Here is a 115,343-nt window from a genome sequence, read left to right on the forward strand (position 1 = left end):
GCCTCCCGGTCCGCAGGTACGAGCCGTTCTTCAGCGCCACCCCCGCGTTCGAGTTCGCCCGCGTGGCCGGGGTCAGCGCCATCGTGTTCTACGACCCGATCGGCCGGGCCGTCGTCACGCTGCACCCGGACGGCGGCTACGGCAAGGTCGTCTTCGACCCGTGGCGGCTCACCGCCTGGGACGCCAACGACACGGTCGCGCTGCGCCCGGACGCCGACCCCGACGCCCGCGGCCTCGCCGGGCGCTACCTCGCCGGGCTCGACGCCGCCGGGACCCCGTGGCGGACCTGGTACGAGGCGCGCGCCGGAGGCGGACTCGGCCCGGCGGAGCGGGACGCCGCGACGCAGACCCTCGCGCACGCGGGCACCCCGTCCCGCGCCTGGTCGGACGCGCTCGGCCGGTCGTTCCTGACCGTCCGACACGACCGGGGCGCGGACGGGACCGCGGGCGACCGGTACGACCGGACGCTCGTCCGGCTGGACGTGCAGGGCCGCACCCGGGAGGTCCGCGACCCGCTCGGCCGGGCCGTCGCCCGGATGGGCTACGACCTGGCGGGCGCGCTGGTCCGGACCGCCGCGATCGACAGCGGGCCGGGGCACGTGCTGCACGACGTGCTCGGCGCGCCGTGCGGGTCCTGGTCGGCGCGCGGCTACGCGCTCCGCACCGAGTACGACCCGCTGCACCGGCCGACCCGGTCGTTCGTGGCCGGGCCCGGCATCGAGGGCGAGCGGGCGCACCAGCGCGTCGAGTACGGGGAGGACGTCCCGGACGCCGCCGCCCGCAACCTGCACACCCGGACCTACCGGACGTTCGACGGCGCGGGCGTCGTCACGAACGACCGCTACGACGCCGACGGGAACCTCGTGGAGGCGACGCGGCAGGTCGCCCGCGACTTCCGGGGGCACCCCGACTGGGCGGGCCCGGTCGACCTCGAACCGGAGCGGTACACGGGACGGTCCGTGTTCGACGCGCGGGGGCGTCCCGTCCGCGTCACCACGCCGGACGGCGCGACGATCACCGCGTCCTACAATCCGGCGGGCCTGCTCGAACGGCTGGACGCGCAGCCCTCCGGCGAGGATCCCGTGCCCGTCGTGACCGGGATCGACTACAACGCGCGCGGGCAGCGCGTCACGGTCGAGCACGGCAACGGCGCGCGCACCGACTACGCCTACGACCCGTTCACGTTCCTGCTGCGCGGCATCGTCACCGTCCGGGACGGCGAGCGGTTGCAGGACCTGCGGCACGTGTACGACCCGTCCGGGAACGTGACGTCCGTCCAGGACGAGTCGCAGGAGACGCTGTTCTTCCGCAACCGGGTCGTCCGTCCGGGCGGGCGGTACCGGTACGACGCGCTGTACCGGCTGGCCGAGGCGTCCGGGCGCGAACACCTCGCGCAGGCCGACGGCGTCCGCCCGCCGGGCCCGTGCCTGGGCGGGCCGCCGCCGCACCACCCGCACGACGGCGGCGCGATGAGCCGGTACACCGAGCGGTACGCGTACGACCCGGTCGGGAACCTCCTCGAAATCGTGCACGCGGTGGCCAACTCCGCCACGCCCGGCTGGACCCGGACCTACGACTACGACCAGGAGAGCCTGCTCGAACCGGGCGTCGCCGGGAACCGGGTCGGGACGGTCGGCGGCGAGCGCTTCGACCACGATCCGCAGGGCAACGTCACCGCGCTGCCGGGCCTGGCCCATCTCGGCTGGGACCCGGAGGACCGCCTGCACGTCACCGCGCACCGTCCGCCGAACCCGGACGCGACCCTGGACACGGACGCGGGCGGGCTCGGCGAGGCGACGTGGTCGTCGTACGACTCGTCCGGCACCCGGATCCGGAAGGTCACCGACCGGCCCGGCCCGGACGGGGAGCGGATCCGCGTCCGCGAGCGCGTCTACCTCGGCCCGTTCGAGGTGTTCCGCGAGTACGCGCCGGACGGCGAGGTCACCGTGGAGCGGACGACCCTCCACGTCCTGGACGAGGACCGCCGCGTCGCGCTCGTCGAGCGGCGCACGCGCGGCGACGACAAGGGCCCGGAGCTGCTCGTCCGGCACCAGTTCGACGACCATCTCGGCTCGCCGACGCTGGAGCTCGACCAGCGCGGCCGCATACTCACGATGGAGGAGTTCCACCCGTACGGGAGCACGGCCTACGAGTCCGTGTCGCGCGGCGCGCGGGCCGCGCCGAAGCGGTACCGGTTCACCGGACGCGAACGCGACCGGGAGAGCGGCCTCCAGTACCACGGCGCCCGTTTCTACGCGCCCTGGCTCGGCCGCTGGACCAGTCCCGACCCGGCGGGGACGAAGGAGTCGCTGTCCCCGTACGTCTACGTCGCGGCGAACCCGGTCCGGCTCGTGGACCCGTCCGGCCACGAGGGCGAGCCGCGCCAGCTCAACCTGGCCGAGACGCTCAAGCAGGAGGTCGTCGCCACCCGCGCCGGACGCGGCATCAGCCAGAGCCTGCGCCGCGACCTCCAGGCCGTCTGGGAATGGTGGGGCGGGCAGGGCAAGGTCGACGCCGGGCACGTCGGCAAGGCGCAGTGGGAGCTGCGCGCGGGCGAGCGCGGGTCCGTCGCCGCGCAGCCGCTCGCGGAGAACCGGTCGCTCGGCGCCGCCGTCGAAAAGGCCAGGGCGGGCGCCGCGCGGCTGCTCGGGAGGTTCGCCCGCAACGCCGAGGGCGTCGACGAGGGCGTGTCCGCCGGGGCGCGCTTCGGCCGGGCCGTCCGCGCCGCCTGGCGGGACGACCCCTCGTTCAGGTCCTTCCTCAAGGCGTGGAAGTCGGGCGGGGGCGCGTCCGGGACGGCGGCGACCGCCGCCGCCGAGACGGGCGGCGCGGCGAGCGGCGCCGCGGCGGCGGCCGAGACCGGGGCGCTGGCCGAGTCGAGCGCGCAACTGAGCCTGTCGTTCGAGGCGGCGGAGTCCACCGGCGTCCGCGTCGCGACGGAGACCGAGTCGGCCCTCGCCGCGGCCCAGGCCGGGGCCAAGGTCAGGGTCGCGGACTCGGTGGTCAAGGCGGCGGAGGCGGCGGCGCCCATCGCGGAGGAGGTGGCCCCCCTCGCCGAGGAGGCCGGCGCGTTCGCCGCCGCGGCCGAGACCGGCGGCCGGGTGCTGCGCGCCGCGGCGCCCGCGCTCAAGGTGGTGGGGAAGGTCGCCGGGCCGGTGGCCGTGGTGGCCGCCGTCCACCAGGCCGCGACCGCGAAGACGACCGCGGAGAAGGCCGACGCGTCGGTGGGCCTGTCCAGCGGCGTGCTCGGGCTGTCCGCCAACCCGGTGACCGGTGTCGCGGCGGCGGGCCTCGTCGCGGGCGGCTTCGTCGGCGGGAAGGCCGCGACCGCGGCGACCGAGGCCGGCTGGAGCCGCGAGGGGAGCGTCGCCGCGGGCACCATCGCGGGCGCCGCGACGGGCGCCGCGATCGGCGCCGTCGTCGGCTCCGTCGTGCCGGTCCTCGGCACCGCCACCGGCGCGGTCGTCGGAGCGGCCGCCGGCGCCATCGGCGGGTTCATCAAGTCGTACTGGAACTAGGGGGAGGACCCATGCCCACTCTCATCGTCGTGAGGCTGCGCCCCACCAGGCCGGTGAGCGGCGAGGCGTTCACGTCCGCGCTGTCGGGGCTGACCGTCGAGGCGTTCGACCTCGGCTTCGGCTCGACCGCCGAGGGCAGGTCCCTCGGGTCGGCGCACGGGGTGTTCACCTCGGTCTCGGTCGCGGAGATCGGCGTCGATCTCACGCGGACGGCGATCGTCCAGCACTACATCGACACCGGGGCGACCCCGACGACCCCGCCGACCATCCGCAGTCCGGCCGCGGCGGCGACCGCCGTCATCGTGGTCGACCCGCCGCCCACCGGGCCGGAGTACCCGACGGGCACGTCCTTCGACCTGCGGTTGAAGCTCACCCGCGACGGCGCCCCGATCGCCGACCGGCGGATCGACTTCAACGCCGTCGTCACGACCGTGGACGCGCTGCCCATCCTGCTGACCGACGTGGTGGGGCTCCCGCCGAGCGCGTACGCGGTGCTGCCCGCCGCCGCGTCCGGCGCGGGCGCGCACCTGGAACTTCCGGAGGACGGCACCCCGCCGGACTTCGCGTCCCTGGTCAAGGCCGTGAACGCGGTGCTCGCGCTCGACCCGGCCGACGGGAGCACCATCGCGCAGCGCACCACGCTCAGCGGCGCCCAGGCCAAGCACGTCGCGGCGGAGATCGAATGGGACCGGAAGGTCCATCCGGCGCCGCCCGAGCCGCGCCCGCTCGCGCAGATGTACACCAGCCCGCAGCCGGACGTCACGGTCGACGCGGACCGCGCCGACAACGACCGCCGCCGGTTCGAGGCCGAGCTCGACGGCTACTACGCCACCCACGACGGGAACGCGCTGCGGCTCAGCGGGTACGTGTACGCGGTCTGGGCCGCGATGATGTGCGAGCGGCTCAGCACGGGCGAGAACCTCACCGGTCCCGGCCCGGCGCAGGGGCCGGTGGACGGGGCCCGCGCCGCGCTGCTGACCCTGCCGCTGCCGCGCGGCGCCGGGGACGGCACGACCCTCCGGCACGTCTCGGTCACGCTCACCGGCGACCCGGCGCACGCGGTGCTCGACCCGCCGTTCGTCGTCCCGGCGGCCTACTTCTACGCGCTCGGCGCGCAGCTCCCGCCGCAGGTGGACGTGGCGCAGCGGTTCGCGATGGCGAGCGCCGACGCCGAGTCCAAGGTGCTCGTGACGATCGAGACGGCGGTCGAGGCGGGCGTGGTCGGCGCCGCCGAGCCGCCCGCGACCGGGCCCGGCGGGACGGGCGGCGCGCTCGTCCCCGCGCAGGCGGCGCGGCGGCTGCGCGCGATCGGGCAGGCGGCGGCGCCCGCGCCGGAGGTCGCGGTGGACGCGGCGGTCCGCCCGCTCATCGTGTCGTGGCTCGCGCACACCGGCCCGACCGCGACCATCGACGCCGACCTCTGGGTGCCCGCGACGGCGTCCGGGCCGGGCGCGGCCGCGTACCTGAGTCTGCTGCTGCACGCCGTGACCGGCGGGTTCGCGCCGCTCATCGCGGCGATCACCACCGACCTCGGGGTGACCACGGCGGCCGGGCTGCGGGCGGTCACCGAGGACCGGTGGCGCGCGCTGTTCCTGCCGCCCGGCGCGCCGCCGCGCCTCGACCTGCTGCCGCCGTTCACCGAGGCGGGCACGGCCAGCACGCCGCAGGACAGGGTCGACGCGTTCCTGCGGCATCTGCGGCAGTTCCTGACCGTCCCGTTCTCCACGGCGGCGGGCGAGGCGCCGGCGGAGGAGTCGCCGTCCGCGCTGCCCCGGCCGAGGCCGAACGTCTTCGCCGCGTTCGAGGTGGCGTACTCGGCGCACGGCGGCGGCACGTACACGCCGGGCACGCCGCGCGACCCGGACGCGACGCGGTCGGCCGCCCTCGACGTGTTCCCCGGCGACCCGCACGCGCGGGCGTGGCTGCTCGCGGCGCTCGACGCGATCGACGCGCTGCACGTCCTGACCGCGTTCGCCGCGCCCGGCGAGCCGTCCGCGGAGCTGCGGTTCTCGCTGATGGAGGCGCTGTACGCGCGCGGCTTCACCACGGTCGCGGCGGTCGCCGGGCTCACCCCGGACGCGTTCGAGCACGCCCTGGAGGGGACGGTCGCCCACCGGTTCGCGCCCGAGATCCAGGAGGCGGCGGGCGGGTCGGGCTCCGAGCCGGGCGGCGAGGACCTCTTCTCCCCCGTCAACCGCGGGACGCTCACCGACTGCCTGCCGCCCGAGCACCTGTCCCCGTTCGGGCTGGTCGCGTACCTGAGCGAGCTGCTGCGGCTGTCGGCGGCGAGCACCTGCGCGAACCCGTTCCCGTCCGAGGAGTCGGCGAACCTCGGGGACCTCCTCGCCGACCGGCGCGGGACGCTCGGCGGGCTGGTCGCGTCGGCGGCGAACCTGGCGACGCCCGTCCCGTCCGGCGACCTCGTGAACGAGAGCCTGGAGCATCTCGCGGCGGCGGTGGCGTCGGGCGGGACGCCGTCCGGCGTCGTGTTCGACACCGCGTCCGAGGAGGTCGGCGGGCACCGGATCGGCGGCCCGGACGGGCACGACGCGGGCACGCTGCTCGCGGCCGTCCCGGAGCACTCCGCGCCGTCAGCGCCGCTGCCCGCCGCCTACGCCGCGCTGCGCGCCGAGCCCGGGGCGCCGCCGCTGCCCTACGACCAGGGGGTCGACACCGTCCGCTCCTACCTGCGGGCGGCGGGCACCAGCCGGTACGAGGTCATGCGCCGGTTCCGGAAGCGGATCACCGAGTTCGCGCTCGACCCGGCCCACGAGCCGGACGGCTTCGCCGCGCACCGCCAGCGGTACCCCGTCCGGCTGGAGACGGCGCTCGAATACCTGTGCCTGACCGTGCACGAGTACGCGATGTTCTTCGCGGGCACGCCCGGCGAGGAGCCGTCCGGGGACATCCCGGCGGGGTGGCGGCTCTACGGGTTCCCGCGCGCCACCGTCGGCCGGACGCACTGGTCGCGGATCGCGGCGCGACTCCCCGACCTGCTCGCCCGCACCGGCCTGGAGTACTGCGAGCTCGCCGAGCTGCAGCGGAGCGGGATCGTCCCGTTCGACGTGGTGAAGATCGCGCGGCGCCGGCGGGAGGAGGGCGACGGCCGCCTGCCGGTCTGCCCGCCGTGCGACCCGGAGGAGTACCGGGCGCGGTTCCCCGGCGAGGGCGACACGGACCGGGCGGCGGCGCTCGTCCGGCTCATGCTGGTCGTGCGGCTGTGGCGGGCGCTGCGCTCGCGCTGCGGCGGCGGCCTGTCGTTCCAGACGCTCGCGGACGTCGACGACGTCCTGCGCCTGTTCACCGCGGACGGCGCGGTGAACCCCGACTTCCCGCGCCAGCTCGCCGCGCTGCTCATGCTGTGCGACGACCTGCGCCTCCCGCTCGGCGGCGGCGACGAGTCGGGCCCGCTCGGACGGGTGCCGCTGCTCGCCCTCTGGGCGGCCGACGCCACGCCCCGCGAACGGGAGCGCGCCGTCGCCCTCCTCTTGGAGGGTGTCGAGGAGACCGCCGAACGCGCCGACCCGGCCCTTGAGACCAGCCCGGAACTCCTCAAGATCATCGCGGCGAACCTCGACCCGCTGTCGGTGCTGGCCGGGTTCGACCCGGACACCCCGTCCGACACCTGGCACTCCCGGCCCGCCGCGACCCTGCGGTTCGCCGAGGTGCTGCTCAAGGTGTACCTGTCTCCGTTCACGGTCGGGGAGCTGCTGTTCCTGTTCACGACCGGCGACCACCTCGACGGCGACGACCCGTTCCCGCTCCAGGACCGCAACGAGGCCGCCGACGACCCGCTCATGCTCGGCGACACCGAGCCGTTCGACGGCCAGGGCCCGCACTCGCTCTGGACGCTCCGCGACGCCCTCGGCGACGTCGCGGTCACCGACGAGGAGGCCGCGTCCTGGCCCTGGACGCGGATCGCCGCGTCGCTGCGCGCCGACTTCGGGTACACCGCGCCGACCGGCGTCCCCGACCCGCTCGACCTGCTCGGACGCCGCTTCTTCGCCGCCGAGCTGCGCCGCCGCGGCATTCCGGTGAGCGCCGCCGAGACCCGGTTCGCGGTGCCGCTGGCCGCCGCCGACACCTCGCCGGACATGTGGGCGGGCGGCCCGCCGGAGGGCGGCTTCGGCTACGACCGCGCCGCCGAGGAGCTGTACTGCCTGCTGCCGCTGCGGGACGCCGACGTCCTCGAACGGCTGCTGCGGATGCGTCCGCTCAACCCGGTCGAGCGGCGCGCGGTCCGCGACCTGTACTTCGCGCCGCGCGCCGCGTGGGCGCCGTTCGCCGCGCTGTTCGAGAACCCGGTGCAGGCCATCGAGTCGCTCGTCCAGGAAGGGGACGACGACTCCCGGTTCGCGCTGTTCCAGAAGGCGTACGCGCTGTTCACGCGGCGCGCGCACGTCGTCGCCGGGCATCTCGCCCGGCACGTCGCCGCCGCGACCGACGGCGATTCCGACGGCGCGGACGAGGCGGCGTGGCTGATCCTGCGCGGCCTGTGGGCGGACGAGAACTTCGGCCTCGCCCCCTGGGAGGACGACTCCGGCGCCCCGCCGGACGTCACCTACCCGTGGCGTCCGGGCGCGGGCGCGTTCGCCGCGCTGCTCGGCCTCCGCGGGACGGGCCTCGTCGGTGAGTTCCGCCCTGACGAGCCGCGTGCCGCGCTGCGCTGGCGGGAGGTGCGCGGGCCGCTCGACCCGTTCGGGGACGTCCGGAACGCGACGAACGCGCCGGTGCCGACCGTCCTCCCGGCGATGGACCTGGAGCTGACCGACGAGCAGGAGCGGTACGTCAGCGTCCGGAACGGCCTCGCCCTGCTGGACGCGACCGGCGAACCGCTCGGCGGCGCGGAGCCGTTCACGGCGCGCTGGGAGGGTGCCCTGCTGGTGGAGCACGACGGCACGTACCGCTTCCACGCGGGCCACGCCCCCGACAACGACGAGCACGGGCACCATGAGCATGGGGACTGGTGCGAGGGACGGCGCTGGCGCGTCGTCCTGCGCCGGGGCCAGCGGGTGTGGACCGTCCTGAACCACGGGCTGCCCGGCGACGAGGCGCCCGGCCACCGGTCGGGGCCGCTGCGGCTGCGGCGCGGCGCCTACGAGATCACGATCGAGGCCGAGCAGGACGAGCCCCGGTTCGCGAGCCGCGCCGACACCGGGGCCGCGCGCACCGGGTTCCGGTTCGCCTACGCGGGGCCCGACACCGGCGACGCGGTCACCACCCTCCCGTTCGACCGGCTGTTCCGCCCGGCGAAGGACGCGACGCTCGGCGACGGCGTCGTCCGCAACCCGACCCTGGACGCGGCCGGGCGGACGTCCTCCCCCATCCGCCCCGGCGAGAACGCCGCCGCGTGGCTGAACGGCCTCTACACGAGCAGCCTGCGCGACATCCGGCGCACCTACCAGCGCGCGTTCAAGGCCCTGCTGGTGGCGCGGCGGTTCGGGCTGTCCGCGCGGCCGGTGGTGGGATACCGGCAGTCCGAGCTGGGGTACCTGCTCGCGCACGGCGCGACGTTCACGGGCACGTCCCACCCGCGCACCGGGGCGGCGGCGTTCGGCACGCACCGCGCCTGGCTCTCCACCGACCTGGTGCCCGTCGGCGACCCGTACCTCACCGACGCCGTCGTCGACCAGCGCTCGCGTCCCGGACGGCCCCGGCAGGCCGCGCTCTTCGACGTGTGGGAACGCCTCTACGACTACTGCGACCTGCGGCGCGACACCCGGACGGCGCGCGAGCGCCCCGTCTGGATCCTGTTCGCCGAGGTGACCGAGCAGCAGCCGGACGACCCGGTCAACATGCTGCGCCACCTCGGCGTCGACGCCCGGCACGCGCCCCTCGTCAGCGTGTACCTGGACGTCCCGCCCGACCCGTACCGGCTCGGCCCGCACGACCTGGAGGACGAGCGCTGGGCGATCCGCGCCTGGCTCGCCTCGCGGCTCCTGGACCGGATCACGGAGCGTCTCGTCCCGCGCGACATCGGCGCCGCCCACCCCTACCTGTGGGCGGCCGACGACCCCGCCGCGCCGGTCGGGACGCCGCCCCGGCCCGGCGCCGCCGACCTCGTCCGGTTCGTCGAGGACGCCTTCATCGAGAACGGACGGCCGCGCCGCTACACCGACCTCCAGCGGCTGAACGACGGGCTGCGCGAGCGCGCCCGCCACGCCCTGCTCGCCTACCTGTCCGGTCCGGGACGGTTCGCCGCCGCGCCCGGCGACCTGTCCGACCTGCTCCTCCAGGACGTCGGGGCGGGCCCCGGCCAGCGCGTCACCCGGATCGAGGACGGCGCCGCCGCCGTCCAGGCGTTCGTGCAGCGCGCGCTGCTCGGCCTCGAACCGTCGCTGACCATTCCCTACGGGCTTCGCAAGCTGTGGCGCAACCGGTTCGCGACGTTCGCGCAGTGGCGCGCGTGCGCGCGGCGCGAGGCGTACCCGGAGAACTGGATCGAGTGGGACGACCTGCGCGAGGCCCGCCGGTCGGAGGCGTTCCGGATGCTGGACGCGCGGCTCCGCGAGGACGAGTTGACCGTCCCGGTGCCGGGCGGGCTGGCCTGGTGGCGCGCGGCCCGTCCGCCGGAGCATCCGTCGCTCACGCTCGTCCAGGACGCGACGCTCGCCGTGGAGCGGCTGCTGACGCCCGCGCCGGAGGGGCTCGGGCTGCTCGGCGGGCCGGTGCCGTCCGCGCAGCCGTCGTGGCTCGCGCCGGTCGCGCTGCCCGCCGCGACCGTCGCCGCCGCGCCCGGCGAAGCACCCGCGCATGACGTCTCGACCGAGGTCGTACCGGCCGCGCAGGGGCGGGACCTGCCGCTGTGGCTGACGGCGGCGATGACGCTCGGCGTCGCGTTCGTCCGGGTCGCGGCGGCGGGGATCCCGCCCGCGTCGGCGCACCTCATGCCGTACGGGCACGCCGCGGGCTGCTGCCGGGACTGCGCCGACGACCGTCCCGAAGAGGGGATCGACGAGTACTACTTCTGGCTCGTCGCCGCCACCGGGTACGACGAGGCGGACCCGGCGCGGGACGCCGACGCCGGGGTCGTCGTCTCGACGCCGGAGCACCCGGTGGACCAGACGTCCGACTGGCACCGCCGCGACAAGCTGCCCGGCCTGCTGCTCTGGCCTCCGGCGCGGGTCGCGCACCTGCACTGGTGCCGGGTCCGGGACGGGCGGTTCGAGCCGCCGCGGCGCAGCGCCGAGGCGGTGCGGCTGCGCCCCGGCCGGGGCGTCGCGCGGCTCGTGTTCGAGGGCCGCACGGACGACACCCTCCGCTTCTCCGTCCCCGACGCCACGCCGCCGGTCGGCCACACCGACCCGACGGCGCCGGGTTTCCGCTACGACCTGCCCCTGGACGACGCGGTCGTCCTGCCCCTGGTCACCGCGCCCGACACGCCCGCCATCCCGCTGCCCGGCGGGATGGCCGCCTACCCGTACTTCACGATGCGCCCGCCGGGAGCGCCGCTGCTGCCGCTGTCGCCGTTCCCGGTCGCGACGGCCGTCGCGGGCGCGCTGCGCGCGCACGGCCGCCACGAGGCGGCGCTCGCCTGGTACGGCCTCGCGTACCGGCCGCTGGACGCCGACAACACGTGGCGTCCGGGCGACTCCGACGGCGACGCGGTACGCCGCCGGGACGTCCTGCTGTCCTTCGCGGAGACGCTCGCGCAGGCCGCGGACGCCGCGTTCGCGCGCGGCGACCTGGAGAGCGCGCGGCAGGCCCGCGTCCTGTTCGACGCGCTGGCCCGGCTGCTCGGCCCGTCGCCGCGCCGGGTCTCCGGCGAGCCCGGCGCCGCGCACGTCGGGCTCGCGGACTTCGTGCCGCGGCCCGCCCCGCTGAACCCCCGCCTGCTCGCCCTGTACGAGCGGGTCGGCGACCGGCTCGCGCTCGTCCGGCACGACATCGACGCGCACCGGCTGCGCCGCGGCCCGGACGTGACCGCCGACCCGGCCGACCCGTGCGCGGACGGCTGCGACGGGACGGCCTGCCACGGCCCGATCGGCCCGTACCGGTTCACCTACCTGATGCAGAAGGCCCTCGACCTCGCGTCCGAGGTCCGCGGGCTCGGCGCGTCCCTGCTCAACGCCTACGAGAAGGGGGACGCCGAGGCCCTCGCCTCACTTCGCACGGCGCACGAGCGGCAGCTCGCCGAGCTGGGCCTGCGGACGCGGCAGCTCCAGTGGCGGGAGGCCGACTGGCAGGTGCAGGCGCTGGAGAAGACCAAGCAGGGCGCGCTGACCCGGCTGGCCTACAACCAGGCGCTGCTCCGGGCGGGCAACAACGCGGGCGAGCTGGGGTACGAGGCGATGACCGTGGTGTCGACGGCGTCGCGGATCGCGGGCAACGTCTCCGAGGCCGTCGCGCAGGGCCTCGGCATGACGCCCGACTTCTGGCTCGGCGTCGCCGGGATCGCGGGCACCCCGCTCCAGTTCAACCAGTTCCCGCTGGGCAACAAGCTCGCGGCGGGGTTCAGCACGGCCGCGCGGATCCTCGCCCAGGTCGCGGAGAACGCGAACACGACCGGCGGCCTCAGCCTGACCGAGGGCGGCTGGCAGCGCCGCGAGGACGAGTGGCGCCACCAGGTCCAGGTGATCGGCGTCGAGCTGCAGCAGATCGAGCGGCAGATCCTCGCGGCCGAGCGGCACCGGGACGCGGCGCTCCGCGACCTGGAGGTCCAGGAGCGGCAGATCGAGAACACCCGCGAGGTCCAGGACTACCTGCGCGACCGGTTCTCCAGCGCCGAGCTGTACCTGCACCTGCAACGCGAGACGGCGGCGCTGCACCGGCGGCACTACGACCTCGCGCTGCGGCTCGCCCGGCGGGCGCGGCGGGCGTTCGTCCACGAGCGCGGCACCCCGGCGCCCGAGCTGCCCTCCCCCGGCTGGGACACGCTGCGCGAGGGGCTCCTCGCCGGTGACCGCCTGCACCTGGCGCTGCGCGAGATCGAGACCGCCTACGTCGAGGAGAACTGCCGCGAGTACGAGCTGGCCCGCCATCTGTCGCTGCGCGCCGAGTTCCCGGTGGCGTTCCTCCAGCTCCAGCAGACCGGGTACTGCGAGATCGAGATCCCGGAATGGCTCCTCGACCTCGACCATCCCGGCCATTACATGCGGCGGATCAGGAATGTCACGCTGACGATCCCGTGCGTCGTCGGGCCGTACACGAGCGTCAACTGCCGCCTGACCCTGCTCAGCAGCCGGACGCGCGTCGACCCGTCCCTGCGCGAGGCGCCCGCCCCGTGCTGCGACGCCGCCCGGCCGCCCGGCGCCCCGGTCGCGTGCCGGTGCCCGGGCGGGGGGACGCCGCGCGCCTGCCCGTGCGCGTCCGGCGAGTGCTGCGCCTCGGGGGCCGCGCCGGTGTCGGGATACGACGCCGGGCCGGACGATCCGCGGATCGTCCACGCCTACGACGCGACGGAGGCCATCGCCACGTCCAGCGGGCAGAACGACTCGGGGATGTTCGAGCTGAACTTCCGCGACGAGCGGTATCTGCCGTTCGAGTTCCGCGGCGCGGTCAGCCGGTGGCGCGTCGAGCTGCCGCCGGAGGACAACCGGTTCCCGCTCGCCAGCGTCAGCGATGTCGTCATGCTGCTCAACTACACGTCACGGGAGGGCGGCGACGTCCTGCGCGCCGCCGCCCGCGCCGCCGCCGCGCACCGCCTCCCCGGCGCCGGGGTGCGGCTCGTGGACGTCCGGCGCGACCTGCCCGACGACTGGCACCGCCTCCAGCGGCCGGGGCACCGGCTGCCGCTGCGGCTCACCCGGGAGCTGTTCCCGTACGTCCCCGGCGGGTGCGACCTGCGCGTCACCCGGGTCGAGCTGTTCGCGGAGCTGGACGAGCCGGGCTGCCGGTCCCTCCTGCCCGCCGTGTTCCACGCCCATCACGGGCACCGTCCGGACGAGCCGTGCTCCTGCTCCGGCGTCCCGGTCGACTGTGTGGCGAGCGCGGAATGGCCGTGCCTTTTCCACGGCGTCGTCGACACGGATCTTGCGGTGCGGCCGCACCCGTCCGCCGAACTGGTCTTCCCGGACCTCCCGGTCGGCATCACCGCGCTTCACCTCCTCTGCACCTACACGACCGAACAACACGCCGGGAGGCACTAGATCAGGGAGAGGGTTTCGTGGCCCGGATCGAATACATCAGCGGCAGCCGGGGGTGGCCTTCGGGAAGGCGGTAAACGGTGCCGTGCCGTTCCAGCACGGCGAACCGCTGCCAGAGCGTGTAGTCGTGCTCGTGGAGGAATTCGATGCGGAGCCCGGCGCCGGTGAGGGCCGAGACGACCTCGCCCAGCCCGTGGACGAACTCGACCGACCGGCTGTTCTGGACGGGCGTGTCCGGGTCGGCGTAACTGCCGGTCTCGGGCTCGTCCCAGATCCGCGGGCCGTCGAGGAAATAGTCGAGGACGACCGTCCGGCCTTCCGCGTCGTCGAGGGTGTCGGCGAAAGGATGGAATTCGGCGAGATAGAGGAACCCGCCGGGGCGCAGCAGCGACGCGACGACGTCGGCCCAGCGGTCGAGGTCGGGCAGCCAGCACAGAGCGCCGAGGCCCGTGTAGACGATGTCGTAGGTCTCCCCGAGGGCGGCCGCCGCGTCGTAGACGTCGGACGTGACGAAACGCGCGGGGAGCCCCGCCGCCTCGGCCACCGCGCGGGCCGCCTCGACGGCCTTCCCGGAGAAGTCCAGCCCGGTGACCTCGGCGCCCTGGCGGGCCCAGGAGAGGGTGTCCAATCCGAAATGGCATTGCAGGTGGACGAGGCTGCGGCCGTTGACGTCGCCGACCTCGTCCAGCTCGAAGTCCCGCAGCGTCTGGTTGCCCGCCTTGAAGCCCGGCACGTCGTAGAAGTCGCTGGCGACGTGTATGGGGACCAGCTCGTCCCAGAGCGCCTTGTTGACGGCGTGGTGATCGGGTTCGGTCATGGGGGCGAGAATAGGTCGGCGGCGGCTCCCGGAGTTAGCGGGTTTTGACGGCCGGGTCGGTGAGGCCGGGGCGACCGGTCTCCAGGTGACCGGCCAGGCGGCGGACGAAGGCGGCGTCGGCGTCGCAGGTGACGGTGAGGTCGTACCAGTGCGAACTGCGCGCGGTCGGCACGCGGTGGTTCGCGCGCCCGCCCGGCCGGACCCTGATCTTCTTGGGCCGGGCCCCGTGCCCGTCGCCGTATCCGTCGCCAACCGTGAATTCGACCGGCTTCGCGCTCTTGTTGACCAGCGCCAGCCGGATCCAGTCGTTCTCGACATGCGCTTCGACGGTGAGCGGGGTGTCCGTCCGTCCGGCGAAGCGGCGGTGGAAGCCGTTCGGGCCGTGCGCGGAGATGTCGTAGGCGTCGCCGGTCCACGTCCCGGTGAGGACGCGGCCGGGCTCGACCGTGTAGGTGCGCGGGTCCTGCCCGGCGGCGGTGACGTAGAAGCACGCGCCCGCCTTGCCCGCCGCGGCGAACCGCAGGGTGACGCGGCCCGCCGCGAACGTGTCGGCGATGTCCAGGGCGTACGGCAGCGGACGGGTGTAGCGGCGGCCGCGCTCCTGCCTGAGCGGCTGCGCGGTGCCGGGAATCGCCGGGTAGAAGGTGGTGTGCCGGTCGCGGTCCGGCGGGAGGTAGCCGTCGGTGCCGGGCAGCCCGGCGGGCCGCGGCTGCGCGTGGGAGAAGTCGAACGCGCTGGTCAGGTCACCGCAGACGGCGCGGCGCCAGGGCGAGATGTTAGGTTCGCGCACCCCGAAGCGGCGTTCCATGAACTGGAGGATCGAGGTGTGGTCGAAGGTCTGCGAGCAGACCCAGCCGCCCTTGCTCCACGGCGAGACGACGAACGTCGGCACGCGCGGGCCGAGCCCGTACGGCCCGGCCACGTATCCGCCGCCGCCGGGGAAGTACTCCGTGGCGGTCTCGGCGGTGGACGCGCTCGCGGTGCCGGGCAGCGGCGGGTACGGCGGGACGACGTGGTCGAAGAAGCCGTCGTTCTCGTCGTAGGTGACGATCAGCGCGGTCCGGCTCCAGACCTCGGGGTTCGCGGTCAGCGCGTCCAGGACCCTGGCGATGTACCAGGCGCCGTAGTTGGACGGCCAGTTGGAGTGCTCGCTGTACGCCTCCGGCGCGGGAATCCAGGAGATCTGCGGGAGCCTTCCCTTCTTCACGTCGTCTTCGAGAATGGCGAAGTAGCTTTCGCCCTTGGCGGCCTTGGTGCCGGTGCGCGCCTTCTCGTAGAGCGGGTCGCCGGGACGTGCGTTGCGGTAGTTGTCGAAGTACAGCAGGGAGTTGTCGCCGTAATTGCCGATGAAGGCGTCGTCGGTCCAGCCCCAGCTGCCGTTGGCGTCCAGGCCGGTTCCCTCGTCCTGGTAGACCTTCCAGGAGACGCCCGCCTTCTCCAGGCGCTCCGGATAGGTGGTCCACCCGTACCCCTTCTCCTCGTTGCCGAGGACCGGACCGCCGCCCGTACCGTCGTTTCCGGTGTGGCCGGTGAGCATGTAGTAGCGGTTCGGGTCGGTCGCGCCGAGATAGGAGCAGTGGTAGGCGTCGCAGACGGTGAAGGCGTCGGCCAGCGCGAAGTGGAACGGGATGTCGTCCCGGTCGAGATAGGCCATCGTGTATTTCGACTTCGCCGCGATCCACCGGTCGTACTTGCCGTTGTTGAACGCCTGGTGCCCGTCGTTCCGGCCGTGCGGAAGGCCGTACAGGTAGCGCATTCCGAGGTCGTCCACCTCGGGGTGGAAGGGCAGGACGTCGGCCGTCCCGTCCGGCTGGTGGAAGATCGGCTTCCCGTCGGGCCGGACGACCGGCCGGGGGTCGCCGAGGCCGCGCACGCCCGCGAGCGTCCCGAGATAGTGGTCGAACGAGCGGTTCTCCTGCATCAGGACGACGATGTGCTCCACGTCGCGGAGGGTGCCGGTACGGCGGGCCGCCGGGATCTCGACCGCTCGCGCGATGCTCTGGGGCAGCGCGGAGAGCGCCGTCATCCCCCCGGCCAATTGCAGGAACCTCCGGCGGCTGACCTCGCTCATACCGTGCCTCCCGGCGACGAGACGGTTCGGGGCGTCCGAATCCCGACAGATCGTCATGGCCGCCGATGGCGGACGCGTATACGCGGCCGGAACGCCCGCCGAAGCTCTCGCGCCTACCGGTCCCAGTCGAAGTCCCAGTCGAACCGCTGCGTGGGCGGTCGTCAGCTCGGCGCGTCCAGGAGGCGGGGGACGGGCGTCCGCCGCCCGGTGGCCGTGGCCGCCGCGAACGCCGCCTCGCCCAGTTCGGTTCGCAGCGCGGCAGGGAGCGGGTCGTCCGGCGCGGCCTCCGGCGCGGCGGCGAGGAGTTCGGCGGCGCGGACGGGACGACCGAGCGCGTGCTCGGTCCCGGCGAGCAGCCGCAGGCCCGTCCCGATGAGGCGCTGGTCGCGGGTGGCGAGGCCGGTGGCGGCGCCCGCGCGCAGCAGCGTCCGCGCCCGCGCGTGGTCGCCGGTCGCGGCGGCGGTCAGGCCGAGGCCGAAGTGGCAGCGGGTCGCGCAGCGCAGGTCGCCGATCCGTAGGAACTCGGGCAGCAGCTCGGTGAACCCGGCCTCCGCCGCCGCGTGGTCGGCGCGGTGCCGGGCGAGGCTCGTCCGGTGCAGCTCGGCGTGCAGGCGCTCGTGCTCGTTCCCGGCGCGCAGGGCGAGCTCGGCGGCCTCGTCCAGCCAGGCGCGGGCCTCGTCGAGGCGGGTTCCGTCCTGGATGACCGTGTGGGCCATGTGGTTGAGGCAGTTGGCGCGTTTGACGTGGTCGCCGAGGCGTCCGAACAGGTCGGCGGCGGCGCTCTGCCGCTCCACCGACGTCCGCGTGTCGGCCGCGTTGAGCCCGAGCAGCGACAGGAGCAGCGCCCGGTGCCAGTCGTCGCCCAGCCGCGCGAAGCCCGCGACGGCGCGTTCCAGGTGCTCGGCCGCCGCGTCGCGGTCGCTGCCGTGGATCGCCGTCCAGCCGAGGACGAGGTCGGCGAGCGCGCGGTCCTCCTCGTCCACGGCGCGGGCCGACGCCAGGGCGGCGAACTCGCGGGCCCGCCCGGTGTCCTGGTAGCAGAACAGGACGCAGCAGGCGACGGCGGCACGCGCGCCCGCCGCGCCGTCCGGAAGCGGACGGCCGAGCAGCGCCTCCAGCCAGTCGAACAGCTCGCCGCGCGCGCCGAGCACCTCCCAGCCGGTGCCGATCCCGGCGAGGAACCGCCAGGCGGCGGCGGTGTCACCGGCGTCGAGGGTGCGGCGGACGGCCGTCCGCAGGTCGGTCCACCGGTGGTCGAACCAGCGCAGCGCGGCGCGCTGGTCCCGGCCGCGCAGGTCGGGGACGAGCGCCACGGCGTGCTCCAGGTGGTGGCGGGCGTGCCGGTCGCGGGCCTCGGCGTCCTCGCCGCGCTCGGCGAGCCCGCGCCGCGCGAACCGGCGGACGCTGTCGAGCAGCCGGTACCGGGTGGTGTCGCCGCCGCGGCGCAGCGCGACGAGCGACCGGTCGAGCAGCCGGGGGAAGACCCGCGCGAGGTCGTCCTCGGTCAGCGGCGGCCAGGCCAGCACCTTGGTCGCGGTGTCGTAGTCGAACTCGTGCGGGAACACCGAGCAGCGTTCGAGGAGCAGCCGCTCGTCGGCGTCGAGGAGGTCGTGGCTCCAGCGCAGCGCCTCCTCCAGGGTCCGGTGCCGGCCGGGACGCGCCCCTCCGGTCAGCAGCGCGAACCGGTCGTCCAGCCGGTCGAGCAGCTCGGCGGGGGTGAACGCCCTGATCCGGGCGGCGGCGAGTTCGATGGCGAGCGGCAGGCCGTCCAGGCCCCGGCAGATCTGCGCGATCCGGGCGGCGTCCGCCGGAGTGCCGGTGAAGCCGGGCGCGGCGGCCGTCGCGCGGTCGAGGAACAGCCGGACGGCGGGCGCGGCGAGGACGGCTTCGGCGTCGTCGTCCGCCGCCCCGGACGACAGCGGCGGGATCTCGTACACCACCTCCCCCGCCACGCCGAGCGGCCCGTGCCCGGTCGCGAGGACGCGCAGCTCCCCCGCCTCGGCCAGCAGCCCGGCGACCAGCGCCGCCGTCGCCGCCGTGACGTGCTCGCAGTTGTCGACGACGAGCCAGCACGGCCGCGCCCGTACCGCGGCCCGGATCAGCGGCCCGATCTCCCGGCCGCCGCCCTCCACGCCGAGCGCGTCCGCGAAGGAGCGTTCCACCGGATGTCCGGGCGGCACCGAGGCCAGGTCGACCAGGATGGCGCGCGGGAGCGCCGCCGTCAGGTGCGCCAGGTGCAGCGCCACGCGGGTCTTGCCGATCCCGGCCGGGCCGGTGAGCGTCACGAGCCGGTGCTTCGCGACGAGCCCGGCCAGCTCGCCGAGTTCGCGTTCCCGGCCGACGAAGGACGACAGCGGCAGCGGCAGCGCGCGGTCCCGGAGCCGCAGCCGCCCGGCCCGCTCGACCAGCGCCTTCCGCGTGTCCGCGCCGAACTTGCGGAGCAGCGCCGACACGTGGCTCTCCACCGTCCGCTCCGACAGCCGCAGCCGGTCGGCGATCTCCCGGTTGCCGAGCCGGTCGCCGACCAGCCAGAACACCTCGGCCTCCCGGCGGGTGACCCCGGCGTCCCGCAGCTCTCCCGGCATGGCCCCGCTCATCGCGCCTCCCGAATTCCGTACTGAGCACGGATGCGCCGCCCCCGTCCGGGGGCGTGGAATGGCGGAGCACCCCGCGAATGGTCTCCGGAAAGGAAACCCGATGGGAACTTCCGTCACCGATATGATCGCCCACGCCCGCGCGCGGGTTCGGAACCTCACGGTCGCCGAGGTCTCGCTGGCGCTGGAGGGCGGCGGCGTGACGCTGGTCGACCTCCGCGAACCCGCCGAGGTCGCGCGCGACGGCCATATTCCGGGCGCCGTTCAGGTGCCGCGCGGAATGCTGGAATTCCGCGCCGACCCCTCAAGCCCGTACCATGGCGCCGAACTGGACCCCGCGACTCCGACCATTCTGTACTGCGCGTCCGGCGGCCGTTCGGCGCTCGCCGCGCTCGCGCTCCAGGAGCTCGGCTACACGGACGTCGGCCATCTCGACGGCGGGTTGGCGGCATGGCAGGAGCAGGGCCGTCCGGTGACGTTCGAGCCGCCGGAGGGCACCTGACCATGAACGGACGGATCGGCGAGGAGTTCGCCCGCGCGGTCGCGGGCAAGGACCGCGGCGCGCTCCTCGCCCTGCTCGAACCCCGGATCGACTTCCGGGCCCTGACCCCCGGCCGACCCTGGGAGGCGACGGAGTCGGTCGAGGTCGTGGACGGGATCATCCTCGGCCACTGGTTCGGCCCCGACGACCGCGTGGAGGCCCTCGTCCAGGTGACCACCGGCGCCATGGCGGACCGCGAGCACCTCGCGTACCGGCTGCGCGTCCGCACCGGGGACGTCCTGTACCTGGTCGAGCAGCAGGTGTACTACGCGGTCGACCGCGGCCGGATCCCGTGGCTGCGGCTGATGTGCTCCGGGTTCCGTCCGCTCTGCGGGGGCGGCGCGGACGCCCCGACCGCGCCGCCCGCCGAGCCTATGCCGTGGGCGGGTAACTGACCGGTCCCTCGGCCGCGATCCCGCCGTTGACCACGGTCATCAGCCGGGTCGTGAACGCGAGCCGGTCCGGTGGGATCGTCAGCGGGTTCTCCCTGAGGACGACGAGGTCGGCGTAGTTGCCGGGCCTCACCGTGCCGCGCTCGCGTTCCTCGAACGACGCGAACGCCGCCCGCGACGTGATCAGCCGCATCGCGGCGGGGACGTCCAGCCGCTGGTCGGGCAGCCAGCCGCCGGGCGGGGTGCCGTCGAACTCGGTGCGGGTCACGACGCGCTGGAGCCCCCACATCGGGTCGAGCGCCTCGATGTCGAAGTCGGTGCCGCCGACCATCGGCAGCCGCGCCCGCAGCATGTCCCGCCACCTATAGGCGTAGGCCAGCCGGTGGCGGCCGAGCGCGTGCTCGGCGAACCGCTGGTCGGACGTCGCGAAGCTGAGCTGGATGCTCGCGATCACGCCGCCCCGGATCATCCGCTCCAGCAGGTCGTCCTCCACGACCTGGACGTGCTCGATCGCCCACCGGTCGCGCGGCGACACTTCGTTGTGCTCGTAGGCGTTCAGCGTCACCTTGAGCCCGCGGTCGCCGATGGCGTGGGTGGTGATGTTGAAGCCCAGTTCGCGGGCGCGGGCGACGTCGCGGTTCGCGCGCTCCTGCTCCAGGAAGAGGATCCCCGTGCGCGGGAAGCCGTACGGGTCGTCGGCGTAGGGACGGCGGAGCGCGGACGTGCGGGGGCCGAGCCAGCCGTCCGAATACAGCTTCACGCCCAGCACTTTCACCCAGTCGTTGCCCACGCCGGTCTTCCAGCCGAGCTTGGCCGCCTCCTCCATGCAGCCCCAGGCGACGCGCACCAGGAAGCGCACCTTCAGCTTGCCTTCCTCCGCGAGCTCGAAGAGGGCCTCGAGCGCGCCGAGGTCGCGCAGGCCCGCCTCGACGACCGTGGTGACGCCCTGCTTGGCCACCTCCTCCTGCATGACGAGGAGGTCGTTCTTCATCTTCTCGGTGACCGGGCTGTGGGCGTGAACGTCCACGGGCGTCTCGCCGCGCGCGTGGATCTCCACGTGCCGCTGCCCGGTGCGCCTGCGCGACTCGAACGCCTCCTTCTCGTCGTACGGCTTGTAGACCGGCCGGTACGCCTCCGGTCCCACGCCGGTCAGCGCCCGCGTGATGAGGTGCGTGTGCTGGTCCCGGAATCCGGGGCCGACGAACGCGCCGCGCAGGTCGACGCGGCGCGTGCGGTCCCCGGCCCAGCGGAGGACGTGGTGGTCGGAGCCGACCGCGACGATCCGCTTCCCTCGGACCGCCACCGCTTCGGCGGTGCCGTCCCCGGTCCAGACGACGCCGGAGTGCAGGACGAGGTCGGCCCGCGGGCCTGCCTGCGGGTCGGCCTGGAGGTCGGCGTGGTCGCCGGGCCGTCCGGCGGCGATCGTCCCCGCGGCGGCGGTTCCGGTCAGGACGAGGGCGGAGCGGCGGGTCATACGGGAGTCCATGGCACACCCTTCACATATCGGTCATGATCAATGTGAAGGAGCCCGGCGGGCTTGTCGACCCCCGGCGCGGGGCGGCTCAGGCCGGGGAGACGGCCGTCCGGGCGGCGAAGACGACGATGTTGTCGCGGTAGCTGCGCTTGCCGCGGTCGAACGTGCCGCCGCAGGTCACGAGCCTGAGACCGGGGTAGCCGAGCGGGCCGTAGACGCGCTCGGCGGGGAACCGGTCCTTCCGGACGCGCTCCACCGACTCGACGGTGAACAGGGCGGTCGTGCCGTCGGCGCGCGTCACCTCGACGCGGTCGCCGGGGCGGAGCCGTCCGAGGTCGTAGAAGACGGCGGCGCCCTTCGCGGAGTCGACATGGCCGAGGATCACGGCCGCGCCGCGCTCGCCCGGCGTGGGGCCCCGGTCGTACCAGCCCGCCTCGTCCGGACGTCCGGCGGGCGGCACCTGGACGGCGCCGTCCGCGTCCAGCCCCAGCCGGGCCAGCGGCGCCCGGACGCCGATCGACGGGATCGCCACCTCGACGGGCAGCGACCGAGCCAGCACCGGGCCGCGATGGTCGACCGTACGGGTCTGCGCCGCCCACGCGGGCGGCTGCGGCGGACCGTCCGGGCCGCGCAGCCCGAGCCCCACCAGGACGAGACCGGCCGCCACCAGAACGGCCGCCAGAACCCACACCCCGCGCATGATCCCTTTCACCCGCCCACGGAGAATCGCCGACACCTCAGGAATGGCTCCGGTGGCCGCCCGGAAAGGACGGCCACCGGAAATCCGCCATTACGCGGCCGCGCCGCCGCGCCGGCGGACGGCCAGGGCGCCGAGTCCGAACCCGCCGAGCAGCAGGACCCCGCCGCCCGCCAGCAGCGCCGTGCCGCCGCTGCCGCCGCTCCCGCCGCCGAAGCCCGTCGCGGGCCCGCCCTGCGGGGTGGCCTTCGCGGTCGGGTGGATCGGCGGCGTGGTCGGCTGCTGGGTCTTCGGCGGCGCCTTCCTCTCGAGGACCACGACCTCGCCGACCGAGCGGTGGCCGCCGCACCTGACCTGCACCGTGTAGGTGCCGGGCACGGTGTCCGTCTTGATGGTGGCGAGGCCGGACCGGCCGTCGACCTCCTCGGCGCCGTTCAGCGGGACGGCCCCGCCCACGAACGCGAGCGAGCCCGCCTCACCGTCGGTCACGCACTTCTTCCCCACGACGGTCACCTTGTCGCCGGGACGGGCCTGCTTCGGCTGGACGACCACGTCGCCGGTGTCCGCCATCGCGGGGGCGGCGAGCCCGACCGTCATGGCGCCGACGACGAGACCGAAGACGGTCGCCTTTCCGAATCGCATGTCCACTCCGTTACGACACGGTGGCTTACTCGACTTTCAGCTCGTGAACCCGTGCCCTCTTATGCCTTCATACGATGGGCGCCGCCCTTGTTTTGTTCGCGGAATTTCCGGGCCGGATCGAAACGGTCATGATCGGAATTCGCGACGGAAAGTTGGAGTGATAGCCGTCACATTTCAGCCGCTCGGCCGGAACCGGTAGAGCCGGGCCCGCACCTCGCCCTCCCCCTCCCCGTCCCCGTTAGGGGCGGACGGGTCGAAGACGAGCGTCACCCGCTGGCCGATCCGCACCTCGGCCGGGTCGCAGCCGACGATGTTCGTGAGGATCCGGGGCCCCTCGGCCAGCTCGACGTAGGCCACGACGTACGGGGTGAGCTCGCGGTATTCGCCGCGCGCCTTCCGCACCACCGTGTAGGTGTAGACGGTCGCCTCGCCCGACGCCGCGAACCACGTGATGCCGCGCCCGCCGCAGCGCGGGCAGAACGGCCGCGGATACCAGACGATCGTCGCGCACGACTCGCAGCGGGACAGCAGCAGCCGCCCCTCGGCGGTCGCGGCCCAGAACGTCTCGTCCGCGCCGGACGGGGTGAAGTCCGCTCGGGGCAGCGACGTGCCCGCGCCTTCTTGCGGCGTGCTCACGCGTCCTCCCGGCCGAGGACGAGGGTGGCCGCCGAGCTGCGCGTTGCGAGCCGTCCGCCCGAGCCGTGCACCACGGCGATACGGCAGTCGGGCACCTGCACCTCCGGCGCGGCCTCGCCGCGCAACTGGCGGACCGCCTCGATCATCCGCGCCATCCCTCCCCGGTTGTCGGGCTGGTTGTTGCACAGCCCGCCGCCGTCGGTGTTCATGGGCAGCCGTCCGTGCGGGGCGACGAGCGCGCCGTCCTCGACGAACCGTCCGCCCTCGCCCTTCTCGCAGAACCCGAGGTCCTCCAGCGCCATCAGGGCGGTGATGGTGAAGGAGTCGTAGATCGAGGCGTAGTCGACGTCGCCGGGCGTCACCCCGGACTCGGCGAACGCCGCCGGTCCCGACCACACCGCCGCCGTGTGGCTCAGGTCGGGCCGTCCCGTGCCGGTGCCCTTCGCCGCCTCGCCGTGTCCGAGGACGGCGACCGACCGGCGCGGCAGCCGCCGCGCGACCTCCGCGCTCGCGACGACGACCGCGCCGCCGCCGTCGGTCATGACGCAGCAGTCCAGCCGGTGCAGCGGGTCGCTGATCATCGGCGAGGACAGCACGTCCTCCACGGTGACGGCCTTGCGCAGGAACGCGTTCGGGTTGTGCCGCGCGTGCAGCGACGCGGCCACCTTCACCTCGGCGAGCTGGCGGCTCGTCGTCCCGAACTCGTGCATGTGCCGCATGGCGGCCAGCGCGTAGTTGTGAACGGTGTCGGTGATCCCCCAGTGCGTCTCGTAGTCGGTCTCCGGCGCCCCCGACAGGTTCGGTCCGGCGGCGAGCCGCAGCGTGCGCGGCCGTCCGCCCATCACGACCAGCGCCACCCGGCACTTCCCGGCCGTGATCGCCGCGGCGGCGTGCCCGACGTGCGAGAGGTAGGACGCGCCGCCCGTCTCGGTCGTGTCGAGGTACCGGCAGCGCAGGCCCAGGTACTCCGACATCGACAGCGGCCCCACGCCGGGGGCGTCGGAGTCGCAGAAGTAGGCGTCCACGTCGGACGGCGCCAGCCCGGCATCGGCCAGCGCCGCGAGCGCCACCTCGGCGTGGATCTCCGCCACCGACAGGTCGGGGATGTCGCGGCGGGGATGCTCGTACGCGCCGACGACGAACGCCTTGCCACGGATCGTCACGGGGCGGCCCCGTCCAGCTCGGCGGCGGCGGGCTCGAACTCCCGCACCCAGCGGTCGAAGCGCTCCGCGAAGTCGGGGATCTCCTCCATCGGGTAGTGCCCGACGCCCGGCATCACCTCGAACGCGGCGTGCGGGACGAGGTCCGCGACGCGCCGCACCCGGCTCGGCGGGACGAAGTAGTCGTCCTCGCCGGTGAGGATCCGCACCGGGCAGGTGATCCGGGCCAGCTCCGCGCGGATGTCGTGGGTGAGCGCGCCGTGGATGTCGCTGACGGTGATGTGCCAGTCCTCCCGGCAGTGCATCTGCGCGATCAGCTCCGCCCGCTCGGCCGGGACGGACTTGCCGCACGCCTCGATCGTCCCGAAGTAGGTGCGGTCGCGCATGCTCGGGGACGCGGCGTCCTCCAGCAGCGGGGACGGCGGCGGCCCGCCGTCGCTGCCGAGCACCCCGGACGGGTCCAGCGCCACGACGCCGGACAACTGATCGCCGGGGAGGCGGGTGGCGACGTCCAGCGCGATGCTCCCGCCGATCGAGCAGCCGAGCAGGTACGGCCGCTCCAAACCGAGTTTCGCGATCAGCCGCACGCACCACTCCGCGTACCAGGACAGGTCGCTGATCGGCCCGCCCGGCGCGGGCTCGGACCGGCCGTGCCCGGGCAGGTCGGCGACGACCACCCCGAAGCCCAGCTCCGCCAGGCCGGGCGCGACGTGCCGGTACTGCACGCCGCTCTGCCCCGCCGTGTGGACGCACAGCACGGTCGGGCGGTGGCCCGGCCAGGTCTCGACGAACGCCAGCCGCCCGTCGAACTCCAGGTACTCGGCGTCATGCACCGGTCGCCTCCAAGCTGGTGTCCGGGGTCGCGCCGCGCGCGAGCGCGCGGGCCTGGTCGATCATGATCATGACCGCCTTGATCATGCGAAGGTACTGGTAGCCGCTGCCCTGGACGCGGAAGTGCCCGTCGCTCGTCCGGCGGATGAAGTCGTTGGACGCGGCGCCGAGCAGCTCGACCCACGCGAGGTCCGCGCCCTCGACCGCGAACGTCGCGCCGTCGAGGGACTTGCGCGCGACGTCGATCACCGTCCCCCGGTAGATCCGGAAGTGCACCTGCCGGTCGGGCACGGCGAACGCGATCGCCCCGTCGAAGCCGCGCGTGGCGGCGGCGAAGCGCGGGTCGGCGGCGAGCCGGTCGCGCAGCCGCTCGCCCCACCGGACGGACGCGAAGTCGGCGTCCTTCCACGCGGCGGCCTCGGTCCGGCTCAGCTCGACGGGCGCGCTCCAGGCCACCGTCGAGCGGCACCGCTCGCGGTCGTGGTCGTCGAGGACGCGCACCGACTGGTGGATGGTCGCGCCCTCCGCGTCCGGCACCCGCCGCGTGACGGTCGCCTCCAGCCGCAGGCCCGCGCCGTCGCCGGGGGAATCCGGCGGGGGCCGCCGGTCCCAGCGCAGCGAGACGAGCTCCGCGCCGCCGGACGGGCGCACCTCGTCCAGCAGGCGCAGCAGAACCGACAGTTCGGCGGGGTACGCCGCGGCGTCGCGGGCCTCCGCGACATGGCGGGCGCTGCGCGAACGCGCGCCCACCGCCATTCCGGCAGGGTCGGCCATCAGGTCCTCTCTTCCTTCGCTAGCGATCGGCCGGGCGCGACGCCGCGCCGGCGTCGAGGTCCGGCATGCCGAGTTCGCGGGACAGGGCCTGGGCGTGCGCCGCGACGCGCTCCCCGATCGCGCGCACCTGCTCGTCGGGGATCCGGTACGTCGGGCCGACGACGCTGAGCGCGGCGGCGGGGCTGCCGTCCGGCCAGCGGACGGTCGCCGCGATCGCCGTCACGCCGTCCTCCAGCGTGTGGCTCGCGCTGACATAGCCGAGGTCGCCGCAGCGGCCGCGCAGCGCGGTGCCGATCGCGGTGTCCTTCAGCGGGACGGTCCGGCCGAGCCACCCGCTGTGCCGGATCGACTTGCCGCTCTCGGCCATCCGCGCGTACAGCACGGTGTCCTGCGGACCGCCGACGCCGAGGTAGGAGCTCTCCCCGACCTCGTCGCGGAGCGCGGCGAGATGCGGCTCGGCGAGCCGGTACAGCGGGACGCTGCTCATCGACGTCACCGCCACCTGGATCAGCCTGCTGGCGCCGTGGTAGGCGCCGTCGCCGTCGCGCCGGACGAACTCCGTCGCCTCCAGCGTGCGCAGCAGCCGGGACGCGGTCGCGGGAGACAGGTTGACCCGCCGCGCGAGGTCCACCAGGCCGAGGCCGTCGTTGGTCGCGACCTCCACCAGCAGCGTGAGAGCCCGCTCCACGGTGCGCGTCGGCACCCGCCCGTTCTCTGTCGACACCCTCTGGTCCTCCATGTCGTCTGAGCCGTGTTCTGGGCCGTGATCTGCGGTGGTCGGCGGGGCGGTCGGCCGGATGGTCGTCTTGCGCCGAGTGCTTGCCTCGCCCCCGACCATATGCTTTCATCTAGTGACCTTCGATTTTTACTAGATGACAGGGTTGCAGATGAGCGGCGGGCTGTCCAGCCAGAAGACACCGGTTGAGGTCGATCTCGTGATCGCCCACGCGGCCGAGGTGCTGACGTGCCGGCCGCCGTCCGGGCGGGGCGTCCGCGGTGCGGAGCTCGGCCGTCCGGAGCGCATCGCCGACGGCGCGCTCGCGATCGACGGCGGCCGCATCGTGGCGGTCGGCCCGTCCGCCGAGGTGCTCGCGCGGCACACCGGACGCGAGGTGCTCGACGCCGCCGGACGGCTCGTCACGCCCGGCTTCGTGGACACGCACACCCACCTCGTCCACGACGGATTCCGGCACGAGGAGTGGGGGCGCAAGGTGCTCGGCACGCCGGGCGGCTCGCTCGCCTCGGGCATCGGGCGCACCGCCCGCACGACCGGCGCGGCCGGGTTCGAGCGGCTGCGCGACGGCGCGCTGTCCCGGCTCGACACGATGCTGGCGCACGGCACGACCACCGCCGAGGCGAAGTCCGGGTACGGGCTGACGGCGGCGGCCGAGCGGCGGCTGCTCCAGGTGATCGCGGCCCTCGACCATCCGGTGGACGTCGTCGGAACGTTCCTAGGCGCGCACGTCCCGCCCCCGGGAACGCCGCGCGACGCACACGTGGACGACGTCATCGCGCAGCTGGGCGAGGTACGCCACCTGGCCGAGTTCTGCGACGTGACCTGCGACCCGGTGGGCTTCACCCCCGCCGAGTGCATGAAGATCGCCCGCGCCGCGGACGAGCACGGCTACCGGCTGCGGTTCCACGCCGACCAGACCGGCCACGGCGAGGGCACGGAGACGGCGGTGGAGGCGGGCGCCGCGTCCGCCGACCACCTGGAGCACGTCACCGACCGGGCGATCGGGATGTTCGCCGACTCGGACACGGTCGCGACACTGCTGCCCGGCGTCAGCTACCACCTGATGGACATGGTCCCCGGCCCCGGCGGGGACGGCTGGTCGGATCCGCGCCGCCCGCGGCTGGCCGAGCGGTACCGGCGGCTCGTCGACTCCGGCGCGCTGGTGGCGCTCGCGACCGACTACAACCCGGGCAGCAGTCCGAACCTGTCGATGCAGGCCGTCCTGCAGCTCGCGGCGCGGCTCTACCGGCTCGGCTACGGCGAGGTGTGGCACATGAGCACGATCAACGCCGCGGTCTCGCTCGGCCGGGACGCCGACATCGGCAGCCTGGAGGCGGGCAAACGGGCGGACGTCGTGATCTGGAACGTTCCGTCCCACGAGCACGTCGTCAACCGGTTCGGCGCCAACCTCGTGGCCTCGGTGATCAAGGACGGCGCCGTGCGCGCCCCGGCCCGGCGGGAGGACGGCGATGCTTGAGCCGCTCGACGACCAGACGCGGGACCTCCGCGACACCCTGCGGGAGTTCTGCCGCAGGGAGGTCATGCCGGGCGCGGCGCACCGCGACGCCGCCGCCGAGTACCCGGCCGAGCTGTTCGCGCGGCTCGCCGAGATGGGCCTCATGGGGATCACCGTCCCCGAGGAACTCGGCGGACTCGGCCTGGACATGACGACCCAGGTCCTCGCGATGGAGGAGATCGCCTACGCCGACGCCTCCCTCGGGTCGGTGTTCGCGGGCCACTACCTCGGCATGGAGACGCTGCGCCAGTTCGGGTCGTCCGGCCAGCGCGAGCGGTACCTGCCGGGCCTCGCCGCCGGGACGTTCCGGGTCGCCTTCGCCCTCACCGAGCCCGACGCGGGCTCCGACATCTCCCGCATCCGGACCCGCGCGACCCCCGGGCCGTACTTCCGTGGGGAAACGACCCCCCACGCCGCCCGGAACGGCCTGGACGGCTGGACGATCACCGGCACCAAGACGTTCATCAGCAACGCCCGCGAGTCGGACGCCCTCACCGTGTTCGCCATGACCGACCCCGGCGCGGGCATCCGGGGCATCACCGCGTTCCTCGTCCCCACCGGGGCGGACGGCGTCGGCTTCTCCGCACCCATCGAGAAGCTCGGCCTGCGCGGCGAGCACGCCTACGAGGTCGCGTTCGACGACGTCCGGGTCGGCGCGGACGCCGTGCTCGGCGAGCCGGGCGGCGGCGGGCGCATCGCGCTGGAGGTGCTCAACAGCGCCCGCATCGACGTGGCGGCGCTGGCGAACGGGGTCGCGATGCGCGCCCTCGACCTCGCCGCCGGGTACGCGGCGGCGCGGGTCCAGTTCGGCCGTCCGATCCGCGAGCTGCAGGCGATCCAGATGCTGCTCGCGGAGATCGACGCGCTCGTCCAGTCCGGGCGGCTGCACGCCTACCACGCGGCGGCCCTCCGCGACCGGGACGAGGACGTCCGGCGGGCCGGTTCGCTCGCCAAATACGTCGCGAGCGAGAACTGCTTCCAATCCGTCGACAAGGCACTCCAAATCCACGGCGGCTACGGATTCGTGAAGGAAAGCGAGATCGAGCGTCTCTACCGGGACTGCCGGATCTTCCGGATCTACGAGGGCACCTCGCAGATCCAACTGCTCACCGTCGCGAAACTGCTGGCCAGGCAGCACGACCGGCACGGGACCGTGGTGTAGCCGCCACGAGCGGCACCGGTTCCCACTCCCCTTTAAACACCCCCTCTTTGAACACCCCTCTTAAACACCCACCGACACTCCCCATCGACCCACGACATGACGCGCGGCTCGGCACGGCAAAGGCCGACGCCTCTATTTGGAGTTCGTGTGATGGTAGACATCCTGAGAGAACCGGTGACCGGGCGAAGCGTCTGGACGGCCGCCGACATCGGCGCCGAGGACTCCTACGCCCGGAGGTTCACCGAGGACGACCTCCTGGAGTTCGACCGGGCGCTCGCCCGCGTCCGGGACAAGAGCGCGCAGGAGGTGTCGAAGCGCGACTTCCCGCTGCCCGGCTTCGCGGAGAAGGTCCGCGACGTCGTGGACGACCTGGAGCACGGCACCGGCTTCGTCCTCCTGCGCGGCCTCCCGATCCACGACCGGTACACGGTCGAGGAGGCCACCAAGATCTACTGGGCGATCGGCCTGCACATGGGCGAGCTCGTCCCGCAGAACCGCAAGGGCGAGCTGATCGGCCACATCCGGAACCTCGGCGCGAAGGGCCACAACGCGCGCGGCTACGCGACCGCCTCGGCCGCCGCGTTCCACACCGACCAGACCGACATCGTCGGGCTGATGTGCCTGCACCCGGCGCGCAGCGGCGGGATCAGCCTGGTCGCGAGCGCGATGACCGCGTACAACGTCGTCCTGGACGAGCACCCGGAGTGGCTCGACATCCTCTACAAGCGGTTCCCCACCGACTGGGTCAGCGAGGAGCCGCCCGGCAGCCCCGGCTGGTACTACTCGCGGCTCTACTCCTACGTGGACGGCCTGCTGTCGGCGGCCTACCGCACCGGCCGGATCCTCAGCGCCACCCGGTTCCCCGACGTGCCGAGGCTCACCGCCCGCGAGGTCGAGTGCCTGCTGTTCCTGGACGAGATCCCCACCCGTCCCGGCATCGCGCTCGACATGACGCTGGAAGTCGGCGACATCCAGTTCGTCAACAACTTCGTCACGGTGCACAGCCGGACCGGCTTCGTGGACGACCCCGACGACCCGGACTTCCAGCGGCACCTGCTGCGGCTGTGGGTGAGCCGTCCCGACACGGGACGGGTCGTCTGCCCCGAATACCACTACTGGCGCAGCGGGATCTCGCGCCTGGAGTGGGCGCGGTCCGCGTGATCCCCCGGCCGACAGCGATCAGGAGCACATCGTGACGACAGAGGTTCTGAACCGGCCGGTGACCGGCCCGAGCGTGTGGACCGCCGACGACCTCCAGTCCGGCGAACCGTACGTGCGGCATTTCACCGACGCCGAGCTGGACGCGCTCGACGCCGCACTCGACGCCGAGCCGGGCCGCGACCCGGCGCGGCGGGACGCCCCCATCCCCGGCCTGGAGGGCCTGGTCTCCGAGCTGGTCGAACGGCTGGAGGACGGCCACGGCTACGCCGTCCTGCGCGGCCTCCCGCTCGGGACGCGGTTCACGCCCGAGCGGGCGTCCCGCGCCCACTGGACGATCGCCCGGTGCCTCGGCGAGATCGTCCCGCAGAACGGGAACGGCGAGCTGGTGCGCGTCCTGGCGGACGCCCGCCATCCCGAGCAGGCCAGCGGCACCTACCACAGCAAGGCCGGGGCGCCGTTCCACACCGACCCCACCGACGTCGCGAGCTACCTCTGCCTCGCGCCCGCGCGGAGCGGCGGCGCGCGGGTCGTGGCCAGCGCGGCGACCGTCTACAACGCCCTGGTGAGCGAGCATCCGGAATGGCTGGAGCTCGTGTCCAAGGAGTACGCCACCGACTGGGAGGGCGAGGGACCGTCCGGCGAGCCGGGCTGGAGCCCGCGGCCGATCTTCTCCGTCGCGGACGGCGTCCTGAGCTGCTCGCTGGCCACCAAGCGGATCATGAGCGCGATGCGGTTCGAGGCCGTCCCCCGGCTGAGCGCCGAGGAGATGACCTTCCTCATGTACCTGGACTCGCTGCTGCGCCGTCCGGGGACGGCCGTCCACGTGCAGCCGCGGGCCGGGGACCTGGAGTTCGTCAACAACTACGCGGTGATCCACTCGCGGACGGGGTTCGTCGACGACCCGGCCGACCCGGCGTACCGGCGCAAGCTGGAGCGGCTGTGGATCAACCGGGGCGCGGACGGACGTCCGCTGGTGCCCGCGTTGCGGCGGTGGCGGGCCGGGATCGCATGAGGACCTCCGCGCGTCACTCCTCGGCGAAGGTCATGTGCTCCTCGGACCAGTCGTCCAGCGGCCCCATGGCGTGCCCGGCCCACTCCCGCAGCCACGCCATGCCCGCGGTGACGACGTGCCGGGGCGCGGAGCCGAGCTCGGCGGCCAGGTCGCGGGCGGCGGTCAGCGCCTCCCCGGCGGGGACGACGTCGGTGACCAGCGCGTGCGCGGCGGCCTCCTCGGCTCCGAACCGGCGGCCGGTGAGCGCCCAGCGGAGCACGACGTCCGGCCTGACCCGGCGCACCACGTTGGGCGCCGCGCCCATCGGAAAGAAGCCGAACTGCCCCTCCGGCAGCCCGAACCGCGCCGCGCCGCCCGCGACCGCGTACGTGGACGCCCCGACGAGCCCCACCCCGAGGCCGAGCGCCCAGCCCTCGACGGCCGCGACGACCGGCAGCGCGCTCGTCCGCACGGCGCGGAGGAGGCGCGCGTGAGGGGTCTGCCGCCACGGGACGTCCGCCGGGTCCGGTGCGGGTTCGGCCATGTCGGCGCCGGAGGAGAGGTCGCCGCCCTGGCCGCACAGCACGATCGCGGTCACGGCGGGGTCGGCGTCGAGGCGCGCGACCGCCTCGACGAGGAGGGTCGCGGTCGCCGTGTCGATGGCGTTGCGCCTGTCCGGGCGGCGGATCTCGACCAGCCCGACCGGACCGGTCACGTCGATGCGCAGGGGTTCGGCACTCACGCGCTGCTCCTCAGGGTGGGCGGTGCGGCCGATCGTATCCACGGCACACCCGAAGGGAAGGCACGCAGGTGGACGAAGTGACGGACGTCCACGCGACGGTATACGCGCTGCGTGCGGCCGGGCTCAAGCTTTCCGCAGACGAGATCGTGCGGATCGCGTCCAGCCACCGGGGCCTGCGCGCGAAGGCCGACGCGCTGTCCGAGCTGGACCTGCGCGACGTCGAGCCGGTCGACCCGGTCGCGATCGCGCGGACCCGCGCGCTGCCCGGCGAGGACGCCCCATGACGTCGCCGCTGACCCTGCCGCTCACCATCGAGGACGCCGCCGAGGCCCTCCGCTCCGGCGCGGTGACCTCGGAGGCCCTGACCCGGACGGTCCTCGACCGGATCGCGCGGCTCGACGGCGCGCTCGGCGCGTACGTCGCCGTGACCGCCGACGAGGCGCTCGCCGCGGCGGCCGACGCCGACGCCGACTTCGCGCGCGGGATCGACCGGTCGCCGCTCCAGGGCGTCCCGCTGGTGGTCAAGGACCTCATCGCCACCCGCGACGCGCCCACCAGGGCGAACAGCGAGGTGCTCGCGCCGGGCTGGGGCGGCGGCGCCGACGCCCCGGCCGTGGCGCGGCTGCGGGCGGCGGGCGGCGTCCTGCTCGGCAAGTCCACGACGAACGAGTTCGCGTGCGGGCTGCCCGAGCCGCCGTCCCGCTTCCCGTTCCCGCGCAACCCGTGGAACCCGGAGCACACCGCGATGGGCTCCAGCTCCGGGACGGCGATCGCCGTCAGCGCGGGCCTCGCGCTCGGCGGGCTCGGCACGGACACGGGCGGGTCGGTGCGCGGCCCGTCCGGCGCGAACGGCTGCACCGGGCTGAAGGTCACGTTCGGACGGGTGCCGAAGAGCGGCGTCGTCCCGTGCGCGTTCACGCTCGACACGGTCGGGCCGATGGCGCGCAGCGCCTACGACTGCGCGTTGATCCTCGACGCCGTCGCCGGGCACGACCCCGGCGACCCGCACTCCTCGCCGCTCCCCGCGGACCGCTACGCCGACGGGGCGCGCGTGGGCGGCGGGGTCGAGGGGCTGCGGATCGGCGTCCCGACCGGGTACTTCCTCGACTCGCCGCTGCTCGACGGCGAGGTCCGCGGCGGCGTGCTGCGCGCCGCCGACGAGCTGGCGCGGGCCGGGGCGACGATCACCGACGTCGCCGTCCCGTACGCCCAGGAGGCGAACGACGCCAACAACGTCACGTTCCTGTGCGAGTGCTTCGCCTACCACCGCAGCGACCTGGTCCACCGGTGGGACGACTACGGAAGGACGACGCGCGAGCTGCTGGCGCGGGCGGCGTTCTTCACCGGCGCGGACTACGTCCAGGCGCAGCGGGTCAGGGCCCTGTTCCGGCGGGCCCTGGCGGACGTCTTCGCCGAGGTCGACGTGCTCCTCACCCCGGTCGCGCTCACCCCGCCCGCCCCGGTCGCGACGGCGGACTTCGCCGCCGCCCTGCTCCGGCCGGGCTTCCAGGCGCTGTGGAACGCGGCCGGGCTCCCGGCGGCGGCCATGCCCTGCGGGTCCGCCGCGTCCGGGCTCCCGCTGTCCGTCCAGGTGGTCGGACGACCGTTCGGCGAGGGCACCGTGCTCCGCGTCGCCGACACCTACCAACGGCACACCGACTTTCACCTGAGGGTGCCGCCGGCCGCGCGCGACGGAGTCGCACACCCGGGGGGCGAGCGGTCATCGCATACAGCACGAGAAGGAGCAGGATGACATGTCTTCCCAGCGAATGCGTCCCCCCACGGGGCACCGCCGCGGACGGCTCGCGGCGCTGATCGCCCTCGCCCTGGTCGCGACCGGCGCCGCCGCCTGCGGCGGCTCGGACTCCGACTCGGGCGGCGACTCCAAGACCCTGGTCGTCGCCGGCTGGGGCGGGTCCTTCACGGCCGCGAACAAGGAGTTCTTCTACGACCAGTTCACGAAGGACACCGGGATCAAGGTCACGATCGCCACGCCCGGCGGCGGCTTCGCGGCCAAGGTCGCGGCGCAGCGCGCGGGCAACAACGTCGAGTGGGACCTGCTGGAGGCGCCCGGCGGCGACACCTCGAAGCTCGTCCTCGACGGCAACCTGGAGAAGTTCCCGCAGTCGCTGATCGACACGATCACGCCGCTGGTGGCGGACGGCGCGATCCGTCCGAGCGCGTCCGAGCCGTACTACCTCGACCACGGCGGGACGGTGAACCTCATCGGCTGCAACACGAAGCTGGTGAAGAAGTGCCCGACGAAGCCGTCGGAGTTCTTCGACGTGAAGAACTTCCCCGGCACGCGCGGCATCACGGCGAACAACCCGATCTTCACGAGCCTGTTCGCGCTGGAGGGCGACGGCGTCGACCCGAAGCAGTTCTTCCCGGTCGACGTGGACCGCGCCATGAACGCGCTCAAGAAGATCAAGCCGAACGTGCAGGTCTGGTCGACCAGCCCCGCGCAGATGCAGCAGGCCGTCGTGGACGGCGAGGTCGGCATCATGCAGGCCCCGAACACGGTGCTCGTGTCGGCGAAGAAGCAGGTCCCCGAGCTGAAGCTCTTCTGGGACGGCGGCCTCCTCTTCGACGAGGGCTGGTGCGTGACCAAGGGCGCGAAGAACAAGTCGGCCGCGTTCGAGTTCATCAAGTGGTACGCGCAGCACCGCGAGGCGCAGGCCAAGTTCACGGAGAAGATCTACAGCGGCACCGGCGGGCGCGACATGCAGAAGTACCTGTCGCCCGACGTGCTGGAGAACCTGCCCATCAACAAGACCGGCGTGACCCTCGTCGACGGCAAGGCGGGGGCGAAGCAGCAGCAGGAGCTCGGCAAGGAGCTCCGCGAGATCCTCGTCGGCTGACCGCGGGCGCGCCGGCGGCCGCGGCCCCCTCCGGCCGCCGACGCGTCCCGCCCGCCGGGCGGGCCACGAGCACTGATGGGAGAGGACGAGGAGATGAGCAGGGAGATGAGCAGGAGATGAGCCCATGCTTCGGATGAGGCGACCGACACGAACCAGGGGATGGCAGTCGACGTTCTCCGGCCTGACCGGGCTCGGGCTGATCGCGCCGTTCCTCGTCGTCGCCGGCGTGTTCATCCTCTACCCGTTCGTCGAGCTGCTGCGGACGGCGTTCGGCGAGCCCGACGGGTTCGGCAACTTCAGCGACTTCTTCCACAGCCCGGCCGCGCGCCGCACGCTGTGGACGACCTGCCTCACCTCGCTGATCGTCACGGTGATCGTCGTGTCGGTCGGCGCCGTGCTGGCCTGGTCGCTGCGCGCGACGAAGAGCAGGGTGACCCGGATGGCGATCGCGCTGGCCGTGTTCATGCCGCTGTGGATGGGCGCGGTGATGAAGATCTACGTCTTCACCGTCCTGTTCGAGCGGTTCGGGGTCGTGAACCGGACCCTGACCTGGCTCGGCGTCATCGACGAGCCGATGCACCTGCTGCGCACCCAGTTCGCCGTGGTGGCGGGCATGGTCTACCAGATGCTGCCGTACGCGGTGCTGCCGCTGTACGCGGTGTACGTGACGATCGACATGAACCTGATCCAGGCGGCGGAGAGCATGGGCGCGTCGCGGACGCGGGCGCTGCGGGACGTCGTGGCGCCGCTGGCCCTGCCCGGCCTGCTCGCCTCCACGGTGATCGTCTACGTGATCTGCATCGGGTACTACCTGACGCCGGTCCTGCTCGGCGGCGCGACCGCGCCGTTCACGGCGAGCCTGATCGCCGACGACATCTTCAACCTGTTCGAGCCCGCGCAGGCCGCGGTCGCCTCGGTGCTGCTGCTGATCGTCGCCGGGCTGGTCATCCTCGGCGGGCTGCGGCTGGTCGGCAAGGAGCGGATGCGGAGGGCCATCGGATGACGACCGACACCCTCTCCTCGTCCACCGCGCGGGAGGCGCCGGCGCGGGTCGTGCTCGACACGGCCGGACGCCGGGCCCTCGCCCGCGGCATGCGCGCCGCCGACCTGGTCGTGCGCGGCCTCGCCGTGCTCTTCCTCGGCGTGCCGATCGTGTGCGTCGTCGTGCTGTCGTTCTCCAACGCGGAGGTGCTCCAGTTCCCGCCGAAGTCGTGGGGGCTGCGCCAGTACCGGTCGTTCCTCGGCTCGGACACCTGGATCGACGCGATGGCGCTGTCGTTCAAGCTGGCGACCGTGTCGGCGGCGATCGCGCTGCTGATCGGCATCCCGGCGGTGTTCGCGCTGCACCGGTCGCGGCTGCGGCTGAAGGGGCTGCTCCAGGCGATCGGGCTGAGCCCGCTGGTGATCCCCGGCGTCGCGTACGCGGTGGCGCTGTACACGCTGTTCGTGCAGTTCAGGCTGACCAGCAACATGGCGGCGCTGGTGCTGACGTACGCGGTGCACGGGCTGCCGTTCGTCCTGCTGATCCTCGGGTCGGCGATGGCGCGGCTGCCCGCCGAGACCGAGCTGGTCGCGATGACGCTCGGCGCGTCCCGGCCGCGCGCGATGGTCGGGATCACGCTGCGGCTGCTGCTGCCCGCGATCGGCGCGTCCTACATCTTCGCGTTCATCACGAGCTTCGACGAGGCGGTACTGATCAACTTCCTCGGCGGCCCCGGGACGGTCACCCTCCCGAAGGCCATCTTCGACAACGTCAAGACGGGACTCGATCCCAACATCACCGCGATCGCGACCCTGCTCATGGCGGGCACCGGTGTCGTCGGCTCGCTCGCATTCCTGCTGCGGAGGAAGGTATGAACGTCAGGGCACGCAAGGAGCCGCGGCCGGAGGCCACGGCGGAGCCCGGGACCGGCGCCGCCGCCCCGCCCGCGCGGGCCGGGCTGGAGCTGCGCGGGCTGATCAAGCGGTTCGGCGGGACGGAGGCGCTGCGCGGCATCGACCTGGTCGCCGAGCGGGGCAACTTCGTCACCGTCCTCGGGCCGAGCGGATCGGGCAAGACGACGATCCTGCGGCTCGTCGCCGGGTTCCTCGCGCCCGACGAGGGCGAGATCCTCATCGACGGCCGGGACGTCACCCGCGTCCCGCCCGCGTCGCGCGAGATCGGGATGGTGTTCCAGAACTACGCGCTGTTCCCGCACATGACGGCCGCCGACAACATCGCCTACGGATTGAAGATGCGCCGCTGGCCGAAGGCCGACCGCGCGCGGCGGGTGGCCGAGATGCTGGAGCTCGTCGGCCTCGGCGAGCTGGGCGGGCGGCTGCCGCGCGAGCTGTCCGGCGGGCAGCAGCAGCGGGTCGCGGTGGCGCGGGCGCTGGCGTTCCGGCCGCAGCTCCTGCTGATGGACGAGCCGCTCGGCGCCCTCGACCGCGAGCTGCGCATGCGCATGGCGGTGGAGCTGCGGCGGCTGCACCAGGAGGCCGCGGCGACGACCGTCTACGTCACGCACGACCGCGAGGAGGCGCTCACCCTCTCGGACTGGATCGTCATCATGCACGACGGGCGCATCGACGCGGTCGGGACGGCCGAGGAGCTGTACACCCGTCCGCGCACCGGGTTCGTCGCGAGCTTCTTCGGCGGGCACAACGTCGCCGAGGCCGCCATGTCCGGAGTCGACGGGGACCGGGCGCGGGTCGCGTTCGCCGGATGCGACATGGACGTCGTGTGCGGGCAGCCGCTGGAGCGGGCCGAGCGGGTCGGGCTCAGCATTCCGGAGGAGGCGCTGAGCCTCGTTCCGGCGGGGGCCGCGCCCGCCCGCCTCGAACTGGAGGTGCTCGACGACCTGTACCTGGGCAACTCCGTCCGCGTCACGGTCCGCACGGCCGAGGGCGTGACGCTGCGCGCCACCCTGCCGCGCGACGCGCGCGAGTCGATCCGGCACGGCGGGACGCTGACCGCCTACCTCGACACGACGCAGGTGGCGGCGGTGCCCCATGAGGGGTGAGGGCGGCGCGCGCGGTGACGGCGCTGCGCGCGGTGACGGGAGTTACCGTCAGCCCGCACTGCACGACCTGCTGAACCCGAAGAGCGTGGTGATCGTCGGGCTGTCGGAGCGGCCGGGCTCGACCGGCGGCCGGATCCTCGCGAACCTGCGCCGGTCGGGGTTCGGCGGCGGCGTGTACGGCGTGCATCCGAGCGGCCGGGACGTCGACGGCGTCCCCGTGTACCCGACGCTCGCCGACGTCCCCGACACCCCGTCGGTCGCGCTGGTCTGCACGCCCGCCGGGACGGTGACCGACGTCGTCCGGCAGGCGGGCGAGAAGGGCTGCCGGGGCGCGGTCGTGTTCGCCTCGGGGTTCGAGGAAACCGCGGACGGCGCGGCGCGCGCCGCCGAGCTGCGCGACCTCGCCGCGCGGCACGGCATGAGCCTGGTCGGGCCGAACTGCCTGGGCGCGTTCAACCCGGGCCGCGACCTGTGGCTCACCGGCACCGACTTCGGGGCGGACCTGCGTCCCGGCCCGGTCGCCGTGGTGTCGCAGTCGGGCTCCGGCTGCATCCTGCTCACGGGTTCGGGACGGCTCGGGTTCTCCTACGTCGTGTCCAGCGGCAACGAGACCGTGACCGGGCTGGCCGACTACCTGGACTACTTCGTCCAGGACCCGTCGACCCGCGCGGTCGGGATCGTGGTCGAGGGCCTCAGCGACGCCGAAGGCGTCCTCGCGGCGGTGCGGAAGGGCCACGACAACGGCGTCGCCGTGGTCGCGCTGAAGGTCGGCCGGACGGAGCTGGGCGCGCGGAACGTCGCGTCCCACACCGGCGCGATCGCCGGGGACGCGCGGGCCTACGCGGCGTTCTGCCGCCGGGCCGGGATCGTGCCGGTCGCCGACTTCGACGATCTGACGGAGGCGCTCGTCGCGCTGTCGACGCTGCGCACCCGCCCGAAGGGGAACCGGGTCGCGTTCGTCGGCCTCTCCGGCGGCGAGATCGGCCTGGTCTCCGACATGGCCGCTGACTTCGGCGTCCACCGGGAGGACGGGGCGGTACGGCTCGCCGACCTCGCGCCGGGCACCCGCGAGGAGCTCGCGCGGATCCTGCCGGACTTCGCCACGATCGCCAACCCGCTCGACGGCACCGGCCAGCTCGTCGGCGACCCCGACCGGTTCGGACGGCTCGCGGCGGCCGTCGCCGGAGACCCGGGCGTCGACCTCGTCGCCGTGAGCCTGGACGCGCCGCCCGCGCTGGGCGACCGGCTCGCCACGTCCTACACCCGGCTGCTGGCGACGCTGCCCGGCGTCCGCGAGCGGTCCGGGACGCCGGTCGTGGTGCTCTCCAACTACGGCGGCGGGCTGCACCCGTTCGCCGCCGAGGCGCTCGCCGGTTCCGACATCCCCGTCGTGCACGGCACCCGCGCCGGGATGGCCGCGATCGCCGCCGTCACGGCCGCCGCCACACACACCCCCGTGACCGTGGCGGAGCCGCCGCGTCCCGACCCGGCGACGCTGCGGGACGTGCTGCCCGCGCTGGAGGCGACCGGGCAGGTGCCGCAGGACGTGCTCGCCGGGCTGGCCGAGCGGTACGGGCTGCCGCTGCCGAAGCGGATCGCCGCCGAGTCGGCGGACGAGGCGGTCGCGGCGGCGGACGCGATCGGGTTCCCGGTCGTCGTGAAGACGGCGTCGCCGAAGGTCGTGCACAAGAGCGACGTCGGCGGGGTCGCGGTCGGGCCGTCCACCCCGGCGGAGGTGCGGGCGGCGTACGGGGCGGTCACGGCGTCGGTGGCGCGCCACCTCGGCGAGCCCGCCCCGCGGGTCGTGGTCGAGGAACTGGTCGCGGACGGCGTGGAGGCGTTCGTCGGCTGCGTGCCCGACCCGGTGTTCGGGCAGGTCCTGGCGCTCGGCGCGGGCGGGACGCTGGTCGAGCTCCAGCCCGACCCGGCCCTCGCGCTGCCGCCCGTGTCGCCGGACGACGTCCGCCGCATGGTCGCCGGGACGCCCCTCGCCCGCCTGTTCGCGGGCTACCGCGGGGCCCCGCCCGCCGACGCCGACGCGTTCGCCGACCTCGTCCCGCGCGTCGCGCGGCTCGCCGCCGACCTGCGCGAGGCGGCGGTGGAGATCGACCTGAACCCGGTCGCCGTCCTGCCGCGGGGGCGCGGCGTGCGGGTCCTCGACCTCCGGATCGTCGCCGCCTCGAACACGGCCGCCTCCACCACCGTCCGGCTCCCCCGTCCGCAGACTCCGCAGACCCGTTAGGAACGCTCCATCGTGGACTACGCAACGATCCTGTACGAGGTGGACGACGCCGTCGCCACCATCACCCTCAACCGTCCGGAGGTCATGAACGCCCTGTCGGCCGAGCTGGAACGGGAGCTGCACGACGCGCTGCGCGCCGCCGGGGCCGACCCGGACGTCCGCGCGATCGTCCTGACCGGGGCCGGGCGGGCGTTCTGCTCCGGCTACGACATGGGCGCCGTCGAGGGGCCGTCCGACCCGGCGTCCCGGTACCCGGAGGACGTGATCGGCGGGTGGTACGACCGCAACAGCGGCGAGCTCGACCACCTGCGGGAGATCTGGAGCCTGCCGAAGCCGGTGATCGCGGCGGTCAACGGCTGGTGCATGGGCGGCGGGTTCTGGTACAGCCTGGCCTGCGACATCACCATCGCCTCGGCGGACGCGGTGTTCGCGCAGCCCGAGGTGCGGATGACGTCCAGCTCCATCTTCCTGTTCGCCGCGCTGTGCGGGTGGAAGAACGCCAACCGGTACGCGCTGACCGGCGACCATTTCGACGCCGCCGAGGCGCTGCGCATCGGTGTGGTGAACGAGGTCGTCCCGGCCGACGATCTGCTGGACGCGGCGCGGGCGCTCGGGCGGCGCATCGCGCTGGTCCCGGCCGCGTCGGTGCGGCTGAACAAGGCGATCACCATGCAGGGCCTGCGCGCCGCCGGGATCGACAGCGGCCTGCTGCTGAACGGCGCGCTCAACGCGATGGCCCACTCCTCCTACGGGCCGGGCCGCGAACGGCTCAACGCGGCGAAGGCCGAGGGCGGGCTCCGGGCGTTCCTCGACGCCCGGGACGGCCCGTTCCGCCCCGAGCCGTTCGGCCCGCGGGCGGCGAAGCCGCGCGACGCCGAGCCCGGCGAATAAGCGGGCGTTCCCACGTGATCGGAGGAGAGTCGATGGCAAGGACGGCAGGAGCGCGGACGGTCAGGGCGCCCCACGGCGTCGAACTGACCTGCCGGGGCTGGGCGCAGGAGGCCGCCCTGCGCATGCTCATGAACAACCTGGACCCGGACGTCGCGGAACGTCCCGACGACCTCGTCGTCTACGGCGGCAACGGCCGGGCGGCACGGTCCTGGCAGGACTTCGACGCCATCGTCGCCACGCTGCGCGACCTGGCGGACGACGAGACGATGCTCGTGCAGTCGGGCCGCCCGGTGGCGGTGTTCCGGACGCACGAGTGGGCGCCGCGCGTGCTGATCTCCAACGCGATGATCGTCCCGGAGTGGGCGACGCTGGACGAGTTCCGCCGCCTGGAGGACGCGGGCCTCACCATGTTCGGCCAGATGACGGCGGGCTCGTGGGCCTACATCGGGTCGCAGGGCATTCTGCAGAGCACCTACGAGACGTTCTCGGCGGTGGCGTCCAAGCGATTCGGCGGGACGCTCGCCGGGACCCTGACCGTCACGGCGGGGCTCGGCGGGATGGGCGGCGCGCAGCCGCTCGCGATCGCCATGAACGGCGGCGTCGCCCTGTGCCTGGAGGTCGACCAGGAGAAGATCGACCGGCGGATGCGGCTCGGCTACCTCGACACCCAGGCCGAGGACCTCGACAACGCCCTTTCCCTGGCGCTCGCCGCCCGGGAGCAGAAGCGCGCCCTGTCGATCGGGCTGCTCGCGAACGCCGCCGAGGTGCTCCCGCGGATCGTCGCCCGCGACGTCCCGGTCGACATCGCGACCGACCAGACGTCGGCGCACGACCCGCTCCTCTACGCGGTGCCCGACCTGTCTCCGGGGGACGCCGCCGACATGCGCGTCCACGACCCGAAGACCTACGTCCTGCACGCCCGCGCGGCCATGGCCGACCATGTCGAGGCGCTGTGCGCGCTGCTCGACCGGGGCGCGGAGGTGTTCGAGTACGGCAACGGGATCCGCGTCGAGGCCGACCTCGGCGGGTTCAAGCGGGCCCTGGACTTCCCCGGCTTCATCGTCGCCTACATCCGCCCGCTGTTCTGCGAGGCGAAGGGGCACTGCCGGTGGATCGCGCTGTCCGGCGACCCGGCCGACATCGCGACGATCGACGCCGCGATGCTGGAGGAGTTCGCCGACAACCAGTCGGTCACCCGGTGGCTGCGGCTCGCCGCGCGGCACGTCCGCGTGCAGGGGCTGCCCGCGCGGACCTGCATGCTCGGCTACGGCGAGCGCGCCCGCGCGGGCAGGCTGATCAACGATCTCGTCCGGGACGGGAAGGTCAGCGCGCCCGTCGCGCTCGGGCGCGAGCACCTCGACTCGGGCTCGGTCGCGTCCCCGTACCGGGAGACCGAGGCCATGATCGACGGCAGCGACGCCATCGCCGACTGGCCGGTGCTGAACGCGATGCTGAACACCGCGAGCGGCGCGACCTGGGTGGGCGTGCAGCACGGCGGCGGGACGGGCGTCGGACGGTCCGTCCACACCGGGATGGTCGTCGTCGCCGACGGGACGCCGCAGGCCGCGCTCCGCGTCGACCGGGTGATGACGAACGACCCGGGCTCCGGCGTCGTCCGGCACGCCGACGCCGGATACCGGCGCGCCGTCGAGTTCGCCGCCGAGCAGGGCATCCGCATGCCGAGCCTGAACGCCGCCGCGGCCCGCGAGGGCCATGGCACGGGAGAGGGGACCTGATGGACGCCGCGCCCCTGAGCGACATCCGCGTACTGGAGTTCGGGCACTACATCGCCGGGCCGTTCTGCGGTCAGATCCTCGCCGACCAGGGCGCGGACGTGATCAAGATCGAGCCGCCGGAGGGCGACGCCAGCCGGGGCACCGAGACCCTGTCCTACAACGACGTCTACTTCCACGCGCTGAACCGCAACAAGCGCAGCGTCATGCTCGACCTGAAGACCGACGCCGGGCAGGAGGCCCTCGTCACCCTGCTCCGCTCGGCGGACGTGGTGGTCACCAACTACGCGGTCGGCATCCCCGAGCGGCTCGGCTTCGGGTACGCGCGGGCCAGGGAGGTCAACCCGGGCCTCGTGTACGTGCACGCCAGCGGCTTCGGCAACGACAGCCCGTACGCCAAGCGCCCGGCGTTCGACGGGATCATCCAGGCGATGTCGGGGCTCGTCCACCTGACCGGGGAGCCGGACGGGACGCCGATGCAGGCGGGCCTCTTCGTCCCCGACCATGTGACCGGCCTCTACGCGGCGCTCGCGGTGATGTTCGGGCTGAGCAAACGGCGGGGCACGGGCGAGGGCTCGTTCACCGACCTGAGCATGCTCGACAGCATGATGTCGCTGCTCGGCCCGTGCCTGGCGGAGGTGCTCCAGCTCGGCGTCAGCCCCAAGCGGGTCGGCAGCAAGGTGCGGCGGTCCTACGCCGGGACGTATCCGGCGGCGGACGGCCACGTCTACATGGCGCCGATGACCCTGCGGATGTGGACGGCCCTCGCGGGCGTCGTGGAAGCCCCGGAGCTGCTCCCCTACTTCACCGGGACCGCCGCCGACACCCGCCTCGAACACCGCGACGAGCTGGACCGCGTGATCGAGGCGTGGACCGGCGCGCACACGGTGGACGAGGTCGTCGCGCGGATGGGCGAGGTCGGCGTCCCGTGCAGCCCGATCTTCAGCGTGGAGCGGCTGGTGGACGACCCGCACGTGCGGCATCGCGGCATGGTGCGGTCGATCCCGCTGGAGAGCGGTCCCGGCGAGGTGTTCGTGCCGGGGTCGCCGCTGCCGGTGGTCGAGAAGGCGTTCGCGGCCGGACCGCCGTCGATCGGCCAGCACACCGAGGAGATCCTCGACCCCGACCCGTCCGGGGCCACGTAGCCGGAGCCGTCCGACCGGGTCAGACGTCGATGGTGCGCGGGCGGGCGTCCGGGTTGTCGGCGAGCCAGGGCAGCGTGACGCTGTTGCGCTGCACGACCGGCTTGTACAGCTCGTGGTAGGTGCGGTGCAGGATGTCGATCTCCTTCGCCGGCACCGCGGACGTGCGCCAGCGCAGCACGCGGTAGGAGTCGGTCGCGTGGCCCGACAGCGCGACGATGGTGATGCCGTCGCCGGGCCGCCAGGTCGGGGACGCCAGGGTGATCGCGAACCCGGCGGCGACGAACCCGACCGTGCTGCCCATGTCCATGCCCGCGTAGCGGAAGCGGGGCGTGTACCCGGCGGCCTCGCAGGCGGCGCGGAGCATGGCGGTGCCGCCGTCGTCGCCGCCCTGCGGCGGGATCCAGGTCTCCCCGGCGAGGTCGGCCAGCGAGACCCGGCTCCGGCGGGCCAGCGGGTGGGACGAGGCGAGCGCTATCCCGCACGGCTCGACCGTGATCACCCGCTCGGTGGTGCCGGGCGGGCACGGCGGCGCGTGGTGGTCGGCGACACGTCCCATGAACACGACGTCGACCAGGTCGTTGGCCAGCAGTTGCGTCAGCACCGCGCCGGAGAAGTCCAGGCTCGTCGTCACCGCGCGGTGCGGCAGCTCGCTCTCCAGGCTGCGCAGCCATTCGCCCAGCAGGATGTGCGGGTGCGTGCCGAGCCGGATCCCGGACCGGGACCCGCCGCCCGGCAGCGTGGCCAGGAGATCGTCCATGTCGGCCAGGACGCCGCGCGCCCGTGCCAGGACGTGCCGTCCCAGCGGGGTCGGCGTGATGCCCGCCGCGCCGCGCACGAAGAGCGGCCCGCCGAACGCCTTCTCGATTCGCCGCAACTGGTTGCTCAGCGTAGGCTGTGACACGCCGAGAGTGGCCGCCGCGCGGGTGATGCTGCCCGTCTCGGCCAACTGGGTGAGCACCCGTAAATGCCGCAACTCAACTTGCATAGCCGGGAAGTTATGCCTGTTTGGGGGGAGCCGCAAGAGCGTTCCCGATGCCATTCTTTCCTGCGTCGGGCACCACGACGCACCACCCGCTGCGGGCTTCCGGACCTGGAGATCTCGTGCACAGCCTCCTCCGCGCCGGCTCGCACGGCGGACCGCTCCCGTCCGCGGTGGCCTACGCGTCGACATGCCCCGCGGCCGTCCCGCCTCCCCGCGGGGCGGCCCGCCCGCCGGCAGGCGCGCCGCGGGGACGCTCTCGTCCGGGACGGCTCTCCCGTGGGTCCCGGACGAGAGGAGGCTCGGCCTTCCTCGGCGGGGGAGGTCGCCGGGCCCGCGCCGGTGCCGCACCGGCCGTGCCTTCCGGCCGCCGGTGCGGCGCCGGCCCATTCCGGCCGGAACCGCCCCGGACAGGCCCGGACCAGCTGGGACTAGCTCGGCGGCAGCGCCACGCTCGCCTCCGCCGTGTAGACCATGAACGTGAGCGACTCCTGGAAGTAGAGCTGGACGCGCTCCGCGTCGTGCGCCAGGTAGCCGATCGACAGGTCCTGGCCGAGGCGCAGTTCGAAGTCGCCGCCGCGGGTGGACACGAGGAGCGCGCCGTCCAGCGCGGGCGCCCAGATGATCCGCCCTTCCGGGACGAGCTTCACGAGGTGGTCCCACACCGGGTACCCGTGGTCGGTGCTCTCCGCGACCGCCGTGTACGAGGCGGCCGACAGCAGGAGGTCGTACGGGCCGCCGACCCCCTGCTCCCGCAGCGCCGTGACCGCCCGCGCGACCGTGGCGGGCAGTTCGCGGACGTCGGCGGGCAGCGGCAGCGGGCTGTTCGAGCTGCTCGGCGCGAGCCCGGCGATGCCCGCGTCCGCCCAGCCGTGCAGGGCCGCGCGGTCCTCGGCGAACGCGATCTTCTTCGCGGCGTCCTTGACCGGCTGCCAGTCGGCGTCCTGCGCGCCGCGCTCGACCGAGTCCACGGCGCGCCGCTCCACCGAGAACGGCACCCGCAGCTCGATCAGGTGCCGCGCCTCCCGCCGGGACGCCAGCACGCCGTCGGCGGGCGGGTCCAGCGGCCGGACGTGCCCGGTCCCGACGGCGGCGAGCGTCGGACCGTCCGGCCCGGTCACGTCGACGACCCGGCGTCCCGCGACATGGCTCGTGAAGGTGCGCCGCGCCTCCGCCTCAAGGTCGGCCCACGCCGTGTCCGAGATCGGGGCCAGCTCGCGATGGAGATTGTTCATCGTGCGGTGCTCCTGTTCAGGCTGCCGATGTGAAGGGAGTCGTCGCTGACCGGTGCTACGGCGGGCTCGGCCTCGGGCGTGGGGGCCGGGACGGCGGCGGCGAGCGCGCCGCGCGCGGGGGGATCGTCGAGGAAGTCCGCCGTGGGCACGAAGAACAGGCAGCCCGTCACCGCGGTGGAGAAATCGAGGATGCGGTCGTAATTGCCCGGAGGGTTGCCGATGAACATGTTGCGGAGCATCCGCTCGGTCACGTCGGGCGTCGCGGAATAGCCGATGAAATAGGTGCCGAACTCGGCGGAGCCGAACGTCCCGAACGGCAGGTTGTCGCGGACGATCTGGCGCTCCGTGCCGTCCGGGTCGACGATCGTCGTCTGCGCGACGTGCGAGTTCGTCGGTTTCACCGCGTCGGGCAGTTCGATGTCGGACAGTTTCGTCCGGCCGATGACGCGCTCCTGCTCCTCGACCGGCAGCGCGTCCCACGTCTTGAGGTCGTGCAGGTACTTCTGGACGATGACGTAACTGCCGCCCGCGAACTCGGGATCCTCGTCGCCGACGCACACCGCCGCCTCGGCCGCCGCGCCGTCCGGGTTCTCGGTGCCGTCGACGAAGCCCAGCAGGTCGCGTTCGTCGAAGTACTTGAAGCCGTGCACCTCGTCGGCGACCTCGGCCCAGCCGTCCATCCGGTCCATCAGCCGGGCGGCCAGCTCGAAGCACAGGTCCATCCGGCAGGCCCGCAGGTGGAACAGCAGGTCGCCGGGGGTGGACACGGCGGTGTGCGTCGCGCCCGCCAGCTCCCGGAACGGGTGCAGCCCGGCGGGGCGGGGACCGTCGAACATCCGGTCCCAGAGCGCGGAGCCGATCCCGGTCACGCAGCTCAGCTCGCCGTCCGGGACGCGGAACCCGACCGACCGGGTCAGCCCGGCGATGTCGGCGAACAGGTCCCGGACGGCCTCCTCCGCGCCCGCCCGCACCGTCACGACGAGGAAGATCGCCGCCTGCGCGGGCGGCATCAGCACCCGTTGCGACTCGCCACGTCCCGCCACCGGTTTCACCTCCGCACCCCGCGTCCCGTTGGGACGCCCCCCCTGGGAGATGCCCCGCCGGAGATCGTCCGCAACATGATCGCGGAAAGCCGTGCGGGAAAGCCTGGGTCAGGACGGTGTGGCCGCAGGGCGATCAGGACGGCGGCGGGGGTTCGTCCAGCCGGGCGACCAGGGCGCGCAGGGCCGCTATCTCCAGGTCGAGCTCCTTGGCCCCCGCCCCGGTCAGCGTCACCCAGGTGCGCGGGCGCCGCCCGTGGTAGCCCTTGTGGATCTCGATGTAACCGGCCTCCTCCAGGGTCCGCAGGTGGCGGGACAGGTTCCCGTCGCTGAGCGACAGCGCGTCGCGGAGGTAACCGAACTCCGCCCGGTCCACCTCGCGGAGGACGGCGAGGATGCCGAGCCTGCTCCGGTGGTGGACGGTGTCGTTCAGCCCCTGCGTCGGATGGGGAGCGCCCTCGCTCATGCCCTGGAAGCCTTTCGCCTGCGTGCGGCCGTGCGTAGTTGCAGTATGGCGGCCCCGACCAGCAGCACCGACGTCAGGATCAGCAGGTTGTAGCCGGGGGCCATGAGCAGGTCGATCGAGCCCCCCGACGGCGGGATGATCCAGAACGGCTGCTCGCCGAGCGGGTACATGCTCATCACGGCCGCCAGCACCCCGTACAGGACGGCGACTACGCCGGTGCCCCAACTGCGTTCGACCCACGCCAGCCCGAGCAGGCCGAGCGCGATGGCGAGCAGCGGGCTGAGGGCCATCAGCGGCGGATGGTCGACCAGGTTCACGTGGAAGTCGTCCGGGCCGCTCTCCCGGAGGGCGAGGAGCAGCACCATGAGGCCCATCAGCCCGGCGCCCGCGTAGAGCCAGGTCCGCCAGCGCAGCGCGAGGCCGATGCTCTCGGCGCGCCGCCGGTACCAGACCGCGCAGCCCGCGTAGCACAGCGGTGCCACGACCAGCCAGAACAGGACCGACAGGGCGCCGGACCAGTCGGCCCAGTAGAGCCCGGCGTAGCCGCTGACCGGGCCGGGGTCGACCGCGAAGCCCCCGCCCGCGTTCCCCCGGGCGAAGAACGGGTCGTTGTTGAAGTCGAGCGTGCCGCCCTCCGGCGGCATGCGGAAGAACGGGTGCCGGTAGAGCAGCGCCGAGGCGAGGGTGAGCCCGGCGAACACGACGAGCGGGACCGCCGCGCCGTGCACCCGCGCCCGGGTGAGCCGCCGCAGCCGCCCGATCTCGTCGAGCACGGCGGCAGGGGATTCCTGCATCTCTTCTCCGATTCTCTTGGCTATGGAGATTACTTTGCGGTTGCGAGTACTCTCCTGTCAAGAGCCCGGGAGGACGCCGCGCCCGGACATGCGAAACCCCCGCGGAACAGGGGCCCGCGGGGGTTTCGCGTGCGGCGGGGGCGGAGGTCAGCCGAGGGCGATGGCGTTCAGGTACCAGCTCGTGTGGGGCAGCCACTGCTCGCCCCAGCGCCAGTCGTCGTCCTTGCCGGTCTTGGCGTAGCCCTCGTCCCAGGCGATGCCGCTGCCGTCCACGTTCTTGCCGGTGATGCCGTTGACGATCCCGCCGGACGTCTGGAGGAACTGCCACGACCCGAGCCAGAGGTACTGCGGGTTGTTGCGTCCGGAGCCGTCCAGCATGCAGACGTCGTAGGGGTTGACGCCGAGGATCCAGTTGAGCTGGTCCGCCGCGTAGGAGCGCAGCTTCGCCGCGAACGCGCGGTCGTCGGAGAACCGCCGCGCGGCGAGGCGGGCCGCGGTCGCGAGCGAGGCGATGCGGGCGTTCTCGCCCTGCCACCACTGGTCCTTCGTCCGCGGGGTCACGTTGTGCGGGAAGAAGAACCGGCTGGCCCGGGTGCCGGTCGCGTCCTGGACGAGCTGCCGCGCGTACCCGAACGGGTTCCGGACCTCCTCGGTGACCGCCAGCTCGAACGTCATCGACCGGCGCACCGCGTCGAGCGCCTTCTGCTTGGCGCTCCCGTCCGCGATGTCCGCGTAGGTGAGCAGCGCGACGACGGGGAGTCCGGCGTCGGACGGGTGGAAGTACGGGCGGTCCGCGTCGTCCGCCCGCCAGTAGTCGCGGTAGCCGCGCCAGGAGACGAGCCGGGCCGAGAGGTTCGCGGCGCGCTTGTCGGCGGCCTTCTTGTACGTGTCGTCCTGGGTCGCGCGATACAGTTCGATGGCCGCGAGGAGAGCGTTGTAGTCGTCCTGGATATTCTCCTTTCCGTCGTTGGTGAGGCGGACGTTGTTCGCGTCGAGATAGGCGAATGCGTCCTTGGCGGCCGCCAGGTACTCGGAGCTCTCGTAGTCGCCGGAGACGTCGTGCGTGCTCGCGATGGCGAGCGCGGCGATCGCGACGCCGCCGCCCTCGCGGAAGTTGACCTGCGCGGTGCCGAGGGTGCGCTTGACCGGGTCCTTCGGCGGGCCGGGCTGGCCTACGGAACTGTAGAAGGACTGGCCCGGAACGTGGACGCGGCGGATGTAGTCCGCGCCGAAGAGGCCCTCGTCCTGGAGCCAGGTGCGCAGTTGGGTGAAGTTGTCGTTCTTGCGGGCGGTCAGTTCGCGGTAGGAGATCAGCAGCGACCAGGCGGTCAGCGGAATCTGCAGCGTGTTGAAATAGGAGAGCGCAGACAATTGCGTGAAGTGTTTGCCGAAATCGCCGGTCGCGTCGTACCATCCGCCGTGCGCGTCGAAGGTCTTGCCGGTGTTGCCGAGCGGCAGATGGTGGTCGAACTTGTCGAACTGGCCCGAACACCGCCAGCCCTTGAAGTGGCGGACGACGTGCGCGAGCGTGTAGCGCTCGAGGACGGTCGCCTCGATCTTGAACTGCGCGGAACGGGCCGAGCCCACCGCCAGGTAGTAGTCGCCGGGCCGGTTCACCTGCGAGAAGTCGGCCGTCCAATAGGTGGTGTCGTCCCAGTCCGCGACGTTGCCCGCGCGCTGGAGCCTGCCGCTGTGGACGGTCTGCCCGGTGCCGGCGTCGACCAGCCGGAACCGGCCGGGCGAGCGGCGCCCGGTCACCACGGCGCGCTTCGGGGCGCCGGGGTCGTACCCGACGTTGTTGGCGAAGACCCGCGTCGTCGCGTCGCCGTGCTCCGGCGGCGCCGCCGCCTCCGCCGGGGCCCCGACGACCGAGGCCGCCGTGTACCCGGCGCCGACCGTCGCCGCGCCGATCAGGAACCGCCGCCGCCCGCTCCCCGCGCCGGTCCCGTGCTCGGCGCCCGGCTCCGGCGCCGCGCCCGCTTCGTTCCCGCTGCCGTTCGAGTGCCGTGTGCGCATGCCTCGCACCATCCTTGTGCCGTTGGAGTCCCCGATGCGTCCGACCGTCAGATGTAATTTGGTTAAGAACGTTGCAATATTCTGTGATCTCGGGGCGAAGGTCAAGAGGGGGACGACCAGATGATCGACGGCGGCGGCGGACCGGCCTTGCTCCGGCGCATCAACGAGAGCACCGTGCTGGCCCGGCTGCATCGTGCCGGGCCGCTGCGGCTGGGCGATCTGAGCGACCGGACGGAGCTGTCCCGGCAGACGATCGCGCAGGTCGTCGCGTCCCTCGTGGACGACGGACTGGTCGAGTACGTCGAGGACGACCAGTCGGGGCGGCGCTCCCCCGGCCGTCCGGCGCGGCTGGTCCGGCTGCGCCCGGACGCGGCGCACGTCGTCGGCATCGATATCGGCCCGCACCGCACCCTCGCCGTCGTCGCCGACCTCACCGGCCGCATCGTCGCCGAGGACCGCGGCGACAGCAGCCGCCTGCACAGCAGCGACGAGATGCTCGCCCACGTCCGCGCGCAGGTGCACGAGACCCTCGCCCGCGGCGGCGTCGACCCGGGAACGGTCCGCGCGGTCGGCGTCGGCACGCCCGGCATCGTCGAGGCCGAGCACGGCGTCGTCGTCCGGGCGCCCGACATGCCCGGCTGGACGTCGATCGACCTCGCCGACCGGCTCCGTCCGGCGTTCGGCTGCCCGGTGATGGTGGAGAACGACGTGAACCTCGCCGTCCTCGCCGAGCGCTGGCGCGGCGACGGCCCCGACGCGGGCATCGTCGTCGCCGTGCAGTGGGGCAGCCGGGTCGGCGCCGGGATCCTCGTCGGCGACCGGCTGCTGCGCGGCGCGCACGGCGCGGCCGGCGAGGTCGGCTTCCTGCCCGCCGCGCAGGGCCCGCCGATCGGCGCGGCGACGCTTGGACCGTTCGAGCGCCGGGTCGGCACGACCGCGATCGCGGAACTCGCCAACGACGACGCCACCCCCGACGACCCGGCCAGCGCGACGCTGACCGCCGCCCGCGCGGGCGACCCCACGGCGCTGCGGGTCATCGACACGGTCGCCGCGCGGTTCGTGGAGGGGCTCGCGCCGCTGGTCCTGATCCTCGACCCGGACCTCGTCGTCATCGGCGGCGGCGTCGTCCGCGCCGGGCCGCCGCTGCTGGAGGCCATCGAACGGCACCTGCACGGGCGGACGCTCGTCCGCCCGACGCTGGCGCTGTCGACCCTGGGCGATCACGCGGTGGCGTTCGGGGCCGCCCGCCTCGCCCTGGACGAGGTCGAGCGGCGGCTCTTCACCGTCCGCTAGAGGGCGGTCGCGGTCCGGACGAGCCCGGCGAGCGCCAGGGACCGGCTGTGCGGCGGCCACGCGATCACCGTCGTGACCCGCGGCGCGTCCACGACGGGCACGACGGCGAGGTCGTCGCGCAGCAGCGGGCGCACCGAGTCGGGCAGGACGGCCGAGGCCCGCCCGAGCGCGATGAGCTGGAGCAACTGCGCATGATCACGGACTGCCGGACCCGGGCCCTCCGCGTACGTGCCGTCGGGACGGGGCCAGCGCGGCATCGGCAGCCCGGGCAGGTCGGCGACGTCCGCCGTCCGCACCCGGGCCTCGACGGTGAGCGGGTGCCCGGCGGGCAGGACGGCGACCTGCCCCTCCGTGGCCAGTTCCTCGGTGTCGAACCCGACCGTCGAGTCGTAGGGGCGGTGCAGCAGCGCGACGTCGGCCCGCCCGTCCCGCAGCAACCGCTCCTGCTCGCCGGGCCCGCACAGTTGCACGTCCACGGTGACGGCGCCGGGCTCGGCGGCGTAGGCGTCGAGCAGCTTCGCCAGCAACTCGCTGGACGCTCCCGCCTTGGTGACCAGCACCAAGCTCGACCGCCCGGCGGCGGCGCGCTGGGTACGGCGGGCTGCGGCGTCGACCGCGTCCAACGCCGCCAGCCCCTCGCGAAGCAGGACGGCCCCCGCCTCGGTCAGCACGACGCCGCGGCTCGTCCGCTCCAGCAGCATCACCCCGAGCCGCCGCTCAAGCTGCCCGATGGCCCGCGATAGCGGCGGCTGCGCGATCCCAAGCCGCCGCGCCGCCCGCCCGAAGTGCAGCTCCTCGGCAACAGCCACGAAATACCGCAGCTCCCGCGTCTCCACACCCCCAAACTACCCGTCGACCCGCACCATCCCGGGACCTCAGGTGCGGGCACAGGTCCCGGGGGCGCTCCCGGAGCGTGCGGGTCAGTGCGTCGTGATCTCCGCGTTCGGGAGGACGAGGAGTTCGGCGCGCGCTCCCCGGGCCCTGACGTGGTACCGGGCGCGGTCGCCGCGGACGACGCTGCGGCAGTGCTCGACCGGGTCGTCGTCCTGGTCGAAGGCGACGAGTTCGACGAGCAGCGCGGGGCGGCCGCGGCGCTGGTCGAGGAGTTCGGCCTCGCGGGTGGGAAGCGCGATCGGCTCGATGGTCTCCTGCGCGTGCTCCAGGCGGACGCCGTACCGCTGGGAGAGGAGCTCGTACAGCGACTCGTTCGCGAGGTCGAAGTCGAGGAGTCCGGGGAAGCGGTCGGCGGACAGGTGCACCTCCTCGAGCAGCAGCGGATTGCCGCCGACCAGCCGCAGCCGTTCCAGGAGGTAGGTGTCGGCGCCCTCGTCCAGGCGCAGCGCGTCGGCGATCGCGCGTGGCGCGGGCTCGCGGGCGGCGGCGAGGACCCGGGTGCTCGGATCGAGGCCGCGGGCGCGCATCTCCTCCGTGAAGCTGCCGAGCAGGGCGAGGTTGCGGTCGAGGGGCGGCTCGGTGACGAACGTGCCGCGGCCGCGTTCGCGGACGAGGCGGCGCTCGCGGGCCAGCTCGTCGAGCGCCCGGCGCACCGTGACGAGGCTGCACCCGTAGAAGTCGCACAGCTCCCGTTCGCCGGGGAGGCGGTCACCCGGGCGCAGGCGCCCCGCGGCCAGCGCGTCGCGCAGGTGCCGGTAGACCTGGTAGTGGAGCGGGACCGGGCCGGTGGTCAGCTCGACGTGTCCCTCGCGGAACGGGTCCGGTCGTGTTGTCACGCGCGCCACCGATCGAAGACACCCTGGTCATTGATTGGAAGTTTATTAGCGGCCTCGATGCCAGATCATCAAGGCGGTCTCGTACGGCGCCAGGGACAGTGCCGTGTCGTCGACGGGACGCGGCCCGTCCGGATCGGCGATCCACGCCCGCTCGTGTCCGGGCAGGTGGATTCGCGTCGTCACGTCCGCGCCGGAGTGGTTGGTGACCGTCACGAGCCCGCCTTCCGGCCCGAGCAGGGTTCCCGTGGTCGCGTCGGGGTGGTCGGCGTGGGCGTCCTCGCGGGCGCCGGCGAGGTCGGCGAGCCCGGCGTACAGGCCGTGCCAGGCCGCGTGGCGGCGGTGCGCGTCCGGGACGCGGGCGAGCAGCAGTTCGACCGGCTCGGCGCAGACGACGGTGTGCCCGGCGGCGCGGTCGGCGACCACGAGCACGGGTTCCCCGTCGGCGTCGACCGCGATCGTCCGGGCGTCGGCGGTCGCGATCCGGGCGCCGCGGGTCGCCAGGTCGTCCGGCGCTCCGGGCAGTTCGAGGACGTCGCCGGGCCGGAACGGACCCCACTCAGCGGTGAAGCGGAACGTGACGGTGCCGCGCGCCGGTGCCCGGTCGACGATGCGGCAGCCCGCGACGGCCTCCATCTCGGGGATCGCCACGTCGGCCGAGAGCGAGACGTAGAGCGTCCCGCCGCGCCGGTGGAAGGCGGGCGCGCCGCGCCAGTACGGCGTCCGGACGTGCCACAGCGACGTGGTCGTCGAGGCCAGCGGCGCGGGGAGCAGCAGCAGCCGCACGTCGTCCGGCCAGGTCTCGTCGAGGCGTTCGCGCGGGAACCGGACGGCGGTCCCGGCCCGCGCGGCGAGCACGAACGCGTTCAGCCACGCCCGGACCAGCGGCTTCACGTCGGGCTCGGGGTTCCAGGTGCGCTCGGCCGGAACGTACGGGCCGGCCGCCGCGGTGCCGAGGCCGTACCCGGCCGGGTCGTAGGCCCGCGCGTACTCGTACGGGACGACCACGGCGGCGCGCGGCGCGGGCCCGTGCGAGGCGTAGGCGTCGAGATCGACGGCCCTGAGGGTGGCCGCGAGTCGGGCGAGCTCGCGGGCGCGCGGCCGGGGCTCGCCGGTGTGGTCGAGCAGCCCGAACTGCGTCTCGTGCGGCATCCGCGCGTACGGGACGCGCCCGTACGCGGCGGGCTCGGCGTCGATCCAGCACCACGCCCAGAAGCCGACCGCGCCGCGGCCGAGGCTCGACCAGCAGAGCAGCCGGTCGTAGGCGGCGATGCGCTCGGGGTCGTACTGCGCCGAGGACGCCCCGAACTCGTGCACGGCCACCGGGCGTCCCGCGCCCGCCGCCAGCGCGGTCTCGAACGCGGCCGAGTGCGTCATGCGGGGGTCGAGCAGCCCGTCCGGATACAGCTCGGGCGAGTAGATCGGGTACGGGTGGACGCAGCCGAAGTCCAGGTCCGGCGCGACGACGTCGGCGCGGAACGGCCCGCCGTCGACCTCCTGCGACGCGGTGCCGACCGTGACCAGGTGCTCGGGGTCGGCCTCGCGCAGCGCGGCGGCGAGGGCGCTCGTCCAGGCGCGGGCGTCGTCGTCGGTCGTGCCGGTGACGGCCCAGAACGGCGGCTCGTCGGTCAGGTCCCAGGCGAGGATCGCCGGGTCGCCCCGCCAGCGCCGGGCGAGCATGGCGACGTGCGCGGCCTGCAGTTCGCGCAGTTCCGGATCGGCGTGCGGGTCGCGGTCGCCGCGCCAGGGGACGTCCCAGAACGCGTCGCCGACCTCGCCTCCCACCAGGAGCGCCGGGTGCAGGCGCAGTCCGGCGCGGCGGGCGGCGGCGAGCACCTCGTCGAGGACGGCCAGGTGCTTCTCGTCGTAGCGGCCCGGTTCGGGTTCGACCGCGGCCCACAGCACGTCGATCCGGGCCGTGTCGAGGCCGAGCCGCGCCATCCGCCCGAACTCCCGCGCGAACGCCTCGGGACCGACCCGCCACGGCCAGTCCGGTCCCTCGGGCGGGACGACGTGCGCGCCGACGGGGACGTGCGCGCGTCCGCCGACCGTGAGGAAGTGCCGCCCGCGGCGGACCGTCGCCATCCCCTACTCCTTCGTCGTGATCTTCGATCCGATGGTGAACCGGCCCGGGTCGCGCCCGCCCGCGACGGCGAGCGTCCAGGCCAGCAGCTGGAACGGGATCGCGGCGACGGCCGGGGCGAGCAGCGGATCGACCGCGCCGACCGCGACCGGGGTCACGCCGTACGGCGCGGCGCCCTCGGCGGTGACCAGCAGCACCGGGCCGCCGAGCACGGCCAGCTCCGCGGCCAGCGCGAGGTCCAGGTCGCGCGTCGCGGGCTCGGTGGCGATGACGGCGGCCGCCAGCTCCGGCCCCGCCAGCTCCAGGGGGCCGTGCCGGAACTCGGCGGCGTCGAGGCATTCGGCGGCGAGCCGCGCGGCCTCCTTCAGGACGAGCGCCGCGAGGTCGGCGGCGGCGCGTCCGGTGCCGCGTCCGACCAGGACGGCGCCGGACCGGTCGCCCAGCCACCCGGACACCGCGTCCGTCAGCGCCGCCTCGCCGGCCAGCACCCGCCGCGCCTGCTCGGCCGCGGTGGCGGTGAGCGACGCGATCTCCTCGACCACCGCGCCGGACCCGGCTTCTCCGCCGAGCGTGCGGACCAGCGCCGCGAGCGGCGGGAACGTGGCCGCGAACGTCCCGGTCGAGGGGCCGTGCTCGACCCCGGCGCGGGTGTCGAACGCGATGTCGGCCGCCTCCGCGAGCGGGTTGCCGAGCCCGTTGGTGATCGTGACGAGCCGCGTGCGCCGGTCGAGCGCGCCGCTGAGCCGCACCAGCTCGGCGCTGCGTCCGGACTGGCTGATCGCCACCACCACCGTGCCCGGCGCCAGCGCGCGCATCCGGAAGTGCGTCAGCTCGGCGGTGTTCACGGTCGTGGCCAGGACGCCCGCCCGGCCCAGCGTGCTCGCCGCCGCCAGGCAGGCGTGGTAGGACGCGCCCATCCCGGTCAGGACGATCGGCCGCCGCGTCGCCAGCGCGCGCAGCGCGTCCAGCCCCGCCGCCTGCTCCGCCATGGCGGCCGCCGCGCGTTCCAGCGCGGCGGGCTGCGAGGTGATCTCGGTGTGGAAGTCGTCGTCCACGGTCAGCCGTCCTTCACCGCGCCCGCGGTGAGCCCCTCGACGAAGCGGCGCTGCAGCACCGCGAACACGGCGATCATCGGCGCGATCGTGATGACGGCGCCGGCCATCGTGTCGGGCCAGCTCACGTTGTTCTTGCGGGCCAGCAGGGCGAGCCCGACGGGGAGGGTCCGCATGTCCTGCGAGCTTGTGACGATCATCGGCCAGAGAAAGTCGTTCCAGGCGTTCAGGAACGTGAATATCGCCAGCGCGGCCATCGCGGGCCGCGCCATCGGGAACACGATCGAACGCAGAATGCGCAGCTCGGACGCCCCGTCCAGGCGGGCCGACTCCAATACCGCGTCCGGGATCGTCTGGAGATACTGGCGCATCAGGAAGACTCCGAACACCTGGATCGCGTTCGGCGCGATCAGCCCGGTGTAGGTGTCGACACCCAGGAGGGGCGACCATTCGTGCAGCGTCACCATCATCCGGTAGAGCGGGATGAGGTTGACCTGGAACGGCACCATCAGCGTCAGCAGCAACCCGAAGAAGATGGCATTGCGCCCCGGGAACCGCAGCTTCGCGAAGGCGTACGCGGCGGCGGTGCCGAACAGCACGTTCGCCGCGACGACGACCACCGTCACGATCAGGCTGTTGGACAGGTACCGCCCGAACGGCTGATCGGTGAACACGTGCCGGTACGCGTCCAGGGTGACCGGGTGCGGGACCCATTTCGTCGGGGACGCGAACACGTCCGGCGGCGGCTTGAGCGACGTCGTGACCATCCAGAAGAACGGCCAGGCCATGGTGACCCCGACGCCGCAGAGCACCAGGTAGAGCACCGCCCGCCGGAGGTTCACGCGCGCTCCCTGGACGCCCGGAGCTGCGCGTAGGACAGCGCGGCCAGGATCACGAAGAGGACGTAGGCGACGGCGGACGCCGCCCCGAGGTCGAGCTCCTGGAACCGCTCGACGAGGTAGTAGACGAGCGTCGTGGTCGACCCGACCGGCCCGCCGCGCGTCATCACGAACATCTGGTCGAACGCCTGGAAGCTGCCGATCAGCCCGAACACGAACACGAACACGATCGACGGCCGCAACCCGGGCAGGGTGACGTGGCGGAACCGGGGCCAGAACCCGGCGCCGTCCACGTCCGCCGCGTCGTACAGCTCCTTGGGGATCGACTGGAGCGCCGCCAGGAACACCACGGTCTCGAATCCGAACCCCTGCCAGACGCTCGCCGCCGTCACCGACAGCAGCGAGGTGCCCGGGTCGGCCAGCCAAGCATGCCCCGGCAACCCGAAAAGCCCGAGCGCACTGTTCAGGACGCCATTCTCATTGAGGAGCATCTTCCAAACCGTCCCGGTGACGACCAGAGAAGTGGTCACCGGCAAGAAGTACACAGACCTGAAGAACCCGACCATCCGAATCTTCTGGTTGAGGGCCAGCGCCGTGACCAGTCCGAGCACGGGCCCGACGCTCATGCCGACCACCGTGAAGACCACCGTGTTCGTGAACGCCTGATGGAAGCGGCCGCTGCCCGCCAGGTCCGAATAATTGGCGAGGCCGGTCCATTGCGGCGCGTCCACGCCGTTGTAGTCGGTGAAGCTCCAGTACGCCGACACCGCCATCGGTATGTAGAGGAACGCGACAGCGGCCAGCACCGCCGGGGCGACCAGCCCGTACCCGGCCAGCGCCGACCTCGCGTCAGCCTTCACGGAGCCCGTCCACCTCCCGCGCCGCGTCGCCCAACGCGCGATCGGGTGCCTTCTTGCCGAGCAGCGCCGCCGTGACACCGTCCGAGATGGCCTTGTCCACGTCGGTCCAGTTCTTGACGTACGGGAACGGCCGCGCCGTGGTCATCGCCGCCAGGAAGACCTTGAACGGCGCGTCTCCCCCGAAGTACGGATCCGGCGCGGTCAACTCCGGCCGGTTCAACGCCGCCGTGGTCGCCGGCGCCGCCCCGGCCTGCTTCGCCACCAGCAACTGCTGCTCGGGCCGCAACAGGAACTGCGCGAACTTCCATGCAGCCGCCTTGTGCTTGGACGTCACCGGAATCGACAGCCCGGTCCCGCCCAGATAACTCCCCTGCTGGACGCCGACCGGAGCCGGAACCACCGCCCATTTGCCCTTCTGCTCGGGCGCGCCGTCCTTGAGGACGCCCATCATGTAGGGGCCGTTGAGGAACATCGCGATCCGCCCGTCCTTGATTCCGGGCATGCCGCTGGTGTCCCCCTGGTCCTCGCCCCAGTAGACGCCGCCGGACTTCAGCAGATCCCGGTAAAAGGTGAGCGCCCCTATACCGGCCGGTCCGGCAAAGGCCGACTTCCCGGAACCATTGAGGATCTCCCCGCCGCCCTGGAACAGGAACTGCGCGAAGTGGAACGTGTCGGGCAGCACCTGGAACCGCTGCTTCCCCGGCGACGGCGCGGTCGCGGCCAGCTTCGCCACGGCCGCCTTGAACTGCTCCCAGTTCCCCGGCACCGCGATGCCGTTCTTCTTGAAGATGTCACGGCGGTAATACAGCGCATAGGCGTCGAAATCGTAGAGCGCGGTCACGTACCGCCCCTTGTACTTCATCGCGGCCAGGGCGCCCCGCGCGTACTGCCCCTCGACCGGCTCCCCGTTGATCTTCCCGCCGGACAGCTTCGACAGGTCGGCGAGCGTGCCGCCGGCCGCGTACGTCGAGATCCACGTCATGTCGAGCGTGGCCAGATCCGGCGCGGTCCGCGCCGACACCGCGGTCGCGTACTTCTCCCGCATGGTGTCGTAGTCGTACGCCTCGTACTTCACCTTGATCTTCGGATTGGCCCGCTCGAACGCGGCGATGACCGGCTTGATCGGCGTGGACCCGCCGTAGTAGTCCCACACCGTGATCGCCCCCTCGGCCCGCCCGGTCCCGCCGCCCCCGCAGGCCGCCAGCCCCAGCAGCAGCACCGCCGCCAGCCCGCTCCCCGCTAACCGAGTCCCACGCCCCATGACGCCCCCTCCGGGCATGATTGATTAGAAGCTTATGAGCTTTAGCGTTCGCGCCTCCCCACCCCCTGTCAACCCCCATGGCCACGACCGGGCACACCCCCGCCCCACCCCGTCCCGACGGCGGACAGCAGGACGGCTATCCCTTCTCACGGCCACGCCCTGGCGCGTGACGTGCGGTGATACCTGGCGGGTATCGGGGGCCACCTAGACGGTGTTGGAGGTTGCGTGGGGGTGCGGGGCAGGGTCGAGGCATGAGTGGAGAGAAGATCGCGCTGGTCACCGGCGCGAACAAGGGGATCGGGTTTGAGATCGCGGCCGGGCTCGGCGAGCTCGGGTGGAGTGTCGGGGTCGGCGCGCGGAACGAGGGGAATCGGGACGTCGCCGTGGCGAAACTCCGGGCGGACGGGGTGGACGCCTTCGGGGTTCCGCTCGACGTGACCGACGACGCGAGCGTGGCCGCCGCCGCGAGGTTGGTGGAGGAAAGGGGCGGGCGGCTCGACGTCCTCGTCAACAACGCGGGCGTGACCGGTGGCATGCCGCAGGAGCCGACCTCCGTCGACCTCGCGGCCGTGCGGACGGCCGTGGAGACCAACGTGATCGGGGTCATCCGGGTCACCAACGCGATGCTGCCGCTGCTGCGCCGGGCGGCGTCGCCGCGGATCGTGAACATGTCCAGCGGCGTCGGGTCCCTCACGCGGCAGACCGAGCCCGGCGCCGCGCTCGACGCGACGGGGCCGTTGTCGGCCGCCTATTCGCCGTCCAAGACGTTCCTCAACGCGGTCACCGTCCAGTACGCCAAGGAACTGCGCGACACGAACATCCTGATCAACCTCGGGTGCCCGGGATTCTGCGCGACGGACCTCAACGAGTTCCGCGGCGTCCGCACCGCGCGGCAGGGCGCGCAGATCGCGATCCGGCTCGCGACGCTCCCGGACGACGGCCCGACCGGCGGGTTCTTCGAGGACGCCGGGGTCGTGCCTTGGTGACCGGCGGAATTCCGGGTTAACGTCCGGCATGAGCGAAGACGGCGGCACCGGAATGGTCCAGCGCGGATACGACGTCCTTTCGCGCCATTATCGGGACGACGACGCGGGCGAGGGCGAATACGCGCCCTGGCTGACCGCGCTCAAGGCCCGGATCGCCGCGAACGCGCCGGTGCTAGACCTCGGGTGCGGCTGCGGTGTGCCGGTGGCCCGCTCGCTGGCCGAGGCCGGGCACCGGGTCACCGGCGTGGACGTCAGCAGAGTGCAGATCGAACGCGCTCGCCGCCTGGTGCCCGCCGCGACGTTCCGGCAGGCGGACGCGACCCAGGTCCAGTTCCCGCCGAACTCATTCGATGCCGTCGTCTGCCTCTACGCCCTCATCCACATGCCGCTGGAGGAGCAGCCCCGGCTCCTCCAGCGGATCGCCGGATGGCTGCGTCCCTCCGGCTGGCTCCTCGCCACCACGGGCTGGGACGCCTGGACCGGCACCGAGGACGGCTGGCTCGGCGGACCGGCGGCGATGTGGTGGAGCCAGGCGGACGCCGACACCTACGACGCCTGGCTCCGGGACGCGGGACTAGACGTCGTCTCGCGGGAGTTCGTCCCCGAGGGCGACAGCGGGCACGCGCTGTTCTGGGCGCGGCGCCCGGCCTGATCGTCGCGCCCGCCGACGGCTCAGCGGGCGAGTTCGCCGGGGGCGAGGGCCGGGCCGTGGTCGAAGGTGTGGCGCGGTCCGGGCAGGCCGCTCGGCCCGACACGCGAGCGCGCCGCGGTCCGCCGTTCGCCGAGCGCGCCCGCGACCTGGTCGCGCAGATCGGGCAGCAGCGCGTAGAGCGCGTCGCCGGGGCAGGACGTCTGGTTGTAGTCGCGATGCCCGACGATCGCCTCGTGCGGGCCGAGACCGTAGGCGTCGCACAGCCACGCGCACGTCTGGACGAGTTTCGCCCACAGCGCGTCGGTGGGCGTCTCCGTCATGTAGGTGCCCTCGTTCTCGATGCCGATCGTGTGGTCGTTCTGCCCGAAGGTGTGCGCCCCGACCACGTGGCGCCGGGCGCGGACCGCCTCCAGGGTGCGGTTGCGTCCCTCCATGAGGTGGCCGCCCCGGCTGATCGTGAGCTGCTGGCCCGAGTCGGCCCACCCGTTCGTGTCCATGTGGAAGTTCTGGATCGACCGGGACAGGGCGAACGCCTGCTCCAGCGAAGGGTCGACGGTGTTCGCCGACGCGGTGTGGTGGACGACGATGCGGTCGGGCGCGCGGTCCAGCACGGTCGCCGCGACCTTGGGCGGACGGGCCTCCCAGGCGGCGCGCGTGTACGCGCGGGGCGCGGCCTGCGCCGACGCGACGTCCCGCGGGCCGGACAGCGGGCCGAGCAGCGCCCCGCCGACCACGGCGGCGGTCCCCCCGATCAGGCCCCTGCGAGTGAGCCGAGCCTCTCCCGGCATGACGGTTCCCTTCCAGACGACGACAAGATCAGGCCGGGGGTTGATCACGAAGATAACCGAGGGGTGGCGCGCCGGGAAAGCGCGGCCCCACCCCACCCGTCCCAGCCCCGGCCGCGCAGCCTGTTCGTCGTCGCCGAGGAGCCTCGACGCACGCGCCGGCCGAGGGTCAGGCGGGGGGTGGTTTCGTCCAGGAGGCTTCGCGGGCGCGGACGAGGGCGGTCAGGGTGGCGTTGACCGGGGCGTCGCGTCCGGCCTTCGCCGCCTCGCGCGGGACCGCGCCGTTGATGAACGCGATCTCGCTGACCCGTCCGGCCTCGTGGTCGAGCAGCGCGGACGGCTTCGCGGCGGGCATCCGGCCGCCGAAGTCGCGGACGAACTCGACCGGGTCGGTGACCGAGATGCCGACACCGCGGGCGCGGGCCACCTGCCACGCCTCCTCGGCGGCGGCGCGGCTGACCGGGCCGAGGTGCTCGTCGTCCATGACCTGGCCGACCGTCAGGCCGGTGAGCGCGCACGGGGCGCTGTAGGCGACGTTGCAGATCAGCTTCTCCCACTGCATCGCCGCGATGTCGGACACCGCCTCGGCGTCGAACCCGCCGAGCCGCCAGGCGCGGGCGACGCGCTCGACCTCGGACGGGTCGATCGTCCCGTAGCCGCCGAACCGCATCGCGCGCATCGCGTTGTGGTGGACCTCGCCCGCCCGCCGCACGGACGCGCCGAAGCCGCTCGCGACGCCGACGGCGAGCCGGTCCGCGCCGAGTTCGGCGGCGGCGACGTCGGCGGAGCCGAGGCCGTTCTGGATCGTGAGGACGACCGTGCCCGGTCCGAGCAGTGGACGGGCCTGCGCCGTGGCGGACGCGACGTCCGCCGCCTTGACCGCGAGGACGACGAGGTCGGCCTGCTCGCTCGGCGGCTCCGTGTACGCGCGCACCGGGACGCGCAGTTCGCCGTCCGGCCCGGCGACCAGCAGCCCGTGCGCGGCGATGGCCGCCATGTGGTCGGCCCACCGGTCGACGACGAGGACGTCGTGCCCCGCCGAGGCGAGGTGCCCGGCGTAGACCGAGCCCATCGCGCCGCAGCCGACGACGGCGATCTTCATGGTGTCCGCCGGGTCCGGAGTCTCCATCAGGCCACCAGCTTCGCGATCTGTTCCGACAGGCCCGGTTTCGCTTCGAGGCCGAAGCCGGGGTCGTCGGCCGGGTGAATGCGGCCGCCCGCTAGGCGGCAGCCGGGGGCGTAGCCGCCGAACGGCTGGAACACCCCGGGATACGCCTCGCAGCCGCCGAGTCCGAGCCCGGTGACGATGTGCAGGTTGATCATGTGGCCGCCGTGCGGGAACGCCGAGCGGCGGTCGATTCCGCGTTCCTCCATCAGCGCGATCATCCGCGCGTATTCGGTCAGGCCGTAGCTGAGGCCCGCGTCCATTTGGAAGACGTCCCGGTCGGCGCGGACGCCGCCGAAGTTCAACAGGTTCCTCACGTCCTGGACGGAGAAGAGGTTCTCGCCCGTCGCGATGGGGCCGGGATAAGCCTCCGCGAGGCGCCGGTTGAGGTCGAAGTCGAGCGGGTCCGTCGCCTCCTCGTACCAGCGGAGGCCGTAGCCGGACATCGCCTTCGCGTAGTCGAGCGCCTGCGTCCAGTCGAACCGCCCGTTCGCGTCGACGGCGATCGCGCCGCCGTCGCCCGTCACCTCGATCGCGGCCTCGATCCGGCGGAGGTCCTCGTCGAGCGGGGCACCGCCGATCTTGATCTTCGCGACCGGGTATCCGTCGTCCTGATAGCCGCGCAGTTCGGCTTTCAGTTCCGCGATCCCCCCGCCCGGACGGTAGTAGCCGCCCGCCGCGTAGACGGCGGCGCCGGTCAGGTCGGGGGCGCGGCCGTGCGCCTTGGCGATCACGGCGTGGGCGGGCTCGTCCGCGTGCTTGGCCAGCAGGTCCCAGCAGGCGAGTTCGAGGGCGGCGGCCGCGGCGGCGCGGTCGCCGTGGCCGCCGGGCTTCTCGTCCTTCATGGCACGTTCCAGCACGCGGGCGGGGTCGAGCAGCCCGGTGTCCGGGGAGAGGAGGGAGCCGGGATCGGCGCCCAGCACGCGCGGGATCATCCGGTCGCGGAGGATGCCGCCCTGCGCGAACCGTCCGATGGAGTCGAACGCCACTCCCGCGAGCGGACGACCGTTCCTGCGCACATCGCTGATCACCGCGACCAGCGAGACGGTGTGCCCGGCGAAACTGACGACGGAATTGGTCACGTTCCCTTCGAGCGGAACGGCCATTTCCCGGATGTCGACGATCTGCATTGTCCTCCTCAAACCGCGCTCAAACCGCGCTCAAACGGCGCTCAAACGGCGCTCATACCGCGCTGGACGGCTCCCGGAGCCGGCGTTTCAGCACCTTTCCGCTCGGCGTGCGGGGCAGCTCGCCGACGATGTCGACCCGGGTGGGGCACTTGTAGTGCGCGAGCCGCTCGCGGCAGAACGCGATCAGCTCGGGCCCGGCGGGCGCCGTCCCCGGCCGCGCGACGACCAGCGCGACGACCGTCTCGCCCCAGCGCTCGTGCGGGGCGCCGACGACGGCGACCTCCGCCACGTCCGGATGGTCGGCGAGGACGTTCTCGACCTCCACCGGGTACACGTTCTCGCCGCCGGTGATGATCATGTCGGTGACGCGGTCGGTCAGGAACAGGTAGCCGCCGTCGTCCAGGTGCCCGGCGTCGCCGGTGCGGAACCAGCCGTCCGGCCCGAACGCGCGGGCATTGTCAGCCTCGCCGTCTCCCTCGTCGCCGAGGTAGCCGGGGCTCAGCAGGGCGCTGCGCATCCAGACCTCGCCGGTCGTCCCGGCGGGCACGTCCGCCCCGGTCGCGGGGTCGCGGACGCTGATCTCGACGCCGTCGGCGGCGCGTCCGGCGGACGCGAGCCGGGGGCCGCCGCGGCGGTGGTCGTCGGCGTCGAGGAACGTGATGGGCCCGCACGCCTCGGTCATGCCGTAGCTCTGGACGAGGTCGCAGCCGAGCGCCGCCGCCGCTTCCCTGATCACGGCGGGCGGCATCGGGGACCCGCCGTAGATGAGGGTCTGGAGGTCGCTCAGGTCGGCGTCGGCCACGGCCGGGCTCTGGACCAGCGTCTGGACGACCGCCGGGACGCTCAGCATGTGCGTGGCCCGGACGTCGGCCAGCACGCGGAGCACCCCTTCGGGCGAGGCGTCGGTGAGGAAGACCGACCGGGCGCCCCGGCCGAGGCAGTAGAAGAGCCAGCCCGTCCCGGAGACGTGGAAGAGCGGAGTGGGCACGCACACCACCGAACCCGGACCGACGTCCCACGGCGCGGACGACGCCAGATTCGCCGCGATATTGCCGTTGGTCAATTGCACGGCCTTCGGACGGCCCGACGTCCCGGACGTGTAGACGAGAAGGGCCGTGGCGCCGGGATCGGCCGGACGCCGCTCGAAAGTCGTGGGCCGCCCGCTGAGCCAGGCGTCATATCCGCCGACGAAAACCAGGCCGCCATTCAGCACGACGACCGTTTCTTCGGATTCCCTTTCCAGCCCCAAGGAAGGGAGGAAAGCGGCGTCGCTCACCACCACCGAGGGCCGTGCGTGTTCGAGGACGCGCGCCAGTTCGGCGGGCGCGAGCCGCCAATTCAGCGGAACGGCCGGAACGCCGCGCCTGCTCGCGCCGACCATCAGCTCGGCCCACACCGCCGAGTCGCGGCCGAGGTAGGCCACCGGCCCGGCGGCGTCGCCGAGCGCGTCCGCGACCTGCGCGGACCGGTCCGCCAGCGCGCGGAAGCCGAGCCGCCTGCCGCCCGCGTTGCCGGTCGCGGGACGGCCCGGCGCGACCCGCGCCCAGTGGTCGGCCATGTCCGCCAGTGAGCCGGTGAAACCGCCGTCTCCCATGAATGCGCCTCCGGTCACAAAGTCTGATGTGAATATCACGGCCGTCACCGGAAGTCGAGCCGGGCCAGCCCGCGTTCGGCGATCGCGCGGACCTCGCCGTCGAGGTCGCCGAACTCCTGGCCCGCCATCGCGCCCGCCCGCGCGCGGGCGGCGACGCCTTGGGTGATGACCGCGCATTTGTAATGCGCGAGCGCCTCGTAAAAGGCGAGATCGGCCAATTCGACGTCCGCTTGCCGTGCGTAGCGGGCGGCGATCTCCGCCCGGTCCGGGAAGCCCGGAAGCGCGGTGACGGCCGGGGTCAGTCGCAATCCGGGTTCGCCGGGTTCCTGCCAATAGAAGAGCAGCAGGGCGAGGTCGGTCAGCGGGTCGCCGAGCGTGGACATCTCCCAGTCGAGAACGGCGCGGACCCGTCCCGGGTCGTGCTCGTCCATCATGCAGTTGTCGAGCCGGAAGTCCCCGTGGACGATCGACGCGCGCCGCGATTCCGGAATCCTTTCGGAGACGCGGCGCCCCAGTTCCTCGACCGCGGCCACGGGCTCGTTCCGGGACCGCAGCCATTGGTCGTTCCAGCGGCGGACCTGGCGAGCGACGAAGCCGTCCGGCCTGCCGTATCCGTCCAGGCCGACCGCCCGCGGGTCGACCCGGTGCAGCGCGGCCAGGACGTCTACCAGCGCGAACGCCAGCCTCGCCCGCGCGCCGGGAGCGTCGGCGTAACCGCCGGGCAGTTCGTCGCGGATGATGCGGCCCTCGACGCGCTCCATCACGTAGAACGGCGCGCCGATGATCGAACCGTCATCGCTCAGCACGATCCGCGGCACCGGAACGGCGGACGGCGCGAGCGCCCGCTGCACCCGCGCCTCCCGTCCCATGTCGTGCGCGCTGGGCAGCAATTCCCCGGACGGCGGGCGGCGCAATACGAGTTCGCCCGCCGAACCGCTCAGCAGGAAAGTCAGGTTCGATTTCCCGCCCGCCACGAGAGTCGCGGTCAACCCGGTCCAACCGGCGTCGCCGGTGGCGTCCGCCAAGGCCGGGCCGAGCCGATCCGGACGGACGAGTGCGTCCCATCCGGCGTCCCGCTCGATCGTCACGCTGGACCTCCCATCGCTCCATCCGCTTGATCGTCGTTCACGACCCGAAATCCCAGCCGTCTCCGCGCTGGAACTCGCGGAGCAGCCGCCGCGCGACGTTGACGACGTGCGCCTCGTCGGGGCCGTCGTAGATCCGTCCGGCGCGGGCCGCCCGGTACATCCGGCTCAGCGGGGTGTCGTCGGTCAGCCCGGCCGCGCCGTGCGCCTGGATCGCCCGGTCGATGACGTCGTGCAGCATCCGCGCCCCGACGACCTTGATCGCGCCGATCTCGACCCGCGCGTCCCCGCCCCGGTCGATCCTGCTCGCCGCGTCCAGGGTGAGGAGGCGGCAGGACTGGATCTGCGCCCAGCTCTCGAACACGTGCCGCTGCATCAGCTGCTGCTCGCCGAGCGGCGCGCCCCGCAGCGTCCGGGTGTTGAGCCGGTCGCACATCAGCTCGAACGCCCGCTGCGCCTGGCCGAGCCAGCGCATGCAGTGGAAGATGCGCCCCGGCCCGAGCCGCTCCTGCGCGATCGCGAACCCCGCGCCGCGCTCGCCGAGCAGGTAGCCGGCGGGGACGCGCACGTCATCGAAGGTCAGCTCGTAGTGCCCGCTCGCGATGCCGAGCACGGGCGTCTCGCGGACGATCCGGTATCCGGGCGTGCCGGTCGGGACGACGATCAGCGAGAACGCGCGGTGCGGGGGCGCGTCGTCCGGCTCCGTCCGGCAGAGGACGGTGGTGAAGGCCGCGTCCCCGGCCCCGGTGATGAACCATTTCCGGCCGTTCAGGACCCATTCATCGCCGTCCAGGCGCGCGGACGTCGTGAGCCGCGTCGGGTCGGACGACGCGACGTCCGGCTCGGTCATCGCGAAGCTCGGCCACCCCTTTCCCTGGACGAGCGGGTCGAGGAACCGGTCGCGGCATTCGCCGGTCGCGTGGCGGCTGAGCATCAGCGAGTCCTGGAGCGTCCAGGTGCCGAGCGCGTACTGCCCGAAATCGGAGCGGCCCTGGATCTCGTTGACGTAGACGTAGTCGAGGAACGGCATTCCGCCGCCGCCGATCTCGGCCGGATGTCCGAGCGCCCACAGCCCTTCCCGCTTGGCCTGGGACTGCAATTCCCGCAGCAGTTCCCGTGACTCGTCGCTCCGGAAGTCCAGCGCGTGCTCGACGGGTTCGACGCGCTCGGTCAGGAACCGGTGCACGGCCTTCCGCACCGGCACCACGTGCTCGGGGACCGAGAACGCGCTCGTGAGCGGCGGCGTCATTTCACCATCGACTTGTGCTCGCTGTGGTCGACGTCGTCCAGGGTGGCGGTGAGCAGGCGGTGCGCCTCCGCCGGGTCGGCCTCGAAGCCGGGCGTGTCGACGCACAGCTCGACCATGATGCCGTTCGGGTCGATGTAGTAAAGGGAGTGCAGGTAGTCGTGGTCCACTTCCATATAGGGCTTGACTCCGGCGTCCTGCATCCGGGCTCGCACTTCGTCGACCTTTCCGGTGGTGACGTTGAAGGCGATGTGGTTCACCCAGCGGGGCAGGTTGTTGCCGGTGGAGATCTCCGAACTCCAGCCCTCCCGCTCCCCCGCCTCGTGGAGGTCGAAGAAGGCGATGCAACTGCCGTCGCCGGTGTCGTGGAAGGTGTGGCGGAAGAACCCGCCGTTGGGCCCCGCCGCGACCTCGGTGTGGACGAGCGGAAAGCCCATCAGGTCTTCGTAGAAACGCGTGGTCGCCTCAAGGTCGCGGCAAGCGTAGGCGACGTGGTGGATTCCGGGAGCGGGCACGGGCGTACCTCCATGTCGAAAAGGGGGCCGGGCGCGGTTCAGCGGCGGCCGGTGAAATCGGGGTCTCGTCGTTCGGCGAAAGCGAGCAAGCCTTCGTGGAAGTCGGGCGTGCCGTGCAGCAGCGCCTGGTCGCTCGCCTCCTGGCGCAGCACGCCGTCCAGGTCCCGGGGACCGGCGGCGAGCATCGCCTTGGTGAAGCCCACCGCCAACGGCGGCTGCGCGGCCAGCCCGCGGGCCACGTCCATGGCGATCTCCAGGGCCTCGCCGGGCGCCGACCGGTAGTCGGCGAGGCCGATATCGGCGGCCTCGGTTCCGCGCACGGGCTCGTCCAGCAGGAGCATCCGGCGGGCCATGCCGTGGCCGACCCGCTGCGGCAGCGACCAGAGCAGGCCCAGGTCGGCCATCAGCCCGAGGCGAGGGAAGGCGCAGCGGAGCGTCGCGTCCTCGGCGGCGACCACCAGGTCGCAGGCCAGCGCGAGGGACAGCCCCGCCCCGACCGCGTGCCCCTCGACCGCCGCGACCGCCGGTTTCGGGCCCGCCGCGAGGGTGCGGACCGTCCGGTGGAGTGCGACGAGGTTGGCGTGGGTCCCGGCGACGGTCGCGTTCCGCAGGACGGCGAGGTCGACACCCGCGCAGAACGTCCCGGCCGAGCCGGTGAGGACGAACGCGCGGACGCCCGGATCGGCGATCCCCTCGGCCAGCCGGTCCTGCAACGCGGCCATGGATTCGAGGGTGAAGGCGTTCCGCTTCGCCGGACGGTCGAGCGTGAGGATCCGGACGGCGTCCACGTCCTCTGCGAGCACGCCCGTCATACCGCCGTCCAGCCGCCGTCGACGGAGAGCGTGCTGCCGGTGACATAGCTGGACGCGTCCGACAACAGATAGACGAGCGCGCCGTCCAGTTCGTCGGCGCGCCCGCCGCGCCCCATGGGAATGGTGCGGCGGATATACGCGCGGCCCTCGTCGGTGGAGAAGAGCTCTTGGCTCATCTCCGACTCGAAATAGCCGGGCGCGATGGCGTTCACGCGGACGCCCGTCCGCGCCCATTGCGAGGCCAGTTCGCGGGTGAGGTTGACGGCCCCCGCCTTGCTGGCGCAATAGCCCGCGTGCGGGATCCGCTTCGAGCCGACCAGTCCGAGCGCCGACGCGATGTTGACGATGCTGCCACCGCCCTGCTCGACCATGGCCAGCCCGGCGTATCGAGCGCAGGTGTAGAGGCCGACGAGGTTGACGTCCAGAAGGCGGCGGAAATCCTCGGTCGTCTCCTCCGCGACGGTCTTCACATGGGTCGCCCCGGCGTTGTTGACGAGGGCGTCCAAACGCCCGGTCCACTCCTGGGCGCGGGTGATGAGGGCGCGGACGTCGTCCTCGGCCGTCACGTCGGCCGTCACCGGCAGGACGCGGTCTTCGCCCAGCTCACGCGCCAGTTCTTCGAGCTCCGCGGTGCGCCGCGCGGCGGCGACCACGCGGGCGCCGCGCCCGGCCAGGCACCGGACGAACCGCCTCCCCAGCCCGGACGAGGCGCCGGTCACGACCACCCCGCGCCCGGTGAGATCGAACAGATCGGGCTCCGCCACGCGATCCTCCATTTCGTGTCTCACGCGCCGCTGCCGAGATAGGCGGCGAGGACGTCGGGATTCGCGCCGATCTCGGCGGGCGTTCCCACCGCGACGAGCCGTCCGAAGTCGAGGACGGCGATCCGGTCGCAGATGTCCATGACCACGCCCATGTTGTGCTCGATCAGCACCACCGTGAGACCGAGCCGCTCATTGGCGTCGAGAATGGCGGACACCATCGATTCGACCTCGTCGTGCGTCATTCCGGCGACGGGCTCGTCCAGCAGGAGCACATCGGGTTCGGCGGCCAGTGCCCGGCACAGTTCGACCTGGCGCTGCGTCCCGCCGGGCAGCTCTCCCACCCGCGTGTCGCGGAGCGCGCTTAGGCCGAACATCTCCAGCACTTCCTCGGCCTTCGCCCGGCTCTCGCGTTCCTCGCGCGCGGCCCAGCCGTACCAGAGCATGCCGCGCAGGACGCCCACGCGCTGCTTGCCGATGCGCCCGAGCAGCACGCTGTCGAGCACGGTCATGGTGGGGAAGGACTCGACGTTCTGGAACGTCCGGCCGATGCCGAGGGCGTTGATGCGGTCCGGCCGCGCGCCGCGGATCTCCCGGCCGCGGTGCCGGATCGACCCCTGCTGCGGCCGGTAGACGCCCGACACGCAGTTGAACAGGGACGACTTGCCCGCGCCGTTCGGCCCGATGATCCCGAACACCTCCCCCTCGCGGACATCGAGGGAGACGCCGTCCAGGGACCTGACCCCGCTGAAGTTCAGGGTGACGTCCGCGAGTTCGAGGACCGTGGTGGCGGTCATCGGCCCGTCCTCTCCGCCGTCCGCCGGGCGCGGCGGCCGCTCATGTCCTGGCCGCCCAGGTAGTAGTGGGCGACGCGCTCGTCCCCGGCCAGCTCGGCGGCCGGGCCGCCGAACATGACGCGCCCGCCCTCCAGCACGTGGCCGTACTCGGCGATCCGGAACGCCAGCAGCGCGTTCTGCTCGACCAGCAGGACCGTGGTGCCCTTCGCGTTGATCGCCTGGACGACCCGGCTGATCTCCTCCACGATGCGGGGCGCGAGGCCGAGGCTCGGCTCGTCCAGGACGAGGAGGCGCGGCTGCGTCATCAGCGCCCGCCCGATCGCGAGCATCTGCTGCTCGCCGCCGGACAGGAACCCGGCCCGCTGCCCGAGCCGCCGCCGCAGGACGCCGAACAGGTCGAGGATCTCCTCGAACGTCGCGTGCCGCCGCGCGTCGTCGCGGCGCAGGGTGTGCGCGCCGGTCAGCAGGTTCTCCCGGACGGTGAGGTTCGGGAACACCTGCCGTCCTTCGAGCACCTGCGCGACGCCGCGCCGGACGACGGCCGGAGCGTCCGCGCCCGTGACGGCCTCGCCGTCCAGCGTGACCCGGCCCTTGTGGATCACGCCCTGGTGGGCCTTGAGCAGGCCGGACACCGCGCGCAGCAGCGAGGTCTTCCCGGCGCCGTTCGGCCCGACCAGCGCGACGATCTGCCCGGCGGGCACCGTCAGCGACACGTCCGACAGGACGACGCCGCCCGTCCGGTACCCCACGGTGAGCCCCTCGACGGCGAGGCTCGCCGCCGTCGCCGAAGCGTCCTTCTCAGGCATGCGACCGCCCCTTCCGGCGCACCGCCGCGACGACCCGCTCGGAGATCCCGGCGAGCCCGCGCGGCTCGAAGACCAGCACCGCGACGACGGCGAGCCCGTACAGGCAGTTGGCGAGGACGTCCACCGACACCCCGCCGCCCGCCGACGGCGTCGTCGAGATCCCCGGAACGACCTTGGCGATCAGCGTCACCACCTGCGGGATCGCGGTCACGAACACCGCGCCCGCGATCGCCCCGCGCAGCGATCCGACGCCGCCGATGATGATCATGGCGAGGTACTCGACCGACAGCATCAGGTCCCACTGGTCGGGGATCGCGTACGTCTGGTACGAGACGAGCAGCGCCCCGGCGATCCCCGCGTAGCCGGCCGCGACCGCGAACGCGGCGCTCTTCATCCGCGCGACCGGGACGCCGACGACGCCCGCCGTCAGGTCGCGGTCGCGGATCGCCGCGAAGCCGCGGCCGGTCCGCGTCCGGCTCAGGTTGCGGGCCGCGATCGCCGCGACCGCGAGGACGGCGCAGGCCAGGTAGAAGAACTGCTGGTCGCCGGTCAGCATGAACGGGCCCGCGATCACGTCGTCCAGCAGGTCGTGGCCGAACAGGACGGTCGGCTGCGCGGCGCGCCCCTTCGTGCCGCCGGTGACGCCCTCCCAGACGTCCCACAGGTACTCGGCGACGAACAGGACCGCGAGCGTGACGACCGCGAGGTACAGCCCGCGCAGCCGCGCCGCGAACGGCACGACGAGCAGCCCCACCGCCGCGCTGACGAGGCCCGCCGCGGGCAGCCACAGCCAGATCGGCAGGCCCTTGTCGGCGCCCAGCCAGATCGCGGTGTAGCCGCCCGCCGCGACGAACGCGGAGTGCCCGAGCGACACCTGCCCGGCGAGCCCGGTCAGGACGTGCAGCCCGAGCGCGGCGATCGCGGACACCGCCGCGAACACGGCGATCGCCTGCCACTGCGGCGTGCTGACCAGCGGGACGGCCAGCAGCGCGACGATCACGACGACGTGCGCGGCGCGGGACGTCCACCCGGACCGGGCCGGACCCGGCGCGGAGACGACGCCCTCGCCCGGAGGCGCGTTCACGACCGACGCCATCAGATCCGCTCCGCCTCGTGGTGCCCGAACAGCCCGGACGGCCGCAGCGTCAGCACCAGCAGCATCGCCACGTACGGCAGGACGACGTGCACGCCCCCGTACTCGGCGAGGTAGCCGGAGCCGAGCACGAGCAGCAGCCCGACGCTCATCCCGCCGACGACCGCGCCCGCGAGCGAGCCGAACCCGCCGATGACGAGCGCGGGCAACGCGCCGAGCGCGGTGTCGACCATGTCCGGGGAGACGCGGCGCGGGAACGCGCCGAGGAACACCCCGGCGGCGACCGCCAGCACCCCGGCGATCCCCCAGGAGATCGTCTGGACCCAGCGCATGTTGATGCCCTGCGCGAGGGCCGCCTCGTGGTGGTCGGCGGCGGCGCGCAGCGCGAGGCCGTAGCGGGTCTTCTGGAAGAACAACCAGAGCACCGCCAGCAGGACGAGCGACACGGTGATGATCCAAACGCCCGTCCAGGGGAGGGCGACGCCGCCGACGTGCAGGACGCCGCGTCCCATCGGCCCCTCGGTGGACCCGCGCGGGTTGACGCCCCACGCCATCGCTACCACCGCCTGGCCCATCACCGACAGGCCGAGCGTCGCCATGATCACGACGTACAGGGAGCGTCCGGCGAGCCGCCGCAGGATGATCTTCTCGCACACGATCGCGAGCGCGGCCATGCACACGAGCGCGACCAGGACGCCCCAGCCGAACCCGTGCGGGACGAGCGCCGCGACGATGTACGCGCTGATCATCACGAACACCGGGTGCGCGAAGTTGAACACGCCGGAGCTCTTGAACACCATGACGAAGCCCAGGCCGATCAGCGCGTACACGCACCCGAGTGCCATGCCCTGGAAGGTGAGCTGGAGGAGGTTGTCCATGATCGTCTCGATGCCCGTCAGCTCTGTGCGCCGTCGGCGAGCTTCCACCGGGCGGCGAGGTCGGTCGTGCCGAAGCCGGTGACCGGCGCCGGCACCCCGCTCTTCACGTCGATCTTGTTGACCCGGGTCTCGCGGGACGGGATGCGGCTGTCGGCGTCGCCCGTCCCGTACTTGAGGTCGGGGCTGAGCCCGTCCGTCGTGACGGTCAGCCCGGACATGGCGGCCACCACGCCCTTCTGCGTGAGGTCCTTCTCCTTGCACGCCTTCTCCAGCGCGGCGACCGCGACGGAGGCGTCGACCCAGCCCGCGATGACGAGCTGGTCCGGCTTGGTGCCGGGCGCGACCTTCTCGACGTTCTGCTTCACCTCGGCCATCGCCGGGACGTTCTCGGTGTAGAGGACGCTGCTCGTCACCACGTGCAGCTTGTCGAGGAGGCGGCCGAGCTGCGGCGCGAGGCTCGACTCGTACCCGGAGTCGACCGTCAGCCACTGCGGCGCGAAGTCGAGCTGGGACGCCTGACTGAGGATCGGCGCGGTCTTCGAGGCGATGCCGTGGATCCAGACGCTCTCCGCGCCCGCCTTCTTCATCTTCAGGACCTGGGCGGTGAAGTCCTCGGCCTTGACGTCGTACCCGGCCTCCGCGACGACCTTGATGTCCGGGTCGTTCTTCGCGACGAACCGGACGGCGTTGCGGCCCTCCTGGCCGAAGGCGTCGTCCTGGTAGATGACGCCGACCTTGAGCTTGCCGTCCGACCCGGCCTGCTCCTTCTTCGCCCAGTCCAGCCCGTTGATCACGTACATCGGGAACGGGGTGGTGAACAGGTAGACGTTCTCCAGCTTGATCACCTCGGCGGCGCTGGTCGCGGCGAGCGTGGCGATGTCGTCGCGGGCGATCTGCTGGCTCAGCCCGTAGATGCTCGTCGCGCCGAGCAGCTGCCCGATCATGACGATGTCCTTGACGTTCGCGCGGTACGCCTGGACGGCGACGGCCGGGTCGTACTTGGTGTCGGCGCGGACCGAGGTGAGCTTGCGCCCGCAGACGCCGCCCGCCGCGTTCGCCTTCGCGAGCCGGGCGTCGAAGCCCGCGGCGCCCGCGATGGCCCCGGCGGCGACGGGCCCGGTGTAGCCGTTGAAGAGGCCGATCTTGATCTGGTCGTCGGTGACTCCGGCGTCGACCCGCACGCCGTCCTTGCTCGTGGACGTGCCCGCGTTGGCGCAGCCGCCGACGAGCGCGGCGGCGACCACCACGGAGATGCAGGCGAATCGTGTTTTCAAGGCGGTACCTCGTCAATCGCGCTGAAGGCTGCCAGGGAGGTGGAATGTGATGCTGACCTCAGGTTCGCTTAGCTTTTATGAATCTGAGGTCAGTGTCAAGAGTTGGCCGGACGCTCTTCGCGGGATCCGGCGGCGGCGGCGCGCTGGTGCGCGGCGCGCCGGGCCAGGGTCGCGGCGACGCCGACGACGACCACGGCCAGCAGGAGGAACGTCACGCGGAGATCGAGCGCGCCGATCCCGGCGAGATGGTCGGCGGAGACGCGTCCGGGCCCGGTGAAGAGCAGGCCGAGGGCGGCGGCCGCGAACAGGACCGGCAGCTCGACGCCCTTCCGGCTCTCCCACAGCCCGTTCGGGACGTGCAGCGAGCAGGCCACGAGCATCACGCCGACGGCGGTCGCCGCGGCGGCGGGGGTGGCGAGCCCGGCGGCCAGCGCCAGCCCGCACCCGGTCTCCAGGATCGCGGCGACGGCCGCCATGGGACGTCCCGGACGGAACCCGCCCCTCTCGAACGCCTGTGAGGTCGCGGTCAGCCCCGGCCCACCGAGCAGGCCGAACTTCTGGAGCCCGTGACCGGCGAGGTACAGCCCGAAGACGAGCCGGAGCGCGAGCAGCCCGAGATCGGCCGACGTGCCGGTCATGCCAGGCGCGCCGTCGTCCAGGCGACGACCAGGTCGGCCAGCTCGGCGCGGGCCGCGTCGTCGTCTCCCTCGCGACGGAAGTAGTGGTCGGCCTCGATGACGTGGGACTCCTTGTCCGCGGAGCCGAGAGCGTTCAGGATCGCTTCGGCGTCGCTGGGGAAGACGCCGGTGTCCATGTCGGCGTTCACGACGAGGGACGGTTCCTTGATGCGGGCGAGGTGCGGCGTAGCGCGGGTCTGGGAATCGTCCAGACTCCAGAGGTTGAGCCAGGTCCGGAGGGTGCAACTGGCCGCGATGCCGAAGACGGACGCGTTGGCACGGGCCGGGTCACCGGCGTAGCAGGAGTTGGGCTTGCGCTTGGTGGGCTCGATGGTGGCGTCCACCATGCGGGGGTCGGCCCAGGTGCGGTGGACGTTGAACATGCGGTCGCGGAAGCCCGCCTCCTGGAGCCGGACGAGTTCGTCCTTCACCCAGCGCGTGATGCGGTGGTTGCGTGCCGTCTGCGCCTCGCGGTAGCGGGTGAGGAACTCGTCCGAGTAGGGCGCCGGGTTGCCGGGGTCGAACAGGCTCAGCGACGGGTCGGTCGAGGTGGGGTCGGACTCGTCCACGACCGACGGGTCCATCCAGGCCGTGAGCACCTCGGGACGCCCCAGGTGCGCCGCCGTCGAGATGTACGCGGACGCCGCCGGGAGGTCGTCCGCCCCGCGCGCGGGACGCATCCCGTCCAGCGGCGTGACGTTCGGCTCCGTGGCCTGCGACTGGTAGGCCGCCATCAGCGACCCGCCGCCCGAGTTGCCCAGCAGGACGACGTGCTCGACACCCGCCTCCTCCAGCAGCCACCGGACGCCCCGGCCGATGTCGACGAGCGCGTGGTCGAGCAGGAAATGGCTCTCGGCCCCCCGGAACCGCGTGTTCCAGCCGAGGAACCCGAGCCCGCGCTCCGCGACGAAGTCGGCGAGGTAGTGCTCGGAGAAGTCGACCGAGTAGTGCGTCGCGATCAACGCGATCTTCGGGGACCGGCCGGCCGGGCGGTGGTACACCCCCTGACACGGGTGTCCCCCGGCGCCGGCGCGGGCGGCCGTGGGCGAGTCGAGGCCGACGAAGATGCGCTCCACCGCCATGGTGATCTCCCATACATAAATCTGACGTCGGATTCGGACCCTAGCCGCCGGTCAAGGGGATGTCCATACGTCGACCTGGGGAGATCAAAGCCGAGCCGTCCGCGACGACCCGGCGTAAAGGGCGTGCTCAGTCCTCGTCGGCGCGCCAGTAGATCGCGCGGTACCAGATCTCGGCGAGGGTGCGGACGGCCGCCTCGTCGTCGATGTCGGCGTCCTCCCCCACTCCGGCGAGGAGGTCGTAGCAGAACTGGTTGAGCATCGCGACGATCGCGCGGGCGGTGAGCTCGGGGTCGGCGCCGGGGCAGTAGCCCTCGCGCTGCGCGCGGCGGACGCCGTCCGCGATGCTCTGCACGGCGTCGTCGCACAGCTCCCGCCAGTGCCCGGCGAACTCCTCGTTGATCATGGCGAGCTGGAAGACGCCGACCATCTCGGCGAGCCGCTCGCGGTAGGTCTCCCAGTGGGCGCGCGCCGACTCCTGGACGCGCTCGCGGTGCGGGACCCCGTGCTTGTACGCGGCGAGGGCGCGCCCCTTGGCCTCCGCGCGGAAGTCGTCCGCCCAGTGGGCGAGCAGGTCCTCCTTGGAGTCGTAGTAGTTGTAGAAGGAGGCGGGCGAGCGCCCGGCCTCCTGCGCTATGTCCGCGACCGTCATCGAGAGGAAGCCCTTGCGGGCGATGATGCGGCGGGCCGCGGCCTCGATGGCGGCGAGCGTCTTGCGCCCGCGCTGCGTCGGACGGGGGGTCTGCACCTTCTCCACACCTGAACCTAACATCGCGGGGCAGATATGAATCTGATGTTAGCATCGAATATTATCCCCGAACCCCCGAGGAGCTGATCATGGGCAACGAGGAGCCGGTCTTCCGCGTCCGCGGTTTCAACCACGTCGCGCTGGTCTGCTCGGACATGCGGCGCACCGTCGACTTCTACGGCGGCGTCCTCGGCCTGCCGCTGATCAAGACCATCGACCTGCCGGACGGCATGGGCCAGCACTTCTTCTTCGACGCGGGCGGCGGCAACTCGCTCGCGTTCTTCTGGTTCCCCGACTCCCCCGCGGCCGCGCCCGGCGTCGCCGCGCCGGTGGCCGTCCCCGGCTTCGGCGAGTGGATCAGCGCGATCGGCTCCCTCAACCACGTGGCGTTCGACGTCCCGGCCGACAAGTTCGAGGAGTACCGGGCGCGGCTGAAGGCGCGGGGCGTCAAGGTCGCGCCGATCGTCAACCACGACGACAGCGAGACGCAGGTCGCCGAGCACATGCACCCCGGCGTCTACGTCCGCTCGTTCTACTTCCAGGATCCGGACGGCATCCTGCTGGAGTTCGCGTGCTGGCTGCGCGAGTTCACGCCGGAGGACGTCCGGCACGCGCCGCGCACCGCCGCCGACCGGCGCGCGCCCGTCTCCTGAGCCCGGGTCACAGCCCGCAGTCGAAGTCCGACGTGCCGGGGTTGGCGTCGGCGAGCCGGTTGAGCGCGTCGGCCACCCGGCGCAGGTCGGCGGGGCTCACGTGGTCGGCGAAGTACGTCGCGACGACGGCGTCGACCACCGGGTGGGACGCTTCGAGCGCCCGCCGCCCGGCCGGGGCCAACTCCGCCCAGGTCGCCCGCCGGTCGGACTCGGACAGGCTGCGCCGCACCCACCCGTTCTTGCTCTCCAGCTTCGTGACCAGCCGCGTCGCGCCGCTGCGGGAGATCATCAGCTCCTCGGCGAGCGCGGCCATCCGCAGCCGCCCGCCCGCCCGCTCCAGCGCCCCGAGCACCTCGCGCTCGAAGTAGGTCATCCCGGCCTTGTCCCGAAGCAGGTTGTTGAGGTGCGCGAACAGCAGCGAGTCGGCGCGGTACAGCGCGCGCCAGGCGGTGAGCTGGTCCTCCGTCGCTCGCGCGGACTCGGTCGTCATGCCCCCGGAGTTTAGTCGGCAACGGTTGACGTGTGAATCGTCTCGCGCATATCGTGCACGGGTCAATGATTCACGTGTCAACTGTTGGAGTGAGCGTGCGGATCGACGTGTACGCCGACGTGCTCTGCCCGTGGTGCTACATCGGGAAGCGGCGGCTCGCCGCCGCGCTCGAAGGGCTCGATGGCCGGGAGGCGGTGGAGGTCCGGTGGCGCGCCTTCGAGCTCGGCCCCGACCTGCCGCGCGTCCCCGGCCGGAGCGCCGCCGCGCAGATGGCCGACCCGTCGTGGTGGGGGGCGGAGGCGCCGTCCCGGATCGACCGCATCCGGCGGCTCGGCGCCGCCGAGGGGCTGGACCTCGACCTGCACCGCGCCCGGCCGGTGAGCACCTTCGACGCGCACCGGCTGATCCGGTTCGGATACGCCCGCGACCTGGGCGACGCGACGGCGGAGCGGCTCCTGCTCGCCTACCACTCCGAGGGCGCGAACATCGCGGACCACGGCGTCCTGGAGCGGCTGGGCGCGGAGGCCGGGCTGGACGCGGCCGAGGTCCGCGACGTCCTGGCCGGTGACGCCCATGCCGACGACGTCAGGGCGGACGAGCGGCGGGCCGCCCAGTCGGGCGTCACCGGGGTGCCGTCACTGGTGATCGACGGCGGGCGGCCGGTGCCGGGCGTGCAGCCCTCGCCCGTCCTCCGGCAGCTCTTCTCGGACGCGCTGCACGCGCCGTCCCGCCCCTAGGAAGGTTCACGCATGGACATCGGCATCGGCCTCCCCGGCCACGGCCCCTGGACGGACGGCCGCCTTCTCATCGAGTGGGCGCGCCGCGCGGAGGCGCGCGGCTTCGCCGGTCTCGCGACCAGCGACCGGCTGCTGTGGCCGACGCCCGAGCCGCTCACCGCGCTGGCGGCCGCGGCCGGGGCGACGTCCCGGATCAAGCTGCTGACCAGCGTCGTGCTGGCCCCGCTGCGCACCAACCACCTGCTGTTCGCCAAGTCCGCGATCACGCTGGACCGGCTCGCGGGGCCGCACCGGCTGCGGCTCGGGCTCGTCGCCGGGTTCCGCCGGGACGACTTCACCGAGAGCGGCGTCGACTACGCGACGCGCGGCAAGCAGTTCACCGCCCTGCTCGACGAGCTGGAGGCGGCCGGACGCGACGACACCCGCACCGGCCTGGCCCCCGCCACGCCCGGCGGCCCGGAACTGCTGTTCGGCGGGACGTCGGCCGCGACCCTCGACCGCATCGCCGCCCGTGGTTCCGGCTGGGTCGCCGGGACCAGCTCCGTGGAGGACGTCGCCGAGTTCACCCCGCGGCTCCGCGAAGCCTGGGACGCCGCCGGACGGACCGGCGCCCCGAAGGTCGTCGTCTCGGCGATGTTCGCGCTCGGCCCGAACGCCCGCGCCGCGGTGGCCGACGCGATCGGGCCCTACTACGCCTTCGCCGGGGCCGAGTGGGCCGAGCACGGGATCGCCACCGCGCTGACCACGCCCGAGCAGGTCCGCGAGGCCGTCGCCGACTTCCGCCGGGCGGGCTGCGACGAGCTGGTCTTCACCGGCAACGACCCCGACCCGGCCCAGGTGGACCTCCTGGCGGACGCGCTCTCCACCGAGCTCGGCGGCTAGGCGGCCGACGTCCGCAGGTAGGCGTCGAGGCCGTCCAGGAGGAAGTCGCTGCCCTGCTCGGCCTCGGCGTAGGTGCCCGACTGAATTCCCCGCGACAGACCGTGACCCATTACCTACTAATCAGGTAGGCAATTAGCTATATTCGAGGTCAGGCGCCGATGCCCGAGCCCTGGAGGTCGAACGATGAGCGTCACCGACGAACTGCTCGCCAACGCCGAGCGCTACGCGGCCGAGCACGACAAGGGCGACCTGCCGCTGCCCCCGGCGAAGGGCGTCGCCGTGCTGGCCTGCATGGACGCGCGTCTCAACCCCTACGGCCTGCTCGGCCTGAGCGAGGGCGACGCGCACGTCATCCGGAACGCGGGCGGCGTCGTGACCGCCGACGAGCGGCGCAGCCTCGCGATCAGCCAGCGGCTGCTCGGCACGACCGAGATCATCCTGATCCACCACACCGACTGCGGCATGCTGACGTTCACCGACGACGGGTTCCGGCAGCAGATCCAGGAGGAGACCGGCGTGAAGCCCGACTGGGCGGCGGAGGCGTTCGACGACCTCGACACCGACGTCCGCCAGTCCATCGCGCGGATCAAGGCCGACCGGTTCATCCCGCACACCGACCAGGTGAGGGGCTTCGTCTACGACGTGAAGACCGGCCGCCTCCGCGAAGTCCTTCCCTAGGGGCCGCGGACGGCCGCCGGATCCAGCACGGGCACGGCCTTCAGCAGGCTCCGCGTGTAGGCGTGCGCCGGGGAGTCGAAGACCGTGTCCGTGTCGGCCAGTTCGACGATCCGGCCGTCCCGCATGACCGCGACCCGGTCGCTGACCTGGCGGACGACCGCCAGGTCGTGCGAGACGAAGATCAGCGTGAGGTCGAGTTCGTCCTGCAGGTCGGCGAGCAGCGTCAGGATCGCGGCCTGCGTCGAGACGTCGAGGGCCGTGACCGGCTCGTCGCAGACCAGCAGGCGCGGGCGCAGCGCCAGCGCGCGGGCGATCCCGATCCGCTGCCGCTGGCCGCCGGAGAACTCGTGCGGGTGGTCGTCGTAGCGCGCCGGGTCCAGCCCGACGCGGGCGAGCAGCGCGCGGGCGGCCTTCGCCGGGGCGGGCTCGCCCTGGACGCGCAGCGGGTCGGCGACGCTCTCCCCCACCGGGCGGCGCGGGTTCAGCGACGAACCCGGGTCCTGGAAGACCATCTGGAGGTCGCGGCGGAGGCGCCGCAGCCGCCGCTCCGGCATGCCGGACAGGTCGTGCCCGTCGAACTCGATCCGGCCGGACGTCGGTTCCAGCAGCCGCACGACCAGCCGCGCCAGGGTGCTCTTGCCCGAGCCCGACTCGCCCACGACGCCCAGGGTCTCGCCGCGCCGGACGTCGAAGGTGACGCCGTCCACGGCCGGGATCGTCCGGCGGCGCAGCGGCGGCCCGGACACGAAGTCGCGCCGCAGGTCCGTCACGCGCAGCAGCGGCTCGCCGCGACGCGACGGACGCGACGGGCGCGGCGCGTCGATCCTCGGCACCGCCGCCAGCAGCTCGCGCGTGTAGGGGGCCTTCGGCTCGCGGAGCACCTCGCCCACCGGGCCGTGCTCGACCGCCTCGCCCTCGTGCAGCACCAGCACCTCGTCGGCGCTTCCGGCGATCACCCCGAAGTCGTGGCTGACCAGCAGCAGCGCCATCCCGGTCTCGGCGCGCAGGTCGTTCAGCAGGGCGAGGATCTGCGCCTGGACGGTCACGTCGAGCGCGGTCGTCGGCTCGTCCGCGACGAGGACGCGCGGTTCCAGCGCGAGCGCCATCGCGATCAGCGCGCGCTGGCGCATCCCGCCGGAGAACTCGTGCGGGTGGGCGCGGGCGCGGCGCTCGGCGTCCGGGACGCCGACCCGGTCGAGCACCTCGACCGCCTTGGCCCGCGCCGCCTTGCGGGACGCGCCCGTGTGCACCCGGTAGACCTCCGCGATCTGGTCGCCGACGCGCAGGTACGGGTCGAGGGACGACAGCGGGTCCTGGAAGACCATCGCGATCCGGCCGCCGCGCAGCCGCCGCAGCTCCGGCTCCGGGGCGGTGAGGACGTCGGTCCCGGCGACGGTGATCTCGCCGGTGACGTCCGCGCCCTCGGTCAGCCGGAGCAGCGACGCGGCGAGGGTGGTCTTGCCGGAGCCCGACTCACCGACGACGCCGAGCGCGCGGCCCGGCTCGAGGTCGAACGAGACGCCCTTGACTGCCTCGAACCCGCCGTACGACACGCGCAGGTCGCGCACCCGCAGGACGGCGCTCACGCCGGCCTCGCCCGCGGGTCGGCCGCCGCGTGCAGCAGGTCGGCGACGGTGTTGGCGAGGACGACGACCGTCCCCGCGAGGACGGTCACGCCGACCACGACCGGCAGGTCGACCGAGTTGACCGACTCGACGGTGAGCTTGCCGACGCCGGGCAGCCCGAACATCGTCTCGGTGAGCACGGCGGCCGTCATGACCTGCGCGACCTCCACGGCGGTGAGGGTGACGAGCGGGGCCAGCGCGCCGCGCAGCGCGTGCCGTCCGATCACCTGGCGCTCCCGCAGCCCGTAGGCGCGGAAGGTGCGGATGTGGTCCTCGACGAGGGTCTCCAGCGCGCCCGCGCGGGTGATGCGCGCGTAGACCGCCGCCTGGATGAGGGCGAGCGCGAGCCACGGCAGGACGAGGTTCCGCGCCCACTCCCCCGGGTTCTGCGTCAGCGGCACGTACGCCGGGAACGGCAGCCATTGCAGATACGCGCAGAACACCAGCAGCAGGACGAGCCCGATGAGGAAGACGGGCGTCGAGTATCCGAGCAGGGTCACGCCGGTCAGGATCCGCTCGGCCGGACGTCCCCGGCGGAGCGCGGACAGCAGCCCCGCCGAGACGCCGAGCAGCAGCGCCATCGCCTCCGCGCCGAAGGCGAGGGACGCCGACACGGGCAGCCGTTCCATCAGCATCGCGGTGACGGGCCGGTCGGTCTGGAAGGAGTAGCCGAGGCACGGCGCGGCGCAGTGGTCGACGTCCGGGCCCGCCGAGTAGTCGCGGCCCGCGACGAGACCTTCGAGGAAATGCCAGTACTGGACGTAGATGGGATCGTCCAGGCCGAGTTTCTGCTGAGTCTGCGCGAGGCGCTCGGCGTTGCAGCCGCGTCCGCAGGCGAGCACGGACGGGTCGCCGGGCGTCAGGTAGAACAGCGCGTACACGATCGCGGACAGCGCGAGCAGGACGACGACGGCGGCGCCCACCCTGCGCAGCAGGAACCAGATCATGACCGGCCGCCCCACCGCGGGTCCATCGCCCGGCGCACCCCTTCGGCGAGGACGGTGCAGGCCAGCAGCGTCAGGAACAGCAGCCCGCCCGGGACGATCACATACGTCGGGTCGGCCCTGAACCAGGTCGTCGCCGTGGAGAGCATCTGCCCCCAGGACGGCGTCGGCGGCCGCACGCCCGCGCCGAGGAACGACAGCCCGGCCTCGCTGACCATGTTGAGCGGCACCTTGAGCGCGGCGAGCACGAGCAGCGGCGCGGTCAGCCCCGGCAGCACCTCCCGGACGGCGATCCGGCTCGGCCGCGCGCCGCTCAGCCGGGCCGCGTCCACGTAGTCGCGGCCGCGCAGCGACAGCGCCTGGCTGCGCGTGACGCGCGCGACGTTCCCCCAGCTCACCGCCGTGATGACGCAGGCGAGCAGGAGCGGGCGCGGCATCGACTGCGGGACGATCGCCATCAGCGCCAGCGCCAGCAGGAACGACGGGAACGCCAGCGACAGCTCGATCAACCGGCTGAGGACGGCGTCGGCCCGGCGTCCGCCGAACCCGGCGCCGAGCCCGACCGCGATGCCGACCAGCAGCTCCAGCACGGTCGCGCCCAGCGCGACGCCGAGCGAGACGCGGGCGCCGTGCACGACGCGCGCGAACACGTCCCGGCCGGTGGCGGGTTCGACGCCGAGCCAGTGGTCGGCGCTGACGCCGCCGAACGAGCCGTGCGGCACGCCGCCGCGCGCCGAGTCGAGCAGGTCGCTGTGGAACGTCGTCGGGTCCTGCCCTTCGATCGCGCACAGCAGCGGCGCGGCGAGCGCGACCGCGACCATCAGGACGACGGTCGCGAGCCCGGCCAGCGCGGGACGGTCCGCGCGCAGCCGCCGCCACACCTGCCGTCCCCGGGGCGGAGCGTCCCGAACCGGCTCCGCCCCGGGGGCGACGTCCGTCTCCAGCACCGTCACGGCCGGAGGGTCACTTCACCGAGACCGCGGCCACGTCGTACCAGCCGCGCCATTGGTCGACGTAGGCGTTCTTCACGTCCTTTCCGTACAGCGCGACGGCCTTCGGGTGGTACAGCGGGACGATCAGCGCCTTCTTGCCGATCTCGGCGTCCAGCGCGCCCCAGCGCGGCGCGGCCTGGGCCGGGTCGGTCAGCTCGTTGATCGCGTCGATCTCCTTGTTGACGGCCGGGTCGTCGAGCTGCGCGAGGTTGAAGTTGCCGCCGTCGCGGAGGATCTGCCGCCCGTCGAAGATCGGGATGAGGAACGGGCCGCCGGCCGGCCAGTCCGCGCCCCACGACTGGAGGGTGAGCGGCGGCTGGGTCGCGGGCTTGCCGATGACCGTCCGGTAGTCCTCCTCGCCGAGCGGCTTCTGCTTGACGGTGACGCCCGCCTGCTTGAGCGCGTCCTGCACGGCGGCGGCGACCTTGGGGCCGTAGCCGTCGGCGTCGGAGTTCGGGAAGGCCAGCTCGACCGTCAGGCCGTTCGCGTGCCCGACCTGTGCGAGCAGCTCCTTCGCCTTGCCCGGATTGCCCGTCTGACCCGCTGGGAAATGGTCGTACGGCTGCTGGCCGAACGCCTTGCCCTCGGGCAGGAACGTCGTCGCGGGGGTGGCGAGCGCGCTGCCGCCGACCGCGTTGACGACCGACTGCCGGTTGATCGCGTACGCGAACGCCTGCCGCACCCGCGGGTCGTCGAACGGCTTCTTCGTCGCGTCGAACGCGAGGTACTTCGTCTCGCCGAAGACGCCGCGCGCGACGCGCTTCGCGAGGTTCGGGTCGCTGCCGAGCTGCGCGAGCTGCTCGGGGCCGACGGTCGTGTCCGTGGTGATCGCCTTGGCATCCGCGCCCGCCCCGCTCACCAGCCGCTGGTTGATGACCGTCTTGTCGAGGCCCGAGGTGACCTCGATGCGGTCGGGGCAGGCGAGGCGCTGGTTGTCGACCGTCCGCGACCAGTGCGGGTTGCGGGTGAGGATCAGCTTCCGGCCCGGCTCGTACTTGTCGACCCTGTACGGGCCGCTGGAGACGGGCGCGTTCTTGTACTTGGTACCCGTGTCCTTGGCCTTCGGCACCGGGGCGAACTGGGTCGCGGTCGCCAGGTAGGAGAAGTCGCCGTGCGGCTGCCGCAGCTTGAACACGATCGTCTTCGGGTCGGGCGTCTCGATCGACTTCAGCTCGCCGCCGCCCTTGTAGGGGCCCTTGTAGGCGCCGCCGCCGACCAGCCAGTCGTGCAGGTAGGGGGCGCCGCCGGGCAGGTCGGGCGAGAACGAGCGCTCGATGCCGTACTTGACGTCGGCGGACGTGATGGGCGTGCCGTCGTCGAACCGCAGGCCGTCCTTCAGCGTGAACTTCCAGGTCTTGGCGTTGTCGCTGGGCGTGCCGAGGTCGGTGGCGAGGTCGGGGACGGGCTTCGTCCCCGCCTCGCCCGCGACGCGCTGGCGGGTGGTCAGCGTCCGGTAGACGAGGGTCGGCAGCGCGCCGCCGCCCGACGTGTAGAGGCGGGCGGGGTCGAACTCGTCCAGGCCGCCCTGGTTGAGGACGGTGAGCGTGCCGCCCTGGCACGTCCCGGGGTCGAACGCGGACGTTCCGCCGCCGTCCGATCCGCCGCCGCACGCCGCCGCGCCCGCCGCGATCGCGAGCGTCGCGGCGCCGAGCAGGACGACCGTTCTCTTCACCATGGGGGGAGCCTCTTCTCCGGTCTTATTTCTGGACGATCAGGACAGGTCAGGACGGGTAGGGCAGCAGTTCGGCGGCGACCTTCTCCCAGGCCGAGCGCAGCTCGGCGAACAGGCCGGGGTTGTGGGCCGCGAGGTTGGCGCGCTCGCGCGGGTCGTCGGCGAGGTTGTGGAGCGTCTCGCCGGACGCGGTGCGCAGGTACTTCCAGTCGCCGCGGCGCAGGGCGCGCTCCTGCTTCGTCCGCCAGAACAGGTCGTGCTTCGGCGGGCGGGCGCCGTCGAGGAGGTACGGCAGGAGGCTGCGGCCGTCGAGCGGATGCGCGGTGCCCGGCTTCACGCCCACGGCCTCCAGCAGCGTCGCCGTCCAGTCGTGGGTGATGACGGGCACGTGGCTGACCTGGCCGCCGCGGATCGCGGCGGGCCAGCGCAGGATGTTCGGGACGCGGATGCCGCCCTCGTTCAGCCCGCCCTTCCCGCCCGACAGCGGCCACTGGTACGACCAGCGCTCGCCGCCGTTGTCGCTGCTGAACAGGACGATCGTGTTCTTCTCCTGACCGCTCGCGCGCAGCGCCGCGAGGACGCGGCCGATCCCGGCGTCCAGGGCCTCGACCATCTTGCGGTAGGTGTCGAGCGAGCCGCCGTCGTCGTGCCAGAGCGCGCGGGAGTCGCCCGCCTTGGCCCGCGCGGTGATGCGGGCGCTGACGTCCCGGTCGCCGGGCGCCTCCCACGGCCAGTGCGGCGCGGTGAAGTTGAGGTTCAGCAGCCACGGGCGGCCGTGGTCGCGCCGGACGAACTCGGCGGCGCGGTCGGCGATCGTGTCGGTGTAGTAGTCGAGCGACTCGACCGGCACCTCGCCCTCGTAGAGGTCGGCGGTGGTACCCGAGACCTTGGAGTAGTAGTCCACGGCGCCGGACAGGTTGCCGAAGAAGGTGTCCCAGCCGGACTTCACCGGGCTGTACCAGGGCAGGAAGCCGCAGTGCCACTTGCCGAACATGGCGGTCTCGTATCCGGCGGACTTCAGCAGGGACGCCAGCGTCGGGTGCGCGGGCGGGATGCCGACGAGCTCGTCGGGCCGCGCGATCGGCTCCTCCAGGCCGCCGCGCAGGCGTCCCGGGTAGCGGCCGGTGTAGAGCGCGAAACGGGTGGGCGAGCAGACGGCGGCGGCGGAGTACGCCTGGGTGAAGCGCAGGCCCTGGCGGGCGAGGCGGTCCAGGTTGGGCGTCCGGATGTTCGGTGAGCCGTAGCTGCTGAGGTCCGCCCAGCCGAGGTCGTCGCCGAGGATGACCAGGACGTTCGGGCGCGCCGGACGCCGCCCGCCGGGCGCGGCCCGGAACTCCCGCTCCGCCGCCTTGGCCGTCGCCGCCTCGGCCGTCCCGCCGGGCAGCGCCGCGCTCGCGGCGAGCCCGCCCGCGACCGCCGCCCCGGCCCCGGCCAGTTCCCGCCTGCTCAGCCCGCCGCCCTGCGCCCCGCGTCCGTCCGCCATCCGCGTGCCTCTCGCTCAAAATCAACTAAATCCGACTGGAATAGTATGGAACCTGGCGGTCTTCGTCCATACCCAGGTCGAGCCCAGGTCAGGACGCGGACACTCCGTTCGGGGCGCATTACAGAACGTCCACATCAGGGTTTCCGGACAGTGTGATCTGTGTAACCTTCGAACTCATCCGCGTGCGGTGCCCACAAAGGACATATTCCCTGGTAAATCGGTAGGTTTTACATGCTTTGTCCGCCGCCATGGACGTCTCCGCAGGTCGAGCGGGCTTTTCCGGGGGCTTCACAGCGGCCGGTCCGGTGTGCATCCTGGAGCACATGAACGCGACGGCGGCACTGGTGGCGAGGCGCCACATCGACCTGCTTCGCGTGTGCAGCGCGTCCTGTTGACCCGCACCTCCGCAGCTCGCGGCCGCTGACCGGCCGCCCATCCCCCCGTCACCCGGCATCGGCGCCGGACGACCCTGCCCTGCCGGACGATCCCTGCCCGCCGGACGACTTCGCCCGCCGGACGACACCTGCCGGACGACCCTGCCCCTTGCCGGACGACGCCGCCCTTTGCCGGACGACGCCCTTTGCCGGACGACCCCTGCCCTTCTTCCCTCGTACCTCCGGAGGTGACGCATGTCCGCCGACCTGCTCGACCCGCCCCGTTCCGCCCTCCCCGACCTCGCCGGCCCGGCGCCCGCCGCGCGGCCGCGCCCGGCCGCCGCGCTGGCCGCCGCGCTCGGGCTGCTGCGCCGGGCGCGCAAGATCAGCGGGCTGGTCGCCGTCCTCGCGCTGTGGGAGCTCTCCGCCCGCGCGGGCTGGCTCGGCAGCACGACGCCGCCGCTCAGCGACGTCGCCGTGCGCGGCTGGGAGATGGCGTCGTCCGGCGAGCTGTTCGAGAACCTCGGCGTCTCGCTGCTGCGCGTGCTGAAGGGGCTCGCGATCGGGCTGCCGCTCGGGCTGGTGCTCGGCCTGCTGTCCGGGCTGTTCCGGATCAGCGAGGACGTCATCGACGCGCCCGTCCAGGCCGTCCGGATGCTGCCGCACCTGGCGCTCGTCCCGCTGTTCATCATCTGGTTCGGGATCGGCGAGACGTCCAAGGTCGGGCTGATCGCTGTCGGCGTCGTGTTCCCGCTCTACATCAACGTGTTCCACGGGATCAGGGGCGTGGACGAGCGGCTCGTCGAGTCCGCGCGCACCTGCGGCCTCGGGCGGATCGGGCTGGTGCGGAAGGTCGTCCTGCCCGGGGCGCTGCCGCAGATCCTCGTCGGGCTGCGGCTGTCGCTCGGCGTCGCGTGGCTGACGCTCGTCGTCGTCGAGCAGTCCGCGACCGCCAGCGGGATCGGCTTCGTCATCAACCAGGCCACCCAGTTCCTCCAGATGGACACGGTCTTCGTGGTGCTCGTCGTCTACGCCCTGCTCGGCGTGTCGACGGACCTGCTCGTCCGCCTCATCGAACGCCGCGCCCTGGCCTGGCGGAGGGGACTGGTGGCCCGATGACCGCAGCGAAGCGAGGATCTTCGGGCCACCGGCTCGGAGGTCTGGGGGTCGTCCCCCAGAAGGGCAGGGCCCGATGACCGCAGCGAAGCGAGGATCTTCGGGCCGTCGGCTCGGGGGTCTGGGGGGCCTCCCCCAGAAGGGCAGGACGCGATGACCACGGCGGTGCGGAACGAGGTGCGGGTTCGCGGGTTGCGGCGGGTGTTCGGGGAGCGGGCTGTCCTGGACGGCGTGGACCTCGACATCGCGCCCGGCGAGTTCGTCGCGCTGCTCGGCGCGAGCGGCTCGGGCAAGAGCACGCTGCTGCGGGCGCTCGCCGGGCTGGACGGCGAGGGCGGCGGCGAGATCGACGTCCCGGACAAGCGCGCCGTCGTCTACCAGGAGCACCGGCTGCTCCCGTGGAGCCGGGTGTGGAACAACGTCGTCCTCGGACTGCAAGGCCGGGACCTGCGCAAACGCGCCGAGGCGGCGCTCGGCGAGGTCGGCCTCACGGCGCACGCGGACGCCTGGCCGCTCACCCTGTCGGGCGGCGAGTCGCAGCGGGTCGCGCTCGCCCGCGCCCTCGTCCGGACGCCCGACCTGCTGCTGCTCGACGAGCCGTTCGGCGCGCTGGACGCGCTGACCCGGCTCACCGCCCAGGCGCTCGTCGCCGACCTGTGGGCCGAGCACCGGCCCGCCGTCCTGCTCGTCACCCACGACGTCGAGGAGGCGCTCCTGCTCGCCGACCGCGCGCTGCTGCTCGCGGACGGCCGGATCGCGCGGGAGTACGTCGTCGACCTTCCCCGGCCCCGGTCGCTGGACGACCCCCGGTTCATCGCGCTGCGGCGCGACCTGCTCGACGGGCTCGGCGTCCGCGCCGTCGCAACGGCCCGAACCGTTACTGCCAAGGAGGCACGATGACCGATCTGACCACCGATGTTCTCGTCGCGGGAGGCGGGCCCGCGGGTGCGTGGGCCGCGATCAAGGCGGCGGAGGCGGGCGCGAGCGTCGTCCTCGCCGACAAGGGCTACCTCGGGACGAGCGGCGCGACCGCGTCCGGCGGCACCGGCGTCTGGTACGTCGAGCCGGAGCCGGAGGCCCGGGAGAAGGCGATGGCCAGCCGGGAGGGGCTCGGCGGCTACCTCGCCGACCGGGACTGGATGGCCCGCGTCCTCGACCAGACGTACGCGAACATGAACGAGCTGGCCGAGGTCTCCAAGTACCCGTTCCCGGTGGACGCGGACGGACGCCAGATCCGGCGCGGCCTGCAAGGGCCCGAGTACATGCGGCGGATGCGCGTGCGGGTGCGCCGCGCGGGCGTGCGCGTCCTCGACCACAGCCCGATCACCGAGCTGCTCGCGGACGGCTCGGGCGCCGTCGCGGGAGCGGCCGGGCACCACCTGCGCGACGACCGCCCGTTCCAGGTCAAAGCCGGTGCGGTGGTGCTAGCGACGGGCGGCTGCGCGTTCCTCAGCAAGGCGCTCGGCTGCGACGTCAACACCGGCGACGGCGCGCTGTTCGCCGCCGAGGCGGGCGCCGAGCTGTCGGGGATGGAGTTCTCCAACGCCTACGCGATCGCCCCGGCGTTCACGTCCGTGACGAAGACGGCGTTCTACTCGTTCGCCACCTTCTACCACGCGGACGGGACGGTCCTGGAGGGCGCGGGCAGCCAGCGCGGCCGGTCGGTCATCGCGCGGACGCTGCTCACCGAGCCCGTCCTGTGCCGCATCGACCGGGCGACGCCGGAGGAGCAGCTCGCGATGCGGCTCGCGCAGGCGAACTTCTTCCTCCCGTTCGACCGGCAGGGCATCGACCCGTTCCACGACCTGTTCCCGGTGACGCTGCTCGCGGAGGGGACCGTGCGCGGCACCGGCGGCATCCGGATCACCGGGCCGGACTGCTCGACGACCGTCCCCGGCCTGTTCGCGGCGGGCGACGCCGCGACCCGCGAGCTGATCTGCGGCGGGTTCACCGGCGGCGGCAGCCACAACTCGGCGTGGGCGATGTCGTCCGGGACGTGGGCCGGGCAGGGCGCGGCGCGGCACGCGGCGGCGCTCGGCGGACGGGCCGGACGCCGCTCCGTGCGGCCGCTCGGCGAGGCGGGCATCCGCCCGGCCGGGCGTCCGGCCGGCGGGCACGCGGAGTACGTGGCCGCCGTCCAGGCGGAGGTGCTGCCGTACGAGAAGAACCTGCTGCGGCACGGCGACCGCCTCGCGCCCGCCCTGGAGTCCCTCGACGGGACCTGGCGCGACCTGCGCGAATCGCTCGTCGAGGACGGCGCCGGGACGGTCCGGGCGCGGTCGGCCGCCGCGATGACCGCGCACGCCCGCTGGATGTACACCGCCGCCCTCGCCCGGACGGAGACGCGCGGCATGCACAAGCGCCAGGACCTGCCCGACCAGGACCCGGCGCAGCACCACCGCCTCGTCACCGGCGGCCTCGACGACGTCTGGACCCGCCCGGAGACCGCCGAGGCGGCCCCCGCGGCGCGGGCGGAGGCATTGGCGGTGGCCTCGTGATCGAGATCGTCTCGCGGGAGCGCTGCATCGCCTGCGACAAGTGCATCGAGGTCTGCCCGACGAACGTGTTCGACCGGGGCGCCGACGGCATCCCGGTGATCGACCGGCAGAGCGACTGCCAGACCTGCTTCATGTGCGAGGCGTACTGCCCGGTCGACGCCCTGTTCGTCGACCCGCGCTCGCATCCGCTGCCCGAGAAGCCGGACGAGGCGGAACTCGCCGCGGACGGCCTGCTCGGCAGCTACCGCAAGCAGATCGGCTGGGGCCGGGGCCGCGTCCCCGGCGCCAAGCTCGCGATCGGCCCGTCCCTGGACCGGGCCGCCCGCGCGCCCCTCACCTCCTGAGAGAACCCCCTTCGAGAAAGGCACCACCGTGAAAATCACCCGGGTCCTGACCGCCGGCCTGATCGTCCTGGCCGCGACGGCGTGCGGCTCGTCCGCGGGCGGCGGGGACTCCGCGACGCTGCGCGTCGGCGTGATCGGCTCGGGCGTCGGCAACAAGCTCACCCGCGCCGTCGGATTCCTCGACGAGCGCGGGGAGCTGCTGCCCGAGCTGAAGGCGGCCGGGATCGGCAAGATCCAGGTCGCGACGTTCCAGAACGGCCCCGACCTGAACCAGGCGCTCGCGGGCGGATCCCTCGACATCGGCATGTACGGGGACACCCCGGCGATCATCGGCCGGGGCCAGGGGCTGCCGACCCGGCTCGTCTCGCTGAACTCGGTCCGGCTGGACGCCGCGATCGTCGCGAAGAAGGACGGCGGGCCTGCGTCCCTCAAGGACCTTGAGGGCAAGCGGATCGGCGTGCAGACCGGCTCGTACATCCACCGCTACCTGCTCGGCGCGCTCCAGCAGGCGGGGGTGAAGCCGAAGCAGATCATCCACATGTACACGCCCGCGATCATCGCGGCGCTGGAGAAGAACTCGATCGACGCGGGCGGCCTGGTCTCCGCCGACCAGGCGGCCGAGGAGAAGAAGGGCTACCGGTCGATCGACGTCGCCTCCCGCGACCACCCGGACCTGCTCGGCACGTCCGCCACCGTGGTCACGGAGAAGTACCTGGCCGGGCACAAGGACATCGTGAAGGTGTGGCAGCGGGCGGAGACGAAGGCCGCCGCCGTCGCGAAGGCGAACTGGCCCGCCTACACCGCGTTCGTCGCGCGCACCGGCGGCTACGCGCCCGACATCAGCGTCAAGACGACCTTGAAGGAGCAACTTCCGGACGCGCCGTTCACTCCGGAAGGCCTGAAGCTCCTCAACGGGACGAAGGCGTTCCTCGTCGAGCAGAAACTCGTCCGCAAGGACTTCACGCTCGACTCGTGGTTCGCCCCGCAGGCCGGAGCACGCCAGGGTTAGCGTTGGGCAAAACCCATTGACTTGAGGCGCGTGAAATTTCTTCCTGTGATCGTCGTGGCTCACCGGAGGAGCGCGTTTTGGACGAGCCCCGCGGGTGCCCCCGCGGGGCCTCGTTCTCCTGGTACACCTACTCGCCCACGCGGGTGCGCCACCCGCACGCGCCCGGTACCAGTCGGCGCGCGGGCGCGGCGGCCTCGTCCGGATCGGCTGGGACGAGGCCCTGGAGATCGCCGCCGCCCGTCTCCGCAGCTGGAGCAGGTCGAACTCGCGGGGCCGCACCGCCCTGACCCCGTTCGCGGTCAGGGCCGTGGTGTATCCGTGCGCGCCGAGCACGGCGACCAAGTCCGAACCGAGTCGAAATCGTCTTCGACGATCAGGAGTTCGTAGGTCACAAACTCATTCTAGGACGAGTGAATTGCGGGCAACCGACACGGTATCCGCACACTATCCGCACAGGACGGACGCCTGCTCGGACGCCCGGCGGCGTCCAATGGAGCATGCGCGTGAAGATGATCCTCCCGGCCCTGACCGAGGCGACCTCGCCGTTCTTCCGGCCGATCAAGTATTCGCTGTTCCCGCCGCTCGGCCTCGCCACGCTCGCCGGCTACCTCGACCCGGACGACGAGGTGACGCTGACCGACGAGCACGTGCAGCGGGTCGACACCTCCGACGAGCCCGACCTCGTGGTGATCCAGGTCTACATCACCTCGGCGCGGCGCTCCTACGAGCTCGCCGACCTCTATCGCGCCCGCGGAGCCTACGTCTGCCTGGGCGGGCTGCACGTCACCTCGCTCCCGAACGAGGCGTCCGCGCACGCCGACACCGTCTTCCTCGGGCCGGGCGAGGACACCTGGCCGCGGTTCCTCGCCGACTTCCGCGCCGGGCGCCCGGCGCCGCGGTACGAGTCGACGGAGCGGACGCTCGCCGCGCTGCCGCCGATCCGCCGCGACCTGATCGCCCGCGAGCGGTACCTCGTGCCGAACTCGATCGTCGTGTCGCGCGGCTGCCCGCACGTGTGCGACTTCTGCTACAAGGAGGCGTTCTTCGAGGGCGGGAAGTCGTTCTACACGCAGACCGTCGACGCCGCGCTCGCCGAGATCGACCGGCTGCCCGGACGGCACCTGTACTTCCTGGACGACCACCTGTTCGGCAACGCCAGGTTCGCGTCCGCGCTGTTCGACGGGATGCGCGGGATGGGACGGCTCTGGCAGGCCGCGGGAACGGTGCAGGCGGTGCTCCGCCCCGGCCTCCTCGAAAAGGCCGTCGAATCAGGGCTCCGCAGTTTGTTCGTCGGTTTCGAGACGGTCAACGCCGCCAATCTGACGGAGCAGCGGAAATGGCAGAACATCGACCGCGACTACGACGCGGTCGTCCGCCGGCTGCACGACAACGGCGTTATGGTCAACGGCAGCTTCGTCTTCGGGATGGACGAGGACGACCCCGGCGTCTTCGACCGCACCGTGGAATGGGCGGTCGGCCGGGGAATCGAGACGGCCACCTTCCACATCCTCACGCCCTACCCCGGCACGCGGCTCTACGACCGCATGGCGAAGGCGGGCCGCCTCCTCCATTCCGACTGGTCCAGCTACGACACCCGGACCGTCGTGTTCAAGCCCGCGAAGATGACCCCCCAGCAGTTGGAGGACGGCTACCAACGCGCCTACCGCGACTTCTACCGGTGGGGGTCGATCCTGCGCGGCGCCGCCACCAAGCCGACGCTGCGCGGAAAGGCCAGGCACGCCGCCTACGCCGGCGGGTGGAAGAAATTCGAACCCGCCTGGGACCTGGTCATCCGCGCGAAAAGGGCGGGCCGCGCGCTGCCGATCCTGGAGGCGGTCCTCTCGGGATTCGGCGCGCGTCCCGCGCGAACGGCCGATTCCATTCCCGAAGGACGGTGTGTGTCCGCGCCGTCACGCAGTAGGTTGGGCCGCGCGCGGCGCTGGGCGTCGCCGGGTGGATCGCCGAGTGGGTCGCCGGGTGAGAGGAGTCGCGGTGCGTCTCGGAGCGGAGGTCGGCGGCCGGTACCGGCTGATCAAGGGGCCCATCCGCGGGGGGACGGGTGAGGTCTGGCTCGCCGACGACCCCGAACTCGGGCGCCGCGTGGTGTTGAAGCGGGCGAGGCTGGACGGCGCCGGGCCCGGCGCGTTCGACCGGCTGCGGTCGGAGGCCCGCGCGCTGGCGCGGTTCAGCCATCCGCACGTGGTCACGCTGTACGACGCCGTCCGGGTGCGCACCGACGACGAGGACACCTCGTGGCTCGTCCTTGAGTACGTGCCCGGCGGCAGCCTGGACGCCTGGCCCCCGATGCGGCCGGAGACCGCGGCCCGCGTCGGCGCGCAGATCGCGTCGGCGCTGTCGGCCCTGCACGCCGAGGGCATCGTGCACTGCGACGTCAAGCCGGGCAACATCGTCGTCACCGACGACGGGACGGCCAAGCTCACCGACTTGGGCGCCGCCTACCGGTTCGGCGGCCGGGAGACGATCACGCGGAACGGGTCGGTCAGCCACACGCCCGCCTACGCCGCGCCCGAGGTCGTGCGCGGCCGTCCCGAACCGGCGTCGGACGTGTTCTCGCTCGGCGCGACCGTCCAGGCGCTGGTCACCGGCGCGCCGCCCGGCGACCCGGCGGCGCGCGGCGCCGACCTCGGGCCGCTCGCCGGGGTCGTCGCGGCGCTGCTGCGGCCCGAGCCGGGCGGCCGGCCCGACCCCGCCGAGGCGCGGCGGCTGCTGGAGGAGGTGGCGGGCACGGCCGAGCCGGAGCGCCCCGGCTACGCCGCCCCGACCGAGGACGACTCGTCCGCCGAGGTCCGGACCACCCAGCCGTGGCGCCGTCCGGTGGCGTTCGCGCGGCGGCACCCGGTGGCCGTCTCGGCGGCGGGCGCGGTCGTCGCGTTAGGGGTCGCGCTCGCGATCGTGGTCCCGTCGTCCGGCGGCACGGCCCCGGCGAAGCCGAGACCGAAGCCGGTGTCGCTGATCGGCGACCCGCGCACCGCCGACCCGTGCGCGCTGACCGACCCGTCCGCGCTCCGCAGGTACGGCGGGACGGAGCTCGACAACGACTACGGCAACTTCGACCGGTGCGACGTCCTCGTGTCCACCGGCGGCGACGGCGAGGTCGACGTCAAGTTCGACCTCGACACGGGCGGCGGGCCGGAGACGGCCGGACCGGCGCGGACGATCGGGCGCGTCCGCGTCGTCGAGGACCGCGCCGAGGACGACTTCTGCGGCCGGATCCTCGTCCTGCCTCCCCCGGACTCCGGCACCACCATCCTGGTCGACGCGCACCAGACGGAGGGCCGTCCCGTCGCGCTCTGCCCCATCGCCGAGACCGCCGCCGTCCGCGCGGTCGCGGCGCTGAACCGCGGCCCGCTCGCGCGGCGGTCGCCGCCGTATCCGGCGCGGTCGCTGGCGCACCGGAACGCCTGCGCGATGCTCGGGCCGGGCGCGCTCGACATCGTCCCCGGAATCAACGCGGCGGAGCCGGACGTCGGTTTCGGCGGCTGGAGCTGCGAGTGGGGGAGCACCACCCGCGACATCGACATCCACCTGCTCTTCGACCGCGGCCAGCCGCCCACCGCCGCCGACGACGGGAACCCCACCCGGCTGCGGGGGCGTCCCGCGTTCGTCCAGCCGAAGGGCGACGGCGACGGGACGTGCGTGGTCCGCGTCGTCCACCGGACCTACTCCGACCAGCACGGCGACGAGGCGGTCGAGCTGCTGTACCTCGTCGCGCGCGGCGAGCCGCCCGTCAAGGAGCTGTGCGCGATGGCGACGACCCTGGCCGACGCGGCGGCCGCCCAGCTCCCCGCGTGAACCCGCCCGCTACCCGCCGATGTCGTCCAGGTGGGACGTGCGGAGCATCGTGTGGACGAGCAGCACGTTGATCAGGTTGTGGTTGAGCGCGTTGCCGATCGGCGGCGGGATGTCCTCCTCGCGGAGGCCGCCGACGTACGGGCTGAGCCGCATCCGGACGCCGGTGACGACCCGCGCGGCCCGCTTGTCGTTCCACTTCTCCTCGGGGCGGAGGCGGCCCAGCTCGTCGGCCACCTGCGCCCAGGTGAGCGGCTGCGGCCACGGCTCCTGCCGCAGGTAGCGCTGCGCGAGGCAGACCAGGACGAGCTTCTCCTGCTCGGTCAGGTACCAGGGGTTGCCGCCGTGCGCCTCCTCCGGGTCGAGCTGCGGGTCGTAGGTCTCGACCTCGTGCGCGTCGACCGGGCCGGCCCCCGACGACCCGGCGGCGATGCGCACTTCGAGCAGGTGCTCCTGCCCCGGCGCGACGATGAACAGCGGCAGGTACGTGACCGGCAGCTCCGCCCGGTGCCCGCCGAGCACGAGCCGCGCGCCGGGGAACCGGATCGCGAGCCTGCCCTCGTTGTAGAGCACCCAGCGCGAGTGCTCGCGGGTGATGACGCCGTGCCTGCGGCTGACGCGCTTGTCGTCGCCGCCGACGCAGACGTGGACGTCGGGCTCGCAGCGTCCGAACACGACGGTGAAGCGGGAGTCCGGGGACACCCGCATCCCGCCGTTCGTCCCCCGGACGAACAGCGTGCCGGGCTCGGCCGGCGGCAGACCGGTGGCGAGGCTCCCGAAACCCTTCGGCAGGATGTCGACCTTGCCCGGCGGCTTGCGTGTCGTCATCGGCATGCGACCCGTCCTCTCCGCGCGTCGTGCCCGCGCGTCCGCTCCGCACGCGCGTCCGCGCTCAGCGTAACCCCCGGCCGCGGGAGGGGTCCCGCCGTCGGTGTGGCAGGACCGGGAGGAGACGTCCCTGCCGGTGCTGGTGCTCACCGGCTACGGGTGGGACGAGCGCGGTCAGGAGTTGGCGGGGACGGTGCTGATGACCTTCCCCTTCAGGTTCACGGCGAGGTAGCCGCCGCCGTAGTCGTCGGTGAGGTAGACGAGCATGGTGGGGGCGTTGCCGTTGAACGTCCAGGCGGCCCGGACGATGATGTACCGGTTGGTGGGCTTCGGCACCTTCAGCGTGCGCGCGGCGCGGGTCAGCAGGGACGGCAGCGCCTCCCAGTTGAACGTCTTGAGGTCGACCTTGGCGTCGCCGGTGGTGATGGCGACGCTCGGACGGCTCCGCACCGCCGCGTCCGCGCCCTTCTCGTAGGTGTAGTTGTCGAAGGCGGAGCGGCGCCCGGCGACGGGCGCGTCGGCGGAGGCGCGGTCCGGGTAGACGGAGAACTCGGCGAACTTCGTGCTGCCCGACGCCGTCTCGAACTTCTTGATCACGGCGCGGATCGCGGCGGGGGTCAGCAGCGTCGCGACCCGGGTGCCGCCGCCTCCGCTCCCCCGCGCGGTCGTCGTGGGCGCCGCCCCCGTCCGGGCGCCGGGACCGGCCGCCGCCGCGCCGCGGGTCGCGTCCATGATCTTCGGGACGACGATGACCAGCGTCGCGATCAGCGCCACGACCGCGGACACCGCGATCCCGGCGGCGATCCCGACGAGCCACCGCGCCCCGTTGCGGCGCGGCCGCTGCATGGAGCCCGTGGTGGTGTGCGGCGGGGAGGCAGGCGTGTGCAGGGGGTTCGGGTGGGTGCCGGGGCCGGGCGGCGGCGTGGGGAAGGCCGGCGGCGGCGTGGGGAAGGCGGGCGGCGGCGGGAACGCCAGGCCCGGCGCTGTGGTGACGGCGTCGGCGGCCTGCGCGAACATCTGGTCGAGCTGCGCCGCCGCCGGACGCGCCGCCGGTTCCCGCACCAGCAGCGCCTGGAGCACGGGCGCCAACTGCCCGGCGCGCTGCGGCGGCGGGATCGCCGCGGTCATGACGGCGGCGAGCGTCGCGGCGGCAGTCGGACGGCGCAGCGGGTTGTGCCCCTCCACCGCCACGTACAGCAGCAGGCCGAGCGACCACAGGTCGGAGGCGGGGTCGCCCTCCGTCCCGTGCAGCCGCTCCGGCGCGATGTACTCCGGCGACCCGACGAGCCCGCCGGTCGCGGTGACGCGGGACGCCTCCTCCAGCACCGCGATGCCGAAGTCGGTGAGGACGGGCGTGCCGTCCGTCCGCATCAGGACGTTCGCGGGCTTGACGTCGCGGTGGCAGATCCCGGCCTCGTGCGCGGCCCGCAGCGCGGCGAGGACCCCGCGTCCGACGACCGCGCCCTCGCCGGGCGTGAGCGGCCCGGACCCGAGCCTGTCCTGCAGCGACCTCCCCCGGACGAGCTCCATCACCAGCCACGGGTGCGGCATGTCCGGCGAGTCCACGATGTGGTGGATGGTCACCACGTTGGGGTGGTCGAGGCGGGCGAGCGCCCGCGCCTCCCGCATGACGCGCTCGCGCATCATCGCCGCGACGCCCGGGTCCTGGTGGGACGGCTCGGCGTCGGCGAGGCGCACCTCCTTCAGCGCGACCTCGCGCTCCAGCGCCAGGTCGAAGGCGCGCCAGACGGTGCCCATGCCCCCGCTGCCGAGCCGTCCGCGCAGCTCGAAGCGCCCGTCGATCACCACCCGCTCAGCCGTCACGGCGCACAGCCTAGAACGAGCGGCTCCCGAAACGCCCGGAGTGTCCGGCATTCGGGCTGCCGCCCGTCCCCGGCTCCCCGCGTTCAGACGAAGCGCTGGCGGAGTTCGCCGATGCCCTCGACGTAGCTGACCAGCTCGTCGCCCGGGGCGAGCCAGCGCTGCGGGGAGCGGCCGAGGCCGACCCCGGCGGGCGTCCCGGTGAAGACGAGGTCGCCGGGCAGCAGCGGCAGCACCGCCGACAGCCGCTCGATCAACAGCGGGATGGAGAAGATCAACTCCCGGGTGCGGGCCTTCTGGACGTCCTCGCCGTTGATGGCCGAGCCGAGCGCGAGGTCGTCGGGGTCGGCGAACTCGTCCGGGGTGACGACCCACGGCCCGGTCGGCGCGAAGCCGGGGAACGACTTGCCGAGGCTGAACTGCGGCGCGGGCCCGGCGAGCTGGGACACCCGCTCGGAGATGTCCTGGCCGACGGTCAGGCCCGCGATGTGGTCCCAGGCGTCCGCCGCCGCGACGTTCCGCGCCCGCCGTCCGATGACGGCGACGAGCTCGACCTCCCAGTCGGTGTTGCCGCCGGGCGGCAGGGCCACCTCGGTGACCGGGCCGGTGATGCTCGTCGCGAACTTGGTGAACACCGGGGGCAGGCCGTCCGGGACGTCGAACCCGGACTCGGCCGCGTGGTCGCGGTAGTTGAGGCCGATCGCGAAGACCTGGCGGGGCTCGGGCACGGGCGCGCCGAGGTCCGCTTGGTCGAAGGCCGCGCCCGCGGCTTCCGAGGCGGTGGCCGCCCATGCGCGGAAGGCGTCCCAGTCCTGGTAGGCGGCCTGCGGGTCGGGGCCGAACCGGCCGCCGCTCGCCGTCTCCACGTCCACCGCGCGCTCTCCGACGATCACGACCGAGCGACCTGCGAGGTTGCCGACGCGCACCCGTCCTCCTAATTCGTCATGATGATTAGGGCGATAATGCTCCCTGATCAGACGGGACGTCAAGCCCGGCCCCTGATAATGTCCATGCTGAATTAAGGGGAGGAGGACTCCGTGCGCGCTGACACCCCCTCACCCGCCGGCGGGCGGGCGGAGCTGGCCGCGGACCGCGTCGCGGGCCTCGTCCGGTCCGCCGAGCCCGGGGCGCGGCTCGGGACGAAGAACGAGCTGCGCGCGCTGTGCGGGGTCTCGGTCAGCACGTTCAACGAGGCGCTGCGGCTGCTCCAGGCGCGCGGGCTGGTGTCGGTCCGGCCCGGGCCCGGCGGCGGGCTGTTCGCCGCCGAGCAGTCGCCGATGGTGCGGCTCGGCAACTCGATGCTGTCCCTGAACGCCGACCGGACGTCCGTCGCCGAGGCCATCCGCATCCGCGACGCGCTCGACCCGCTCCTCATCGAGGACGCCCTGTGGCACGCCTCCCCCGCCGACGTCGCCGACATGCGCGCGATCCTCGACGAGATGGGCGTCGCCGCCGACGCCGCGGACGCCACCGCGTTCACCCGCGCCAACTGGCGGCTGCACGCGCGGATCGCGGCGGTCAGCCCGCACGTCCTGCTGCGCTCCCTCTACGCCAACCTGCTGGACCTCATCGAGGGGCACACGCTGCGCGTCCTGCCGGACGGCGTCCGCCCGCTGCCGCCGTACCTGCGCGAACGCCACCGCCTGCACACCGACCTCGTGGACACCCTGGCGCGCCACGACCGCGACGCGGCGATGCGCCTGATCCACGACCACAAGACGGGCGAGCCCTCGTCCTGAACGGCGGCCGTCCTAACGGAGGCTGTGGACGCAGGCGAGCAGGGTGCGCGCCTCGATGTTGAGGTAGTGCTTGTGCTCGACCAGGTCCATGAGCTGGCGGACGGTCACCCAGCGGAAGTCCGGCGGCACGTCGAGCGGGAAGTCGGCGCCGACGTCGATCACCCGGTACCGCGTCCGCGCGTGGAAGAACCGCCCGCCCTCCTCGGACAGGACGGTGTCGAACCGCAGCCGCGCCGGGTCCTCGGTCGACGCCTCGGCGGCGAACGGCGCGGTGCGGCCCGGCTCGCCGTCCGCGGGCAGTTGGACGGTCGGCCCGATCTCCACGAGGTCGGGCAGCCCCGCCTGCGGCCGGGCCCGCGCCAGCAGGTGCAGCGCGCCGCCGATCGGGCGCGCGAGGAACGCCGACATCCCGATGCCGAGCGGTTCGAGCAGCGGCTGCGACCACGAGGCGACCTCCCGGCTCCCGGCCGTGACCCGCGCGCCGATGACGCGGAAGGGGCCGCCGCCGTCCGCGGCCAGCTCGTCGGGGCCCGCCGTCCAGCCGGGGACGTCCTTCAGCGGGACGGCCGCCACCCGCCAGTCGCAGGCGCTCCGCGCCTCGGTGAACCAGCTCAGGACCTCCGCCCGGCCGAACAGCGCCGCCGCGCGGTCGTGGGAACGGCGCAGCGCGTCGGTGAATTCGTCGCGCGGAGCGCCGTGGCCCGCGTCGGGCGGAAGGCAGGAAAGGACGGTCCTGATGTCCATGCCGACGACGTTGTCCAGGACCAGCAGTTCATCTATCTCGGCGCGCGTCATCCAGCGGAAGTCGGGATGATCGGGTATGTCCCCGGCGGCCTCGACGACGATGTTGCGGTTCCGTTTCCGCAGGAACCACGAGCCCTGTTCGGACTGGAGGACGTCGACCACGGGACGGCCCCGTCCCGCGCCTCGGAAATGCTCCAGATAACGCGTCTTCCGGCCGCCGTGAACGCGCGTGTAGTTGCTGCGGGTCGCCTGGACGGTCGGCGCGAGTTGCAGCGTGTTGATGTTGCCCGGCTCCATCTTCGCCTGCACGAGATACCGCCGGACGCCGTCGGTCTCCCTGGTCAGAAGGCCGAGAATGCCGATCTCCGGCTGGTTCAGGATCGGCTGCGCGGCGCGGAGCCCGCTGTCGTCCTCCACCCGGATGCCCGCCACCGCGAAGAACCGCCCGCTGTCGTGCACGAGATTTCCGGTGCCAGCGTCGAATCCCCACGCGTCCAGCTCGGCGAAAGGCACGCGCGTCACCGAGCAGCGAATGGCGTGGGCCCGGTCGGCCAGCCATTCGCGGACGCCCGCGGAGCGGTTCGCATCGGTCACGGCGGACTGCGCTCCGGGCATGGCGGGCACTCCTTCGGTTCGGTTCAGCCCACCTCAGCGCCACCCGCTGAATTTCCGGCAACGCGGCGACAAAACACATGCTTTAGCGGTCGTTCAGCGCCCGCTTAGCGTTCCGTCTGAGCCTGAGTTCCGACACCGCAACCCCCGTATGGCCGATGCGACACAAGGCCATCGACCTTCTGCGAGGCGAGGATGCCGACCGGCAAGAGCGACGTCAGCGAGCTGGCGGTCTTCGGGGGGCCGCCGGCGTTCGACACTCCGCTCGTCACCGGCAGGCCGAGCCTGCCCGCCCGGGACGAGGCCCTCCGCCGCATCACCGCGTCGCTCGACGGGCGGCACTGGACCAACGGCGGCCCGCTGGTCGCCGAGCTGGAGCGCCGCTTCGCCGAGCTGACCGAGGTGCGGCACTGCCTCGCCGTCGCGAACGGCACGGTCGCCATCGAGGTGCTCGCCCGCGCGCTCGGGCTGTCCGGCGAGGTGATCGTCCCCTCCTTCACCTACGTCGCCACGGCCCACGCGCTGCAATGGCACGGCATCACCCCCGTGTTCTGCGACATCGACGCCGCCACGGGCAACCTCGACCCGGCCCGCGTCCGCGCGCTCATCACCCCCCGGACCAGCGCGATCATGGGCGTGCACCTGTGGGGGCGGCCGTGCGACGTCCCGGCCCTGGACGAGATCGCCGCCGAGCACGGGATCCCGCTGCTGTTCGACGCGGCGCACGCCGCGGGCTGCCGGTTCCGGGGCCGCCCGGTCGGCGCGCTCGGCCGCGCCGCCACCTTCAGCTTCCACCCGACGAAGGCCGTCAACTCCTTCGAGGGCGGCGCGATCGTCACCGACGACGACGACCTCGCCGACAGGATCCGCGCCATGCGCAACTTCGGCAACGACGCCGGGACGGTCCGCGGCGTCGGCGTCAACGCCCGCATGAACGAGATCTGCGCCGCGATGGCGATCACCTCGCTGGCGCATCTCGACGAGGTCATGGACGCCAACCGGCGCAACCACGTCCGGTACCGGGAGGCGCTCGCCGACGTCCCCGGCCTCACCGTCCGCGTGCCGGGTCCGGAGGAGTTCAACAACCTCCAGTACGCGGTCGTCGAGCTGGACGAAGGCTCCCGCGATCCCGACGACCCGGGCGGCCCGCGCCGCGACGACCTGCTCGCCGCGCTGCGGGCGGAGAACATCCTCGCCCAGACCTACTTCCACCCGGGATGCCACCGCCTCGCCCCCTACCGGGACCGGCCGGAGACGCACGCGCCCGCGCCGCTCCCCCGCACCGAGTCGCTCGGCCGCCGCGTCCTCGTGATGCCGACGGGAACCGCCGTCCGGCCGGACGACGTCGACCGCGTCTGCGACGTGCTCCGGCTCGCCGTGCGCGCGGGCGGCCGCCTGACCGCCGCCCACGCAGACCACTGATCCGCAGCCAGACCGAGGAGGCTTCCGTGCCAGCAGACGACATCTTCATCTCGGGGGTCGGGGTGTACGAGCCGCCGACCGTCTCCATCGCGGACGCGGTGGCCGAGGGGAGCTACCCGGCCGAGCAGGCCGAGAGCGCCGGGCTGCTCGGGGTGCGCGTCGCGGGCGACACCCCGGCCCCGGAGATGGCGCTGCACGCCGCCCGGGAGGCGCTGACCCGCGCCGGGCAGCCCGCGGCCGAGCTGGACGTCCAGCTCTACGCCGACTCCTGGCACCAGGGCCCGGACGGCTGGCTGCCGCAGTCCTACCTCCAGCGCCACCTCGGCGGCGACTGCCTGTCGGTGGAGGTGCGCTCGGGCTGCAACGGGATGTTCACGGCGCTGGAGCTGGCGATCGGCTACCTGCGCGGGGACGGCGACCGCCACAGCGCACTGGTCGTCACCGCCGACAACTTCGGCACGCCGCTGATGGACCGCTGGAACTCGGGCGTCGGATACATCCCGGCGGACGGGTCGAGCGCGCTGGTCCTGACGAAGCGGCCGTCGTTCGCGCAGGTCGTCGCGGCCCGCACGGTGACGGTCGCCGCCGCCGAGCAGGTCCACCGCGGGGACGAGCCGCTGTTCCCGCCGAGCGTGACCCTCGGCAGGTCCGTGGACTTCAACGGCCGCCTGCTGTCGTTCCGCGAGACGCTCAAGGGCAACCCCGACGGCGCGGCCCCGCTCTTCGAGGTGCAGAAGAAGACCACGGAGATCGTGCACCGCTGCCTGTCCGACGCGGGCATCGAGCCCGACGACCTCGCCCGCGTCGCGTTCAACAACTTCTCCAGGGAGATGGTCGAGCAGCGGATCATGGCCCCGCTCGGGCTGCCCCTGTCGAAGTCGACCTGGGACTTCGGGCGCGGCATCGGCCACGGCACCTGCGACCAGATCATGTCGTTCAACCACCTCCTCGCCGCGGGCGAGCTGGGGCCCGGCGACCACCTGCTGATGATGGGCGTCGCCCCCGGCATCACCCTCTCGGCGGCCGTCGTGAAGGTCGTCGACACGCCGCCGTGGGCGGCCTGATGGACTTCGGCCTCAGCGCGGACCAGCAGCGGCTCTACGACGGGACGCTCGCCGACGTCACCCGGGACCTGCCGGGCGCCCGCCGCCGGGAGTCGTCCGCCGACCACTTCGCCCCGGACGAGTGGGCCACCGCCGGGCGCCTCGGCCTCACCGGCCTGTGCCTGCCCGCCGAGCACGGCGGCCGCGGGCTCGGCGCGCTCGACACGGCGCTGGCCCTGGAGGCGTTCGGCCGCGGCTGCGCCGACACCGGCCTCGTGTTCGCGATCGCCGCGCACCTGCTCGCCTGCGCGGTGCCCGTCCGCGACTTCGGGCGGGCCCCGATCCGGGACGGCATGCTCGGCGGCCTCGCCCGCGGCGGCCTCATCGCCGCGAACGCGATGACCGAGGAGGGCGCGGGCTCCGACGTCGGACGCCTCGCGACGACGGCGGAGCGCGACGGCGGCGACTACGTCCTGCACGGCGTCAAGTCGTTCGCCAGCAACGCCCCGGCCGCGGACGTGTTCGTCACCTACGCCGTCACCGACCCGTCCGCGGGGTTCCTCGGGATCAGCGCGTTCGCCGTCCCGCGCGAGCTGTCCGGCGTCGTGGTGGGGCCGCCGCTGCGCAAGATGGGCCTGCACGGCTGCCCGGCCGGACGGGTCGAGTTCGTCCGCTGCCGGGTGCCGGAGCGGTACCGGCTCGGCGAGGAGGGCGACGGCAGCGCGATCTTCCAGCATTCGATGGGCTGGGAGCGGGCGTGCCTGTTCGCCGCCTACGTCGGGCTGATGGACCGGCAGCTCCGCGACTGCGTCCAGCACGCGCGGGAGCGGCGGCAGTTCGGCCACGGCATCGGCGAGTTCCAGGCCGTCTCGCACCGGCTCGCCACCATGACGCAGCGGCTGGAGAGCTGCCGCCTGCTGCTCTACCGGGCGTGCTGGCTGCTCGACCAGGGCCACGACGCCACCACGGCGGCGGCGGTCGCGAAGGTGTCGGTGTCGGAGGCGTCCGTCGCCAACAGCCTCGACGCCGTCCAGATCTTCGGCGGCTCCGGCTACCTCAGCCCCGCCGGGATCGAGCAGCAGCTCCGCGACTCGGTGCCGAGCACCATCTTCTCCGGGACGTCGGAGATCCAGCGGGAGATCATCGCGAAGGGGGCCGGGCTGTGAACCTGCACCGGCGGCTGATCGACTCGGCGGCCCGGCGCCCGGACGCGCCCGCCGTCGTCGACGAGGCCGGCACGCACACCTACCGGGAACTGGACGACCTGGCGGGCGCCATCGCCCGGCGGCTGGCGGCGCTCGGCGTCCGGCGCGGCGACCGGGTGGTCCTGTGGGCGGACAAGTCCGCCGCCGTCGTGGCCGCGATGCAGGGCGTCCTGCGGCTCGGCGCGGCCTACGTCCCGGTGGACGGCGCCTCCCCGGCCGGGCGCGTCGCCGCCCTCGCCCGGGACTGCGGCGCGCGGGCCGTCTGCGTCGGCGACGACCGCCTCGGCGCGCTCCGCGCCGAGCTCGGCGCGGCCGCCGAATACCTCGACCTCGACCACCCGCCCGCCCCGGACGGCCCCTCGCCGGACGAGCCGTGCGACCCCGGCGACCTGGCCTTCATCCTCTACACGTCCGGCTCCACCGGGACGCCCAAGGGCGTGTGCATCAGCCACCGCGCCGCCCTCGCGTTCGTCGACTGGGCGGTCGGGCTGCTGGACGCCACGTCCGCCGACCGGTTCGCCAACCACGCCCCGTTCACCTTCGACCTGTCGGTGCTCGACCTGTACGCGCCGCTCACCGTCGGCGCCTCGGTGCACCTCATCCCGGCCGCGCTCGGGTACGCGCCGGGGCAGCTCGTCGACCTGCTGTACGAGCGGGAGATCACCGTCTGGTACTCCGTCCCGTCCGTGCTGATCCTGATGATGCGCGACGGCGGGCTGCTGGACCGCGCCCCCTCGGCCGCGCTGCGGGCGGTGCTGTTCGCGGGCGAGCCGTTCCCGATCCCCTACGTCCGGCGGCTCGCCGACTGGACGACCGCGCCCCTGTTCAACCTGTACGGCCCCACCGAGACCAACGTCTGCACCTTCCACCGGGTCGAACCCGCCGACCTCGGCCGCGACCGGCCTGTCCCGATCGGGCGCCCGAGCTGCGGCGACGACGTGTGGGCGGTCCGCCAGGACGGCGCCCCCGCCGCCGAGGGCGAGGAGGGCGAGCTGATGGTCGACGGCCCCACGGTCATGCTCGGCTACTGGGGCGGCGAACCGCAGAAGGGGCCGTACGCGACGGGCGACGTCGTCCGCGTCCTGCCCGGCGGCGCGTTCGACTACGTCGGCCGCCGCGACCACATGGTCAAGGTCCGCGGGCACCGCATCGAACTCGGCGAGGTCGAGGCCGCCCTCGCCGCCCATCCCGACGTCGACCAGGTCTCGGTCGTCGTCGTCGGCACGGCCGTGAACGCGCGGCTCGTCGCCTTCATCGTGCCCGGGCCGGGGCGGGCGCCCGGCGTCCTCGAACTCAAGGAGCACAGCTCGCGGCGACTGCCCCGCTACATGATCGCCGACCGGTTCCATCTCGTGCCCGAACTCCCGCGCACGCGCAACGGCAAGGTCGACCGGACCCTGCTCGTCGAAAGGCACGTCGAAAGGACAGTCAGTGTCACATGATCAATTGTCCGAGCACCTGATCTCCTTCATCAGGGACAGGTTCCTCGCCGGCGACCCGCGCGGCGAGCTGACCGCGACGTCCCCGCTCCTGGAGTGGGGCGTGCTCGACTCCCTCAACACGGCGGTGCTGCTCACCCACATCCGGGACGACCTCGGCATCGCCATCCCCCCGGCGAAGGTCAGCGCCCGGTTCTTCAAGGACGTGCGTAGCATCGCCGAGATGATCGACGACCTCCCCCAGACGGCCAAGGCGGACGGAGCCCACCATGGAGCCTGACTTCGACGTCGCGATCATCGGCGGCGGCCCGGCGGGCTCGACCGCCGCCTCCTACCTCGCGGGCGCCGGCCTGTCGGTCGTCGTGTTCGAGGGCGAGGTCTTCCCCCGCGAGCACGTCGGCGAGTCGCTGATCCCGGCGACGACGCCCGTCTTCAACGAGATCGGCGTGATGGAGAAGCTGGAGGAGGCGAAGTTCCCGAAGAAGTACGGCGCGGCCTGGACGACGGCCGAGTCCCGCTACACCGAGCGGACGAACTTCATCAAGAACCTGGAGCACATCCAGTCGGCGGAGGTCCTGCGGTCGGCGGAGATCCTCTTCAGCGAGCGCGACCAGCCGGGCGTCGACCGCGACTACACCTTCCACGTCGACCGCGGGCGCTTCGACTCCATCCTGCTGAAGCACTCGCAGAGCCGCGGCGCGCGGGTGTTCAACGGCGTCCGCGTCCTGAACGTCGACTTCTCCGACCCCGAGATCGTCACGCTCACCACGCGCATCGGGCCGCGGGAGACGACGTTCACGTCCCGCATGGTCGTGGACGCGTCCGGACGGCAGACGCTGCTCGGCCGCCAGCTGAAGGTCAAGGTCCCCGACCCGGTGTTCGACCAGTACGCCGTGCACGCCTGGTTCGAGGGGCTGGACCGGAACGCGCTGTCGTCCGACCCGTCCGAGGCCGACTTCATCTTCATCCACTACCTGCCCATCAACGACAGCTGGGTCTGGCAGATCCCCATCACCGACACGATCACCAGCGTGGGGGTCGTGACGCAGAAGAAGCGGTTCCGCGAGTCGGGCGTCGACCGCGACACGTTCTTCTGGGACTTCATCGCGAGCCGTCCGGAGCTGCACAAGGAGCTCCAGAAGTGCGAGCAGGTCCGCCCGCTCAAGACCGAGGGCGACTACAGCTACTCCATGAAGGAGATCTGCGGCGACCGGTTCGTCCTCATCGGGGACGCGGCCCGGTTCGTCGACCCGATCTTCTCCAGCGGGGTGAGCGTCGCCGTCAACAGCGCGCGGATCGCGTCCTACGACATCATCGAGGCCCACAAGGCGAACGACTTCAGCAAGGAGCGCTTCGCGACGTACGAGCGGCGGCTCCGCCGCGCCGTCCGCAACTGGTACGAGTTCATCACGATCTACTACCGGCTGAACGTGCTGTTCACGGCGTTCGTCAAGGACCCGCAGTACCGCGTCGACGTGCTGAAGATGCTGCAGGGCGACGTCTACGACGAGGAGGAGCCGAAGGCCCTCGCCGCCATGCGCGAGGTGGTCGAGGCCGTCGAGGCCGACCCCGAGCACCTGTGGCACCCGTACCTGGGCTCGCTGCGCATCAACACCGTCGTCTGACCGGGAGGTCCGCTCATGGCAGTCCGGCAGTTCCTGGACGCGATCCTCGCCGGCGAGACGTCGCCGCGCGCCTTCGAGGCGCTGCCGCTGCCCGGCTCGTACCGGGCGGCGACGGTGCACCGGGACGACACGGAGATGTTCGCCGGCCAGGCGACCGCGGACAAGGACCCCCGCGCGTCGCTGCGGCTGGAGGAGGTGCCGCTGCCCCCGGTCGGGCCGGGCGAGGCGCTCGTCGCGGTCATGGCGAGCGCGATCAACTACAACACCGTGTGGACGGCGCTGTTCGAGCCGCTCCCCACGTTCACGTTCCTGGAGCGCTACGCCAAGCGCTCCCCGCTCAGTTCGCACCACGACCGGCCGTACCACCAGGTCGGCTCGGACCTGTCCGGCGTGGTGCTGCGGACCGGACCCGGGGTGCAGTCCTGGCGCCCCGGAGACCGGGTGGTGGCGCACTGCCTGTCCGTGGAGATGCAGAGCCCGGACGGGCACGACGACACCATGCTGGACCCGGAGCAGCGGATCTGGGGGTTCGAGACGAACTACGGCGGCCTCGCGGAGATCGCCCTCGTCAAGGCCAACCAGCTCATGCCGAAGCCGGGCCACCTCACCTGGGAGGAGGCGGCCTGCTCGGGCCTCGTGAACTCGACGGCCTACCGGCAGCTCGTGTCCCGCAACGGGGCGCGGCTGAAGCAGGGCGACAACGTGCTGGTGTGGGGCGCGACGGGCGGGCTCGGCTCCTACGCCGTGCAGCTCGCGCTCGCGGGCGGCGCGACGCCGATCTGCGTCGTGTCGTCGGCGGAGAAGGCGGAGCTGTGCCGGGCGATGGGCGCCGAGCTGGTCATCGACCGGGCCGCCGAGGACTACCGGTTCTGGCGGCCGGACGGGACGTCCGACCCGCGCGAGTGGAAGCGGTTCGGCGCCCGGATCCGCGACCTGACGGGCGGTGAGGACCCGGACATCGTCCTGGAGCATCCGGGCCGGGACACGTTCGCCGCCTCGGTGTTCGTGACCCGCCGCGGCGGCACGGTCGTCACCTGCGCGTCGACCACGGGGTTCCGGCACGAGTTCGACAACCGGTACCTGTGGATGAACGTCAAGCGGATCATCGGCTCGCACTTCGCGAACTACCGGGAGGCATGGGAGGCCAACCGGCTGGTCGCGAAGGGCAAGATCCATCCGACGCTGTCGGTGACGCTGCCGCTGGACGCGGTGGGCGAGGCGACCCACCGCGTCCACCGGAACCTGCACCAGGGCAAGATCGGCGTCCTCTGCATGGCGCCGGACGAGGGGCTCGGCGTCACCGACGCCGAGCTGCGCGAACGGCACCTCCCGGGCATCACGCGGTTCCGCGCGCCGACCGGGTAACCCGAGGCGCATCCCCGCACCCCGCAGGAGAAGGTCTCCCCCAGCCGCCAGGGGGAGACCTTCTTCCTTCTCTCGCTTCCGTGCGTCTCAGCTTCCGTGCGTCTCAGGAGGTGGCGGGGCGCTTCTCCTGCTGGGCGGCCGGGGCCGGCCGCGCGGGCGGCTTGCCGGGCAGCAGCAGCGCGGGGATGACGGCGGCCAGCGCGAACGCCAGCACCCACCAGAACGTGACGCCGAAGGAGTCGGCCATGCCCTGCGGGGTGAGCTGCCCGTGCCCCGCCTTGGCGTGGGTGGTGAGCCTGCTCTGCAGGACGATGAGCACCACGGCCGCGCCGAACGAGCCGCCGAGCTGCATCAGGATCCGGCTGGCGGTGGTGGCCCGGGGGATCATCTCGCGCGGCAGGCCCCGCACCGTGATCGCCATGGACGGGACGGTCACCGCGCCCAGCCCCGCGCCGCCGACCACCAGCATGACGCTGATCAGCCACAGGCTCGTGTGCGGCCCGAGGTTCGTGTAGACGTAGGTGGAGACGGCGGTCAGCAGGAGCCCGAACAGCGTGATCGGACGCGGCGCGATCTTGTCGGTGAGCTTGCCCGCGAAGTGCAGCGCGAGCCCCATCCCGATGCCCTGCGGGACGAGCAGCAGCCCGGCCTCGAGCGCGCTGTACCCGCGGAGCTGCTGGTAGTAGAGCGGCAGCAGCGCGACGGCGCCGAACAGCGCCGTGGTGCCGACGAACAGGACGGCGGTGCCCGCGGTGAACGTCCGGACGGCCTTGAACAGCCGCAGGTCGATGATCGGCTCGGTCTTCGTCCGCGTCACGTGGAGCGCGAACACGAGCAGGAGCACGACGCCGACGGCGAGCGGGGTGTAGGCGTGCCAGTCGGCGAAGCTGACGTAGCGTCCGGCGGCGGTGAAGCCGTAGACGATCACGGCGCAGGCGGGTGACAGCAGCGCCACGCCGAGGATGTCGAGCCGCCGGGTGTCGGGCCGCCGCTCGGCCGGGATCGAGCGGACCGAGAGCGCGATCGCGAGCAGGCAGATCGGCACGTTCACGAAGAAGATCCAGCGCCAGTTCAGGTCGCTGACCAGCACCCCGCCGAGCACCGGCCCGAGGATCGGGGCGAGCACGGCGGGGATGCCGACGGCGGCCATCGCGCGGCCGAGCCGCTGCGGCCCGGCGGCCTGGGCGAGCACGGCCGTGCCGAGCGGCAGCAGCAGCCCGCCGCCGAGGCCCTGCACGATCCGGAACGCGATCAGGCTGTTCGCCGACCAGGCCACCCCGCAGAGCACCGAGCCGAGCAGGAACAGCGCGAGGCATGTGATCCAGACCGAGCGGGCGCCGAAGCGGTCCATCGCCCAGCCGGTCAGCGGGATGACCGTGGCCATCGCGAGCAGGTAGCCGCTGCCGACCCACTGGACGGTCAGCAGCGAGACGTCGAACTCCTTCAGCAGCGTGTTGTACGCGACGTTCGTCATGGTCGCGTCGAGCTGGACCATGAGGGCGCCCAGGGTGATCACCACCATGAGCTTGACGAGCGCGGGCGGGAGCCGGGACTCGTCCGTCCGCGCCTTCGGCGTCTCTGCTTCTGCCTTCATCGGGTTCTCCAGGTGAGGGTGCAGTACATATTTACTGCGGACCTGAAGGCGAGACGCCGGCGCTCCCCGCGCGGGGCCCCGGCGCCTCGCCGCTCAGTCCGCCCGCGGGGTGGCCATGCCGTTCATGAGCTGATCCAGGACGAGGTCGCGCCGGGTGGCGTCGTCGTCCAGCGCGGGTCCCCCCGCGCGGAGGATCTGCTCCCCGCGCGGGGCCATGACCGCCATGCCGAACATCGCCGCCATGGCCGTCCCGTGTGCGAGCTCGAAGGGGCGCGCCTTGCTGAAGACGCCCGTCTTCTGCCCGCGGGCGTAGATCTCGGAGAGCGCGCTCGGCAGCATGTCGGCCGTCGGCAGCGGCAGGGTCCGCCAGCCGTTCAGCGCCTCGTGCAGCCAGAGCCCGACCAGCCGGGGCCGGTCCATGATGATGTCGGCGAACCCCGAGAGCGCGAAGCGCATGCCCTCGTAGGGCTCCATCGTCACGGCCTTCTCCAGTACGGGCGCCCACGCCGCGCGCAGTTCGGCGAAACGGTCGACCAGCGCGGCGGCGTACAGTTTCTCCTTACTGCCGAAGTGGTGGTAGATCATGCGTTCGTTGACGCCCGCACGCGCGACGATGTCCTGGATGCGGGCCCCCCGGAGGCCGTGCTTGGCGAACTCCGCGGTGGCCGCGTCCAACAGTGCCGCTCTGCTCGTGCTCATGAAGTAAATGTTTACAGAACTCCGGCGGCCCTCGCAACCGGACTGACGGAGCACAGGGCGGGCCGGTTCAGGCCGTCCCGGCGAGCGCGGCGGCGACCGCGCCCGGCGTCGGCTGCGCCTCGATCTCCGCGCGGAGCCGGCCCGCGGCGGCGCGCAGCGCGTCGGCGTCGTCGTGCAGCAGGCCCGCGATCGCCGTCTTCAGCGGGCCGTCGGCGGCCTCGCCGACCGACACCGCGGCGCCCGCCCCGGTCGCGGTGAGCAGCCGGGCGTTGAACTGCTGGTCGCCGGAGTTCGTCACGATCAACTGCGGGATCCCGAGCGCGGCGGCGGTCAGCAGCGTGCCGCCGCCGCCCTGGTGGATGATCGCGTCGCAGGACGGCAGCAGCAGGTGCAGCGGGACCTCCTCCGCGATGAGGGTGCCGGGCGGCGGGTCGCCGAGCAGCTCGCGGTCGGACGCCTTGATCGCGAGGACGATCTCCATGTCGAAGTCGGCGAGCGCCTTGAGGATCCACGGCACGAGGAACCCCTCCCGCCCGCCGACCGCGCTGGACGTCATCCCCCACGTCACGCAGACGCGGCGGCGCCCGGACCCGGCGGCCCAGCCGGGCTCGATCCCGGGCCCGTTGTACGGGACGTAGCGCATCGGCAGCAGGCCCGGCCCGGTGTTGGCCTGGAGGCTCGGCGGGCACGGGTCGACGGTGTGGACGGCGTAGTCGGCGGCGGGCTCGACGCCGTGCCGCCCGTACAGCCCGACCAGCGCGCTCGGCCAGTGGTCGACGGCGATGCCGAGGCCGGGGAAGCCCATGGTGCCGATGATGTCCGGTCCCCACAGGTGCCGGACGAACGGCGCGTCCACCGCCGCGGCGGCGAGCGGCCCGGCCAGCGCCAGCGGGTCGGCGACCACCAGCCCGGGCCGCCACCGGCGCGCGTAGGCGACGAGGCCGTCCGCGACGGTCTCGGCGGCGGCGACCTGCGGGGCGAACATCCGCTCCTTCACCGCGAGGCGCTCGGCGGGCGACAGGTTCGCCACCATGTCCGGCGTCAGCGGCCGCCCGCTCTCCTTGCGGGCGCGGCGGCGGGCGGCGATCGCGCCCGCGAAGTCGTAGTCGTCGGCGACGACGGCGGCGGTCAGCCCGGACCGCCGGATCGTGTCCACGATCGCGGGCTGCACCGCGAACCGCACCTCGTGGCCCGCCGCGCGGCAGGCCCAGGCCAGCGGGACCATCGACAGGTAGTGCGTGGACACGGGCATGGGCACGAAGAGGATCCGCATCACAACTCCCCCAACTCAACCGGCGGACAGCCGGGCCTTGTGGCGCAGCGGCTCCCACCACGCCCGGTTCTCGCGGTACCAGTCGGCGACCTCGGCGATACCGGCGGCGAACGGCGTCGCCGGGACGAAGCCGAGCTGCGTGCGGAGCTTGGTGTCGTCCAGCGCGTACCGCTCGTCGTGGCCCTTGCGGTCGGGGACGTGCCGGACGCGGTCCCACCCGGCGCCGCACGCGTCCAGCAGCAGGCCGGTCAGCTCGCGGTTGCTCAGCGCGGTGTCCCCGGCGATGTTGTAGACCTCCCCGGCGCGGCCCTCGGTGAGGACGAGGTGCAGCGCACGGCAGTGGTCGTCGACGTGCAGCCATTCGCGGACGTGGTGCCCGTCGCCGTACAGCGGGACGTCCTTCCCGTCGATCAGGTTGGTGATGAAGAGGGGGATGACCTTCTCGGTGAACTGGTACGGCCCGTAGTTGTTGGAGCAGCGCGTGA

General features: G+C 73.2%; 96 protein-coding genes (2 of these 96 only partly in view). 40 read left to right on the top strand and 56 right to left on the bottom strand.

Annotated features, from left to right (window positions below; genetic code table 11):
* Together FXF68_RS02465 and FXF68_RS02470 are read left to right on the top strand one after the other, a co-directional pair.
* A protein-coding gene (locus tag FXF68_RS02465; RefSeq protein ID WP_222869775.1) for a SpvB/TcaC N-terminal domain-containing protein crosses the window boundary here: on the top strand, positions 1-3,518 show its final stretch. Its footprint begins 4,240 nt before the window's first position; 3,518 of the gene's 7,758 nt are visible here — the last part of the coding sequence; its start codon lies beyond the left edge, outside the window; its stop codon occupies positions 3,516-3,518.
* Positions 3,519-3,529: 11 nt separating this feature from the next.
* Positions 3,530-13,606: a Tc toxin subunit A-related protein gene (locus FXF68_RS02470; protein WP_148757254.1), complete on the top strand. Its 10,077-nt coding sequence runs from the start codon at positions 3,530-3,532 to the stop codon at positions 13,604-13,606.
* A gap of 1 nt (position 13,607) precedes the next feature.
* Here FXF68_RS02470 and FXF68_RS02475 read toward each other — a convergent pair whose 3' ends face one another.
* The 3 genes from FXF68_RS02475 to FXF68_RS02485 form a co-directional block, all read right to left on the bottom strand.
* Positions 13,608-14,420, bottom strand: a complete 813-nt coding sequence (locus FXF68_RS02475; protein ID WP_187437677.1) for a class I SAM-dependent methyltransferase — start codon at positions 14,418-14,420, stop codon at positions 13,608-13,610.
* Positions 14,421-14,454: 34 nt separating this feature from the next.
* On the bottom strand, positions 14,455-16,491 hold the full coding sequence (locus FXF68_RS02480; RefSeq protein WP_148757255.1) for a phosphocholine-specific phospholipase C: 2,037 nt from the start codon (positions 16,489-16,491) through the stop codon (positions 14,455-14,457).
* Positions 16,492-16,652: 161 nt separating this feature from the next.
* The gene (locus FXF68_RS02485) at positions 16,653-19,088 is read right to left on the bottom strand and encodes an ATP-binding protein (protein ID WP_148757256.1); all 2,436 of its coding nucleotides are present in this window, start codon (positions 19,086-19,088) and stop codon (positions 16,653-16,655) included.
* Between the two features lie 100 nt (positions 19,089-19,188).
* On the opposite strand from FXF68_RS02485, the gene FXF68_RS02490 reads away from it, so the two are divergent.
* Positions 19,189-19,587, top strand: a complete 399-nt coding sequence (locus FXF68_RS02490) for a rhodanese-like domain-containing protein (RefSeq protein ID WP_148757257.1) — start codon at positions 19,189-19,191, stop codon at positions 19,585-19,587.
* 2 nt (positions 19,588-19,589) lie between these two features.
* Positions 19,590-20,021, top strand: coding sequence for a hypothetical protein (locus tag FXF68_RS02495; RefSeq protein ID WP_187412129.1), 432 nt, complete (start codon positions 19,590-19,592; stop codon positions 20,019-20,021).
* Here the strand turns inward: FXF68_RS02495 and FXF68_RS02500 are convergent.
* The 8 genes from FXF68_RS02500 to FXF68_RS02535 all read right to left on the bottom strand — a co-directional run bounded on the left by FXF68_RS02500 (position 19,999) and on the right by FXF68_RS02535 (position 26,956).
* On the bottom strand, positions 19,999-21,504 hold the full coding sequence (locus tag FXF68_RS02500; RefSeq protein ID WP_148757258.1) for an amidohydrolase: 1,506 nt from the start codon (positions 21,502-21,504) through the stop codon (positions 19,999-20,001). The two genes, FXF68_RS02495 and FXF68_RS02500, sit on opposite strands and share 23 nt — an antisense overlap.
* A 76-nt stretch (positions 21,505-21,580) precedes the next feature.
* A complete protein-coding gene (locus FXF68_RS02505; RefSeq protein WP_148758161.1) occupies positions 21,581-22,192 on the bottom strand; it encodes a class F sortase in 612 nt (203 codons plus the stop codon).
* Between the two features lie 90 nt (positions 22,193-22,282).
* Positions 22,283-22,831: a hypothetical protein gene (locus FXF68_RS02510; protein ID WP_148757259.1), complete on the bottom strand. Its 549-nt coding sequence runs from the start codon at positions 22,829-22,831 to the stop codon at positions 22,283-22,285.
* A gap of 174 nt (positions 22,832-23,005) precedes the next feature.
* Positions 23,006-23,467 carry a Zn-ribbon domain-containing OB-fold protein gene (locus tag FXF68_RS02515; protein WP_222869776.1) on the bottom strand — a complete coding sequence of 154 codons (462 nt, stop codon included), beginning with the start codon at positions 23,465-23,467 and terminating at the stop codon, positions 23,006-23,008.
* Entirely contained in the window at positions 23,464-24,630 is a 1,167-nt protein-coding gene (locus FXF68_RS02520; protein WP_148757260.1) for a thiolase domain-containing protein, read from the bottom strand. The genes FXF68_RS02515 and FXF68_RS02520 overlap by 4 nt, the downstream gene beginning before the upstream one ends.
* Positions 24,627-25,460 (bottom strand): alpha/beta fold hydrolase, encoded by an 834-nt coding sequence (locus FXF68_RS02525; protein ID WP_148757261.1) that lies wholly within the window; start codon positions 25,458-25,460, stop codon positions 24,627-24,629. Before FXF68_RS02525 ends, FXF68_RS02520 begins: the two co-directional genes overlap by 4 nt.
* Complete coding sequence (locus FXF68_RS02530; RefSeq protein ID WP_148757262.1) at positions 25,453-26,232, bottom strand: hypothetical protein; 780 nt, start codon at positions 26,230-26,232, stop codon at positions 25,453-25,455. Before FXF68_RS02530 ends, FXF68_RS02525 begins: the two co-directional genes overlap by 8 nt.
* A gap of 19 nt (positions 26,233-26,251) precedes the next feature.
* A complete protein-coding gene (locus FXF68_RS02535; protein WP_187437678.1) occupies positions 26,252-26,956 on the bottom strand; it encodes an IclR family transcriptional regulator in 705 nt (234 codons plus the stop codon).
* A 148-nt stretch (positions 26,957-27,104) separates the two neighbouring features.
* Here FXF68_RS02535 and hutI point away from each other — a divergent pair, with 148 nt between their 5' ends.
* The 4 genes from hutI (at position 27,105) to FXF68_RS02555 (ending at position 31,819) form a co-directional block, all read left to right on the top strand.
* Positions 27,105-28,445, top strand: a complete 1,341-nt coding sequence (hutI, locus tag FXF68_RS02540; protein ID WP_148757264.1) for an imidazolonepropionase — start codon at positions 27,105-27,107, stop codon at positions 28,443-28,445.
* Complete coding sequence (locus tag FXF68_RS02545) at positions 28,438-29,646, top strand: acyl-CoA dehydrogenase family protein (RefSeq protein WP_148757265.1); 1,209 nt, start codon at positions 28,438-28,440, stop codon at positions 29,644-29,646. Before hutI ends, FXF68_RS02545 begins: the two co-directional genes overlap by 8 nt.
* Before the next feature lie 174 nt (positions 29,647-29,820).
* Positions 29,821-30,807, top strand: a complete 987-nt coding sequence (locus FXF68_RS02550) for a TauD/TfdA family dioxygenase (protein WP_187437679.1) — start codon at positions 29,821-29,823, stop codon at positions 30,805-30,807.
* A 31-nt stretch (positions 30,808-30,838) separates the two neighbouring features.
* The gene (locus FXF68_RS02555; RefSeq protein ID WP_187437680.1) at positions 30,839-31,819 is read left to right on the top strand and encodes a TauD/TfdA family dioxygenase; all 981 of its coding nucleotides are present in this window, start codon (positions 30,839-30,841) and stop codon (positions 31,817-31,819) included.
* 13 nt (positions 31,820-31,832) lie between these two features.
* Here the strand turns inward: FXF68_RS02555 and FXF68_RS02560 are convergent, their stop codons facing one another.
* Positions 31,833-32,540, bottom strand: a complete 708-nt coding sequence (locus FXF68_RS02560; RefSeq protein ID WP_187437681.1) for an enoyl-CoA hydratase/isomerase family protein — start codon at positions 32,538-32,540, stop codon at positions 31,833-31,835.
* A gap of 68 nt (positions 32,541-32,608) precedes the next feature.
* Between FXF68_RS02560 and FXF68_RS02565 the strand changes: the two genes are divergently transcribed.
* From FXF68_RS02565 to FXF68_RS02610, 10 genes are all read left to right on the top strand, one after another.
* Complete coding sequence (locus FXF68_RS02565) at positions 32,609-32,824, top strand: hypothetical protein (RefSeq protein WP_148757269.1); 216 nt, start codon at positions 32,609-32,611, stop codon at positions 32,822-32,824.
* The gene (locus FXF68_RS02570; protein ID WP_148757270.1) at positions 32,821-34,293 is read left to right on the top strand and encodes an amidase; all 1,473 of its coding nucleotides are present in this window, start codon (positions 32,821-32,823) and stop codon (positions 34,291-34,293) included. Before FXF68_RS02565 ends, FXF68_RS02570 begins: the two co-directional genes overlap by 4 nt.
* A 1-nt stretch (position 34,294) precedes the next feature.
* On the top strand, positions 34,295-35,401 hold the full coding sequence (locus tag FXF68_RS02575; protein ID WP_148757271.1) for an extracellular solute-binding protein: 1,107 nt from the start codon (positions 34,295-34,297) through the stop codon (positions 35,399-35,401).
* Positions 35,402-35,534: 133 nt separating this feature from the next.
* A complete protein-coding gene (locus FXF68_RS02580) occupies positions 35,535-36,404 on the top strand; it encodes an ABC transporter permease (protein WP_187437682.1) in 870 nt (289 codons plus the stop codon).
* A complete protein-coding gene (locus FXF68_RS02585; protein ID WP_148757273.1) occupies positions 36,401-37,258 on the top strand; it encodes an ABC transporter permease in 858 nt (285 codons plus the stop codon). Before FXF68_RS02580 ends, FXF68_RS02585 begins: the two co-directional genes overlap by 4 nt.
* On the top strand, positions 37,255-38,403 hold the full coding sequence (locus FXF68_RS02590; protein WP_148757274.1) for an ABC transporter ATP-binding protein: 1,149 nt from the start codon (positions 37,255-37,257) through the stop codon (positions 38,401-38,403). Before FXF68_RS02585 ends, FXF68_RS02590 begins: the two co-directional genes overlap by 4 nt.
* Positions 38,393-40,645: an acetate--CoA ligase family protein gene (locus tag FXF68_RS02595; RefSeq protein WP_148757275.1), complete on the top strand. Its 2,253-nt coding sequence runs from the start codon at positions 38,393-38,395 to the stop codon at positions 40,643-40,645. The genes FXF68_RS02590 and FXF68_RS02595 overlap by 11 nt, the downstream gene beginning before the upstream one ends.
* Before the next feature lie 12 nt (positions 40,646-40,657).
* Positions 40,658-41,536: an enoyl-CoA hydratase/isomerase family protein gene (locus FXF68_RS02600; RefSeq protein WP_148757276.1), complete on the top strand. Its 879-nt coding sequence runs from the start codon at positions 40,658-40,660 to the stop codon at positions 41,534-41,536.
* Positions 41,537-41,568: 32 nt separating this feature from the next.
* A complete protein-coding gene (hutU, locus tag FXF68_RS02605) occupies positions 41,569-43,272 on the top strand; it encodes a urocanate hydratase (RefSeq protein WP_148757277.1) in 1,704 nt (567 codons plus the stop codon).
* Complete coding sequence (locus FXF68_RS02610; RefSeq protein WP_148757278.1) at positions 43,272-44,414, top strand: CaiB/BaiF CoA transferase family protein; 1,143 nt, start codon at positions 43,272-43,274, stop codon at positions 44,412-44,414. Before hutU ends, FXF68_RS02610 begins: the two co-directional genes overlap by 1 nt.
* A gap of 19 nt (positions 44,415-44,433) precedes the next feature.
* On the opposite strand, the gene FXF68_RS02615 is transcribed toward FXF68_RS02610, so the two are convergent.
* The 6 genes from FXF68_RS02615 to FXF68_RS02640 form a co-directional block, all read right to left on the bottom strand.
* Positions 44,434-45,399 (bottom strand): LysR family transcriptional regulator, encoded by a 966-nt coding sequence (locus FXF68_RS02615; protein ID WP_187437683.1) that lies wholly within the window; start codon positions 45,397-45,399, stop codon positions 44,434-44,436.
* 425 nt (positions 45,400-45,824) lie between these two features.
* Entirely contained in the window at positions 45,825-46,628 is an 804-nt protein-coding gene (locus FXF68_RS02620) for a family 1 encapsulin nanocompartment shell protein (protein WP_148757280.1), read from the bottom strand.
* The gene (locus FXF68_RS02625; RefSeq protein ID WP_246178195.1) at positions 46,625-47,671 is read right to left on the bottom strand and encodes a Dyp-type peroxidase; all 1,047 of its coding nucleotides are present in this window, start codon (positions 47,669-47,671) and stop codon (positions 46,625-46,627) included. The genes FXF68_RS02620 and FXF68_RS02625 overlap by 4 nt, the downstream gene beginning before the upstream one ends.
* A 133-nt stretch (positions 47,672-47,804) precedes the next feature.
* Positions 47,805-48,134 carry a winged helix-turn-helix domain-containing protein gene (locus FXF68_RS02630; RefSeq protein WP_148757281.1) on the bottom strand — a complete coding sequence of 110 codons (330 nt, stop codon included), beginning with the start codon at positions 48,132-48,134 and terminating at the stop codon, positions 47,805-47,807.
* Positions 48,131-48,928 carry a hypothetical protein gene (locus tag FXF68_RS02635; RefSeq protein ID WP_148757282.1) on the bottom strand — a complete coding sequence of 266 codons (798 nt, stop codon included), beginning with the start codon at positions 48,926-48,928 and terminating at the stop codon, positions 48,131-48,133. Before FXF68_RS02635 ends, FXF68_RS02630 begins: the two co-directional genes overlap by 4 nt.
* 147 nt (positions 48,929-49,075) lie before the next feature.
* Positions 49,076-50,944 (bottom strand): glycoside hydrolase family 9 protein, encoded by a 1,869-nt coding sequence (locus FXF68_RS02640; RefSeq protein ID WP_148757283.1) that lies wholly within the window; start codon positions 50,942-50,944, stop codon positions 49,076-49,078.
* A 120-nt stretch (positions 50,945-51,064) separates the two neighbouring features.
* On the opposite strand from FXF68_RS02640, the gene FXF68_RS02645 reads away from it, so the two are divergent.
* Positions 51,065-52,237 carry an ROK family transcriptional regulator gene (locus FXF68_RS02645; protein WP_148757284.1) on the top strand — a complete coding sequence of 391 codons (1,173 nt, stop codon included), beginning with the start codon at positions 51,065-51,067 and terminating at the stop codon, positions 52,235-52,237.
* Here FXF68_RS02645 and FXF68_RS02650 read toward each other — a convergent pair.
* The 7 genes from FXF68_RS02650 to FXF68_RS02680 form a co-directional block, all read right to left on the bottom strand.
* A complete protein-coding gene (locus FXF68_RS02650) occupies positions 52,234-53,073 on the bottom strand; it encodes a LysR family transcriptional regulator (RefSeq protein ID WP_148757285.1) in 840 nt (279 codons plus the stop codon). The two genes, FXF68_RS02645 and FXF68_RS02650, sit on opposite strands and share 4 nt — an antisense overlap.
* Positions 53,074-53,157: 84 nt before the next feature.
* Positions 53,158-53,967, bottom strand: a complete 810-nt coding sequence (locus tag FXF68_RS02655) for a GntR family transcriptional regulator (protein WP_187437684.1) — start codon at positions 53,965-53,967, stop codon at positions 53,158-53,160.
* Between the two features lie 45 nt (positions 53,968-54,012).
* Positions 54,013-56,049: a cellulase family glycosylhydrolase gene (locus tag FXF68_RS02660; RefSeq protein WP_148757287.1), complete on the bottom strand. Its 2,037-nt coding sequence runs from the start codon at positions 56,047-56,049 to the stop codon at positions 54,013-54,015.
* Between the two features lie 3 nt (positions 56,050-56,052).
* Positions 56,053-57,102, bottom strand: a complete 1,050-nt coding sequence (locus FXF68_RS02665) for an SIS domain-containing protein (protein ID WP_148757288.1) — start codon at positions 57,100-57,102, stop codon at positions 56,053-56,055.
* A gap of 2 nt (positions 57,103-57,104) precedes the next feature.
* Positions 57,105-57,941, bottom strand: coding sequence for a carbohydrate ABC transporter permease (locus FXF68_RS02670; RefSeq protein ID WP_148757289.1), 837 nt, complete (start codon positions 57,939-57,941; stop codon positions 57,105-57,107).
* Positions 57,938-58,798 carry a carbohydrate ABC transporter permease gene (locus FXF68_RS02675; protein ID WP_222869777.1) on the bottom strand — a complete coding sequence of 287 codons (861 nt, stop codon included), beginning with the start codon at positions 58,796-58,798 and terminating at the stop codon, positions 57,938-57,940. The genes FXF68_RS02670 and FXF68_RS02675 overlap by 4 nt, the downstream gene beginning before the upstream one ends.
* Positions 58,788-60,059: an ABC transporter substrate-binding protein gene (locus tag FXF68_RS02680; RefSeq protein ID WP_187437685.1), complete on the bottom strand. Its 1,272-nt coding sequence runs from the start codon at positions 60,057-60,059 to the stop codon at positions 58,788-58,790. Before FXF68_RS02680 ends, FXF68_RS02675 begins: the two co-directional genes overlap by 11 nt.
* 251 nt (positions 60,060-60,310) lie before the next feature.
* On the opposite strand from FXF68_RS02680, the gene FXF68_RS02685 reads away from it, so the two are divergent.
* Both FXF68_RS02685 and FXF68_RS02690 read left to right on the top strand, forming a co-directional pair.
* On the top strand, positions 60,311-61,045 hold the full coding sequence (locus tag FXF68_RS02685) for an SDR family oxidoreductase (protein ID WP_148757291.1): 735 nt from the start codon (positions 60,311-60,313) through the stop codon (positions 61,043-61,045).
* A gap of 28 nt (positions 61,046-61,073) precedes the next feature.
* Complete coding sequence (locus FXF68_RS02690) at positions 61,074-61,697, top strand: class I SAM-dependent methyltransferase (protein ID WP_148757292.1); 624 nt, start codon at positions 61,074-61,076, stop codon at positions 61,695-61,697.
* A gap of 20 nt (positions 61,698-61,717) precedes the next feature.
* On the opposite strand, the gene FXF68_RS02695 is transcribed toward FXF68_RS02690, so the two are convergent.
* From FXF68_RS02695 to FXF68_RS02775, 17 genes are all read right to left on the bottom strand, one after another.
* A complete protein-coding gene (locus FXF68_RS02695) occupies positions 61,718-62,485 on the bottom strand; it encodes a peptidoglycan recognition protein family protein (protein WP_148757293.1) in 768 nt (255 codons plus the stop codon).
* A gap of 166 nt (positions 62,486-62,651) precedes the next feature.
* Positions 62,652-63,611: a ketopantoate reductase family protein gene (locus FXF68_RS02700; RefSeq protein ID WP_222869778.1), complete on the bottom strand. Its 960-nt coding sequence runs from the start codon at positions 63,609-63,611 to the stop codon at positions 62,652-62,654.
* Positions 63,611-64,777, bottom strand: a complete 1,167-nt coding sequence (locus FXF68_RS02705; RefSeq protein WP_148757294.1) for an enolase C-terminal domain-like protein — start codon at positions 64,775-64,777, stop codon at positions 63,611-63,613. The genes FXF68_RS02700 and FXF68_RS02705 overlap by 1 nt, the downstream gene beginning before the upstream one ends.
* 52 nt (positions 64,778-64,829) lie before the next feature.
* Entirely contained in the window at positions 64,830-66,371 is a 1,542-nt protein-coding gene (locus FXF68_RS02710) for an AMP-binding protein (RefSeq protein WP_148757295.1), read from the bottom strand.
* Positions 66,372-66,415: 44 nt separating this feature from the next.
* A complete protein-coding gene (locus FXF68_RS02715) occupies positions 66,416-67,459 on the bottom strand; it encodes a phosphotransferase family protein (protein WP_222869779.1) in 1,044 nt (347 codons plus the stop codon).
* Between the two features lie 37 nt (positions 67,460-67,496).
* Entirely contained in the window at positions 67,497-68,705 is a 1,209-nt protein-coding gene (locus tag FXF68_RS02720) for an acyl-CoA dehydrogenase family protein (protein WP_148757296.1), read from the bottom strand.
* A complete protein-coding gene (locus tag FXF68_RS02725; RefSeq protein ID WP_187412118.1) occupies positions 68,702-69,217 on the bottom strand; it encodes a VOC family protein in 516 nt (171 codons plus the stop codon). The genes FXF68_RS02720 and FXF68_RS02725 overlap by 4 nt, the downstream gene beginning before the upstream one ends.
* 38 nt (positions 69,218-69,255) lie before the next feature.
* The gene (locus tag FXF68_RS02730; RefSeq protein ID WP_148757297.1) at positions 69,256-70,029 is read right to left on the bottom strand and encodes an enoyl-CoA hydratase/isomerase family protein; all 774 of its coding nucleotides are present in this window, start codon (positions 70,027-70,029) and stop codon (positions 69,256-69,258) included.
* Positions 70,026-70,793 carry an SDR family NAD(P)-dependent oxidoreductase gene (locus tag FXF68_RS02735; RefSeq protein ID WP_222869780.1) on the bottom strand — a complete coding sequence of 256 codons (768 nt, stop codon included), beginning with the start codon at positions 70,791-70,793 and terminating at the stop codon, positions 70,026-70,028. Before FXF68_RS02735 ends, FXF68_RS02730 begins: the two co-directional genes overlap by 4 nt.
* 20 nt (positions 70,794-70,813) lie before the next feature.
* Positions 70,814-71,587 carry an ABC transporter ATP-binding protein gene (locus tag FXF68_RS02740; protein WP_148757299.1) on the bottom strand — a complete coding sequence of 258 codons (774 nt, stop codon included), beginning with the start codon at positions 71,585-71,587 and terminating at the stop codon, positions 70,814-70,816.
* Positions 71,584-72,393: an ABC transporter ATP-binding protein gene (locus FXF68_RS02745; RefSeq protein ID WP_148757300.1), complete on the bottom strand. Its 810-nt coding sequence runs from the start codon at positions 72,391-72,393 to the stop codon at positions 71,584-71,586. The genes FXF68_RS02740 and FXF68_RS02745 overlap by 4 nt, the downstream gene beginning before the upstream one ends.
* The gene (locus FXF68_RS02750) at positions 72,386-73,489 is read right to left on the bottom strand and encodes a branched-chain amino acid ABC transporter permease (RefSeq protein ID WP_148757301.1); all 1,104 of its coding nucleotides are present in this window, start codon (positions 73,487-73,489) and stop codon (positions 72,386-72,388) included. Before FXF68_RS02750 ends, FXF68_RS02745 begins: the two co-directional genes overlap by 8 nt.
* Positions 73,489-74,364 carry a branched-chain amino acid ABC transporter permease gene (locus tag FXF68_RS02755; RefSeq protein WP_148757302.1) on the bottom strand — a complete coding sequence of 292 codons (876 nt, stop codon included), beginning with the start codon at positions 74,362-74,364 and terminating at the stop codon, positions 73,489-73,491. The genes FXF68_RS02750 and FXF68_RS02755 overlap by 1 nt, the downstream gene beginning before the upstream one ends.
* Positions 74,365-74,381: 17 nt before the next feature.
* Complete coding sequence (locus tag FXF68_RS02760) at positions 74,382-75,638, bottom strand: ABC transporter substrate-binding protein (RefSeq protein ID WP_148757303.1); 1,257 nt, start codon at positions 75,636-75,638, stop codon at positions 74,382-74,384.
* A 95-nt stretch (positions 75,639-75,733) separates the two neighbouring features.
* A complete protein-coding gene (locus tag FXF68_RS02765; protein ID WP_148757304.1) occupies positions 75,734-76,276 on the bottom strand; it encodes a DoxX family protein in 543 nt (180 codons plus the stop codon).
* Complete coding sequence (locus tag FXF68_RS02770) at positions 76,273-77,397, bottom strand: alpha/beta hydrolase (RefSeq protein WP_148757305.1); 1,125 nt, start codon at positions 77,395-77,397, stop codon at positions 76,273-76,275. The genes FXF68_RS02765 and FXF68_RS02770 overlap by 4 nt, the downstream gene beginning before the upstream one ends.
* Before the next feature lie 127 nt (positions 77,398-77,524).
* Entirely contained in the window at positions 77,525-78,142 is a 618-nt protein-coding gene (locus tag FXF68_RS02775; protein ID WP_222869781.1) for a TetR/AcrR family transcriptional regulator, read from the bottom strand.
* 89 nt (positions 78,143-78,231) lie between these two features.
* Between FXF68_RS02775 and FXF68_RS02780 the strand changes: the two genes are divergently transcribed.
* Complete coding sequence (locus FXF68_RS02780) at positions 78,232-78,795, top strand: VOC family protein (RefSeq protein ID WP_148757307.1); 564 nt, start codon at positions 78,232-78,234, stop codon at positions 78,793-78,795.
* 7 nt (positions 78,796-78,802) lie between these two features.
* Here FXF68_RS02780 and FXF68_RS02785 read toward each other — a convergent pair whose 3' ends face one another.
* Complete coding sequence (locus FXF68_RS02785) at positions 78,803-79,285, bottom strand: MarR family winged helix-turn-helix transcriptional regulator (RefSeq protein WP_148757308.1); 483 nt, start codon at positions 79,283-79,285, stop codon at positions 78,803-78,805.
* A 95-nt stretch (positions 79,286-79,380) separates the two neighbouring features.
* On the opposite strand from FXF68_RS02785, the gene FXF68_RS02790 reads away from it, so the two are divergent.
* The 3 genes from FXF68_RS02790 to FXF68_RS02800 all read left to right on the top strand — a co-directional run bounded on the left by FXF68_RS02790 (position 79,381) and on the right by FXF68_RS02800 (position 81,582).
* The gene (locus FXF68_RS02790; protein WP_148757309.1) at positions 79,381-80,022 is read left to right on the top strand and encodes a DsbA family oxidoreductase; all 642 of its coding nucleotides are present in this window, start codon (positions 79,381-79,383) and stop codon (positions 80,020-80,022) included.
* A 12-nt stretch (positions 80,023-80,034) separates the two neighbouring features.
* On the top strand, positions 80,035-80,904 hold the full coding sequence (locus FXF68_RS02795; RefSeq protein WP_148757310.1) for an LLM class flavin-dependent oxidoreductase: 870 nt from the start codon (positions 80,035-80,037) through the stop codon (positions 80,902-80,904).
* A 183-nt stretch (positions 80,905-81,087) separates the two neighbouring features.
* Positions 81,088-81,582 (top strand): beta-class carbonic anhydrase, encoded by a 495-nt coding sequence (locus tag FXF68_RS02800; protein ID WP_148757311.1) that lies wholly within the window; start codon positions 81,088-81,090, stop codon positions 81,580-81,582.
* On the opposite strand, the gene FXF68_RS02805 is transcribed toward FXF68_RS02800, so the two are convergent.
* The 5 genes from FXF68_RS02805 to FXF68_RS02820 are packed head-to-tail and all read right to left on the bottom strand — an operon-like array spanning position 81,579 to position 88,298.
* Positions 81,579-83,168, bottom strand: coding sequence for a dipeptide ABC transporter ATP-binding protein (locus FXF68_RS02805; RefSeq protein ID WP_222869782.1), 1,590 nt, complete (start codon positions 83,166-83,168; stop codon positions 81,579-81,581). The two genes, FXF68_RS02800 and FXF68_RS02805, sit on opposite strands and share 4 nt — an antisense overlap.
* A complete protein-coding gene (locus FXF68_RS42935; RefSeq protein WP_067898384.1) occupies positions 83,165-84,154 on the bottom strand; it encodes an ABC transporter permease in 990 nt (329 codons plus the stop codon). The genes FXF68_RS02805 and FXF68_RS42935 overlap by 4 nt, the downstream gene beginning before the upstream one ends.
* The gene (locus FXF68_RS02810; RefSeq protein ID WP_148757313.1) at positions 84,151-85,104 is read right to left on the bottom strand and encodes an ABC transporter permease; all 954 of its coding nucleotides are present in this window, start codon (positions 85,102-85,104) and stop codon (positions 84,151-84,153) included. Before FXF68_RS02810 ends, FXF68_RS42935 begins: the two co-directional genes overlap by 4 nt.
* 10 nt (positions 85,105-85,114) lie before the next feature.
* Positions 85,115-86,818 carry an ABC transporter substrate-binding protein gene (locus FXF68_RS02815; protein ID WP_148757314.1) on the bottom strand — a complete coding sequence of 568 codons (1,704 nt, stop codon included), beginning with the start codon at positions 86,816-86,818 and terminating at the stop codon, positions 85,115-85,117.
* Between the two features lie 46 nt (positions 86,819-86,864).
* Positions 86,865-88,298: a sulfatase family protein gene (locus tag FXF68_RS02820; RefSeq protein ID WP_148757315.1), complete on the bottom strand. Its 1,434-nt coding sequence runs from the start codon at positions 88,296-88,298 to the stop codon at positions 86,865-86,867.
* A 629-nt stretch (positions 88,299-88,927) separates the two neighbouring features.
* Here FXF68_RS02820 and FXF68_RS02825 point away from each other — a divergent pair.
* The 7 genes from FXF68_RS02825 to FXF68_RS02860 all read left to right on the top strand — a co-directional run bounded on the left by FXF68_RS02825 (position 88,928) and on the right by FXF68_RS02860 (position 97,452).
* Positions 88,928-89,791, top strand: coding sequence for an ABC transporter permease (locus FXF68_RS02825; protein ID WP_148757316.1), 864 nt, complete (start codon positions 88,928-88,930; stop codon positions 89,789-89,791).
* A 150-nt stretch (positions 89,792-89,941) separates the two neighbouring features.
* Entirely contained in the window at positions 89,942-90,688 is a 747-nt protein-coding gene (locus tag FXF68_RS02830; RefSeq protein WP_148757317.1) for an ABC transporter ATP-binding protein, read from the top strand.
* A complete protein-coding gene (locus FXF68_RS02835; protein ID WP_148757318.1) occupies positions 90,685-92,286 on the top strand; it encodes an FAD-binding protein in 1,602 nt (533 codons plus the stop codon). Before FXF68_RS02830 ends, FXF68_RS02835 begins: the two co-directional genes overlap by 4 nt.
* Positions 92,283-92,630 carry a 4Fe-4S dicluster domain-containing protein gene (locus tag FXF68_RS02840; protein ID WP_148757319.1) on the top strand — a complete coding sequence of 116 codons (348 nt, stop codon included), beginning with the start codon at positions 92,283-92,285 and terminating at the stop codon, positions 92,628-92,630. Before FXF68_RS02835 ends, FXF68_RS02840 begins: the two co-directional genes overlap by 4 nt.
* A 28-nt stretch (positions 92,631-92,658) precedes the next feature.
* Positions 92,659-93,639 carry an ABC transporter substrate-binding protein gene (locus FXF68_RS02845; RefSeq protein WP_148757320.1) on the top strand — a complete coding sequence of 327 codons (981 nt, stop codon included), beginning with the start codon at positions 92,659-92,661 and terminating at the stop codon, positions 93,637-93,639.
* Between the two features lie 509 nt (positions 93,640-94,148).
* Positions 94,149-95,702 (top strand): B12-binding domain-containing radical SAM protein, encoded by a 1,554-nt coding sequence (locus FXF68_RS02855; RefSeq protein ID WP_246178420.1) that lies wholly within the window; start codon positions 94,149-94,151, stop codon positions 95,700-95,702.
* Positions 95,632-97,452, top strand: a complete 1,821-nt coding sequence (locus FXF68_RS02860) for a serine/threonine-protein kinase (protein WP_148757322.1) — start codon at positions 95,632-95,634, stop codon at positions 97,450-97,452. The genes FXF68_RS02855 and FXF68_RS02860 overlap by 71 nt, the downstream gene beginning before the upstream one ends.
* 9 nt (positions 97,453-97,461) lie before the next feature.
* Here FXF68_RS02860 and FXF68_RS02865 read toward each other — a convergent pair whose 3' ends face one another.
* From FXF68_RS02865 to FXF68_RS02875, 3 genes are all read right to left on the bottom strand, one after another.
* On the bottom strand, positions 97,462-98,283 hold the full coding sequence (locus FXF68_RS02865) for an FHA domain-containing protein (protein ID WP_222869783.1): 822 nt from the start codon (positions 98,281-98,283) through the stop codon (positions 97,462-97,464).
* Between the two features lie 168 nt (positions 98,284-98,451).
* A complete protein-coding gene (locus tag FXF68_RS02870) occupies positions 98,452-100,101 on the bottom strand; it encodes a serine/threonine-protein kinase (protein WP_246178197.1) in 1,650 nt (549 codons plus the stop codon).
* Positions 100,102-100,184: 83 nt separating this feature from the next.
* Positions 100,185-101,024: a fumarylacetoacetate hydrolase family protein gene (locus tag FXF68_RS02875; protein WP_148757324.1), complete on the bottom strand. Its 840-nt coding sequence runs from the start codon at positions 101,022-101,024 to the stop codon at positions 100,185-100,187.
* A 111-nt stretch (positions 101,025-101,135) separates the two neighbouring features.
* Between FXF68_RS02875 and FXF68_RS02880 the strand changes: the two genes are divergently transcribed.
* Entirely contained in the window at positions 101,136-101,837 is a 702-nt protein-coding gene (locus FXF68_RS02880) for a FadR/GntR family transcriptional regulator (RefSeq protein WP_148757325.1), read from the top strand.
* A gap of 12 nt (positions 101,838-101,849) precedes the next feature.
* On the opposite strand, the gene FXF68_RS02885 is transcribed toward FXF68_RS02880, so the two are convergent.
* Entirely contained in the window at positions 101,850-103,196 is a 1,347-nt protein-coding gene (locus FXF68_RS02885; protein WP_148757326.1) for an NDP-hexose 2,3-dehydratase family protein, read from the bottom strand.
* A gap of 192 nt (positions 103,197-103,388) precedes the next feature.
* Between FXF68_RS02885 and FXF68_RS02890 the strand changes: the two genes are divergently transcribed.
* From FXF68_RS02890 to ccrA, 7 genes are read left to right on the top strand one after another with little or no spacing between them, the layout of a single operon-like run.
* A complete protein-coding gene (locus FXF68_RS02890) occupies positions 103,389-104,615 on the top strand; it encodes an aminotransferase class I/II-fold pyridoxal phosphate-dependent enzyme (protein WP_148757327.1) in 1,227 nt (408 codons plus the stop codon).
* A 26-nt stretch (positions 104,616-104,641) separates the two neighbouring features.
* Entirely contained in the window at positions 104,642-105,679 is a 1,038-nt protein-coding gene (locus FXF68_RS02895) for a ketoacyl-ACP synthase III family protein (protein WP_148757328.1), read from the top strand.
* On the top strand, positions 105,679-106,824 hold the full coding sequence (locus FXF68_RS02900; protein WP_148757329.1) for an acyl-CoA dehydrogenase family protein: 1,146 nt from the start codon (positions 105,679-105,681) through the stop codon (positions 106,822-106,824). The genes FXF68_RS02895 and FXF68_RS02900 overlap by 1 nt, the downstream gene beginning before the upstream one ends.
* Positions 106,821-108,305: an amino acid adenylation domain-containing protein gene (locus FXF68_RS02905; RefSeq protein WP_148757330.1), complete on the top strand. Its 1,485-nt coding sequence runs from the start codon at positions 106,821-106,823 to the stop codon at positions 108,303-108,305. Before FXF68_RS02900 ends, FXF68_RS02905 begins: the two co-directional genes overlap by 4 nt.
* 4 nt (positions 108,306-108,309) lie before the next feature.
* Positions 108,310-108,582 (top strand): acyl carrier protein, encoded by a 273-nt coding sequence (locus FXF68_RS02910; protein WP_246178198.1) that lies wholly within the window; start codon positions 108,310-108,312, stop codon positions 108,580-108,582.
* Positions 108,572-109,927, top strand: a complete 1,356-nt coding sequence (locus FXF68_RS02915; RefSeq protein WP_148757331.1) for an NAD(P)/FAD-dependent oxidoreductase — start codon at positions 108,572-108,574, stop codon at positions 109,925-109,927. The genes FXF68_RS02910 and FXF68_RS02915 overlap by 11 nt, the downstream gene beginning before the upstream one ends.
* Before the next feature lie 15 nt (positions 109,928-109,942).
* Entirely contained in the window at positions 109,943-111,292 is a 1,350-nt protein-coding gene (ccrA, locus tag FXF68_RS02920; protein ID WP_148757332.1) for a crotonyl-CoA carboxylase/reductase, read from the top strand.
* A gap of 103 nt (positions 111,293-111,395) precedes the next feature.
* On the opposite strand, the gene FXF68_RS02925 is transcribed toward ccrA, so the two are convergent.
* From FXF68_RS02925 to rfbB, 4 genes are all read right to left on the bottom strand, one after another.
* A complete protein-coding gene (locus tag FXF68_RS02925; RefSeq protein WP_148757333.1) occupies positions 111,396-112,886 on the bottom strand; it encodes an MDR family MFS transporter in 1,491 nt (496 codons plus the stop codon).
* Positions 112,887-112,979: 93 nt separating this feature from the next.
* Positions 112,980-113,585 (bottom strand): TetR/AcrR family transcriptional regulator, encoded by a 606-nt coding sequence (locus tag FXF68_RS42025; protein WP_187437686.1) that lies wholly within the window; start codon positions 113,583-113,585, stop codon positions 112,980-112,982.
* A 67-nt stretch (positions 113,586-113,652) separates the two neighbouring features.
* Positions 113,653-114,858, bottom strand: coding sequence for a nucleotide disphospho-sugar-binding domain-containing protein (locus FXF68_RS02935; protein ID WP_148757334.1), 1,206 nt, complete (start codon positions 114,856-114,858; stop codon positions 113,653-113,655).
* 15 nt (positions 114,859-114,873) lie between these two features.
* Positions 114,874-115,343 carry the end of a dTDP-glucose 4,6-dehydratase gene (gene rfbB, locus FXF68_RS02940; RefSeq protein WP_148757335.1) on the bottom strand. Its footprint extends 517 nt past the window's final position, so the window shows 470 of its 987 coding nt (coding positions 518-987); its start codon lies off the right edge, out of view; it ends in the stop codon at positions 114,874-114,876.

Origin of the sequence: Actinomadura decatromicini (assembly GCF_008121305.1) — a bacterium.
In the GTDB taxonomy this organism is placed as follows: Bacteria; Actinomycetota; Actinomycetes; order Streptosporangiales; family Streptosporangiaceae; genus Spirillospora; species Spirillospora syzygii.

What these genes read in the sequence shown, in the direction of transcription:
- FXF68_RS02885 (WP_148757326.1), bottom strand. Translation starts at nt 103,196, where the DNA reads ATGCCCGGAGCGCAGTCCGCCGTGACCGATGCGAACCGCTCCGCGGGC.
- FXF68_RS02765 (WP_148757304.1), bottom strand. Translation starts at nt 76,276, where the DNA reads ATGACCGGCACGTCGGCCGATCTCGGGCTGCTCGCGCTCCGGCTCGTC.
- ccrA (WP_148757332.1), top strand. Translation starts at nt 109,943, where the DNA reads ATGGCAGTCCGGCAGTTCCTGGACGCGATCCTCGCCGGCGAGACGTCG.
- FXF68_RS02785 (WP_148757308.1), bottom strand. Translation starts at nt 79,285, where the DNA reads ATGACGACCGAGTCCGCGCGAGCGACGGAGGACCAGCTCACCGCCTGG.
- FXF68_RS02585 (WP_148757273.1), top strand. Translation starts at nt 36,401, where the DNA reads ATGACGACCGACACCCTCTCCTCGTCCACCGCGCGGGAGGCGCCGGCG.
- FXF68_RS02690 (WP_148757292.1), top strand. Translation starts at nt 61,074, where the DNA reads ATGAGCGAAGACGGCGGCACCGGAATGGTCCAGCGCGGATACGACGTC.
- FXF68_RS02770 (WP_148757305.1), bottom strand. Translation starts at nt 77,397, where the DNA reads ATGGCGGTGGAGCGCATCTTCGTCGGCCTCGACTCGCCCACGGCCGCC.
- FXF68_RS02645 (WP_148757284.1), top strand. Translation starts at nt 51,065, where the DNA reads ATGATCGACGGCGGCGGCGGACCGGCCTTGCTCCGGCGCATCAACGAG.
- FXF68_RS02750 (WP_148757301.1), bottom strand. Translation starts at nt 73,489, where the DNA reads ATGGCGTCGGTCGTGAACGCGCCTCCGGGCGAGGGCGTCGTCTCCGCG.
- FXF68_RS02570 (WP_148757270.1), top strand. Translation starts at nt 32,821, where the DNA reads ATGACGTCGCCGCTGACCCTGCCGCTCACCATCGAGGACGCCGCCGAG.
- FXF68_RS42025 (WP_187437686.1), bottom strand. Translation starts at nt 113,585, where the DNA reads ATGAGCACGAGCAGAGCGGCACTGTTGGACGCGGCCACCGCGGAGTTC.
- FXF68_RS02900 (WP_148757329.1), top strand. Translation starts at nt 105,679, where the DNA reads ATGGACTTCGGCCTCAGCGCGGACCAGCAGCGGCTCTACGACGGGACG.
- FXF68_RS02530 (WP_148757262.1), bottom strand. Translation starts at nt 26,232, where the DNA reads ATGGCCGACCCTGCCGGAATGGCGGTGGGCGCGCGTTCGCGCAGCGCC.
- FXF68_RS02610 (WP_148757278.1), top strand. Translation starts at nt 43,272, where the DNA reads ATGGACGCCGCGCCCCTGAGCGACATCCGCGTACTGGAGTTCGGGCAC.
- hutI (WP_148757264.1), top strand. Translation starts at nt 27,105, where the DNA reads ATGACAGGGTTGCAGATGAGCGGCGGGCTGTCCAGCCAGAAGACACCG.
- FXF68_RS02470 (WP_148757254.1), top strand. Translation starts at nt 3,530, where the DNA reads ATGCCCACTCTCATCGTCGTGAGGCTGCGCCCCACCAGGCCGGTGAGC.
- FXF68_RS02745 (WP_148757300.1), bottom strand. Translation starts at nt 72,393, where the DNA reads ATGCCTGAGAAGGACGCTTCGGCGACGGCGGCGAGCCTCGCCGTCGAG.
- FXF68_RS02475 (WP_187437677.1), bottom strand. Translation starts at nt 14,420, where the DNA reads ATGACCGAACCCGATCACCACGCCGTCAACAAGGCGCTCTGGGACGAG.
- FXF68_RS02580 (WP_187437682.1), top strand. Translation starts at nt 35,535, where the DNA reads ATGAGGCGACCGACACGAACCAGGGGATGGCAGTCGACGTTCTCCGGC.
- FXF68_RS02700 (WP_222869778.1), bottom strand. Translation starts at nt 63,611, where the DNA reads ATGGAGACTCCGGACCCGGCGGACACCATGAAGATCGCCGTCGTCGGC.
- FXF68_RS02780 (WP_148757307.1), top strand. Translation starts at nt 78,232, where the DNA reads ATGGGCAACGAGGAGCCGGTCTTCCGCGTCCGCGGTTTCAACCACGTC.
- FXF68_RS02815 (WP_148757314.1), bottom strand. Translation starts at nt 86,818, where the DNA reads ATGGTGAAGAGAACGGTCGTCCTGCTCGGCGCCGCGACGCTCGCGATC.
- FXF68_RS02635 (WP_148757282.1), bottom strand. Translation starts at nt 48,928, where the DNA reads ATGCAGGAATCCCCTGCCGCCGTGCTCGACGAGATCGGGCGGCTGCGG.
- FXF68_RS02835 (WP_148757318.1), top strand. Translation starts at nt 90,685, where the DNA reads ATGACCGATCTGACCACCGATGTTCTCGTCGCGGGAGGCGGGCCCGCG.
- FXF68_RS42935 (WP_067898384.1), bottom strand. Translation starts at nt 84,154, where the DNA reads ATGATCTGGTTCCTGCTGCGCAGGGTGGGCGCCGCCGTCGTCGTCCTG.
- hutU (WP_148757277.1), top strand. Translation starts at nt 41,569, where the DNA reads ATGGCAAGGACGGCAGGAGCGCGGACGGTCAGGGCGCCCCACGGCGTC.
- FXF68_RS02890 (WP_148757327.1), top strand. Translation starts at nt 103,389, where the DNA reads ATGCCGACCGGCAAGAGCGACGTCAGCGAGCTGGCGGTCTTCGGGGGG.
- FXF68_RS02500 (WP_148757258.1), bottom strand. Translation starts at nt 21,504, where the DNA reads ATGGACTCCCGTATGACCCGCCGCTCCGCCCTCGTCCTGACCGGAACC.
- FXF68_RS02620 (WP_148757280.1), bottom strand. Translation starts at nt 46,628, where the DNA reads ATGAACAATCTCCATCGCGAGCTGGCCCCGATCTCGGACACGGCGTGG.
- FXF68_RS02680 (WP_187437685.1), bottom strand. Translation starts at nt 60,059, where the DNA reads ATGGGGCGTGGGACTCGGTTAGCGGGGAGCGGGCTGGCGGCGGTGCTG.
- FXF68_RS02720 (WP_148757296.1), bottom strand. Translation starts at nt 68,705, where the DNA reads ATGACGCCGCCGCTCACGAGCGCGTTCTCGGTCCCCGAGCACGTGGTG.
- FXF68_RS02590 (WP_148757274.1), top strand. Translation starts at nt 37,255, where the DNA reads ATGAACGTCAGGGCACGCAAGGAGCCGCGGCCGGAGGCCACGGCGGAG.
- FXF68_RS02710 (WP_148757295.1), bottom strand. Translation starts at nt 66,371, where the DNA reads ATGGGAGACGGCGGTTTCACCGGCTCACTGGCGGACATGGCCGACCAC.
- FXF68_RS02915 (WP_148757331.1), top strand. Translation starts at nt 108,572, where the DNA reads ATGGAGCCTGACTTCGACGTCGCGATCATCGGCGGCGGCCCGGCGGGC.
- FXF68_RS02730 (WP_148757297.1), bottom strand. Translation starts at nt 70,029, where the DNA reads ATGACGGGCGTGCTCGCAGAGGACGTGGACGCCGTCCGGATCCTCACG.
- FXF68_RS02695 (WP_148757293.1), bottom strand. Translation starts at nt 62,485, where the DNA reads ATGCCGGGAGAGGCTCGGCTCACTCGCAGGGGCCTGATCGGGGGGACC.
- FXF68_RS02865 (WP_222869783.1), bottom strand. Translation starts at nt 98,283, where the DNA reads ATGCCGATGACGACACGCAAGCCGCCGGGCAAGGTCGACATCCTGCCG.
- FXF68_RS02545 (WP_148757265.1), top strand. Translation starts at nt 28,438, where the DNA reads ATGCTTGAGCCGCTCGACGACCAGACGCGGGACCTCCGCGACACCCTG.
- FXF68_RS02485 (WP_148757256.1), bottom strand. Translation starts at nt 19,088, where the DNA reads ATGAGCGGGGCCATGCCGGGAGAGCTGCGGGACGCCGGGGTCACCCGC.
- FXF68_RS02795 (WP_148757310.1), top strand. Translation starts at nt 80,035, where the DNA reads ATGGACATCGGCATCGGCCTCCCCGGCCACGGCCCCTGGACGGACGGC.
- FXF68_RS02615 (WP_187437683.1), bottom strand. Translation starts at nt 45,399, where the DNA reads ATGCAAGTTGAGTTGCGGCATTTACGGGTGCTCACCCAGTTGGCCGAG.
- FXF68_RS02595 (WP_148757275.1), top strand. Translation starts at nt 38,393, where the DNA reads ATGAGGGGTGAGGGCGGCGCGCGCGGTGACGGCGCTGCGCGCGGTGAC.
- FXF68_RS02575 (WP_148757271.1), top strand. Translation starts at nt 34,295, where the DNA reads ATGTCTTCCCAGCGAATGCGTCCCCCCACGGGGCACCGCCGCGGACGG.
- FXF68_RS02825 (WP_148757316.1), top strand. Translation starts at nt 88,928, where the DNA reads ATGTCCGCCGACCTGCTCGACCCGCCCCGTTCCGCCCTCCCCGACCTC.
- FXF68_RS02740 (WP_148757299.1), bottom strand. Translation starts at nt 71,587, where the DNA reads ATGACCGCCACCACGGTCCTCGAACTCGCGGACGTCACCCTGAACTTC.
- FXF68_RS02820 (WP_148757315.1), bottom strand. Translation starts at nt 88,298, where the DNA reads ATGGCGGACGGACGCGGGGCGCAGGGCGGCGGGCTGAGCAGGCGGGAA.
- FXF68_RS02480 (WP_148757255.1), bottom strand. Translation starts at nt 16,491, where the DNA reads ATGAGCGAGGTCAGCCGCCGGAGGTTCCTGCAATTGGCCGGGGGGATG.
- FXF68_RS02490 (WP_148757257.1), top strand. Translation starts at nt 19,189, where the DNA reads ATGGGAACTTCCGTCACCGATATGATCGCCCACGCCCGCGCGCGGGTT.
- FXF68_RS02640 (WP_148757283.1), bottom strand. Translation starts at nt 50,944, where the DNA reads ATGCGCACACGGCACTCGAACGGCAGCGGGAACGAAGCGGGCGCGGCG.
- FXF68_RS02705 (WP_148757294.1), bottom strand. Translation starts at nt 64,777, where the DNA reads ATGCAGATCGTCGACATCCGGGAAATGGCCGTTCCGCTCGAAGGGAAC.
- FXF68_RS02830 (WP_148757317.1), top strand. Translation starts at nt 89,942, where the DNA reads ATGACCACGGCGGTGCGGAACGAGGTGCGGGTTCGCGGGTTGCGGCGG.
- FXF68_RS02660 (WP_148757287.1), bottom strand. Translation starts at nt 56,049, where the DNA reads ATGGCGACGGTCCGCCGCGGGCGGCACTTCCTCACGGTCGGCGGACGC.
- FXF68_RS02800 (WP_148757311.1), top strand. Translation starts at nt 81,088, where the DNA reads ATGAGCGTCACCGACGAACTGCTCGCCAACGCCGAGCGCTACGCGGCC.
- FXF68_RS02755 (WP_148757302.1), bottom strand. Translation starts at nt 74,364, where the DNA reads ATGGACAACCTCCTCCAGCTCACCTTCCAGGGCATGGCACTCGGGTGC.
- FXF68_RS02855 (WP_246178420.1), top strand. Translation starts at nt 94,149, where the DNA reads ATGATCCTCCCGGCCCTGACCGAGGCGACCTCGCCGTTCTTCCGGCCG.
- FXF68_RS02510 (WP_148757259.1), bottom strand. Translation starts at nt 22,831, where the DNA reads ATGCGATTCGGAAAGGCGACCGTCTTCGGTCTCGTCGTCGGCGCCATG.
- FXF68_RS02925 (WP_148757333.1), bottom strand. Translation starts at nt 112,886, where the DNA reads ATGAAGGCAGAAGCAGAGACGCCGAAGGCGCGGACGGACGAGTCCCGG.
- FXF68_RS02685 (WP_148757291.1), top strand. Translation starts at nt 60,311, where the DNA reads ATGAGTGGAGAGAAGATCGCGCTGGTCACCGGCGCGAACAAGGGGATC.
- FXF68_RS02505 (WP_148758161.1), bottom strand. Translation starts at nt 22,192, where the DNA reads ATGCGCGGGGTGTGGGTTCTGGCGGCCGTTCTGGTGGCGGCCGGTCTC.
- FXF68_RS02495 (WP_187412129.1), top strand. Translation starts at nt 19,590, where the DNA reads ATGAACGGACGGATCGGCGAGGAGTTCGCCCGCGCGGTCGCGGGCAAG.
- FXF68_RS02935 (WP_148757334.1), bottom strand. Translation starts at nt 114,858, where the DNA reads ATGCGGATCCTCTTCGTGCCCATGCCCGTGTCCACGCACTACCTGTCG.
- FXF68_RS02630 (WP_148757281.1), bottom strand. Translation starts at nt 48,134, where the DNA reads ATGAGCGAGGGCGCTCCCCATCCGACGCAGGGGCTGAACGACACCGTC.